Genomic DNA, 115,343 nt, shown 5'->3' with positions numbered 1-115,343 from the left:
CGGCCCGGTGGGCCCCACATCGTCGTTGCGGAACACCAGATAGAGGGCGAAGGTGTCGCCCGGATCGTCGACCTCTGCGGTGCGCTCGACGACGGTGTCGACGCTGCCGGTGACCGGTACGTCCACGGCACCGAGCAGTTCCCCATCGGGTGCGTCGCGCCGTAGTTCGATCGTGCCGCCGACCGTCGCCGAGGAAGCCCCGACGGTGAGCGAGTCGATATTGGACAGATTCACCGGGTCGAACGTGATCCAGTCACCGTGGGAGATGCTGCCGACGCGTGCCCTGGCGCTGGCCAGCGGACGCTCGAACACGGCCACGCCCTGGGAGTCCGCGAAATGCTCGGCCTCCATCCGCTTCGGGTTGAGCCGGACCGCGTCGCCGCCGGTCAGCGGCTCGACCCCGGGCGCGCCCGCATCGGTGAACGTCGCGTCCAGGACGTAGTACAAATTGGTCTCCAGCCCATGTCCACCGTCGGTGATGGTCGGGACCGTCCCCGTACAATGTGGATAGTTGTCGAGCGGATGGGCGTGCTGGTCGTGGCCGAGCAGTGCGCCGACGACAACGCTTCCGCAGTCGATCGTGCCGTCCGCGGTACTGCCGTCCTCGGCATCGTCGACCCGTACGTCATAGGCGATGTTGTCGCCCCAGTCGTAGAAGCCACCATGCGGCGGCCAGCTGAAGCCGACGTCCGGTCGCGTGTTGCCCGCCGAGATCCGGACCGCGGCCACCGAGCTGCGTTCCATACTGTCGGTGACGGTGAGCAGTGCGGTGTAGTTGCCCGCCGTGGTATAGGTGTGCGTTGGATTCGGCTCGTCCGATGTGGCACCGTCGCCGAAGGACCAGTGGTACGTCATCGGCAGGCCGGCCGAGTGGCGGGTGCCTTCGCTGGAGAACTCGACCGCGAGCGGCAACTGTCCCGAGGTCGGAGTTCCTGACGCCGCTGGGGTTGGCGGCCGGTCACCGCCGACATAGTCGATGCGGTAGATACCCGCGCCGTCGTTCACGTCGCCGCGACCGGCGCCGCTGCCGGTACCGAAATCCATGACGTACAACGATCCGTCCGGCCCGAATGCCGACTCGAAGGGGCCACGGAACGTGGTGGAGCCGAGGAACGGGTTGATCGACAGCAGGTCGCCTTCCGCGACGGGATCGAACCTGTCGTTCTCGAAGTCCAGGTCCTCGGTCAGGCGGGTGATCGTCTTGTAGAAGTTGCGGGTGTACTCGAAGACGAACCACTTGCCGTCGTAGTACTCGGGGAACTTGGTGTCCGAGTCCAGATCCGGGTCGTAGTCGTAGACCGGGCCACTCATCGGCCCCGCGCCGCCAGCACCGAGCTCGGGGAAGTTGGGCGACTGCGCGTAGCTGTACCAGATGTAGGCCTCCTGCGCCGGTGGCAGTTGCTGCAGGCCGGTGTTGTGGGGCGAGTCGTTGATCGGACCACCCGCGCAGTCGAACGGCTCGCCGGACTCGCCAGTGGCGAAGTCGTAGTCGCGGTACGGGATGTTGTTCCCCGCGCAGTGCGGCCAGCCGTAGTTCCCCGGCTCGCTGATGACGTTCCACTCCACCGTTCCCTCGGGGCCGCGCTGCGGGTCGGGTTGGTTGGCGTCGGGGCCGTAGTCGGCCACGAGCAGGTCGCCGGTCTGCTGGTCGACCGTGATGCGGAACGGGTTGCGCAGGCCCATCGCGTAGATCTCCGGCCGGGTCAGCTCCGGGTCGGATGTCTCAGGCGGGAAGAGGTTGCCCGGCGGGATCTCGTACCCGCCGTCGTCCGTCGGCAGAATCCTGATCACCTTGCCGCGTAGGTCGTTCGTGTTGGCGGAGGTGGCCTGTGCGTCCCACGCGGCACGGCCGGGTCGCTCGTCGATGGGCGCGTAGTTGTTCGACTGGGAGAAGTCGGTGTTGTCGCCCATCGCGGCGTAGAGACTGCCGTCCGGGCCGAACTCCACAGCGCCTCCCATGTGGACGTTGGCCAGGCCTTGGTCGCGCCAGGTCGGGAACGACAGCAGCGGCCGCTCGGAGCCCATGTCCAGCAGGTCGGTCTCGAAGTCGAAGGTGAACCTGGAGATGTTGATCTGTGCGACGTCGGGGTCGGAGTACATGGCGTAGAGCCAGCCGTTGGCGGCAAAGTCCGGATCGAGGGCGAAGCCGGTCAGGCCGTCGGAGTGCCGTGCCGTGCTGAGACCCAGCTCGAGGTCGCCGACGGTGGTGACCTCCAGCGTCTCCTGGTCGATCATCTTGAACTGGCCCGTGCGCTGGATGTAGATGACGCGGCGGTCCGGCGTCACCTCCAACTCGAACGGATCGGCGAGATCGTCGGTGAGCTTGGTGATGGCGAAGCTCTCGTTGTCCGTGGCGCCGCAGTCGCCGGGCACGGCCCCGGAAGCCCAGTTGATGCCGCCGAGCAGGTGATCGACGAAGGCAGGCTCCGCGAAGGATGCCGGGGCGTGCCCGCCTGCGGTGTACCAGGACCGGCCGCCGTCGTAGACCTGGCACCAGGAGTACGCGTGGTTCACCCCGGTAGTGAGGCCGGGAATGCCGTCACGTTGCTTGATCTGCGCGAGAACATGCACATCGCCGGTCGGATCGGCCTCGAGGTTGTACCACTCCTCCGAGCGTTCCCACAGCTGTGGCAGGTCGCGGGTCGATGGGTGCACCTGGTCGAGCACTTTGATCCGGCCCGGATAGGTGCCGCCGGTGTCGCTGAAGTCCGGGTGATCGGCCAACCGCGCGCCGACCAGCTCGCCATACCAGTCCCAGTTCCGTTCCGAGTCGGCCGCGGCGTGCAGCCCGACATACCCCCCGCCGCCCTGGATGTACCGCGTGAAGGCGGCACGCTCCTCGGTCGCCAGCAGGTCACCGCTGTCCGGGGTCGAGTGCGCGTTGTTGAAGACGACGACATCGAAGGTGGCCAGGTCGGCATCGTTGAACAGCGATGTGCCGTCGTCCACGACGACGTCGAAATCGTGCTCGACCCCGAGTTGTTCGACAAGCGCTTCACCGGCAGGGACGGACTCGTGCGGCTCGCCCGTCACCTTGGAGAAGACCAGTGCACGGAACCGGGAGTCCACGGGGTCCTCGGCACCGGCGGCCTGAACTCCCGATACGGGTAGCAGCAACGTGGCTACGAACAATGCGGACAGCACAAGCCTCAATCGGCGCAACTCGGCACTCCCTCCACGACGATGTGGAAAGCGCTTACCGACGATCTTGAAAGCGCTTACTGGAGATCAGGGTGACGGTGCGACTGCGGACTGTCAAGACTCGCGCCGCTCATCAGGTCCACGGATCAACGTACTGGTAGTAGATCCGGCCGAGGGCGTGCGACCGATCGGGCTAAGGGCGGCGCTCACGGTCCATTGCGGACGGACGGCGGCCGACGATGTGCCGTGCACGCGGGTGGTGGTGCCAAGGCCCTGCTGGGGCTCGACGGAGGAACTCCTCCCGGAGCCGGCGGACGAACTCGTCTCCTCGGGTGTCGGCGAACGCGCGGAGTGGGCCGGAGCGGATGTGGGCCTCGAAGGAGGTCGCCGCGTCGGGATGGGTGATCAGGTGACGCGGCTGATCGTCGCGTTCGACCACAACGCCATGGGCGGCCAGGGATGGCACGAGCCGGCGTTCCCACGAGCTGTCCCCGGCCGGGCGGTGGTTCAGCAGGATGTCGGCGATGAGCGCGAAGGGACCGTCGGTTTCGGTGGTGCCAGGCCAGAACACGACGGACAGCCGCCCGCCGGGGCGCAGCGCCGCCGCCCACGACCGGATGGCCAGCTCGGGCTCCGGCAGCTGTTGAAGGCCGAACACCGACACCACCGCCGCGCACCTGCCCGACCAGCGGGGGTCGAGTGTCGTGGCGTCGCCTTGCACGACACTGGCTTTTGGATGGTGTGCGGCACGCTCGCGAGCCCGGCGGACCATGCCGGCGGACAGGTCTATGCCGACGATCTCGCGGTCGGGGAAGTGCTCGGTCAGCGCGTCCAGTTCCGGGAACGTCCCGCAACACGGCACCAGGACCGGCCCTTCGGGCAGCGTCTCGGTGGTGACGACCGCCCGCACCGCGGTGGCCACCCAGGGGGCGAAACGCGGTACGTAGTAGGTCTCGTACCCGTCGGTGGCCTCGTCCCAACCATCGGCGAGGGTCATCGCGCCTCCCCAGCACACTCGGCGCTGAACGTCTGCGCGATCGATGTCGTGGTGGTCATTGGCCTCTCTCAGTGTGGCGGGTCGATCGCGGCCAGCTTGCGCCGCAGGTGGGCGCGTTCGGGTTCGGCACCGGCCAGGTCGAGTGCTTTCCGGTAGGCAACGGCGGCCTCGCCGAGCCGGCCCAGCCGGTACAGCAGCTCCGCGCGGGCCGCGGCGTATGGGTGATAGCGGCGCAGCCGTGGCTCCCCTGCCAATGCGTCGAGCAGCGCAAGGCCACGCTCCGGGCCGTCACGCATGGCTACCGCCACCGCCCGGTTCACCGCGACGACCGGGGACGGCGCCAGCGCGAGCAGCACGTCGTACAGGGCCACGATCTGCGGCCAGTCGGTGCCGGCGAGATCCGTGGCCTCGTCGTGCAGGGCGGCGATCGCGGCCTGCACCCCGTACGGGCCTGGCGGCCCGCCGGTCAGCGCGGCCTCCACCAGGCCGCGGCCCTCCTCGATCATCGCGCGATCCCAGCGGCCACGGTCCTGCTCCTCCAGCGGCACCCACTCGCCCTCCGGGCCGCTGCGAGACTTCCGCCGAGCGTGGACCAGCAGCATCAGCCCCAGCAGGCCGGCGATCTCCCGCTCGCCTGCCATGAGCCGGTGCAGGATCCGCGCCAGGCGAATGGCCTCCTCAGCCAGGCTCAGCCGCTGCAGGCTCGGGCCGGAACTGGCCGCGTAGCCCTCGGTGAACAGCGAGTAGACGACCTGGAGCACCCCGGGCAGGCGCTCCACCAGCTCGTCGTCGCCGGGCACCCGGAACGGGATGCGGGCCTCGCGGATCTTCTTCTTCGCCCGCGTGATCCGCTTGGCCATGGTTTCCACCGGGACCAGTAAGGCCCGCGCCACCTCGGGCGTGGTCAGGCCGGCGAGGCAGCGCAAGGTCAGCGCGAGCCGGTCCTCGGCGGGAAGGGCAGGGTGGGCGCAGGTGAAGAACAACTGGAGGCGTTCGTCGGGCAGGCCGCTGTCGGCGTCGGCTGGTGGCGCGGGCGCGGCCCGGTCCGCCTCCACCTGCAACACGGCCAGCCGCGCCGCGTAGGCCCGGTCCCGCCGCAACCGGTCGACCGCCTTGCGCCGCGCCGTGGTCATCAACCATCCGCCCGGGTTGGGCGGAACCCCCTCGACGGGCCAGTGGGCCAGTGCCGCCTCGATCGCCTCGGCGGCCACCTCCTCAGCCAGGTCCAGGTCGCCGAAACGGCGGACGAGGGCCGCCAGCAGCCGGCCGTGCTCCTCACGGAACACGGCCTCCACCGACGCCAGCGGCGCCCCGTCCGTCATCCCAGGCCCAGCCTCGGCCACCTCAGCCCCCGAACTCGGCGACCGGGCGCACCACCACCGACCCGTCACGCGCACCGGGGCAACGGGCGGCCCAGTCCAGCGCGGCATCCAGGTCCGGCACGTCGATGACGTAGAACCCGCCCAGCACCTCACGGGTCTCCGCGAACGGTCCGTCCGTCACGATCCGCCTGCCGTCCTGGCCCACCTGCACCGCCGTGGCGGTGACCAGATCCGCCAGCGACTCCCCCGAGACGAAAATCCCCGCCTCCTTGACCTCCTTGTCATAGGCCATCCAGTCCTCGACACCGCATTCGGCGGCCTTGCCGTCCGCGTCGACCGCACCTGCGTTGATCAACAACATGTACTTCATGTCCAGCTCCTCAGTGTCCCGTGGCGCGCGGCACGATCGCCGCACACCATCACCACGAATGGGACCCGGCCGAATGGACACCCGGTCCTGGTTCACGATGCGCGATCTTGTGACGCCGCGCGAGGTCGCCAGGAGACGGACGGACCTCGACGACGTCGAGCTGGCCACGCTACTCGACCCGCACTCACTCACCGGTCAGTCAGCGTCGTTGAGGTGCCCCTTGTCGCGCTGATGCGCTGTCGTGTGCGCTGAGGGAGTGGCCGGTAGCGTCGCCTGCACGGAGGAGGATTCGCGATGGGCGATCGGCAGCAGCTGGAGTCGCCGCGAGGCCGGGGGGCACTCGACACCGTGCGGCTCGCGTTGGTCATTGGCGCGCTCGGCGTGGTGTTCGGTGACATCGGCACGAGCCCGATCTACACGCTGCAGACCGTGTTCAACCCGGGCGACCCGCATCCCGTTCCGGTCAACAGGGAGAATGTGTTCGGCGTGGTGTCGCTCGTGTTCTGGTCGGTGATGATCATCGTCACGGTCACCTATGTGCTGCTGGCGATGCGGGCCGACAACGACGGTGAGGGCGGCATCATGGCACTCATCACCCTGTTGCGACGGTGGAGCGGGCAGCGGGGCCGCCGGGCCGCGATGGTGCTCGCCGGGGTCGGCATCTTCGGCGCGTCGTTGTTCTTCGGCGACAGCATGATCACCCCGGCGATCTCGGTGTTGTCCGCGGTCGAGGGGGTCAAGGTCGTCGAGCCCTCACTGGCAGAGCTGGTCGTGCCGATTACCGCGATGATCATCTTGCTGCTGTTCCTGTTCCAGCGCAGGGGAACCGCGGCCGTGGGCCGGATGTTCGGGCCGGTGATGATCCTGTGGTTCACCGCCATCGGCGCGTCCGGGATCGGCGGCATCATCGACCACCCGCGGATCCTCGAGGCGCTCTCGCCGACCTACGCGATCGGCTTCATGGTCCACCACTTCGACATCGCCTTCTTCGCGCTGGCCGCGATCGTCCTCGCCGTGACCGGCGCGGAGGCGCTGTATGCCGACATGGGGCACTTCGGCCGCAAGGCGATCACCCGCGGTTGGTTGTTCCTGGTGTTCCCCGCGTGCACGCTCAGCTACTTCGGCCAGGGCGCGCTGATCCTCGACGACCCGGCCAACATCTCCAGCCCGTTCTTCCTCCTGGTACCGGGGTGGGGCCGGATCCTGATGATCGTGCTCGCGACCGCGGCGACCGTGATCGCCTCTCAGGCGGTGATCACCGGCGCGTTCTCAGTCACGTCCCAGGCAGCGCAGCTCGGCTACCTGCCGCGGCTGCGGGTCACGCACACCTCGGCGACCGAACGCGGCCAGATCTACGTGCCGTGGATCAACTGGCTGCTGATGGTCTCCGTGCTGACGCTGGTCTTCGCGTTCCGCAGCTCGACGTCGCTGGCCTTCGCTTTCGGCATGGCGGTGACCGGCACGATCACGATCACCACACTGCTGTACTTCTTCATCGCCCGCGAGAAGTGGGGCACCCCGGCGTGGCTGGTCGGCATCGGCGCGACCGTGCTGCTGTCGGTGGACCTGCTGTTCCTCGCGGCGAACTTCACCAAGCTGCTGCACGGGGCATGGCTGCCATTGCTGATCGGCGTCACCGCATTCACGATCATGATCACCTGGCAGCGTGGCCGGACGATCGTGACCGCGGAGCGGCAACGGCACGAGGGAACGCTCAGCGAGTTCGTGGAGAAGCTGCGGAGCAAGAGGGCACTCATCCGGCGGGTGCCCGGCACGGCGGTGTTCCTCAACCGCAGCAAGGAAACCGCGCCGCTGGCGCTGCGGGCCAATGTGGACCACAACCATGTGCGGCACGAACATCTGGTGATCGTGTCGATCGAGACCGAGCCCGTACCGCGCGTGCCGGCGGCCGAGCGCGTGGTCGTCAACGACCTCGGCTACGGCGACGACGGGATCACGCATGTCACCGCCCGCTTCGGCTACATGGAGACCCCGGACGTGCCGCGCGCACTGCGCCTGCTCGACCCGGCCAGGACCGAAGGCGAGCTGCACCTGGAGGACGCCTCGTACTTCTTGTCGACGATCGAGCTCCGCCGCGGCACCGAACCGACGATGGCGCCGTGGCGCAAGCGGCTGTTCATGGCGACCTGCTACATCACCGCGGACGCGGCGGAGGCTTTCAAGCTGCCGCGCGACCGTACCGTGATCATGGGCTCACACATCGAGGTCTAGTCGCCGAGGTTCCGGCGGAGCAGGTCTTCGTCGGTCTCCCCGCGGACGGGGAGGCGGGCGGAACCGTCCCGTACGCCGACGCTGGGCGGCCGGCAGACCACGTTGTAGTTGGACGACAGCGGATAGTGGTAGGCGCCGGTGACGGGGAACGGCGAGCAGGTCGCCGTGGTGGATGTCCGGGTTCGATCGCGAGGGGCGGGGTGGTATCCGGTGCTTCGCGCTCTCGCGGGCCACCGCCGCCGGGACGAGTCTGTCACGGCAACGCCGCCGTTCCAGGTGTTGACGACCAGTTCGGTGACCGAGCCGCTATGCGCGAAAACTGTCCTCGCGGGCTCTCGTCCAGGCCAGTGCTCCGTGAGTCTTGGCGTGCAGTAGCACCGCGGCAAATCCGAGCAGAAGCGCTACAGTCCAGCGGCCGTCGGCGTCGATCGAGCTCGACGTCGGCAGGTACGGTCCCACAGCTGGTGCGATGTTATGGAGCGCCCCGAAGACAAACCACAACACGAGTCCGGTCAGTCCGGCCCACAACGGCCCGGTCAGTGGGGCGACCAGCTGGACGATGGCTGCGATCACGACCACGTTGGCGCACACCCACGCCCACGCGGTGCCATCCGGCAGCCGCGGCACCACGGGCAGCGCACATGCCACAGGCAGCGCGATGTTGGCGACGCAGACTAGCGCGGCCACGACACGAGCGCGGTGCGTTCGCGCGACGCGTTCCCACTCCCACAACCGTGGCCGGGTCAGCAAGGTGAGCACCGTTGCCGAGGCAACGGCACAGAGCTCAGTGATCGGCAACTTGTTCGGGCGCACCGGCGACACGTCGATCACGATGGCCGCGAGGCCGTACACGGCGCTGACACCGGCGGCCACCACGACAGCCAACAAGGCCCACGGCGCCGCACGAGAGGCCAGAATGATCCGGGTCATGCGCGGGGCAGGTCGGACTCGTCGAGCTGGCAGCTGAGCAGGTCGTCCTGGTTCCGGGCAATCCACGCCCGTACCTCCTCCTCGCTCATCCCTGCGAACGCCCCAGACGGCGCTCCCCCGTGTGTGAGATAGTCCGCGAGCGCGTGCTGGGCCTCAACCATGGTCCAGTTCTCTGCCCCCTCCTGAGCGTCCGCGCACGTGTACAGACCGACGAGCCCCTCGGCGAACGCTGCATAGGCGACGTCAATGGTGCCGCTGGCATCGACCTTCATCTCCAGCACACCATTCACCGGCAGGACGTTCACGGGCCTGTCCATCAGCAGTGTGCGGGCCCACACCGCGTCGATTGCCTCGGGCTTCGTCCCGAAACGCTGCACGATCGGATCGAACGCGGCGACCACCGCAGCCAACTGTTCCGCATCGGCGGCATGCACGCAGTACTCGATCCCGCTCGCGATGCGACAGGCTCGGGGAAGGTCGCCCTCAACGGTGAACAACGCGACCTGGTTCGACAGGCCGAGCACCACCAGCGCAGCCGGCACCACCGCAAAGAGGCCCACATCGCCTGCCCGCCCGCCCAACGAGCGATGGGTTCCCGCCGACTGACGCTGCAGGAGCTTGGCCGCAAGCCCCGCCGCAGCGACCGTCACTGCCGCAAACAACAGCACACGGAAGACCGCGAACGGCGTGGACTCCACCTGACCCAGCATCGGCTCGATATACAGGACCGGCGTGACGGCGGCATAGGCGTCCGCTTCAACAGCGCCGATCACGTAGAGCGCGAACAGGGCGATCCCGATGACCGGGACCGTAATCAGTGACGGCGCGAGGGTGCCGAGGGCGTAGCCGAGCGCGACCGCAGCGGTCATGGCCAGCACCCCGGACAGCATCACCAGCACATCCGGCAAGCCCACCCCGCCGCGCAGCGCAGTACCGATCGTCAGCGGCAGGAGGGCGACCACGTAGGCCCCGACAAACCAGCCACCCAACACCGCCAGGTGCCGGCCCGCGACGGCCGCGCCAAGCCGGGGTGACCGCGGCTGCGCCCAGACGCGATCAGCCCGGTTGAGGCGCACCGCCCACAGGCAGGACGCGGTGCCGGCGATGATGCCCGCCCACATGAACTGCTGGTGCCACTGCGCAGAGGTCTCCACCCACCGCGGGTAGGGCCAGGCCAGCATTGGCCACGTCGCGCCCACTACCACCGCGAGGATCGCCGTGGCGGGCAGCACCACGATCAGGGCACTATGCGGCCAGAACCACGACCGGCGCCGGGTCATCGGTCGTCCCCCAGCGTCTCGAGCAATGTGCGGTAGCCACGCTCCAGCGCTGACTCCAGTCCACTGTCCGGCTCTGTGGCGTTCGCCATGGCGTCTTTGACCTCGGTGACGGTGCCGTCGAACGCGATGCGGCCACCGGCGAGCACTCCAACGCGTTCACAGAGATGATGCACATCCTCGAGGACGTGGGTCGACAGCAGGACGGTGCGCGAGCGTCCCAGTGCGGCGATGACCTCCCTGACCCGCACCCGCTGTGTCGGGTCCAGCCCCACAGTTGGTTCATCCAGCACCAACACGTCGGGATCGTGCGCGAGCCCGGCAGCCAGACCGAGGCGCTGCCGCTGCCCACCCGATAGCGACCGCGCCCGCGCCGACGCCCGGTCGGCGAGATTCACGGCCTCCAGCGCCGTGAGCGCCGCTTGGTCGGCTTCCTTGCGGCCCACGCCGTTGACCCAGGTCGCATAGCTGACCGTATCGATCACCCGCATTTCCGGCGGTGTGGAGAAACGCTGTGGCACAAACCCGAACCGCGGCAGCGAGCCGGTGGAGTCGCTCAGCGAGACGGTGCCCGCCTTCGGCCGCAACAGGCCAATCAGAACTGACAACAGGGTGGTCTTCCCGGCGCCGTTCTCCCCCAGCAGACCGGTCACACCTGGCCTGATCACCCAGTTGAGGTTCCGCAGCACCTGCTTGCGGCCATAGCTGAACTCGATCCCTTCGAGCTTGATATCCACGTGCCCGTATTCCCCCCCGTCATCCCGACCAGCGCCATGCTTTGCGACCAACAGCAGTGGGGCAGGTGCCGCGGCGGCCCCTGCCCCACTGTGCCTCGAATTAGACCATCAGCACATCTGTCGACGATTCGACTCCACCGAGTTTCCCCGACTGTTGGCAGTCATCGTGTAATAAAGGCCATCGCCACGACACCTACCATTTGCCGTCATCCAGTAGTTCGACACATAAGTCTGATGCCGCTCGGCGACCATCGTGTCCGGCCACCAGGCCACGTGTTTATACACCCTGACCCACAAATGGTTCACCACGTCGTTCGAAGCACAACCCTGGCGACCACCGCGACCACTGACCCCGCCGTTGGACGTCGGCCGCGGGAGCTCGGCCCTCATTACACACGCCTGAATCGCCGCATCTCGGCCGGTAGCAGGCTCGGCGGCCGCCCAACCTGGCGAGGCCACTGTGGCGATCCCGCCACCAAGGGTGGCTGCCGCTAGGGCGCCAGTAGCCAACTTTCTTCACTCTCCCCATAACAATTCCCCTCGCGTGAAAAAGGTTGAACTGCACTACCAAGAATGGCTCAAGGCACCATTCTGCGCAGCCCTCCTGACGTTGCCAGACGGTTGAAAGGCAGGAACCGGGAATCAACCATCTCAGCTCGATCGAGTGATTCCGATCGAGCCATACGCCATCACCGCGTGAGGGTGTCCACGACGTAGGCGGCGGTTTCGGCGAGGAGAGCCTCGTCGTACTCGGCGTCGACAGTGGACTTACTCGACATGATCGCGATGACCAGCGGGCCGGAGTCCGGTGGCCACACGACGCCGATGTCGTTGAGCGTGCCGTAGTCCCCGGTGCCGGTCTTGTCTGCCACGCGCCATCCTCGCGGGACGCCCGCCCGGATGCGCCGCGCACCGGTTGCGCTGCGCTCAAGGAGGTCGCGGAGGAACTCGCGCTTGTCGGCCGGAAGTGCGTCCCCCAGCACGATCCGCTGGTAGTCCGTGCCGATCGCCCGCGGTGTGGTCGTGTCACGCGGGTCGCCGGGCGTGGCCTCCACGATGGCAGGTTCGATCCGGTCCATCCGGGTGACGTCGTCGCCGATGCCGCGCAGGTACGCCGTCAGCTCGGCCGGGCCGCCGAGGTCGCGGAGCAACAGGTTGCCTGCCGTGCCGTCACTGAAGCGGACCGCGGCGTCGCACAGGTCGCGGACCGTCATGCCCGTGGCCACGTGCCGCCGGGTGATGGCTGAGCTCTTCATCAGGTCGGCTTCGGTGTAGGCGACGACGGTGTCCAGGTACGCCATGGGGTTGCGGTGCAGCACGGCCGCCGTCGCGAGGCCTTTGAACGTGGAGCAGAACGCGAACCGCTCGTCCGCCTGGTGAGCGATGGTCGCACCGGAACCGGTCGCGACGGCGTAGACGCCCAGGCGGGCGTCGAACGTCCGCTCGAGGTCGAGCAGGTGGTCGTGCCGCTCGGGCGGTCGGGTGGACGAGGACGCGGCGCTGGTCGTCGGGGCCGGGGCGGCGGGCCGCGTAGTGGCGCATCCCGCCAGTGGCAACAGCGCGAACGCCTTCAGCAGCGCGCGGCGAGTAGTCATCGTCCCCCCAGCCGAGTTAGGCAAACCGTATATGACCGAGATCCGCCGACACCCCGATTACCTGGGTACTCTGCCGTTTGTGAGCTTCAGCATGCACGTGGTGAGATTTCGCCAGGGCGAGGCACAACCGCTGGCACGGGAACAGTTCGACGCAATCTTCGGCGTCTACGTCACGGAAGACCCTGATCTCAACTTCCTGCACCTCCAGACCCCCGATGGCGGCGACGCGGATATCCACGTTCACTTCGACGGCGCCAGCACGGACGCCGTTCACTTCCACCGGCCGTCGTCGGGACAGGTGATGGACCTCATCGCCGAGTTCGCCCGGTTGGCAGAAGCCGTGATCATGGCGCCCGACTGTCAGTACATGGTCACCAACAGCAACCAAATCGACCACATTCCAGGCGAGGACCTCCGAGAGTTGGGCGCCGTGATCATCCAGAACGGGTCTGATCTCGCCGCCGCGATTACTGACACCTGATACACGCCTCGACCGCCAGAGTAGACCGCAGATCAGGGCGCCGCGCCGTCGGCTTGAATGTTCGGGATCTCAGTGTGGGAGCACTGTCACCGGCAGACCGTCGGAATTCACCGCGCCGATACGGGCCGCACGGGCTCGAGACGAGGACAGCTCGCCCAGCTCAACGGCGAGGAAGCGACCGGGGTGCGTGATCCGTCTCCCGTCGGGGAGCGTGACGTCGATGCGTGCGACCTCCGGGCTGCCGGCGACGACGAGCCAGTCATGCTGGTCGAACCACCACACCGCGGTGTTGCTGCGGACCGAGCCGCTGGTGGGCATGACCAACGTGTCGGCGCCGGTGTCGACCAGCACGGTGTCCCGGCTGGCGGAGATGGCGAGCACCGAGGCCTGCTGACCACCTGGCAGAGTTCCGTGCCACAGCTCGGTGATGGCGAACAGCAACGGGATGGGCCTGTCGAACTCGGCACTGTCGGCACACGTCAGCTGCGAGAGCAAACGCAGCTCGGCGACACCGATATCGCCGAGCGAGCGCACCGGCCGTTCGTCCGCGGGACGGCGACCTGCGGCATCGAGCGGCGAGAGGTAAGCGTTGAGGTTCGTCCCCACATTGCTCTGCTGTGGACGGAGGAGGTGGAACCGTACCGCGCCGTTGCCGCGCTGTTCAGCGACCACCTTGGCCCCACAACTGTCCGGGCCCATGGCAGGTACGCGCGGCACGATCCCGTTCTCGGCGGTGACTCGCTCCCAGCGCACCTCGTCGCCAGCGAGCACGGCCGCATCCAGTTGCGGGTTCTCGGCCCGCGTGTCGATCCACGCACCGTCACCGACGACGAGCGACATCGCCTCGGTGCGCTCCCGGTCGACCGGCGGGGTGGTATCGAGGGCGCGACCGAACAACTCGACCCACAGGATCGCCCCCGAGCCGTCAGCGCGTCGTTCATAGACGGTGCCCAGACCAGTGGCGTCGATCAGGACAACCACTTCCCGTTCGCCGACCCGGGCGGCGTGCAGCACACTGATCTCCCCACGGGGCCGCTCAGTAGCCGGCCGGGCCCGCCATGCCTCGCGCGCCAAGGCGAACACGTCACTGTCCGCGTCGAGGCCGTTGGCCGCCGATTCGTCGACACCGATCGGATTCGGGTCTTCCCCGCGTGCTCCCAGGACGAGCCAGGTACCCACACTGCCAACGGCGAGCCCCGCGATCGCGACCAGCACGACCGGCCAGCGCCGGATGAAATCCCTCACAACTCGACGCTAACAGAAGGCGGGCGCCGGAATGGGCCATTCGTACAGTTGACCCGTGACGGCCCGATCGTGCTCTGGTCGACACCAATGGCGGCACCTGGGTCGGCGGTGGGCGTCCAATCCGGACTCGCTGACCGCCCGGTTCGGGAAACCCGCCCCACGAAACAGACGTACGGGCTAACCTAGCCCCAAGATCGGGAAAAGCTGGGGGTAAGCATGCATCGTCAGGTGTGGATGTGGACGGGTGCCGGACTGGTCGCAATACTGGCTGCCGGGCTGCTGGTGTGGCGGCCGTGGGCCACTGCCGATCCGTGCGCGGCCGCACTCACCCCCACTGAGCGGATCCCGTCCGGGGTTCCGCTCGAGGATGTAGCCGAGCCGGACGCCCTGCGTGTCCTCACGACACCGGCAGCACCGTTCGGGCCCGCTCGGACGGCGGTGCCCACACCACGGTCACCTGAGCTCACCCTCGGTGGCGTGGTCGTCCAGAGCGCGGGCAACGACCTGGTCGGCGCGGTCGACGCCGGCACCGGTAAACGGCTATGGGCATTCGAGCAGAACGGAACCAGCTACGGCAGCGCCCAGGTCCGCGGTGGCCTCGTGTTGCTCCAGCATCCGGAAGGCTCGATCGCGACCGCCGTGGACATCGATCTCAAGACCGGTGAGATGCGTGGCTGCATCGCGCTCGGCACCGGCGAACCCGCGGCTATGGGCACGGCGGTGGTCGTGGCCAACCGTGCGGTCGCGTTGCTGCGCTGGCCCACTGCCCAGACAGGCGTGCTGACCCTGGTCGACCCCACCCGCAGCGAACCGGTCTGGACCCGCGAGGTCAACCTCGGCCAGTCGTTCCGGCACGGGCGGTCGGCCGGCGACACGATCGTGTTCGGCGCCGCAGGCCCCGACTCGACCAGCGCATGGGAGCTTGTCGACGACCCCCGCAACAACCTGGAGCCTGAGGCCCTACGGCTGTACGCGTTCTCCGGCGGCGACGGCGCTCCACTGTGGAATTACGGGCATGAGGACTTCGCCCAGCAACTCGTCTCAACCACCGCGGACGAGGTCGTGGTGCGCTCCACCCGGCATGACGAGGCACGCGATGTGTTCCGGAACCGGCTGGCCGTGCTCGACGCGCGGACAGGTGAGGAACGCTGGTCGGCCGATCTGCCCGACAGCTCCCCCACCTACTACGAGCAGGCCGCCCTCTACGGCGATGTCGTGATCACTTCGGACTCCGACCCACAACGCGGCACCCACGCGTACCTGACCGCGCGCGACCTCGCCAGTGGCATGCAGCTCTGGCGGATCGAGAACCGGGTGACCGCACTGGACCGGTCAGCCGTCGTCGGCGACCTCGCCCTCCTCCCGGCAAACTCCCGAAGGGGCGTCGAAGTTGTCAACGTCCGAACTGGAGAGCCGCACACCGTCTTCGACGGCATACCAGTAATCCAGGTCACCGCCGACGGCACCAGCATCGGCCTCCATGTACAACTCGGACGCGACCCCGCGCTCATCACCTACGATCGAACCTGACCTGGTGGCAACTAAAGTGCCCCCAGCAGCTGCGAGACGACGATCAGTCCGCATACCGTGAAGTTGATGACGCGGTGTTCGAGGAACACGGCGATGAACTCGCGAATGGTGGCGCTCGGCCAGAAGTACCACGCCGTGGGCGAACCGACGACCTGCCCGTTGACCTTTGCCTTGCGGGCGAGCAGGGCGGCGCGCAGGACGTGGAAGTTGTTGGTGACGATCACGCACCGGTAGCCGGCCCGGCACTCGCGCATGAGCTCCTTGCTGAACGTCAGGTTCTCCCACGTCGTTCGCGACCGGTCCTCCAGCAGGATCCGGTCGCGGGGCATGCCATTGGCCACCAGGTAGTCGCCCATGGCCTGGGCTTCGGGCACCTCCTCGTCCGGCCCCTGCCCGCCCGAGGTGACGAGCACCGGGTCCCCGCCGCGCGCCCGTTGGGCGTCGAACACGCGACGCCCGCGGTCCAGTCTGCTGGCCAGCAGCGGCGGCGGAACCCGCCTGCCGTCCAGCAATCGAGCGGTGGCTGATCCAGTTGTGGCCACAAGGGGTCTGATCAAACGCATCCCCTACTCGGACAGGTGCGGCCGCCTGCTGGCGACGTGTTGTCGATGGCCGGCGTCAGGCGGTTTTGTGGACCGTGTCCTCGAAGTCCTCGGCCACGAGCACCATGTTGACGGCGATCGCAGCCGTGGCGCCTGCTCCCATTGCGACGGGAACTGTCGCCGCGGGGCTGGTGAGCCCGCCGATCGCGAACCTCCCAGCCCTAGCAATAGGGGCAAGTGCAGAGCGCTCGTGCCCCAGCGTTCGGTCAAACCCGGCACGTCCGGCAGTTCATCGGACATGACGGTGGCGGCGATCGCGGCGCTCGCCTGCAGTTCCTCACCGTGGTTCGTCGTCATGGTGACACGCGTGCCGGAATGGATGCGTGGACGAACTACACGCCGTAGCCCGCGGCTTCGTTGCGGCCTCGCTCGAGAAGTGTCACAGGGGCTCGTCCCGTCGTGGCCGAGCACTCCGTGCATGTGCCCGGCGAACCGGTTGCGTGGCGAAGCAGAGTCGATGACCAGCAAAAGCGCTCAGGTACGAGCTGGAATCCGCGGGAGTTCGAAGTGGACGGTGAGCCCGCCTTCGGGGTTCGGGGCGAGCGTGAGCGTGCCGTCGTGGGCGGCGGCGATCGTGGCGACGATGGCGAGGCCGAGTCCATGACCTGAGCGGCGGGTGAGTGTTCGTCCGCTGCCGCGCACGAACGGCTCCACGAGCGCATCGGCGGTCTCCTGCCCGATGAGCTCACCTGTGTTCGTGACGGTGACGCGTGTACCGGTACCGGTGGTGGAGAGCCCTATCGCGGCGTGGCCTCCGGGCCGGTTGTGCCGGATGGCGTTGCGGACGAGGTTGGAGATGGCTTGCCGGACCAGGACGGGATTGCCGACGGCTGTTGCTTTCCCGGTAACCGCTGCCAGTGTGACTCCGGCACTTTCGGCCTCATCGGCGAGCTCGCCGATAACGGCGTCTGTGATTTCGGGGAGATCTATCGGCTCGTGTGCCAGCGTTCCATTGTAGACATTGGCGAGGTCGAGAAGGGAGTCGATGGTCTCGATGTTGGACCGATTGACTTCGCGTACCCGCTCGGCAAGGGAACGGAGTCCTTCGGCATCGGCGTCGGGGTCGGCCAGTGCGACGTCGATCATGGTCTTGGTCGTTGCTAACGGGGTGCGCAGCTCGTGTGAGGCGTTGGCGGCGAAGCGGCGGTGGGCGGCGAAGGACCGTTCGAGGGAGGCGAGCATGCGGTCGAAGGTGTCTGAGAGATCGCGGATCTCGTCCTTGGGGCCGCCGAGGCCGACTCGGTGGTCCAGGGCCCCAGTGGCCGCGCGGGTGGCGGCATCGTTGATCGCGGCGAGGGGTTTGATGATGCGGCCGGCGACGATCCAGCCGACGGTGCCACCGACGACGGCGAGCACGATGAGAGCGATCACCGAGGCGACCAGGAGGGTGTCGAGGAAGTCGGACACACTCGTGATCTCGACCGCGTCGGACGGCCTGGCGACCCCGCTGGGTGTGCTCGGCGAACCCGGCGCGGACTCCGAGATGTCGACGATGTGGTAGCTGGGGACGTACCGCATGTAGAGGTAGACGATGGCGATGAGCACCGCACCGCATCCGGTGACGAGGCCCGCGTAGCTGAGCGTGAGCCGGGTGCGGATCGTCAGCCGGTGGCGGAGCCTGCGGGAGCGTTCTGCTTGCGAGGTGGGCATGTCAGGTCCCGAACCGGTAGCCGGCTCCCGGGACGGTCTGGATGACCCAGGGTTGGCCGAGTCGTTTGCGAAGGTTGGAGATCGTGACCCGGGTGGTGTTCGTGAACGGGTCGGCGTTGGCGTCCCATGCCTTCTCCAGCAGTGTTTCCGCGCTGAGCACGCCGCCGTCGGCGCTCATGAGGGTCTGCAGCACGGCGAACTCCTTCGGGGTGAGCCGGATCAGGCGGCCGCCGCGGTATACCTCGCGGCGGAACGGGTCCAGTCGCACGCCGTGGGATTCGATCATCGGCGGGCGGGCGGGTTGGGTACGGCGTTCGAGCGCGCGCAGGCGTGCGACGAGTTCGGGGAACTCGAAGGGTTTGGGGAGGTAGTCGTCGGCTCCGAGTTCGAAGCCGGAGACGCGTTCGTCCAGGGTGCGTGCTGCGGTGAGCATCAGCACCCGCACCCGAGGGTAGTCGGCGGCGATCTGTGTGCAGACGTCGTCGCCGTGGATGCCGGGCAGGTCGCGGTCGAGCAGGACGATGTCGTACTCGTTGCAGGCGATCGACTCGAGTGCGCTCACTCCATCGTGGACGATGTCGGCTGCGATCGTCTCGCGGCGTAGGCCGACGCGGATGGCCTCGGCGAGGTAGGGCTCATCCTCGACGATCAGCACGCGCATGGTCGGCCTCCCAGCGGTAGATACGACACGAACCAGGAAACCACACGCGATGTTGGCAAAACTTAACGGAATTCCTGAATGCCCTGAGAACACGGCGGGTGGTCAGCTGATCAGCGTCCGCGGACCGGCCGCGCCCTGATCTCGAAGGAGCACCCTCCATGCTGAAGCAACGGACCTCCAAGCTCACGGCCACCGTGCTGGCGGTCCCCCTGCTGCTGGCCGTACTGAACGCGTGCAGCACGGCGGACGACACGCCGGCCCCTGACAGCAGCCCCGAATCCGGCAACGCCCGGTCGTACGACTCGTTCGATGACTACCAGTTGGCGTTCGCCGAGTGCATGCGTGGGCGCGGCGTTGACATGCCCGATCCGGACAGCGATGGCATGGACTTCGGCACTGGGGGCGACATGGACGCATTCGTCGAGGCGGCCGAGGCATGCCAGGACGAGTTGGGCCAGCCGCCTGCTCCAGAGGGCAGCGGCTCGCCGGTGTCCGATGAGGAGCGACTGGCCGAGTACCTGGAGATCGCCGAGTGCTTCCGCGCGAACGGCATCGATGTCGCCGACCCGCAGCCCGGTGGAGCGCTCGACCTGCCCGACGACATCTCGAGCGAGGTCTTCGAGGAGTGCGCCCCCAACGGGATCACCGGCCCCGCCGGCCCCGGAGGCAACCAGTGACCGCAACCGGCGGGTCGTCCCGTCGCCTCGCAGTCGGTCTGGGTGCCGTTGTCGTCGCGGCAGCCGTAGTGGTCGGTGGAATCTACGCTGCCACGGGCCGCAGCGAGGAGGAGCCCGTGAACACCTTCCAAGGCGTTACGGAACAAGTCGTCCGTGGTGATCTGGCAGAAAACACGACCGCGTCGGGCACGCTTCGGTTCGCCGATTCGCGTACGATCCAGTCCGCTCGCGCAGGCATCATGACCGGTCTGCCGGCACCCGGGACCGTGGTTGCGCTGGGCGATCGTCTTTACGCGATCGACAACGTCCCTGTGTTCCTGCTGCGCGGGAGCATGCCCGCCTGGCGGGACTTCGGCAGCGGGATGAGCGACGGCCCCGACGTGAAGCAGTTGGAGAAGAGTCTGCGCGACCTCGGCCATTTCACTGGCGAGCCCGATGAACGGTTCACCTGGGCCACCGCCCAGGCGATCATGGACTGGCAGCAAGCCGGCGGCCTCGAACGCACCGGCGAGCTGCCGCTCGGCTCGGTCGTCTTCGCCAGCGGCGACCTGCGGATCGGCACCGTCACAGCGGGCATCGGAGATCAGGTAAGCCCCGGCGGAGAACTGTTCCACACCACGGGCACGAAGCAGATCGTGAACGTGGAGCTCAAACTCGCCGACCAGCAGCTCGCCGTCATCGGTACGCCTGTGGTCGTGCGCCTTCCTGGCGGAACCGAGACCACCGGGACGATCACCTCGGTCGGCACGCCGACCGAGACCGACGGGTCGGAAGGGCAGAAACAGACGGTCATCCCGATCGTCATCGCCTTGGACGACCCGGCCGCGGCCGCGGCCTTCCAGGAAGCCTCGGTAACCGTCGACGTCCCCAGCGACCGGCGCGAGGACGTGCTGTCCGTGCCGGTCGGTGCCCTGATCGCGATCACTCCGCAGCGGTTCGGCATCGAGATCGTCGACGCAGACGGGACCACCCGGCAGGTTCCGGTGCAGACCGGGCTCTTTGCCGGTGGCCGGGTGGAGATCTCCGGCGAAGGCGTTAAAGCAGGACAGCGAGTGGTGGTACCGCAGCGATGAACCCGATCATCTCCCTCGAAGACGTCCAACGCTCCTACGGCGACCCGCCCGTCCTCGCCTGTGCCGGCGTCACCCTGCAGATCACGCCCGGCGAGCTGGTGGCGATCGTCGGCCCCAGCGGCTCCGGGAAGTCGACCCTGCTCAACCTGATCGGCTCGCTCGACCGCCCCACGGCAGGCATCGCCCGCATCGACGGCCTGGACGTCAACGACCTGGACGACCGGTCCCTGTCGGCACTGCGAGCGCACCGGATCGGGTTCGTGTTCCAGCAGTTCCACCTTGCTGAGGGCGTCACCGCCGTCGACAACGTCGCAGACGGGCTCCTGTATGTCGGTATCCCGCGCGGTGACCGGCGCCGACGTGCCGTCGCGGCCCTGGAACGCGTCGGGCTGGGGCATCGGCTCGACCACCGACCGAACCAGCTGTCCGGCGGTGAGCGTCAGCGGGTCGCGATCGCCCGGGCGGTCGTCGGCGACCCGCCGCTGCTCCTTGCCGATGAGCCGACCGGGAACCTCGACACCGCGTCGGGGACCGCGATCGTCGACCTCCTGCACGAGCTGAACCGGCAGGGCACGACCGTCGTGGTGATCACCCACGACGTCGGTCTGGCCGCACAGCTCCCTCGGCGGATCGCGATTCGGGACGGCCGCATCGTCGGGGACTCCGTAGGTGAGGAGGCCGTCGCATGACCGCGCCCGCGCGGCTGCTCAGCCGAGACATCCTGCGTCTGGGGACGACCGGGCTCAGTGCACGTCCGACGCGCGCGGTGCTGTCCGCGCTCGGGATCGCGATCGGCATCGCCGCGATGATCGCCGTTGTCGGGGTGTCGTCCTCCAGCCAGGCCCGGTTGAACGATGAGCTGGCCCGGCTCGGCACGAACCTGCTCACCGCGACCGCAGGCACCAGCCTCACGGGGGAACAGACCACGTTGCCACCCGACACGCTGGGAAAAGTAGGGATGATCGACGGTGTCGGAAGCGCCAGCAGCACCGCGGCGCTGGGCGTGCCGGTGTATCGCAGCTCGCTGTCGGACCCGGACGCCACCGGCGGGATCACCACCATGGTCGCCGACCAGAATCTCCTCGGGGTGGTCTACGGCGACGTACGGTCCGGCGTCTGGTTCAACGCCGCGACGGCGCGCTTCCCCACCGTTGTTCTCGGCAGTACCGCGGCCGACCGACTCGGCGTCGTCGCACCCGGCACCCAGATCTGGCTTGGTGGCACCTATTTCACCGTCGTCGGCATCCTCGATCCGGTCGCGCTCGCCCCCGAGCTGGACACTGCCGCCCTCATCGGCGCGACGGCCGCGACCGAGCGTTTCGGGTTCGACGGCAGCCCCACCACCATCTACCAACGACCCGCCGACGACGCCGTGGAACACGTACGTTCCCTGCTCGCCCCGACAATCTCACCGGAAGCGCCGAGCGAGGTCGAGGTCTCCCGCCCTTCGGACGCTCTCGCGGCGAGGAACGCAGCCAACCAGGCGTTCACGGGACTGCTCCTCGGCCTCGGGTCCATCGCCCTGCTCGTCGGCGGGATCGGCGTGGCCAACACGATGATCATCTCTGTCCTGGAACGACGACGTGAGATCGGGCTACGCCGCTCTCTCGGTGCCACCCGACAGCACATCCTCGTGCAGTTCCTCGCCGAGGCCCTCCTGCTGTCGGCGCTCGGCGGGATCTTCGGAAGCGTGTTCGGAACGGTCGCGACCGGCGTCATGGCGCTCGCCAACGACTGGCCGTTCACCCTGCCGCCGATCGCGATCGCCATCGCCGTCACGGCAACCCTCGTGATCGGCGCAGTCGCAGGGCTTTACCCCGCCGTGCGAGCCGCCAGGACACCGCCGACAGCCGCTCTCAGCTCATGACGACCCACCTCACTCGAGCCGGGTCATGCGCCACACGTTGTCCCTCCGTGTGCCGGCCTGTCCGTCTGGAGACGGGCAGGACCGCTCGACGGATTCCAGGGTGTCGACGTGCCAGGCGTCGCCCGATGGATCGAGGATGTCCAGCACCTGGTGAAGGGCCGGGAAGGTCACGTCGGCGTGCTGGTCCGCGCTGTGCCAGGACGGCCATCCCGCGTGCATGACCACCAGCAGAGTTCCGCCCCCCACCACGGCCCCGGCTGCCTGGCGCAGGACATGGTCCTGGTCCAAGGCGACCGGCGACTGCAGGAACTGGGCGTTGACCAGGTCGTACCTGCCCGTTGGGAAGGTCTGGCCCAGGTCGCGCCGCTCCCACCGGACACCTTCGGCGCCTTCGGCTGCGGCGTGAGTGGCCGCGCGGTCCAGGGCGATCTGGGATATGTCCACGCCGGTGACCTGCCACCCGCGAAGGGCGAGCCACACGGCATCGGCGCCTTCCCCGCAGCCCAGATCCAGAGCACGGCCCGGACTCAGGCCCCTGACCTCGCGAACCAACAGGGGGTTGGGCCGGCCGCTCCAGATCCGGTCGCTGTCGCGGTAACGGTCCTCCCAGAACCGTCGCGGATCACTGGTCGGTGTGGCGGACATCGAAGCTCCTCATCAGGGAAGGGTCGAGATACGTGGCCGCGCCACGGTCGGTAGGCAGATCCCGGCCGGGCTTCCCTTCACCATGAACTGGTCAACACCGACTTGACAAACCATCATGCGGAAACCGCAAACTGGCTGCATGGCAGACGAGACCGACACCGTGCTCAAGGCGATCGGACCGCGCCTGCGCGAGCTACGCCGCCGGACCGGAGCGACCCTGACCGCCGTCTCGGCAGCGACCGGAATCCCCGTCAGCACCCTGTCGCGGCTCGAATCCGGGCAACGTAAACCCGGACTGGAACTCCTGCTGCCTCTCGCGCGGACCTACCGCGTACCCCTCGACGAACTGGTCCAGGACCCCACCACCGAGGACCCGCGCATACGGCTACGCCCCATCCGCCGCGGTCCCATGACCATCATCCCGCTGACCCGCAAACCCGGCGGACTTCAGGCGTACAAACAAATCCTCAACGCCGGCATCCAGGCGAGCGAACCCGATCCCCGTTCGCACGAGGGTTACCACTGGCTCTACGTCCTCAACGGAAGGCTCCGCCTCGTGCTCGGCGACCAGGACATCGTTCTCAGCGCTGGAGAAGTCGCCGAGTTCGACACCCGTCTTCCACATTGGTATGGCAATGTCGACGACCGGCCCGTCGAATACCTCAGCATCCTTGGGCCACAGGGCGAACGATTCCACATCAGAGCCCGCTCCCGCACCGCGTAACAGCGGGGCGCTACGTTGCTATATGACGGCCCTTTCCGTCGCCTGCCGGACGGCGCCTGACCGGATCATCGCCTCGATCTCCTCCTCCGTGTACCGAGCGTCACGGAGGACCTCGACGGTGTGCTCGCCGTGCGCGGGCGGTGCCACCGGCACCAGGTCGGGAGCACGCACGAGCGGGTTTCGGGTCATGGGGATGTCGCCGAACTGCGGGTGGGCGGCGTGGATGACGAGGTCGCGGTGACGCACCTGCGGTTCGCGGAACACGTCGTCGAGAGTGTTGATGGGGCCCCATGGCACACCCGCTGCAGTGAGCTCCTGGCCCCATCGGGCACGACTCCTGCTCGCGATCACCTCGGTCAGCAGCGGGCGCAACTCGTCCATGTGGCGAAGACGGCCGGCGTTGGTCGAGAACCGCGGATCGCTCGCGAGCCCGGCGAGGCCGGCGACCACGCAGAAGTGCTCGAACTGAGTGTCGTTGCCGATCGCGAGGATCATGTGCCCGTCGCTTGTGGCGAACACCTCGTACGGTGCGCAATTGGGGTGGGCGTTGCCCGTCCGCCTCGGCGCCTCGCCAGACACGAGGTAGTTGGCGCCTTGATTCGCGTTCAGCGCGACGGCGACGTCGAGAAGCGCCAGATCGATGTGCTGGCCTGCACCGGTTCCTTCTCGCTGGTGGAGAGCCGCGAGCACAGCGCTCGTCGCGTACATGCCGGTCATCAGGTCGACGACGGCTACGCCGGTGCGCATGGGCATCGCGCCCGGTGTCCCGTCCGGCAGCCCGGTGTAGCTCATCAGGCCGCCCAGCCCCTGGAACACGTAGTCGTACCCCGGCTTGGCCGCGTCCGGTCCGTCTTGCCCGAACCCGGTGATCGAGAGGTAGATCAGCCGCTCGTTGACCGCGCGCAGGTCGTCGTAGCCGAGGCCGTGACGAGCCAGCGTTCCGGCACGATAGTTCTCAACGACGATGTCGGCGCTGCGGGCAAGACGGGTCAGCAGCTCCACACCCGCAGGATCCTTGAAGTTCACCGCGATGGAACGCTTGCCGCGGTTGGTGCTGATGTAGTAGGCGGAGAACCCGTCGGACTCGTGAGTGGAGTCCAGGAACGGCGGCCCCCAGCCGCGCGTGTCGTCCCCGCGCAGAGTGCCCTCCACCTTGATGACCTCGGCCCCGAGGTCCGAGAGGTTCTGGGTGCACCACGGGCCGGCCATGATGCGGGACAGGTCCAGGACTCGCACCCCGCCCAGAGCGTTGTGCAGCATCGGTCGTTCTCCCTTCATCCGTTCTGGTGCTCGTCAAAGGTGGTGCGTCCAGCCGCGGCGAGTTCTTCCAGAAGCGGCGCCGGAGTCCACTGCCGCCCGTGCACGCGCTCGAGCCGGCGGATCCTTTCCAGCACCTCAGCAAGGCCGATCTCCTCCGCGTAGTGCATTGGGCCGCCGCGCCACGCAGGGAAGCCGTATCCGTTCACGTACACGACGTCGATATCCGAGGCACGCGCGGCGATACCCTCACCCAGCAGCGCGGCTCCCTCGTTGACGAGCGCGAGCATGCAGCGCTCGACGATCTCGTCGGAGGTGATCTCGCGCTGCTGGATGCCGTGCTCGCCGGCCACCTCGGTCGCCAGCGCGGTGACCGCCGGATCCTCGATCGGGATGCGACTGCCCTCCTGGTACCGGTAGTAGCCCGCGCCGGTCTTCTGGCCGAACCGCCCCGCCTCGCACACCCGGTCGGCGATGTGCGGGTAACGCAGGGTGTGATCCCGGGTCGGCTCGAGGCGCTTCCTCCCCGCCCAGCCGATATCGAGCCCCGTGAGATCGGCGGTGGCAAGCGGGCCCATCGCCATGCCGAACCCGGTTATCGCAGCGTCGATCTGTGCCGGTGTCGCCCCCTCTTCGAGCAGGAACCACGCCTCCCGCCAGTACGGAGTCAGCATCCGGTTGCCGACGAATCCCTCGCCGACCTTCACGACCACGGGGATCTTGCCCAGCTGCTTGGCGAACCGGAGCGAGCGTGCGAGCGTGCGGTCACTGGTGCGGTCGCCGTCGACGACCTCGAGCAGCTTCATGACGTTGGCCGGGCTGAAGAAATGCAGACCGACGACGTCCTCCGGCCGTGACGTGACTGCGGCGATCTTGTCGACGTCGAGCCGGGAGGTGTTGGTCGCCAGGATGGTGTCAGGGCGGCACACGCGATCGAGTGTCTCGAACACGCTCTTCTTCACGTCGAGGTCCTCGAAGACCGCTTCGATCACGAGGTCGGCGGCTGCGACGTCGCCGACCTCCGTCGACCCCGTGATGCTCTCCAGGCGCTTCTCGGCGAGCTCCGGAGTCAGCTTGCCTTTCGAGACGGTGATGTCGTAGTTGCGCCGCATGGTGGCGCGCCCGCGGTCGAGCGCGGCCTGGTCGGCGTCGACGAGGGTGACCGTCAGGCCGGCGTTGGTACAGGCCATCGCGATGCCTGCGCCCATCGTGCCGGCACCGATCACCGCGACGTGCAGGACGTCCGCGTCCTGGCCTGCCTCGGGCACCCGGCTCACGCGCTTCTCGGCGAGGAAGATGTGCCGAAGCCCGCGCGACTCGGATCCGCCCACGAGTTCCTCGAACCGGGCGCGCTCGAATGCCAGCCCTTCGGCCAGCGGCAGGCGCGTCGCGGCCTCGATGCATTCCAGTGCCACACGCTGTGCGGTGGCGTTCCGCGCGCGAGAAGACACTCCTACGCGGAACGCCTCGAAGTCCACCCCCGTGTTGGTCACCGGTGCGTTGTGCGTGTCGCGGCGCTGAGTCCGCGGGGAGAGCGTGCGCGCGAACGTCAGGCCCGCATTGGTCGGATCACCGGTGAACAGCTCGTCGATGACGCCCTCGGCGAGTGCCTCGGCGGCCGACAACTGCCTGCCACCCTGGATCACGGCGATCGCGGTCTCCAGAGTCGCCAGCCTCGGCAGCCGCTGAGTTCCCCCGCCTCCCGGCACGAGGCCCAGTGCCGTCTCCGGCAGGCCGAGCCGGGCCGTTCGCTCCGCGATGCGGTAGTCGCAGCCCAGCGCGAGCTCGAGGCCGCCGCCGAGCGCGTACCCGTGGATGGCGGCGATCACCGGGAAGCTCGACGCCTGGATCTTCTCGATCACGTCACGCAGGAGCGGTCGCGCGGTGGCAGCGGGCGTGTTGAACTCGCGGATGTCCGCACCGCCGCTGAACGCCCTGCCCTCGCCGCGGATGATGGCCGCGACGGCGCCGTCCGCCGCCGCCCGATCCAGCCCCGCGTGCAGGCCTGCGCGAACGGCCGCGCCGATGCCGTTCACCGGGGGCGCGTCGATGGAGATCACTGCGACGTCTCCGCCAAGGGCGTAACCGGTGACGGCGTTGATGCGTTCGGTTTCGCTGATGGCGGTCATGCCTGCGCACCGTCTTTCTGTTCCTGGTGGGCGAGCACGCCCGGGGCGAACTGCAAGGGGGCATCGGTGGCGGCGCGCAGCTCCGCAACCGTGACGTCCGGTGAGATCTCGGTGACGACGAAGCCTTCACCGCCGACGTCGATCGTCGCGAGGTCGGTGTACACGCGTCGCACGACGTGGGCCCCTGTCAGGGGCATCGTGCACGATTCCACGAGGCGGGGGCCGCCGTCACGGGTGAGGTGCCGCATGACGACCCACACGTTCTTCGCTCCGACCACCAGGTCCATCGCGCCGCCGACCGCCGGTATCATTCCCGCTTTGCCGAGCGACCAGTTCGCGATGTCCCCTGCTGCGGAGACCTGGTACGCGCCGAGGATCGAGTAGTCGAGGTGCCCGCCGCGCATCATGGCGAACGAGTCGGCGTGATGGAAGTACGCGGCTCCCTCGCGGACCGCGACGGGTTGCTTGCCGGCGTTGACGACGTCAGGGTCCCCCGGCTCCTCCGGGTCCAGTGCGCGCATGCCGAGGATCCCGTTCTCGCTGTGAATGACGACGGAGTCGTCGTCCCGCCACAGGTCGAGCGCTGTGACCGGCATCCCGATGCCCAGATTGACGTACGACCCGGCAGGCACGTCACGCACCGCCTTGGCGACGATCTGCATGTCGGTCAGCGTCATGTCATCCTTCCTTCCCGGTGGGCTCGATGGTGACGACCCGCGAGACGAAGATCCCTGGGGTGACAACGCATTCCGGGTCGATCCCGCCCGCGGCAACCACCTCGTCCACCTGCACGATCGCTGTCGCGCCGGCCATGCACATGAGCGGACCGAAGTTCCGTCCGGCCTTGCGGTAGGTGACATTGCCGAGGACGTCGGCACGGTGCGCGCCCACGAGCGCAAAGTCCCCGGGCAACGGAGCTTCCAGCACGAAACCGCGGCCGTCGATGATCCGTGTTTCCTTGCCCTCAGTCAGTTCTGTGCCGAATCCTGTCGGAGTGAGGAATCCCCCCAGGCCGGCACCTGCCGCGCGCAGTCGTTCCGCGAGCGTGCCCTGCGGCACGCACTCGTATGCGATCCTCCGCTGCGCATAGGCCTCTTCGAAGGCTTGGTTCTGTGGTCCACGCGCGTAGGACGCGATCAGCTTCTCCACCCGTCCCAGACGGATGAGCTTGCCGAGCCCGCTGTCGCCGGTTCCGCTGTTGTTGCACACCACGGTGAGCCCCCGGGCCCCTTGGCGCACCAGCGCCTCGATGAGCTCGATCGGCTGCCCGGATGTGCCGAATCCGCTGACGAGCACGGTCGCGCCGTCGGGCACGTCCGCGACCGCCTCGTCGACCGAGGCGGAGACCTTGTCGAGTGTTCGTCGTGACATCCGTCCGATCACCGTCCATTCGCGAGGATCGCCGTGGCCTGGCTGGAGAGCACACCGCCATTGCCGTGTACGAGGGCGGTGCGCGCATCGGGGACCTGTCGGGAGCCGCCCTCGCCACGGAGCTGGGTGACCGCTTCCACGACTAGGAATGCGCCGTACATTCCCGGATGGACACACGACAGCCCGCCTCCGTTGGTGTTGAGGGGGAACGAGCCTCCCGGGGCGATGCGTCCTTCCGACACGAAGGACCCGCCCTCCCCCTTCGCGCAGAAGCCGAGGTCCTCGAGAAAGAGGATCGGGGTGATGGTGAACGCGTCATACAGCTCGACCACGTCGATGTCATGGGGGCGAAGCCCCGCCTCGTCGAAGGCGATGCGACCCGAGCGCGCAGCGGAAGTCTCCGTGAGGTCGGGCATGCTCGAAATCTGCCGGTGCGAATGCGCGTGCCCCACCCCGAGGACGTCGACCGGGGCCGGGTGGAGATCACGGGCGGGATCCGCAGCGCTCACCACGAACGCCGCCGCGCCATCCGTCACCAGACACGAATCGAGCACCGTGAGCGGCTCGGAGAGCATGCGCGCGTTCAGCACATCGTCGACCGAGAGTGGATCGCGGCGGAACGCGTCCGGGTTGAGCATCGCCCACCCGCGCGCGGCGACCGCGACTTCGGCCAGCTGCTCCCGCGTCGTGCCGTACTCGTGCATATGCCGGGCCGCAGCCAGCGCGTAGCTGGTCGGCGGGTTGAACGGGCGGTAGGGGTGCTCGTAGAGCTGCGGGTCGAGCTGGGCCCGCATGTTGTTCATCGCGGAGTTGCTGCGCGCGCTGCGCGGCGTCGCGGCGTAACAGATCAGTACGTGCCGGCACAGGCCTGCCGAGATGGCGAGCCGGGCCGTGAGCAGGTCGGCGATGAACGACGACCCGCCGAACATCGTGCTGTCCGAAAAGGTCGGCTGGATGCCCAGATACTCCGCGATCCGGATGACCCACCACGGCGATGTGATGCTGCACGTGATCAGGCCGTCGATGTCCGCCAGCTGAAGTCCGCTGGCGGAGACCGCACGGTGGGACGCCTCGGCGATGATCTCCTGCTCCGATCGCCCGCCGGCGTGGCCGAGCCCGGCGAGCCCGGTACCGAGAATGGAGATGCCCGAGGCGGTCATGCCGACGCCTCCCTCGGAACGAACACGAGAAGCGGATCTCCGCCCTCGCTGACGATGCGCGAGCGCACCGGGCTGCCGATCCGCACCTGCTCCGGTGCGATCTGCTCGATGCGCGTCATCAGGCGGGGCCCCTCGGACAGATCCACCAGCGCGACGTTGTAGGCATCCCCTTCGCGGGGGTGCACGGTGCTCGTGGAGTAGATCGTTCCCTCCCCGCTCGCAAGAACCCAGACGAGGCGCGCAGAGCCGCAGTAGGGGCACACGGCGCGCGGGTAGAAGTGCGACCGCGTGCAGTCCTCGCAGCGCGGAATCTCGAATCGCCCATCCGCGAGCGCCGCGAAGTAGTGCGCGTCCACGCCACCTCGCGCGAAGTCGTATTCCATGTGGGTTACCTTCCGGCGGAGACGCCGGCCGAATTGCCCGCGCTCCTCGATGAGCCCGGTTCCACGTCGTTGTCGAGAGACCGGGATTGGCTCTGTCGACCATAGTTCGGCCCGCTGCCGGTGAACGATCGAGATCTTTCAACACTGTGTTCGAAGAATCCTGATGGTCTGCGCAAACCCGGCGGCATAGGCTCGGGCACCAACGTGGGGGTCGGATGATCCACGGGCCGGGCGAAGCGCTCTGACCGAGATCGCACCACCGGAATCAATGGAGATGAGGTAGGAACCGATGGCTCGAGGCATCGCTATCGAAGACGTGTCCAAGACCTACGACGGGTCGCGCAACGAACCCGTCCTCGCGTTGACACCGACCGATCTCACCCTGCGGCCGGGGGAGTTCTTCAGTCTCGTCGGGCCAAGCGGCTGTGGCAAGAGCACTCTGCTGAACATGGTGGCGGGGCTCCTTCCACCATCCACCGGTGTGATCCGCATCGGCGGGGAGGAGATCACGCAACCGCAACGATCGACCGGCATCGTCTTCCAGAACGCGACCCTGCTGCGCTGGCTCACGGTACGCGAGAACATCCTGCTACCCGCGAAGATCGGCGGGAAGTCGCTTGTGGAGGCTCGCCGGCTCGCGGAGCACTACCTGGATATCGTGGGTCTGTCGGATGCCGCGGACCGGTATCCGGCCGAGCTGTCGGGCGGGATGCAGCAACGCGCTTCGATCGTTCGAGCTCTCGTCTCCGATCCCGAGGTGCTGCTGATGGATGAACCGTTCAGCGCGCTGGACGAGTTCACCCGGGAGACGCTGCAGGACGAGATGCTTCGCTTGTGGACGGAGCGTCCGAAAACGGTCCTGTTCATCACCCACAACATCGCCGAAGCGGCATATCTGTCGGATCGCGTCGGCGTCATGAGCGCCCACCCCGGTCGGCTGGACGCGATCGTGGAGATCCCGCTGGGCCGCCCACGCACTCCCGACATCAGGTCTGAGTCGACGTTCTTCGAGATCGTCGCGGGTATCCGCACTCAGATCGGCCCCCACTCCTGACGCTGCGCACGGATCCCATCGGAGAAGACAACCATGACCTCTGCACCCAGCGACATCGGCGCCGCTGAAGCCGCGGCGATGGACACGCCGCCCGCGCAACCCGCACGGCGCCGCTCCCCTCGCGGCGCTGGCCGAGCCACCGCCCGCGCGATCCTCCTGCCACTTCTGGTACTGATCATCATCCTGGCCGGGTGGTTCGCCGTCACGGCGGCAGGTGCCGTGAGCCCGCTGCTCGTCCCAGCGCCACCGCAGGTGTGGGACGCCTTGGTGCGTGGCGTCTTCGGTGGGCTGTGGTGGGAGCACATCTTCACCACTCTGTATGAGATGGTGGCCGGGTTCTTCCTCGGAGCGATCATCGGCCTTGTCACCGGCGCGTTGTTCGCGTTCGTCGGGACGCTGTACCAGGCGTTCTATCCGTTCGTGATCGCCCTGCAGAGCTTTCCCAAGATCGCGATCGCACCGCTGCTCGTCGTCGCACTCGGCTACGGCCCAGAGCCCAAGATCGTGGTGGCGACGCTGCTGGCGTTCTTCCCCATAATGACGGCGTCGATCGCGGGTTTCACCAACGTGAACCCCGACGAGCACAAGCTGCTGCGGTCATACCGCGCGAGTGTGTGGCAGGAACTGCGCTACCTGCGGATCCCCAACGCAATGTCCTATGTGTTCCCCTCGTTCGACGTCGCGGTCGTCCTGGCCTTGCTCGGCGCCGTCGCCGCAGAGCTCGTCGGCGCGCAGTCCGGCCTGGGCTACCTGCTCATCGAGCGGCAGCAGTTCGGGGACTCGGCGTCCATGTACGCGGTCCTCATTCTGCTTGCCATCCTGGGCGTCTCACTGAGGTCGCTCACCCAAGGACTGCGCAAGGTCCTGCCCCGCAGCATCGTCCCCCGCTGACCTTTCACCACACCACCGATCAAGGAGGATCGCCTAGCATGAATGCCCGCATCAGCCGGCTCACCGGCGGCATTGCCGCTCTCGCGGTCTCGGCACTCGCCCTATCCGCCTGTGCGGGCTCGTCGACATCGGGCGACGGCACCGACGGCGAACCGTTCATCTATAACGTCGGCTCGCCCAACCCCACCGTCGCCATGGCCCCATACAACGCCGTGCCGACCGAAATGGGCTACTGGGCCGATCAGGGGCTCGACGTGGAGACCGTCTACGTCGACGGCAATGCGTTGGGGCTCCAGGCGCTCATCGGCGGGCGCGCCGACATTGCCGTCTCCTCGACGGACGCCGTCTACGCCTTCGCCGCGCAGGCGCCCAACCTGCGTATCGTGGCGCTCACGCCGAAGAACCTGTGGCGGATCGCCGTTCCGGAGTCGTCGCCCGTGCAGAGCGTCGAAGACCTCAAGGGCAAGACGGTCGGCGCCATCTCCCTCACGGGCGGCAGCTACTCGTACGGGCGATCGATCGTCCAATCTGCGGGGCTCGACCCAGAAGCCGATGTGCAGTGGCTGCCGGTCAGCTACGGCACCCAGGCGGCCGAGGCGCTCAACGAGGGGCGAGTCGCCGCTTACTCTTCTTACGACGGGCCGATCGACATCGTGTCCCAGCTCACCGACGAGCCGCTGCGCCCATTGCCTTCGCCTCTCGACGACGTGGCCGGATCGATGGCCTACGTCGTCACTGCCGAGACTCTCGAAGAGCGCCCGGAAGCGATCGAGAAGTTCCTGCGCGGAACATACCAGGGGATGCAGTTCGCTCAGACCAATCCCGCCGCCGCGATCGAGATCTACTGGGGCCAGCACCCCGACCAGACGCCCACGACGGGCACGCACGAAGAGGCCCTGGCGAGCACGATCGAGGCGACCGCCAACTCATGGGCGGCTCGCGCTGTCCCGGGAGACGATGGCATCTGGGGATACCTCACGCCGGAGCGCGTGGCGCAGGCCGCGACCTTCTTCGAGCAACATGGCGTGATCGAAGGCACCGCCGACACCGACACCGTCGTCGACCTCAGTGTCACCCAGAGAGCAAGTGACTTCGACGTCGCCGCGATCGACGAGCAGGCGAGCAAATGGACTGCTGAATGAAAGCACCCACGTCGGCATCGAGCAGCTCAGCTCGGACTCCCTGGCGCGGGTGAAACACAAGACCGTCTGGTTGCCGCTCCGGGCAGCTGATCAAGGGAGTTGACCATGGTTGGTACTTACGTCTACGACGCGGTCCGCACACCGTTCGGGCGTGCCGGGGGCGCACTGTCCGGCGTTCGCCCCGACGACCTCGCCGCTCTCGTGATGCGAACCATCGTCGAGCGGACCGGGCTCGATCCGTCGCGTGTGGACGACGTCATCTTCGGCGACGCCAACCAGGCCGGCGAAGACAACCGCAACGTCGCGCGCTTCGGGGCCCTGATCGCGGGGTTCCCGACGAGCGTCCCGGGCGTCACTGTGAACCGCCTCTGCGGGTCTGCCGTCGAAGCTGTCATTCAGGGCTCGCGCGCGATCGAGGCGGGGGATGCCGACGTGATCCTCACGGGCGGAGTCGAGTCGATGAGCCGCGCCCCTTTCGTGGTCGAGAAGTCGCCGAAGGCGTGGCCTTCGGGCAACCAGACCATGTGGAACACGTCGATCGGCTGGCGGATGACGAACCAGGCGCTACCAAAGGACTGGACCATTTCCAACGGACAGTCCGCCGAGAAGCTCGCCGGCATCTACGGCCTGTCGAGGGCTGCGCAGGACGAGTTCGCCCTGCGCAGCCACAGTCTCGCCGCGCGGGCGTGGGCGGACGGCGTCTACGACGCGGAGATCGTGCAGGTGTCCGGTCACGAGCTCGCCCGCGACGAAGGCATTCGGGACAACACCACTCTCGACAAGCTCGGCGATCTCAGGGCCGTCTTCGCCGAGGGCGGCACCGTCACGGCGGGCAACTCATCGTCCATTAACGACGGCGCGGCCGCAGTACTCCTCGGCGCGGAGGGGGCGCTGGATGTCGAACCCCTCGCCCGCATCACGGGACGGGGCGTGGCGGGGAACGAGCCCGACGTGTTCGGCGTCGCTCCGGTCGAAGCCGCGAACAGAGCGCTCGCCCGGGCCGGCCGCACCTGGGCGGACGTGGACATCGTCGAGCTCAACGAGGCGTTCGCATCGCAGAGCCTCGCGTGCCTCCAGCTGTGGCCGGAGCTCGACCCACAGAAGGTGAACATGCACGGCGGCGCGATCGCAATCGGCCACCCGCTCGGCGCCTCCGGCGGCCGGATCATCGGCCACGCCGCGCATGAGCTGGCCCGGCGCGGACGGGGAGTCGCTGTGGCCGCGATCTGCATCGGCGTTGGCCAGGGACTCGCGGTCGTGCTCGAAAGGTAGAGCAGGTCGCCGCAGCGATTCGATTGCCATTATGAAGGGAAACAAACATGGTGGATTTTGCACTGAGTGAGGAAGAAGAACTCGTACGGAAGTCCGTGCGTGCTTTCCTCGAGAAGGAAGTGCTTCCACTGGAGCCCGAGGTACTGCGCAGAGAGCGCGAGGGTCGGCCGGGGCTGGACGCCAGCGAACTCAGAGACCTGCGAGCCACAGCGCGCAGATCTGGCTTCTGGGGCATCAACACGCCGGAAGAGTACGGCGGAGCGAACCTGGGACCGGTGCTGACCGCGATCATTGAGAGCGAGACCGCGCGTACGTTCGTGCCGTTCTCCTTCGGTGGGAACGCCGACCACCTTCTCTATGGGGCCAACGAGGAGCAGAAGCGGGAGTATCTGATTCCGGCGATCGAGGGCGAACGACGATCCTGCTTTGCCATTACCGAGCCTGGCGCCGGCTCCGATGCCCGCAACATCCGGACGCGCGCCGTCCGGGACGGCTCGGACTGGGTTATCAACGGCGAGAAGATCTTCATCACCGGCGGCAACGAGGCCGACTTCGTCTTGGCCTTCGCCGTCACCGACAAGGAGAAGGGCTCCGACGGCGGGGTGACGTGCTTCATCGTCGACCGAGCCATGGGGTGGGAGTCGACGCCGATTCCCACGATGGGCCAAACGGGCCCGGCCGCACTGTCGTTCGTCGATGTGCGCGTACCTGAATCGAACATCCTCGGCGAAATAGGCGGCGGCTTCGAAATCGCCATGAAATGGATCGGGCGGAACCGCTACATAATCCCCGCCCGAGCGGTCGGGGCTGCGGAGCGGCTTCTCGAGATGGCGATCGAGCACTCGAACAACCGCGTGTCGATGGGACACCCGATTGCCGAATATCAGGCCATCCAGTGGCAGATCGCCGACTCACACGTCGAGATCGAGTCGACGAAGTTGCTGACCTTACGGGCCGCCTGGATGGTCGAGCAAGGATCCGACGCGAGACACGCGTCGTCGATCGCGAAGCTCCACGGCGCAGTCATGGCGAACAACGTCGTCGACCGAGTACTGCAGATCCATGGTGGCATGGGGTACTCGAAGGAGCTGCCCATCGAGCGGTGGTACCGCGAGCTCCGGTTGCTGCGAATCTTCGAGGGGACCGACGAGATTCAGCGGCGCACAATCGCCAGGAACCTGCTGAAGGGACATGTGAGGCTCAACGGATTCGGCGGGTAAGCGCCCTGATCCCCTCACCAGCAAGTCCGTGAAACGTGGTCAACCGAAAAACATCGATCTGTTACAGACCCGACCTGCTTGCCGGGAGATACTCGAGCATTGCCGTCACCAGTTGAGGGTGCTGATCAGCGATATTCCGAAGCTCATGCGGGTCGGCCGTGAGATCGACGAGGATCGGGTGCGGAAGCTGCGGGCTGACAGTGAGCTTGAAGCGTCCGCGGGTGACAGTGCGCCAGCTCTGTAGCTCTGCCCATTCACCACCGCCGTAGTGTCGCCGGAAGAGGTTGATCTCGTGGTCGGTGCGATCCAGGCCGCTCACCACGAAGTCTCGATGGGCTGAGACCTCTTCGGTGAGCACGGGCAGGAGCGATTGAGCCGTCATTCCCGGAAGCGGCTGTGCCACGGCGGCATCGAGGATTGTTGCCGCAACGTCTTCGAGCGTGACCAGCACGTCGAGCTCCTGTCCGTGTCTGCTCACCCCCGGTCCAGCGATAATGAGCGGGATGCGGATGCTGGGGTCGAGCGGAACGCCCTTGCCCCAAACGCCCCTGTCGCCAAGGAGTTCCCCGTGGTCGCTGGTGTAGATGACGAGCGTGTTCTCCAGTTCACCCGAGTTCTGGAGCGCATCGAGTAGGTCACCGACGTGGCGATCGATGTTCTCGATCATCGCCGCGTATCGACGACGAATCGCCTGGTGGTCGCCGTTGAACTCGCCACCTTCGACGGGGAGCGGGAACTCGACGTCTGCCCATCGCGCGAGCATGTCTTCCGTGACGTCCATCGGATCGTGCGGTCCGGCGAAGTTGACGACGAGATGCCACGGCTTCCCCGCAGGCCGTTGGTCAAGCATTCTCATCGCGTTCGCGGCGATCCAGTTGTCGAGGTAGTCGTCCTCGGAGAGTGGACTCACGTCGACGTCGGCATAAGGAGCGTGGCGCCGACGGTCGTAGTCCGTGAGGTGCGGTTCAGCGAACCCGCGATCTGTGAGCCACTTGACGTAGGGCCCGCGGGGTCCCTCACGGCTGGACCAGAGCGAGTCGAACTTCCCTTCGTTGTCGATTCCCGTGCTCAGGCCCCAGTCCTCGAGCGATCGGCTCCCGTCGAGTCCCCAGTCGAGTGTCGCCTTGTGGAGATCGAACTTTCCGACCCCGGCGACGTGATACGCGGCATCATCGCGCAAAGCACGGAAGTAGGTGGGCGCGTCGAGCGGCAGGTCGAATGCGTTGCTCTGAACGAAGCCACTGTCGTAGTCCCGGGCGGTGGCGAGGCAGGCTCTCGCCGGCGCGCAGAGAGGGGACGGCGTCGTGGCGTGGGTGAACGTCACCCCACGCTCCTGCAGTCGACGGAGATTCGGTGTGCGGACCGGTAGTCCAGGTGTGGCGCCCTCTATCCAGTCGAAGCGGTGTTGATCGGCAATGAGCAAAAGGACGTTAGGTTTTGCGGTCACGATGTTTGCTCCGTAAGGGGTCAGGCTCGCAGCGCAGCGATTGTGCCGCACGGTCAGGGTGACATCGATCGCGAGCAGCGTCGCCGCCGAAGCCTTGCCCCTTCGTCCGGGTTTGTCACGCCTTGCGGGCGCCTGACTCGCGCTTGCTCCAATACTGAAGGTGGTTTAGTATCTAGTCAACCCTGCGGTATGTCACCGCGGTTCATCCTGTCCAACGAAGTACAAGGAAGCCCGGTCATGGGAGCCATTCGCTCAAGCATGTCCGTGGCGAAGGAGCGTTGATGACGACGTTCATCCTGCGCCGCGTGATTGCCACGGTCACGCTCTTGCTAGCCGTGACATTCATCGCCTACCTGCTCCTCTACCCTGCAGCCGGCAACATTGCCGCGAACATCCTCGGCGAGAACGCCACTCAAGAACAGATCGCGCTGAAGACCGAGCAGTTGGGGCTCGATCGACCGCTGCTTGTTCAGTACGGCGACTGGCTGCTGAACGCGTTCCGAGGCGATCTCGGCCGGTCGTACTTCACGAGTCAACCGGTTTGGGACACCCTTGCCGCACGCCTACCGGTAACGCTGTCCCTCGTCGTGCTCGTGATGCTCCTGACGGGCGTGCTCGCCTTCACGCTCGGCACGTACGCAGCAATACGCCGTGGCTGGGTGGACCGCACCTTCCAGGTCCTCGCGACGCTGGGCGACGCACTACCGCACTTCATCGTCGCGCTGTTCCTCGTGACCGTGTTCGCCCTGCAGTTGGGCTGGTTCCCGGCCACGGGATACACACCCCTCGAGATCTCACCATCGAAGTGGCTGCTCTGCCTCACGCTCCCGGTCGTCGCACTGACCGTGGGTGGTGTCGCCGGAGTCGCCCAGCAGGTTCGCTCGGCCACCATCGGTGTCCTGCGTAACGACTACATCCGAACCTTGCGTAGCCGTGGCCTGTCGGAGCGGCGCATCGTCCTGACGTCGGTGCTCCGCAATGCGTCGACGAACGGCCTGACTTCCCTCGCCGTCCAGATCGTCGGCATCCTCGGCGGCGCCGTCGTGATCGAGCAGGTCTTCGCGCTACCCGGCCTCGGTTCGCTCGCCGTGGAGGCGACGAGCCGCACGGACCTCCCCCTCGTCGTCGGCGTCGTGCTCGCCGCCGTGCTCCTCGTCGTCGTCGCGAACCTGCTCGTCGACATCGCCGTCGCCTGGCTGAACCCGAAGGTGCGTCTCTCATGAACCCCCAGATCCCTACTGGCGTCGTGACAGGTCTTGGCCAACTCCGGACCGGCAGGTTCGCCTCCGGGACCCTCCGACGATTCCTCCGCAATCCCCTCGGCCTCCTGTCGGCGATCGCGTTGCTCATCGTCGTCGCGCTTGCGGTCTGCGCACCGTGGCTCGGCGTACCCGACCCCAATGCGGTCAGCCTCCGCGCCGCGATGCAGGGACCGAGCGCCGAGCACTGGCTCGGCACCGACAGCTCCGGTCGCGACACGTTTAGCCGCCTGCTCTGGGGCAGCCGCGTGAACTTGCTTGGTGCCACGCTCGCCGTCGCCGTCGCCTTCGCGGTCGGCGTCACGAGCGGGCTCATCGCGGGCTACTGCGGCGGTTGGTTCGACAACGTCGCAAATTGGGTCAACAACCTCAACTTGGCACTGCCCGGAATCGTCGTCGTGCTCGCCGTCCGCTCCGTGGCGGGGCCCTCCGTCTGGATTGCAATGGCGGTCTTCGGCGTGCTCCTCGCCCCCGGCTTCTTCCGAATCGTCCGAGGCGCCGTGATGGCGGTGCGCGGCGAGCTCTACATCGACGCCGCGCGGGTCTCGGGCCTCAGCGACGCGCGCATCATCGGCCGGCACGTCCTCACCGTCGTCCGCGCGCCCGTCATCATCCAGTCAGCTCGCCTGGCGTCGATCGCAATCGGCGTGCAGGCCGGCTTGGAGTTCCTCGGCGTCTCCGACGCCTCGGTTCCCTCGTGGGGTGCAATGCTGAACGAGGGCTTCCGCAAGATCGCGCTCGACCCGAGCCTCATCCTCTGGCCGTGCCTCGTGATCGGCATCGTGTCGACGGCGCTCGTCCTGCTCGGCAATGCACTGCGCGACGCGCTCGAGGATCGGACACCACCCGCTGCCGTTCAGCCCGACTCGGAGCCGAGCACGGGCGTCAAGCAGACGATCATCCAGCCCGATGGCGCCGCGGACCGGGAAGACGAGCACAAGAACGGTCCCCGCTCGTTGCTTGAGGTCGAGGGCCTCAGGGTCGCCTACGGCGAGGGCGCCGGGCGAGCCGTGGTCGTGCGGGGAGTCGACCTCCATGTCTCGGCAGGGAAAGTGCTCGGTCTTGTCGGCGAGTCGGGGTCGGGGAAATCGCAGACAGCGTTCGCCATCCTGGGACTGCTGTCTGACGGCGGCCGCGTCACGGGCGGCTCGATCGTGTTCGACGGCATGCAGCTCGTCGGGATGGAATCGTCCACCCACCGGGCCCTGCTCGGCACGCAGATCGCCTATGTCCCGCAAGAGCCGATGAGCAACCTCGACCCGGCATTCCGGATTGGCGCTCAGCTCACAGCGCCGATGCGCACCCGGCTGAAGCTGTCGAAGCGGGAGGCCACGGAGAAAGCTCTGCGACTGCTCGCTCGCGTCGGCATCCCCGACCCTCAGAAGACCTTCGACTCATATCCGCACGAGCTCTCGGGCGGCATGGCACAGCGCGTGCTCATCGCCGGCGCGATCTCGTGCAACCCGCGTCTCCTGATCGCCGACGAGCCGACAACGGCCCTCGATGTGACGGTGCAGGCGGACGTGCTCGACCTTCTGCGCGAACTTCAGCAGGAGACCGGGATGGCCGTGATCCTTGTAACGCACAACTTCGGCGTCGTCGCCGACCTCTGCGACCACGTGGCGGTGATGCAGACGGGCCGGATCATCGAGGCCGGACAAGTGGAGCAGATCTTCGCCGCGCCGCAGCATCCGTACACCAGGAAGCTGCTCGAGTCGATCCTCGACGACGTCGCCCCCCGCCCGTATCCCTTCGCAGACGAAGAGAATCCGGGCGGCGATGCGAGCCCTGGCACGTCGGCTGCCAACACCCGAGGAGGATCACGATGACCGCCCCGCTGCTGACCGTCGATCGGCTCGCGGTCGACTATTCCGGCAAGGGGCGCCGGGTCTTCCGCGCTCTCGAGGACGTCTCGTTCTCCGTGAGGCCGGGTGAGACCGTCGGTCTTGTCGGGGAATCGGGGTCGGGCAAGACGACGATTGGGCGGGCGATCCTCGGGCTCGTACCGGCCGCGGAGGGCAGGATCGCGTTCGACGGCCGCGATATCACCCATACGCGCCGTCGAGACCGTCGCGCCCTGAGTAAGGACATCCAGGTCGTCTTCCAGGATCCGTACACGTCGCTCAACCCGTCGATGACCGTCGAAGCCATCCTCTCGGAGCCACTCGTGGTCACCGGGTGGACGCGCCGGGACGCCGTCGCGCGCGTGGGTGAGCTGCTCGATCGGGTGCATCTGCCCGCGGATGCGCGCAATCGCCTGCCGAGGGAGTTCTCGGGCGGCCAGCGCCAGCGCATCGCGATCGCGCGCGCAATGGCGCTGAAGCCTCGCCTGATCGTCTGCGACGAGCCCGTTTCCGCCCTTGACCTGACCACCCAGGCGCACATCCTCGACCTCTTCACGGAGATTCAAGAGAGCACCGGGGTCGCCTATCTCTTCGTCACCCACGACCTCAGCGTCGTACGGGCTGTGAGCCACAGCGTGGTCGTGCTCTACCGCGGCCGAATCGTTGAATCCGGGCGCGCGGACCGCGTCACGTCGACCCCATCTCATGGTTACACGCAGCGATTGTTCATGTCCGCTCCCGTTGCGGACCCCGTGAGACAACGGGAGCGGCGGAACGAGCGACGACACCTGGCCAGACAGGAGGAGGTGGCGTGAGAACGCATGCCATCACATCGGTTCCGAAATCTGTGGAGGATGGGGTCGCCTACCGTGATCTGAACGGCAATAGCCGCCTAGACCCTTACGAAGATCCGCGACTCCCGATCGACCGACGCGTCGATGATCTGTTGGGGCGCCTGTCGCTACGCGAAAAGGCCGGACTCATGTTCCACACGATCTCTCCCGTTCCCGCCACAGGAGAGATCGCAGATGACGTCCCGCGCGTGGGACAGTGTCCGTTGCGGGAGGCCCTGGGCGAAAAACTGATCAACCATCTGAACGTGCAGTTCATCCCCGAGCCCCGGCTCATGGCACGGTGGGTCAACCAGGTCCAGGAGTTCGCGATCCGCAACAGCCCCCACGGCATCCCCGTTACGATCTCGACCGATCCACGCCACTCTTTCACGCAGAACTGGGGCGCTTCGTTCACAGCCGAGCACTTCTCCGCCTGGCCGGAACCACTCGGCCTGGCCGCGCTGCGCGACGAAGAGGTCGTGCGCGAGTTCGCGCGCCTCGCCCGGGAGGAGTACCTGGCCGTAGGTCTCCGAACCGCACTGCACCCGACGCTCGACCTTGCGACCGAACCGCGGTGGGCGCGGCAGTACAGCACCTTCGGGCAGGACGCCGACGTCGCCGCCAGGCTTGCGCTCGCCTACCTCGACGGTTTCGAGGGTGAACAACTCGGCCGCGGCTCGGTCGCCTGCATGGCGAAGCACTTCCCCGGCGGTGGGCCGCAGAAGGACGGGGAGGACCCCCACTATCCGTACGGACGCGAGCAGATCTATCCGGGCGGCGCGTTCGAGTATCACCTCGAGCCCTTCCGGCGTGTGATCGCGCGAGGGGTCTCGCAGATCATGCCGTACTACGGCATGCCGATCGGGCTCATGCGCAACGGCCAACCGATCGAGGAGGTCGGCTTCGGATTCAACCGGCAGATCATCACCGACCTGCTGCGAGAGGAGCTCGGCTACGACGGCGTCGTCTGTACCGATTGGGGCCTCATCACCGATTCCAGTCTGCACGGTCGGAACCTGCCACCGCGCGCCTGGGGTGTCGAGCATCTCTCCATCGCCGAACGCGTGAAGAAGGTCATCGACGCGGGATGCGATCAGTTCGGAGGCGAGGAGTGCCCCGAAGTCGTGGTGGACCTCGTCGAACACGGCGAGGTCAGTGAGGAGCGGATCAACGTCTCCGCACGCCGGCTCCTTCGTGTGAAGTTCGAGCTCGGCCTCTTCGACGATCCGTTCGTCGATGAGGGGAAGGCGGCAGTACGCGTCCGTGGACATGAGGCGGTCAGCGCCGGATACCGAGCCCAGGCCCGATCCCTGACCTTGCTGAAGAACGAACGGAGCAGCGGTCTGCCGGTCCTGCCTCTGCCGGAAGGGACGGCCATCTACGCGGAGAGCCTCCCCGCTGAGAAAGTGCGTGAGGCGGGACTGTATGCCGTCGCCTCCCCTGCGGAGGCGACGGTCGCGCTCGTGCGTCTCGCCACCCCGTATGAGCCACGGGACCACTACATGCTCGAGGCGAGCTTCCATGCCGGGAACCTCGAGTTCGATGACGAGACCGTCGCGAGCGTGGCCGCCCTCGCGGCGCAGGTCCCGGTGGTGCTCGCGGTCCATCTCGATCGACCCGCGGTGCTGACACCGCTTGAGCCTCTCGCCGCCGCGATGGTCGGCGTATTCGGAACCTCGGATGAGGCGTTGCTCGACGTGCTCACCGGCGTCATACCGCCAGAGGGGAAGCTCCCATTCGACCTGCCTCGGAGCCATCGATCGGTCGAGGCCTCGCGCGCCGACGTTCCCGGAGACGCCGCGAACCCTCTCTATAGGCACGGTTTCGGGCTCACTCTTCCGAAGAACGACCGACGCCACTGACGTGGATGCTGAACCACCCTCAGCCATGTACGCAACGGCTTCATGCAAGAGACATGGATCTGCTCTCGTTTCTCGGGCATGGACTTGCCTCTTGCGTCCACCTCTTCCGTGACTAATACTGAATCACGTTCAGTGAAGAACCCTGCAGGCTTGCTCAGCGTCTGTGCACTGATTTCGAACCCAATGTTGTGTGAGGAATGACACATGCGTATTTCACGCCGCCAGATCGCTCTCGCCGTAGCGACGGCCGCGATCCTGGGTCTGACCGCGTGCGGTGGCGGGGCGACGTCGCCTGGCGACGACTCCGCCCCCGCGACAGCGCCCCTGTTGCGGATCGGGTCTCTGCAGGAGCCGCAGAGCTGGGATCCCGGTCAGGCCAACGAAGGACACCTGGCTCCGCTGTTCCAGTCGGTCTATGACACTCTCATCAAGCGCAAGCCCGATGGCTCACTGACGCCGATGCTGGCCACTGAGTGGGCGTTCAGCGATGATGGACTCACTTTCACGCTGAAGCTGAGAGACAACATCAAATTCACGGATGGCGAGACCTTCGACTCGGACGCCGTGAAGGCGAACATCGAACATTTCCAGAAGGCCAACGGCCCGATGGGCTCGGCTCTTGATGCGATCTCGGCTGTGGAGACCCCGGATGCGGTTACCGCCGTGCTGCGACTGTCGGCGCCAGACCCGTCGCTGCCCTATGTGTTGACCAGTGCAGGAGGGTACATGGGCAGCCCCGATGCGCTCACCGCCGACAGCATCGCCACCATGCCCGTTGGCTCCGGCCCTTATCAGCTCGACGCGTCCAACACGGTCACCGGGTCGAAGATCGCCATGGTGAGGAACGATGACTACTGGGGCGAACGGCTCCCTTACGACAAGGTCGAGTTTCAGATCATGACCGACGACACGGCGCGCCTGAACGCACTCAGGTCGGGTCAATTGGACGCCGCCATGTTCAACCGGGCTGCAAGCGCGATCGAGGCCGAAAACGCGGGTCTGCACAGCGATCCCTACTCCACGGGCTGGATGGGGCTCTTGATCTTCGACCGCGAAGGGCAGAAGATCCCCGAGTTGGCCGATGTGAGGGTGCGAGAGGCACTAGCGCTGGCGATCGACACCAAGTCCATCCTCGATGTCGTCGAACAAGGCCGTGGCGAGTTGACGAGCCAGACCTTCGGGCCACGTACGACCGGCTATCTGAACCAGCTTGACTCAGCGTACAAATACGACCCGGAGCGCGCACGGCAGCTGCTGAAAGAAGCTGGCACTGAGGATCTGACCATCACGTTCCCCATCTCGAACACATTCGATCCGACCATCTACGATTCCATCCTGCAGAACTGGGAGGACGTCGGCATCAAGGTCGAGCGTCATCAATGGGGCCCGGGAGAGGCGATGCCTTCCATGCTTCGCGGTGACTTCCCGATTGGGCTGATGAAGCTCAATCAGCGCGACTCCTGGCAGCACATCCGCTTCCTCGGCACCCCGGATGCGCCGTGGAATCCCTACCACATGGAGACTCCGGATCTCGACAAGCTCATCCGCATTGCTCAGTATGGAGACGAAACGGAGCGGGACCAGGCCGCGAAGAACATCAACCAATACTTCATCGACCAGGTGTGGTTCGTGCCGATGTACCGGCCATTCAACCACTTCTACTGGAACGACGCGGTGAGCGTGCAGAACCAGATCGATCAGGCCGTCCCGTCACTCTACAACTATTCGCCCGCCGGCAACTGATCGCAGATTTCACCTGATGCGCGTGACGCCTCTTGTTTGTGTCTACCCGAAGGCGGGCTTCCCTCGGATCCCCGGCCAGGTTCGAGAGGAAGCCCGTGGGAGGATTCATGGATAAGAGGCGCGGCGCGAGGTTGCCGCCTGAACTGGAATTCGGGAACGAGATGCCACGTAGGCCGTACCCGCGCGGACGCGCGTCACAAGAACGGATCTTGGACACGGCGCTCAAGATCGTCGCCCAGAAAGGATTCGGCTCGACGACGCTCTCCGACGTCGCCGACGCGGTCGGCATGACTCCGGCAGGATTGCTTCATCACTTCGGCTCAAAGGAGAACCTCTACGTCGAGGTGCTGCGACGAAGGGACGCCGTCGACGTCGAGTGGCTCGAGCCAATCGGTCGCGGGGAGCTGCCGTCGACCCTGCAACTCGCGCGGCGCAATACCACGGTGCCGGGACTGATCCAGCTATACGTCAATCTCGCAGCCGACGCGACCGACGCCAACCATCCCGGTCACGAGTACTTCAGAGAGCGCTATCTCGTCATCCAGCATCGGGTGGCACGCGATATCGAGATCCGTCAACGTGAGGGACGATTCGACCCCGCTGTCGACGCACAGCAGATCGCGACAACGCTCATCGCGCTCCTCGACGGCTTGCAGACGCGCTGGGTTCTCCTTCCCGAGTCGGTCGACATGTACGACACCATCCTCGCCTTCTGGAATCGCTTCGTCCCGCCCGCGGCCAAGGCGCGATCAGCACAGGATGACCGAGCCGAGCACGAAGCAGGCGCCACTCATGAAGCGTGACGTTATTCTCTGGATCCTCGCCGATGAACTGCGTGCCGACGCTCTCAGCTGCTACGGCGCACCTCATCCGCGGATCCGAACGCCGAACATCGACGCGCTCGCAGACCGAGGCGTGCTCTTCGAGGAAGCGTATACCGCGTCCCCCGTCTGTGTTCCGGCACGGGTCAGCATGGCGACCGGGCTGCGCCCCGATCAGTCCGGTGTATGGGGCAACGAGGCATACACGAATGGCTATCCCTTACTCGACGGACTTGTGACCTTCACTGAGCATCTCGCGCAGAGCGGCTGGCAGACGTGCTCCTTCGGCAAGGAGCACGTCCCGCCGGCACTTCAGCCGTGGCAGCTCGACGACCACCATGGCGCTGACATGCGCGAGATCCGCGCCGGGGCCGAACAGAGGACGGTCGTTTCGACCCCGGGTACGGGGACCGTCGTCGCAGGTACATGGCCGGACGACAGGCCATACCCCTCGGACGCGATCACCGCCTCCGTGGTGGAAGCCATCAGGAGCGCGGAACGTCCGCTGCTCGTCAGGGCCTCGTACCTTCAGCCCCACACACCTGTGGTTGTCCCCGAGCCATGGGCCAGCCGCTACGCGGACATCCCTTTCGAGAGCCGACCCGGCCTCGAGCCGGTCGACACTGTTTTCGAGCGCCGTTTCGCCGAGATCAGTCGCGGACGGGAGATGACCGCGGAAGGCTTCCGGAAGGCCCTGGTCGCCTATCACGGAGCGGTCGCGTGGCTGGACGAGCAGGTAGGCGTTCTCATGCGCGCGCTCGACGAGACGCCGGGACTGGGCCGAGTGATGGTCATCTTCACGTCTGATCATGGAGCGCACCTTGGCGAAGACGGCTCCTACGGCAAGCACACGTTCGCTCCCGCCAGTCATCGCATACCGCTGATCATCGCGGGCGACGACGTCTGCCATCCCGGAAGCCGACGCGTCGATCTCGCCTCCAACGCCGACGTCGCGCGCACGGCACTGGCGGCGGCCCGAGTGCCTGTTCCCGACTCGATCGGCGGCCGCGACCTCCTGCACGATGACCCTCCGACTGAACACATCAGCGGCATCGGCTATGGCGCCGCCGCCAGTCGCGCCTTCCCGAATCACGGGACGGGGACGATCTCCGATGGGACTGGATGGCCTCAGAGGATCTGCGTACGCACCGACCGATATCGCCTCGACATGACCACGCGCGTCGATGGGAGAACCGCACTTCCCCATGAACGGGACATCTTCCTCGCGGACCGAATCAAGGACCCAGCCGAGAGAATGAATGTCTCTGGGCGGGCCGAGTACGAGGCCGTCGAGAGAGAACTCGTCGCACGGGCTGCGACAACCGCCGCCCAAGCCATGCGTCCGCCCGACGGGGAGATTTACTCACGCTTCGCTCCTCCAGCACCTCTCCCGCGCGTGAGGTGAGCCCCCTTCCGAGGCCCACCGGATCGAGGCCCTATCACCCAGCCATCACATCGAGGCGGCGGACGTCCTAACTCTCGGTGGTCTCTCTCCCCGCCCCGGACCGCCGCTGCTGGCCCTACTCGATGAGAAGGAGATCCTCTCGTGACCCGACCGAACGTCCTCGTGATCCTGGCCGACGACCTGGGCTACTCCGATATCGGGGCGTTCGGCGGCGAGATCGACACGCCGAACCTCGACCGCCTGGCCGGCAGCGGAGTGCGGATGACATCGTTCTACGTCACGCCGCGATGCAGCCCATCGCGCGCGAGCCTCCTCACGGGACGACACCCGCATTCGGTCGGCATCGGAGTGCTGACGGACGACGACCGACCACGCGGATACCCGGGATCGCTCGCCCTCGAGGCGCCGACCCTGGCCGAGAGGCTGAAGGCGGAGGGGTACGCGACCGCGCTGGTTGGGAAGTGGCACCTTTCGTCCGACGTCCATACACCGAACGAGACCTGGCCCACCCGCCGCGGCTTCGACGAGTTCTACGGCATCCTCCCGGGGTGCAGCAGCTACTACCAGCCTCCGCTCGTGGATGGCGAGGAGCGACTTCCCAGGTCCGCCACGTCGGGCGACTACTACTTCACCGACGATCTCACTCGGCGCGCCTGCGATTTCATCGAGAGGTCGAGCGGCGCGGGCGACTCCTGGTTCCTCTACCTCGCGTACACCGCACCGCACTGGCCGCTGCATGCTCGCGAGGCGGACATCGCGAAGTATCGAGAGCGCTTCGCGGCGGGCTGGGATCGCCTGCGTGAACAGCGCCTGCGGCGCCAGCAGGACCTCGGCATCGCCAGCACAGACCGCCTGCCTGAACGCGACGAGCGGGTTCCCTCATGGGAGGACGTGCCCGAGCACGAATGGGAGGCGGAGCGCATGGCAACCTACGCCGCCCAGGTAGAGGCGATGGACCGGGGCATCGGCGAGATCGTCGGTCGTCTGGAGGATCTCGGCATCGCCGAGGACACGCTCATCGTCTTCAGCTCGGACAACGGCGCATGTGCCGAGAGACTGCCGTCCTCCGACGTGCGCTGGGCCTTTTCGCCAGACATCTGCCCACGGACGACCAGAGACGGGAGGCCCGTCCGCGTCGGCGACGATCGTTCGATCAAGCCGGGACCGGAGGCGGGATACACCAGCTACGGTCGGTCGTGGGCGCACCTGTCGAACACGCCGTTCCGGCTCTACAAGCGCTGGGTGCACGAGGGAGGCATCTCCTCGCCGCTGATCTCCGCCTGGCCGGCCGGCGGCCTTTCCGCGAGTGGCGCGATCACCGCTCCGGCCCACATCGTCGACATCGTGCCCACGATCCTGAGCGCGGTCGGCGCGGAGGCGGCGGATCTTCCGGGTGCCGATCTGCTGCCGGTGTGGCGCGGCGATGCGCCGAGGCAGCGCACTCTCTGCTGGGAGCATGTGGGCAACGCGGCTGTCAGGCGCGGCGAGTGGAAGCTCGTGCGGGAGGCCGGACGTCCGTGGGAGCTCTACGATCTCTCGGCGGACCGCGCTGAGCGTCACGATCTGTCTGCCGAACGTCCGGCGCTCGTCGCGGAACTCGAGCGAGTCTGGGAGGCGTGGGCCGCTGAGTGCGGCGTCCTCGCGTGGGAGGATCTGCTGGCCGACTACCGTGCGCGCGGACGTGAGCAAATCATCGCCTCCGAGACGTGAACCGCCCGGATTGCGGCGCGTGTGGACGGTGATCATGCGTTGACCGTCGACGGTGAACCCGGCGGCGGTCAGACTCGGGCCCCGTGGTCGAGCATTCCCGCGAACACCTCCATCAGGCGTGCGTAGATCTATCGCTCGCCGGCGCTGAGAGAGTCCCAGTGTGGGATGCCTGGGTTGCGGGGCGGCAGGACGTTGTCGGCTGGAACGGTTCAAACTCTACCTGCGGACCGAATGGTTGACGGGTTGATAAGTGGTCTGCCATGCTGGCGCGCGGTGGTCGGCGCACCCGTCCGTCCTCACGAGACTGCGTGCGCCAACCCGACAACGATGCCGAACCACCAAGGGGCCGACGATGAAGTCGATGAGAAGGGCGATCGCGCTCAGCGCCGCGATTGCGCTCGCTGTACCGGTCGCAGCATGGGACGCCACCCGAGGGAGCGCGGTGGGCGGGCCGACGACGAACCTCACGATCTTGGTCCCAGGCTCCGCGGGCAGCGGATACGACTCCCTCGCACGCGAGACGCAACAGCTGCTCCGGACAAACGGTATTTCCGGCAACGTCCAGGTGGTCAACATCCCGGGCGCGTCAGGCACGGTCGGCCTGAAGACCCTGGTGGAGATGAGCGGCCGGGACAACGTCGTGCTGACGCTGGGTTCGGCAATGATCGGCGGGGTCGAGGTGACCCGGAGCTCGACGACGCTCGACGACATCCGCCCCATCATCAGCGCGACTACCGACTACCCCGTGTTCGTCCTCCCCGAGAACTCTCCGTACTCAACCACCGAGGAGTTTCTCGAGGCCTGGGCCGCCGCCCCCGAGGAGCACGCGATCGGCGGGGGCGCACTCGGCAACATGGACCACATCTCCGCGCTCGCCCTCGGCCAGGCGATCGGCATCGATCCCGCCGATGTCAACTACATCGCCTATTCGGGCGGGGGCGAAGTGCTCGCCGCCCTGCTGTCGGGGACCGTCGCCGCCGGCGTCTCGGGCTACGGCGAGATCTCCGATCAGCTCGACGCCGGGCGTGTGACGGGCATCGGCATGACGGCTCCTGAGCGTATCGACGGCGTCGACCTGCCCACGTTCGCAGAACAGGGCATCGACATCGTCATGACGAACTGGCGCGGTTTCGCGGCGCCGCCGGGCATCTCCGACGACGAGCACGCAGTGCTGGTCGACATGCTCGAGGAAGTTCTGACGAGTCCTGAATGGACGGAGGTCGTGGCCCGTCAGCAGTGGAACGAGTTCGTCCGCACCGGGGATGAGCTCGACGAGTTCATCGACGGTGAGATCACCCGCACTGGCACCCTGCTGGAAGAGGTCCGATGAAGAGCGGCCAGCACCCCACCCTGCCCACCGGCACCTCCCGCACGCAGAGGGAGATGGGCATCCGCAAGCGATTCCGGCCGCGCCGCGAATGGGCCGAGTTCACCGTCGCGGCCGTGCTGCTCGCGCTGGCGACCTTCACCGCCGCCGGGACGGCGACCATGGACGTGGTCGGCGACGATCACCCCGGTCCACGGTTCTTCCCCTCGATCATCGCCGCCCTGCTGTACGCGACAGCGGTCGGGATCGTGGTGCGCGTCGTGCGTCAGCTGCGTGCCGCCGCGGCGGCGGACGCGGACCTCGCAGAGGCGCCGCAGGCCGCGGACGCGACGCCGGCGAAGACGCCTGACACGACGCCTCGTACAGACTGGCGCACGCTCGGAATCGTCGTCGCCGCGCTTGTCGGGTTCATGCTGGTCCTCGAGCCGCTGGGCTGGCTACTCAGCGCCACGGGCCTGTACTGGGTCCTCTGCACCGCGCTGGGAGCGAAGAAACCGGGGGCGACGCTCGCCATCGCCCTCGTGTTCTCCGCACTCGCTCAGATCGCGTTCTCGATCGGCTTGGGCCTCCCTCTCCCGGCCGGCATCCTCGGAGGGATCTTCTGATGGACCAGCTCAGTCACCTTCTGGAGGGCTTCACAGGCGCCTTCACACCCGTCAACCTGCTCCTGCTCCTCGTCGGTGCCGTACTCGGGACGGCCGTAGGCGTGCTGCCGGGCCTCGGCTCGTCCATGGCCGTCGCGCTGCTGCTCCCGGTCACGTTCACCCTCGACCCCACCGGCGCGCTCATCATGTTCGCCGGAGTGTATTACGGAGGCCTGTTCGGCGACTCCATCACGGGCATCCTCCTGAACACCCCCGGAAACGCCGCCGCGATCGCCGGCTCTCTGGAAGGCCACCGCATGGCCAGGGACGGGCGGGCGGCGAAGGCCCTCGCGGCGTCGGCCACCGGCGCCTTCACCGGCGGCCTCATCGCGACGACCCTCGTCGTGGTCGCCTCTCCGATGATCGTGGAGATGGCCTCGCTCTTCGGACCGGCAGAGTACTTCGCATTGGCCCTCTTCGCGTTCTGCGCGATCTCCTGGGTCGTCGCGGACTCGTTCGTCAAGGGCATCGCATCGCTCGCCATTGGCTTGTTCATCGCCGTCATCGGAATCGACGATGTCAGCGGCACCTCCCGCTTCACGATGGGAATCACGCATCTGTTCGACGGGATCTCCATCGTCGTCGTCACCGTGGGCGTGCTGGCGGTTGGCGAGCTGTTCTTCCGCGCGTCACGCATCCGCTCGCAGGCGAGGAACGAACAGGTGATCGCGGCCGGACGCCCGTGGCTGAACCGCCAGGAGTTCTTCCAGGCACTGCCGGCGTGGCTGCGCGGATCGGCACTCGGCGTGCCGTTCGGCGCGATCCCCGCGGGCGGCGCCGAGGTTCCGACGTTCCTCTCCTACTCCCTGGAGAAGACCCTCGCGAAGCGCCGCAAGGATCCGGACTTCGGTGGGCGCGGCTCGATCCGGGGCGTTGCGGGCCCGGAAGCGTCAGCGAACGCGACCGCGGGCAGCGCCATCGGCACTCTCCTGGCGATCGGGCTGCCGACGTCCACCACAGCGGCGGTGATGCTCGCCGCGTTCCGCCAGTACGGCATGCAGCCGGGGCCCCTGCTGTTCGAGCGCAGCTCCGAGCTCGTCTGGACGCTGCTGGCGAGCCTGTTCATCGGCCTGTTCGTCCTGCTCGCGCTCAATCTGCCGTTCGCAGGTCTCTGGGCACGACTGTTGAAGGTGCCCAGCCCGTATCTCTTCGCCGGCATCGGCACGCTGGCCTGCCTCGGCGTCTACTCCATCAGCGGGTCCGTGCTGGACCTCGCGATCCTCCTGGCGCTCGGCCTGCTCGGCCTGCTGCTGCGCCGCTTCGACATGCCGTTGGCGCCGGTCCTGATCGGCGTGATCCTCGGCCCGCTCGCGGAGACGGAACTGAGGCGTTCGATCAGCGTCGCGGCGGGAGACTGGACGTTCTTCGTCAGCAGCCCGCTCACCATCACGCTCTACGGAGGCCTGGTGCTCGGCGCCATCGTGATCACGGTCGTCTCGCTGCGGGCTCGAGCGAAGGCGCGGCGACTTGCCCGGGCGGTGCCCACGGCGCAACGGGAGGACGCCGACGATCACATCGGAACCCGCGACACAGCGCGCTGATGTCGAGTTCGGTGCGCGGGTCGGTCGCGCACCGAACACGAGATCAGCCTCGCGACGAGACCAGCGAGCGCATGTGAGAGATCGCGTCGGCCGCGGCCGTGCGCGCGTCGGGCGACTGCGTGAACTCGAAGGAGAGCGAGAAGGGGTACCCGGCCGCCTCTATGGCGGCCAGGTGCTCCCCGAGGGCGATCCGGCCCGCACCCGGCGTCTTGCGCTCATCGTCGGACAGGTGCACATGCGACAGCAGGACGCCGGCGATGCCGTAGGCCTCGAGTGGACGCTCATCCGAGATGTCCGAGTGATACGTGTCGATCATGACCCGCGCGTTCCCGCCCAGACCGCGAACGAACTCGACCGCCTCAGCCGTCGTCGTGAGGTTGTCGACATGGGGGACGCTCTGAGGTTCGAAGGTCACCAGCACGCCCAGAGCGTCCGCCTGTTCGAGGATGCGGAGGATGCCGTCACGCTGCCACGACAGCGCATCGGGATGACCGGAGACCGCACCGCGCAGCTTGCCGACGATCACCTGCGCCCCCCAGGCGGCGGCCAGTTCGACGGAGGCGACGAGCCGCCGAACGGTCTCGGCCCGGACGTCGGCGTCCGCCGCTGTGAGGGTCAGCCCGTCCACCATTCCCATCGGCCCCGTGCCGATCGCCGACACCGTCATCGTCGTAGCCGCCAGCGCACCATCCAGTGCGCCCCGATCGAGCTCCCGGGGATCGCGCACGAGCAGTTCGATGGCATCGAACGAGAGAGAACCAAGGTAGGACAACGCCTCATACGGTGTCCCGCGCAAAGCCATCACCGTTCCGGGAACGTCCGCGCCTGCGTACGGGTAGGACCACTTCATCGGCACCTCCGGACTCCAAAATTGGTTGACAGGTTGATTAATATCGTAACCGGTCGTTGGCGCGTCCGCCTCCCCGCCGGAACCGACGCGGAGCGGCATACTCTGTGTGGATAGCCGAAGAAGAAGCAGGAAGGCGGTTTTCCGCGTGGCGAGGAGAGAAGCGGGCGTGGAACTGAGGCGGGTCGAACGGGTCACCCATTCCCATCCCGCGCTCGAAGTGACCCGGCAGCTCGTGGAATACCTCCTGCGCTCCGGCCGGGTCAAGGTCGGCGACAAGCTGCCGAGCGAGCGAGAGCTGTGCGAGGTCTTCGGCGTGGGACGCTCGGCCGTGCGCGAGTCGCTCAAGTCCCTCAGCCTGCTCGGCCTCCTGGAAATCCGGCAGGGCGACGGCACATATCTGAGGGGCTCGTCATCGAGCCTGCTGCCGGATGTGCTCGAATGGGGCCTGCTGCTCGACGACCAGGGGACTCAGGCGCTCATGGAGGCGCGACGGACCATCGAGGTCGCCCTCGCGCGACTCGCCGCGGAGCGGCGCACAGACGAGGACCTGGAGGCAATGCGGACAGAGCTCGCAGGCCTCGAAAGTTCCTTCGAGGACGAGGCGAGATGGGCCGCTCACGACGTGGCCTTCCATCTGGCCATCGCCGAGGCCGCGCACAGCCGCACGCTCGCCGGCCTGCTCTACCAGCTGCGCAACCTCCTCGACGCGGCGATCCGCCGTAACCAGACCGCACGTGCGAGCGACAACGTCGTGAAGTACAGCGAGCACGAGGACATCTTCAAGGCGATCCTGGCGCGAGACGGCGACCTGGCCGACGCAGCGATGCGCCTTCACATGAACAAAGTCGCCACACGGCTCCTCGCCCAGGACGGCGGCTCGAGCCACACGACGGCCGATCGATCCCAGGGCGACACCGCAGCGATCTGATCGCCCCCCGGCGGCGTACGAACGCCGATGTCGTCGACCAGCCCGCTCGACATGCCGCATGAGCGGAATATATACTGCAACCTGTCAACCTTTTGGCAGGGAGCGTCGAATGCACATCGGAGTGCTCAAGGGCAACGGAATCGGCCCGGAGATCACCGCAGCCACCCAACGGGTCCTGGACGCAACCGGACTCGACATCAAGTGGGAGGACATCCCGATCGCCGACGAGGCCGTCACCCAGTACGGCCACCCCCTCGCCCCCGAAGTCGTCCGCCGACTGCGCGAGGCGAAGCGCGTCATCAAGGCGCCGCTGATCGTGAACAAGATGCAGGGCCGCATCACGTGCGTGCAGCCCGACGGGTCCGAGGCGACCTACCCTTCCCTGAACAACGCCATCCGGCGAGAGCTGGGCCTCTTCGTCAACCCACGGCCGATCCGAGGGTTCCGCGACGTGTCGGGCCCATTCGCCGAGCTCGACATCGTGGTGATGCGCGAGATCACCGAGGACGTGTACATCGGCCTCGAACACCGGATCGGTGAACACGCGGCGGAGGCCATCAAGCTGACGACACGCGAGGCGGCGGTGCGCGTCGCACGGTACTCGTTCGAGTACGCGCGCGAGCGTGGCCGCCGTCGCGTGTCCTGCCTGCACAAGGCGAACGTCCTCAACTACACCGACGGCCTCTTCCTCCGCTGCTTCCGCGAGGTCGCGGATGAGTACCCGGACATCGAGTCCGACGACATGATGATCGATGCCGCCTGCTACGCCGTCGTGCGCGATCCCCGCCGCTTCGACGTGGTGGTCGCCGCGAACCAGTACGGCGACATCTTCTCCGACCTCGCAGCGGGCCTCGTCGGCTCGCTGGGACTCGCGCCAGGCGCGAACATCGGACCGACCGCCGCGGTCTTCGAAGCGTCTCACGGCGCCGCGCCGGACATCGCCGGCAAGGGGATCGCGAACCCGCTCGCGCTCGTCCTGTCCGGCGCCGAACTGCTCGCGACCTCGGGCCATCCGGCGAAGGCGGCGCGCGTGCGCGAGGCCGTTCGCACGGTGATCGAGACGCGTACCGCCCTCACGCCGGACCTGGGCGGCGACGCGACGACCGAGCAGCTCACCGACGCCGTGATCAACGCGATGGAATGAACCCAGCAGCTCTTCGATTTATGTCTGAAGTGGACATTTCATGCGCTGAAATGTGGCTGTGCCGCCGCACCCGCCCACAGCTGCGGCCACGCCAACGATCGAGATTGGACGACTGGTCGCTCGAGTCTCACCGGGGCTGGTAAGTGGTGAGCGCGGTCTCGACGTCGGTCAGCATCTGATGCGCACCCTCGTAGCCGCTGCTGGCGTACCAGACGCTGGCGTCGACAATGTGCACGTTCCCTGCGCTGACTGCACCAAGTGACTGCCACAGGTCGCTGTCGAGCAGGGCGTCGACCTCCTCGGTGGCGACGTCGTCGTCAACGGCGACGAAGAGAACGTCCGCATCGATCCGCTCAACCTGCTCGGGGCTGAGATCGATGTTGTTGGTGTCGAGGTTCGACTCCTCCGGACGTGGTAGACCGGCGCCGGCCAGGACTGTACCGGGGAAGCTGGAACGCTGGTACAGACGCAGGTCATCGGTCCGGATGCGCACAAAGGACACCTCGGGCCGCTCGTCCCCGCGCAGCTGCCGGACCTGCGCGCTGCGGGCCTCATAGGTCTCCTTCACCTCCGCGACAGTCTCCTCCCGCCCCAATGCCATCGCGTACAGCTCCGTGTTCTGCTGCCAGGGCGCCCCCGTCTTGATGCCCATCACCGTCGGAGCGATGGCCGACAGCTGCTCGTACAGCGCCTCGTCCCTGCTCGCATTGCTGAGGATGAGATCGGGTTCCAGGGCCAGGATCGCCTCGAGGTTCGGTTCGCCGACCGAGCCGACCTTGGGAAGATCCGCGACGGTCTCCGGCAGGTTGGGCGTCTCGGCGATCCCGACCGGGACGATGTCGAGGGCGAGCACCGCCTCGGTCTCCCCGCTGTCCAGGGTGACCACCCGCCGCGGCTGCTCGGGGATCTCGGTGTCGCCGAGCGCGTGACGGACGATACGGGGAAACTCGCCAGCGCCCAAGGAGGTGCCGAAGTCCGCATAGGGACCGACCACTTCGTCCCAGGAGTCCTCCGCATTGATCGAGACGGGCGCCCCGACCAGCTCGTCCCCATGCGGCTCGATTGAGACCGCCCGAATGTCCGCCGCTGCCGACTGGTCTTCCTCGTGCTCCGTTCCAGCGGCGCAGCCGGCCAGGAACGCGATGAGGATCGCTCCGGACAGTAGGGAGAGCGTTCTGCGCAGGGTGGTGATAGGTGGAGCCATGGGGTCTTTTCCTTTCTCAGAGGGTGGTCGGAGGATCTCGTCGGGCCGCCGCCGCCACGACCGAATCGTCCATTGAGGACCATGGGCGGATGATCTGCTGAATGGTCCAGTCCTGCGGAAGCAAGCCGAGCCGCCGCGGACGCAACGGTCACGAACGGCGCGCCTCCCGGACCAGTAACCAGACGAGATAGACGCCGCCAACCGAAGCCGTCACGACGCCGACCGGCAACTGGATGGGGGCGAAAGCGCGCTGGGCGACGAGATCGCTGCCCACGAGCAGGACGCTTCCCATGGCCATGGCTGACAGGGGCGATGCCCCCGCGGCGCGGGTCAGGCGGCGCGCGAGCTGCGGGGCCGCCAGAGCGACGAAGGCGATCGGCCCCGCCGTGCTCGTGGCCAGGGCAGTCAGTGCCACGCCAAGGAGGATGAGCGCGAGGCGACTTCGCTCGGTACCCACCCCGAGCGCTGTCGCGGCGTCGTCCCCCAACTCGAGCATGCGCAGGGGGCGGACCGATCCGATCACTGCCGGCAGCAACAGCGCGGCCGCGATCAGCGCCGGCAGCGCCTGGGCCCAGGTCGCGCCGTTGAGGGTCCCCGCCCCCCACATGGACGCGGACATCGCATCCTGGAGATCGCCGCGCAGGACCAGCCAGGTGTTCACCGAGGAGAGCACGGCACTCACTCCGATGCCCACGATGATCAGCCGGAACCCTTGCACGCCACGCCGGAAGGCAAGCAGGTAGATCCCCGCGGCCGTGACGACTCCACCGACGAAGGCTCCGGAGGCGGTGGCGCCGAACCCGGAGGCACCGATGACGAGGATCACCAGTAACGCGCCCGTGTAGGCCCCGGTGTTGAAGCCGATGACATCCGGACTACCGAGAGGGTTTCGCGTCAACGCCTGGAAGATGGCCCCGCTGACGCCGAGCGCCCCGCCGAGGACGAGCGCGAGAAGGACCCGCGGCATCCTCCACTCGAGCACCACAAGCGAGTCACGTGGCGCGCCATCCCCCAGGAGAACCGCGAGGACGCGAAGAACGGGCACCGGATAATCGCCGACGCCCAAGGCGATGAGCGCGAGCACGGCCGCCGTGCAGAACAGCACAGTGGTCACGATCGCGGTGCGCAAATCGATCACGCCCGAGAGGCGCTGCCGCGGGGTGCGGACGACACGGGCCGGCCGGCCGAAGTGCATGCCCCCGCCCACCGCGGTCCGTCGCCACCGTTCCACTCGCGTGCTGGTGCTCATAGCCCGCTCGCCTTCCGCCGGCGCACCATGACGATCAGAACAGGCGCCCCAAGGAAAGCCGTGACAATGCCCACCGGCATCTCCCCCGGGCGCACGACCAGCCGGCCGAGTACATCGGAGAGCAGGACGAGCAGCGGCGAGGCCACGAGCGTGTAGACCATGATCCAACGCTGATCGGGACCAGCGATCCACCGGGCGACGTGGGGGATCATCAGGCCGACGAATCCGATGGGGCCCGCCGCCGCGGTGGCCGCGCCGCACAGCAAGGTGACGGCGATGATCCCGATGACGCGCACGAGACCAATGCTGACCCCCTGCGCTCGGGCCACATCATCTCCCAGCGCCATGCTGTTCAGCGGCGCGGCGATGGCGGCGGCGAGCACCAGACCGAGGAGTACGAACGGGACGATGGATGCGGTGACGCCGAGATCACGCCCCACGAGCGATCCTGCATTCCACGAGCGCATGGCATCGAAGGCTTCCGGGTCCAGAAGCATCAGGCCGGAGGTGAGGCCGGACAGCGCCGCCCCGACGGCTACGCCGGCAAGGGTCAGCCGGATCGGAGTCCCCCCGCCTCTGCCGACGGAGCCGAGAGCGTACACCAGCGCCGTGATGAGGAGAGCACCCAGGAAAGCGGCCCAGACATAGGTGGAGATCCCGCTCAGGCCGAGCACGCCGATGGCGACGGCCACGAAGAAAGCAGCCCCCGCGTTGACCCCGAGCACCCCGGTGTCCGCCAGCGGGTTGCGGGTCATGGCCTGAACCAGCGCACCGGAAATCCCCAGAGCGACCCCCACGACGACGCCGAGGAGGGTTCGCGGTATCCGCATGTCCTGGACGATGAGGTGATCCGGCGATCCGGCGTCGCCCCCAACCGCCTCCCAGACAGTCCGCCACGGGATCTCCTTCGACCCGACAACCAGGCTCAGCGCACAGGCGCCGATCAGGAGAAGCACACCCAGCAGCAGAACCGCGACCCGGTGACGCCGCGCCCGCACGAAATCGGTCGCCGAGCGGTCGACGGAGGCGGTCACCGAGGACCGTTCGTCCGCGCCCAGCGTCTCCACAGCGCTACCTTCTCCTCACCACCGGCCAGTTAGTTTAGGCAATCCTAACTCACGACCGTCCAGGGCTACGACGCTGTAGCGTCGTGCACGGATCGATGGGATGGTTCCGTGACTTGGTCGGATTTGCTATCCGAACGCCGCGCTGATGTGCCACGTAAGCGCGAGGCGATCGCCGGCACGCAGGTGGTGGAGTCCTTCACCGGAAGCGAGTGCTCCGGGCGGAGCGGTCATGGGTTCGATCGCCACCGCTCGCCGTCGGGATGGCTCGTCGAGCGCATCTGACGTGTAGACCTGCAGCCACCGCGCGGCCTCTCCGGCCCTGAGTGAGACCGTCCCGTCGGCGTCCGCGACTGACGCGACAACGTGGCCGCCGGGATCCCGGCTGAGGTCTGTGAAAGCATTGTTGATCTGCACGGACTCAACGCGCCGCGGCGTTCGGAAATCGAACGCGGTTCCCTCTACCGGTTCGGTGGCGTTGGGAGTGCCCCAGTCGTCGACAAGAACCCGCCGGTCACCGGGAACCGTCAGGACCGCGTCGTCAACCGGCCCACCTCCCAGAGGACGAATATAGGGATGGCTCCCCAACGCAACTGGTGCATCGGTGGCTCCGGTGTTGCGGACGCTGAGTTGGACGCTCAGTCCCCGATGTGCGTGGAGGGCATATTCGACGTCGAACTCGAGCGCGAACGGATATCCAGGTTGTGGTGCCAAACGGTGGTTCAGGACGGCGGCACTCTCATCCCAGTACCCGACGTGCCATTCTGCCCATCGAACGAGGCCGTGGTTTGCGCTGTTTCCGCGGTGCGGTTCGTCAACGGGTAAGGCCATGGGCATGCCTCGCCATGTCCATCGGCCATCGCGGAGACGGTTGGGCCAAGGGGCGAGTATCTGCCCGTGCCCGGACGACGGCAGTTCATCCGCGTCGAAGCTGAGGATCAGCGGACGGCCGCAAAGAGTGAGTTCGCGCAGCGTCGCACCAAGCGACGTGATCGTTGCCGCGTAGTCGCCGGCGCGGAGCCGCACCTGTTTGCCTGTCATCCAGGAGCGTTCGTTCATCGCTGATCTCCCCCGTGCTGTGTGTGCCCCGGCCTACGCGGGGCACACACAGGACGGCCGCACCTAGGCGCCCGTGATTTCCTTCACTCGGCCGAAGAACGCACGCTTCTCCTCGGTTGAGAATCCCCAGTTGACCGGAGGCGACTGGAACCCCTCGACGTAGTCGTTCTTGTGTCCCTGGTCGTAGTACCCCCAACCGATACCGCTGCGTGCGGCCGCATCGAGGTTGGTGACCGCTGTCCCGTCCTCGTTGATGCAGAGCGGACGGAGACGGGAGGTGACCGCGGGGTGGCTCTTGACGAGGTCGATGACGGCCTGCGTGTTCCGGGCGTCGAGCATGTTCGTGTGGAAGAGGATGTAGTCCGATGCCCGAAAGACGTCGTCGACCTTTGCTTCGGCCATCGCGGCCCTGATCTCGAAGCTGGCCGGGTCGAGGTTGAGTTCGATGTTTGCGGCTTCGGCGAACGGCAGCCACGTCACGCTCGCGGAAACGAGCAGTCGCCGGCCGTCGAGGGACATCTGTTGAACTCGCTCGATGAGTTCCGGAACACGAGCGGGCGTGAGTACGTCGTGGTGGAACAGCGGGATGTCGATCTCGTTGGCGATCTCGACGAGGATGTTCTCTCGACCGGTAGCCAAGAGCCACTCGGTCGCGTTGTCGGTGGCGCGCAGAACGGCCGCCTCGTTGGCGAGGAGCCGGGTCTGGGCTATGTAGAAGTACCCCACGATCACGACGATGCCGAGCTCGTCGCACGCATCGATGACGCGCCGCAGCCGCTCCATGTAGCCGGGTTTGAGCTCGCCCTCGGGGGTGAAGGCCGAGTTCTCCCAGGGCTGGTTCCTTTCAGTCTTGTAGACCGGCATCCCTCCTTGGAGGTTGACCGTGATGGCTGTGATGCCGTGGCTGCGGTAGAGAGGGAGTGCGTCGAGGAATTCTCGAACGTTGCGTTCCGGATCCCAGACGCCCGTGTCGGGGTAGAGCCATCGCTTCGCGGTCTCGGGATTGGCGTCGTCGAAGATGGCCTGCACCATTCGCGTGTTGAACAGCTGCCCCTCGATGGGGACTCCCTCGAACTCACGACCGGCGTAGGTGGGCTCACCGTTGATCAGGAACTTGTCACCTTCGATGCTGACGCGTGTTGTCATCTGACTTCCCGCCTTTCTTCCGAGTGACCTGCGATTGATCCGGACAGGTGTTGTGGGCACGCCGGACTCCGGCCGGGTCGTGTGGACCCGACCGCTCGTACGACGCCTTGTCCGCGACTACGGCACGGTGGCTGTGCCGGGTGACGAACGTCCTGCGAAGGGAGTGCCTCCGAAGGAGGGAAAGCTCTGGGTCAGGAAGGTCACGGTTTCCACGCGCACGCGCTGGAGATGCCGCTCGTGCCGTCGCTGGGCTGTTTCCGGTTCGCGCGCGATCATCGCGTCGAGAACGTCGCGGTGCTCTCGCGCCGAGACCTCGGCTCCCTGCGGGTGGAGGTTGAGAGTAAGGAAGCGGACGCGGTCGATGACGGCGTCCACGCGGGCCAACATCGACGCCGCCAAGTCGCGCCCAGCGATCTCGCGTACGAGCGTGTGGAAGCGCTCGTCAGCCGCCGCCCAGGCTGCCTGATCGCCGGCGCGGGCCGCCTCCTCCATGGTGCTGACGGCCGCCGCGAGTTCTCCGAGGTCTTCGTCCGTCGCCGTCCGCGCGACGCGCTCGATGAGCATCGACTCGAGCGCGCCGGTGATCTCGTACGCCTCTTCGACGGCTTCGACGGTGAGGGTCGGGATGTAGGCAGCGCGTCCGTCGGCAGAGTCGACGAGCCCTTCGGACTTCAGCTGAGTCAACGCGGCTCGCACGGGTGTGCGACTGACGCCGAGTTCCTCGGCGAGGCGAACGCTGGTCAGCCGTTCGCCGGGCGCATACCTGCCAGTCCGGATCGCGTCGCGGAGGGTGGTGTACACATGGTCCGCTACGGAAACCCCATCGACGTTCTCTGAGTTCACGAGGCGCGCTCCTTCCGTAACCAGGCCGCCGCGGTGGCTACCGAGGTCTGTCGCCACCGCCGTTCGACTTCCAGCGTCGCCTCGACACTGTCGCATCGCGGCGACCACTGCTCGACGATCACGGCGAGGCTGGGGTCGAGCCCGCGCAGCGCTGCGAACACTGCGTCGGGATCTGTGAGGCCGGTGCCGAGCGGTGTGCCCACGACATGGCCGCCTACACCATCGACGTCGGACTCGAGGCGGTAGTCCTTCAGGTGGAGGCAGACCGTGTGCGGCGCGAGGAGGGCGATCGTCTCATGTGGCCATTCTCCGCACATGATCGAGTTCGCGACGTCCAGCACCACACCGACTGCCGGACTGCCGATGGACTCGACCACCTCGATGAGGCGGGGGCTCGTCGTTGAGAAGTGGTTCTCTATGCCGAGTGTGACCCCGGCCTGCTCGTAGCTCTGAGCGTGGTCGGCGATTGCGCTGATCTCCGGTGACGTGTCTGAGCTGTCGTGGATGACGATTCGCGCGACGTCCGCCTCGAGCGCGACGGCCGCAGCGAGGAAGTGCTCCAGCCGTTCGGGTGTCGCCCCCGTGAAGCCGATCTGCCAGTGCACTCCGACACCCGCAGCGGCTTCGCGCAGACGGGCCAGCTCCGGCGCAGTCGCCGCTTCGAGTTCTGGCGAGTCGGCGACCTGAAGCACCTGGACTCCCAGCTCTCCTGCCTCGCGCACGAGGTCGGCGAGCGACGCCGGCTCCGGAGGTGTGAACGACGGTGTGCCCAACGCCCAGCGGAACGAATAGCTCCCGAGTCCGAGGCGCATGTCAGTCCGCCAGGACGGCCAGCAGCTGGGCGGTGGTCTCAGCAGGCTCGGCGTTGTCGATCAGGTCGCGGATGCGGTCCCGTCCGATCTTGTCGAGGAGCGTCTGCAGCGACTCCATGGCACGCAGAGTCGATGCGAACGCCGCGGCTGGGTCCCCGTGCTTGGTGAACACATCGTAGGCGAGCCAGCCCTCCCAGCCCATGGTGTCGAGGTAGTACAGCGTCTCGACCATCTCCCAGACGTTCACTGCGCCGGGGACGATATCCCAGTCCCAGCCGCGGTTGTTGTCGTTGAAGTGCACATAGAACAGGCGCCCGGCATCGTGGGCCATGGCCGCGCTCATCGCGGGCGTCTCCCCTGCCAGCAGCGCGTGTCCGACATCCATCGTAACGCCGAGGTTCGGACTCCCGACGCGCTCGCAGAGGTGGAGGGTGGTGCCGACGTCGGGCACTGAGATCTGAGTGCGGGATTCACGCGCCTTGTACTCGATGCTCACCCGCACATCGTCGCGGTGAGCCATCGCCTCCGAAAACGTCTCGATCAGCCAGCGCCACTGGGCGACGTAGTCGACCTGGAAGCTGTAGTCCCAGCCGTCCATGAGCGGGCATACGGTCACCATGCCGCTGCCCAGGTCGGCCGACAGGTCCATCGCCTTCTTCAGCCACGAGACGGCCTTCGCACGCACGTCGGCGTCGGGATTGGTGAACGATCCGTTCCGCCAGACCGGGTCGGACTTGATGTTCAGGTTGACTGCCGAGACCGGGAAGCCGGTCGAGTCGAGCATGGCCTTCGCGCGGTCGATATCGCCGAGATCGGCAGGGTAGACGAGTTCGACTCCCTGCGCTCCCGGGATCTGCTTTGCCTGCGCCATGCGCGTCTCGAGCGGGACGCTCGGCTGGTACTCGGTGAAGCGATCGGCGTAGCGATCGAGGATGCCGACCATGATCGAATGGCGCAGCTTCATCTGGATTCCCTTCTGGATCCACTGTGGGATACATTTACCCTAGCCAGCCGCTCCATGCGCTGGCAAGGCTCCGGATACCGTGGGAGCGCGCTCAGGCAGGTGAACGCAGGCGAAGCCGCTCCTCCCGGCGCTTGCGCTGCCGGTCAGGATCTGCCGTGGGCGCCGCGAGGAGCAGCTTCCGTGTGTAGTCCGCTGTCGGCTTGGACGTGACTTGACGCGTGGGGCCGGACTCGACGATCTCACCGCGGTACATCACGGCGGTGCGGTGGCTGATGTGCCGCACCACGGCGAGATCGTGTGTGATGAACAGATAGGCCACCCCCGTGCTGCGCTGTAGTTCGATCATGAGATCGAGTACGCGTGCCTGCGTGGTCAGGTCGAGCGCGGATACCGGCTCGTCGCAGACGATCAGCCGTGGCCTCAGCGCGAGTGCCCGGGCGAGCGCCACTCTCTGCCTCTGCCCGCCGCTGAACTCACGTGGGTAGCGTTCTGCCGCATCCGCGGGCAGCTCGACTCGGTCGAGAAGGTCGGCCACACGCCGCCTGGCCTCCTGTGCCGGCAGTCCTTGCGCGATGAGTGGCTCCGCGAGCGTCGTCTCGATCTGCAGACTGGGGTTGAGAGAGGTGTAGGGATCCTGGAAGACAACCTGGATGTCGCGGGCGAATGCACGGCGTTCTCGCACCCGCAGGTGCGTGATGTCTCGTCCGTCGAAGGAGATGACGCCCGCGGTGGGTTGTGCGAGGCCCAGCACGGCACGCCCGATCGTGGTCTTCCCAGACCCGGATTCGCCGACCAGCCCCAGCGTCTCACCAGGGGCGATGTCGAGGGATATCCCGCGGAGGATCTCCGGGCCGTGACGGCGAAGGCCAGGTGAGGGATACCGGAGCCGGAGGTCTCGGACCTGGAGGAGAGCGGTCACGGTTGCTCCTTCGTGCTGACCATGTCGGGACGTGGCTCGGCGATGTCGTCTTCTCGCACGGACTCTTCGTCGAGGATCGACCCGATGAGTTCTTGGGTGTATGGGTGCGAGGGGCGGTGGAAAATTGTCCGAACCTCCCCCGTCTCGACGATTTCCCCGCTGCGCATGACGGCCACGCGATCGCAGAGGTCGGCGACCACACCGAAGTTGTGGGTCACCAGGAGCACGCCCATTCCGGACTCCTCCTGCAGATCGCGCAGCAGATCGAGGATCTCTGCCTGCACCGTCACGTCCAGGGCGGTGGTCGGCTCGTCGGCGATGAGCAGCTTCGGCTTGCTGGCCACCGCCCCGGCGATGAGCACACGCTGAGCCATGCCCCCTGAGATCTGATAGGGGTACGAGCGGAATGTCCGCTCCGGGTCAGGGATGCCCACCCGCGCGAGCAGCCCCTTGACTTCGTCGACGGCCTCGCGACGCGACATCCGCCCCCTGAGCCCTTCGACCAGCTGACTGCCGACGGTGAAGGCCGGGTCGAGATTCGCCATCGGCTCCTGCGGAATGTAGGACACGAGATGGCGCCGCACTGCACGCATCGCGCGCGCATCCTTGTCGAGTAGCGATTCGCCGAGGAGCTCCATAGCGTCTGCCGCGACCCGGCCTTCCTTGGGGAGCAGCCCGAGAATCGAGAACGCGGTCTGCGTCTTGCCCGAACCGGACTCGCCCACGAGCCCGACCATCTCCCCGGACTGCACGTCGAGCGATACGCCCCTCACCACTTCCTTGAAGGAGCCGTCGACATGTGGGTAGCGCACCCGTAGGCCCCGCACCGACAGGAGCGCACCCGCCATGGGCGGCTGGGCGTCCTCGTTCGGCACGTCTCGCGTCACAATGGCCTCTTGGGTTCGGCGGCGGGACCTTACCGTGTCCTGCGGTGCTGCGAGCACATCCCGGTACGAGTTGCCGAGGATCACGAGCGACCCCGTCAACAACGCGAGAAACCCTGCGGGCCACACCAACTGGACGGGGTCTCGATACAGGTTGAGGAACGCGTCGTTGACCATCGCCCCGAAGCTCGGGATCTGTGTGGATCCGAACCCGAGGAAGGCGAGACCGGCCTGCACGCCGATGGCTGAGCTCGCCAGGAACGCGGTGGCGATGATGATCGGCCCGCGCACCGCGAAGAGCACGTGTCGCCCGACGATCCGCAGGTTCGACAGGCCCGACACCCGTGCTGCGTCCACGTACAGCTCGTTGCGAACGGTGATCACGAGGTTGCGCACGAGACGGAAGATCCCCGTGGACAGGAACAGGCCGAAGATCGCCATCATCCCCTGGTACGACGAGCCCACGACCGGGTACAGCACGATCACGAGCACGAGCGAGGGAAAGGCGATCAGCAGATTGAAGACCCAAGAGGTGATCGCGTCCGTTCGCCGCCCGACGTAGCCGGCGATGAGCCCGAAGACCGTGCCGATGACAACCCCGACCCCGGCACCGATGACCGCGGAGATCACCGACACGTTGATCGAGCCCAGCACTCGCGCCCAGATATCGCGACCGAACTGGTCCCCGCCCAGGGGCCACCCCGGCGTTCCCAGCGAGGCGTTCGTGTAGGCGAGGTCGCTCGACATCGGGGCGTGGGTGCTCAGGACCGGCTCGAGCAAACCCAGGACGACAACACCCACGAGGACGACCAGGGCACTCAGCCCGAGCGGCTTACGCAACAGCCGCCGGAACGCTCCGTGACGACGCCGGTGGCGTTCGGCCTGCGGCGCGGAGATGACGTCGGGACCCGGAATCGTCATGCGACCCTCGCTTTCGGGTTGACCCAGCCGTTCGCGATGTCAACAAGAAGGTTGACGACGACGACGAGCAGGACGCTGAAGAGGGTGACGCCCATCATCGCCGGCAGGTCGCCTTGGACGACGGAGTTGTAGGTGTAGGTGCCGTATCCGGGAAGAGCGAAGATCTTCTCGATGAACAAGGACGCACCGAACAACGTGATGAACTGCAGCGAGAAGACCGTCAGCCCGGCGCTGGCCGCGTTGCGCAGTGCATGCTTGAGCACAATCGACCGCTCCGAGAAGCCTCGACTGCGCAAGGTCCGTACGTACTCCTTGTTGAGCTCGTCGATCAGCGACCCTCGGATCTGCGAAGCCAGCGCCGCGATGCCATGGATGGCCAGCACAAGTGCAGGCAGCGCGACCGACGCGAGCCACAGACCCGGCGAATCGGCCAACGAGACGTAGCCGATCGCGGGCACCCACTGCAGGGTGATGGCGAAGACGTACACCATGATGATGCCGAGAACGATCGCGGGGAACACATACGCGACCGTCGAGATGCCTTGCAGAATCGAGTCGAGCACACCCCCGCGGACCGCCGAGGCCACACCGAGAGCGCAGCTGATGACAAGCGTCAGCACGCAGGCCACGATGACCACCGACATGGTCACAGGCAGCCGGCTCGACATCGCTGCGGCCACGGGCTCGCTCGTGAAGTACGAACGTCCGAGATCTCCCGCGAATGCGCTGGTGAGCCACGACCAGTACTGCTCGAGCACAGGCCGGTCAAGGCCCAGCTGCTCGTTGAGAAGCGCGACGTCGGCTTCAGTTGCGCTGGGACCGAGAATGTTGCGCGCGACCGGGATGTCGGCGCCGTAGGTGAGCACGAACGTCAGAAAGGTCACGATGAAGACGAGTACGACGCCAGCACCAAGCCGCCGGAGTAGGAAGCTGAACACGAGTATCTCCTTCCTGTGTGGACATCGCCGAGCGGGCGCGCCACACAGGTGTCGTCAGTCTCCGGCGGGCGCGAACGGGCGGACACCGTTCGCCGTTCCGGTGAGCGAGGTGTACTCGATCGCGTTCGACGCGGCGTACTTGCCTGTCACAAAGGTGAACGGGGCGATCCAGACCTGATCGAGGAAGTACTGGTTCACCGTCTGGAGTGCGCTCGGCTGCTCCTCGACGGGGACTGCGCCGACAGCGTGCATCAGATCCTGGAACTCCGGCGACGAGAGACGGAACGGGTTGAAGATTCCCGACGTCATCCGCTTGACGTCCTGCGGGTCGGACCCGGTGAACCCGTAGATGCCCATGAACATGCCGTAGTTCTTCGCCAGGATCTGCGCGTAGTAGTTCTGGACGGGCACGGCCTCCCACGTCACGTTGATACCGATGTCACCCAGAGCCGACGAGATCGCAGCCTCATACTGGGTCGTGATCACCGAACTGGGCATCGTCACATCGAATCCAGCGGCGTACCCCGCCTCAGCCATCAGTTCACGTGCACGTTCCGGATCGTAGGAGGATGCGAGCGGGGCCTCGTCGAACACATCCCCGTTCGGGTTGAAGACCTGGTTCGTCGGGTTGTTCCGCCCCGGGTCGAGGTTCGCGCCGATCTGTTCCCGGTCGAATGCCAGGCTGATCGCCTGCCGCACACGCGCATCAGCGAGAGCCGGCACCACCGTTCCCTCGCGGTCCGCGATCCAGATCGCGCCCAACCCGATCGGCGCGAAGGTGCCCGTCGTGAACTTCGCTGGGCTGAACTGAGCCTCCGCGTCCGGCGTGATCGCTCCGAAGTCGAGCTGGCCAGAGAGGATGGCGTTCTGCACCGCCGCGGGATCGGGGATGACCCGCACCTCGACAGTGTCGAAAGGATACGCATCGGCGTTCCAGTGGTCCGGGTTCTTCTTCAGCACATAGACGGATCCGGCAGTGGTCGCCGCCTCATCGAGCACGTATGCCCCCGAGGCCACCGGTGACAACTTGGACTCCTCGGAGTCGAGGGAGCCGGGGGCACCGACAACGCCGACGACCCCAGCGAGTGCCGGCTCGAGGGACGCGTCCGGCGCGGACAGAGAGATCACGACCTGGTCGTCACCGACGGCCTCGACCGAGGACACGGAGTCGAGGTTGGATGCCGTCGCCGGACCACTGCGGGCGAACTCGAGTGACGCGGCCACCGCCGCGGCGTCGACCGGGCTCCCGTCACTAAACGTCATGCCCGGCCGGATCTCCAGCGTGAGCTGCGTCCGATCCTCCGAGTACTCCCAGGCATCGGCGATCGCGGGCTGGAGTTCTCCCTCGGCGTCGCGGAGGAAAATCGTGTCGTAGAGGGACAGATACGTCACGGCGTCCCCACCCGCCCACGCACCCACCTGGAAACTGTTCGGGGCCGTTGCCACCGAGATGTGAAGCGTGCCGGTGGCAGAGCCGCCTGGCGCGGCCCCTCCTCCACACGCGCTCAGGATTACCGCGACGACGACCGCGGCTGCACTACGCAATGCACGCGCTGCCCTCATTTCGACTCCTTTGTCCAAATCACGGGTTCGCCACTGCGATTGAAGCTAACTGGATACCAAAGTGGATCCAGTTGTGGGTGCACAGATATTAGGGCTGGAAAACCGCTGCGTCAACGCCCAGCCGCCGCCGGGCATCGCAGCGCCACCCTCCCGAGGCTCACGAGATTCGTCCGCTCGGCGCCGTCAGCAGTCATCGTTGGCACCCGGAACACAGGGGGTTCAGATTTTCGACCGACGTCGACGACCCGTAGGGCGGCCTACCGGTGTTCCACCCGTCCCGGAGGTGTCGTGCATATTCGGTCCTGGACACGAACTCGCAGATGAAAACTGAGAACTCAATGGCGGCGCGAGCAACGGGCGGCCTGACCGCTGACGCGAAGACCGTCCGGTACTGGTACGAGGAGTCGAATCCCATGCATAGTCATCGTTCGATTCGCCCGAGTCATGGGAGGTCGACGAGGGCTGCCAGCCTCGACCGGTGGGCGCCGGCGGTGCCGAGTGAGATCTGATCGGCCTTCGCCCGCTTGAGGTAGAGGTGCGCGGGATACTCCCAGGTCATTCCGATGCCGCCGTGCAGCTGTACCGCTTCCTCGGCCGCGGTCACCGCGAGGTCGCTGCAGAAGGCCTGCGCCACACTGGTCGCAACCGGGAGGTCTGGATCGGCTGCGGCCAGCGTGGCGGCGGCATAGCGCGCTGCTGCGGCGGCGGATTCGACGCCCGTGTAGAGGTCGGCCAGCCGGTGCTTGAGTGCTTGGAAACCGCCGACCGGTCGGCCGAACTGGCGACGCTCCCTGAGGTAGGCAACCGTCTCCTCCAGGCACCAGCGGGCGACGCCCAACTGCTCGGAGGCCAGCAGCGCAGCCCCCGCCTCGAGCGCACCGCGTATGGCCGGTTCGGCGTCGGAGACCACCAGATCCCCTTCGACGCCGTCGAGCGAGACGTCGCAGAGCTGTCGTGTCATGTCCAGCGAGGTAACCGGAGCCAGCCGGGCGTTCGTGGCGTCGACCGCGAAGAGACCGAGGCCGCCCCCGGCCGCGGTGGAGGCCGGCACGAGGAGCACATCGGCATCGAGCGCGCCGGCCACACTGGCGATGGCTCCCGTGAGCCGGCCCCGCCTGTCGACCTCGACGGCGGGGAGCGGACCGAACGGCGCCGTCGCCAGTGAGACGGCCAGGCTTGCCGTTCGCTCACCTGCCGCCAGGCCTGCCAGCAGCTCACTACCGGCGGCGGTATCGACACCCAACAGGGCAGTCGTGGCGATCACTGCGCTGGTCAGAAACGGCACCGGGGCGGCGGCACGGCCGAGCTCCTCGAGCACCACCGCCGCTTCTCGGGCGGAAGCACCGGCGCCGCCGAGTTCCTCGGGCACCAGCAGCCCGGCGAGGCCGAGGTCGGCGGCCAGCGCCTTCCAGAGCGGCTCGACCAGACTTCGGTCGCCGTCGTAGAGCGCGGTCACCGCCGTCGGGTCGCACCGGTCCGTAAGCAGGTCATGGACGCTGGCGCGCAGGTCCTCCTCGATGTCGGTGTAGAGAAGGTCGAGGTCGGTCACCGGGCGAGCTCCTTCCAGGGCGGGTTCTTGTCGGTGCGCGGCTCCGCGGGCAGCCCGAGCACCCGCTCGGCCACGATGTTGCGCAGGATCTCGGAAGTGCCGCCCTCGATCGAGTTGCCCTTGGCGCGCAGGTAGCGGTAGCCGGCGTCGCGGCCGGTGAAGTCGACCTTCTCCGGGCGGACCATGGTCCAGTCGGAGTACCGCAGGCCGTCTTCGCCGAGCAGTTCGAGCTCGAGGCCGCTGAGCTGCTGGCTGAGCCGTGCGAACACGAGCTTCATCGCTGCTCCTTCGGGACCGGGCTGTCCCTGCGCCAGCTTCTGGCTGAGCCGTCGGCCGGTCAGCCGGGCGACCTCGGCGTCGACCCAGTGCCGGAGTAGACGGTCGTGCAGCTCGGCGGTACGACGCTCCGGGTGCTCCCGCCAGGTGCGGGCGACAACCCCGATCATGCCCGACTCCCGGGCCGCGCCCTTGCCTCCGATGGCGACGCGCTCGTTGTTGAGGGTGGCGTTGGCGACTCGCCATCCCCCGCCCTCGGCGCCCAGCCGCTGGGTGTCCGGGATGCGCACGTCGGTGAGGAAGACCTCGTTGAACTCGGCCTCGCCGGTGATCTGGCGCAGCGGACGGACCTCCACGCCCGGATCGCGCATGTCGCACAGGAAATAGGTCAACCCGGCATGTTTCGGCCGGTCGGGGTCGGTACGTGCGAGGAGGATCGCGAACTGCGCATTGTGCGCGACGGAGGTCCACACCTTCTGGCCGTTGACCACCCACTCGTCGCCGTCGCGCACAGCTCGCGTTGCGACGTTGGCCAGGTCGGAGCCGGCGCCGGGCTCGCTGAACAGCTGGCACCAGATCTCCTCGCCGGTCCACAGTGGCCGCAAGAACCGGTCCTTCTGCTCCGTGGTCCCGAAGGTCAGGATCGTCGGCGCGGCCATGCCGAGCCCGATGCCGTTGGTCCACGGCCGGTTGTCGGGTGCGCCCGCATCCTCGAAGAGCCGGTCGACCTCGGGCTGCAGCGACTGCGACAGCCCGAGCCCGCCATACCCCTCCGGGTAGAAGACCCACGCCAGGCCGGCGTCGAACCGGGCCCGGAGGAAGTCCAGCCGTGCTGTCGTCGCCGGGTCGTGACGGGCCAGGAACCCGGCCACCCGCTCCCGCAGCGCCTCGGCGGCGTTCGTGGTCGCCGTGCTCATTGTGCTCGACCTTTCGACTGGCGGCGCAGCTCGGCGCGGGCGAGGGAGTTCTTGTGCACCTCGTCCGGACCGTCGGCGAACCGCAGCGTGCGAATGCCCGCGTAGAAGCCGGCCAGCGGGAAGTCCTGTGACAGCCCGCCGGCGCCGTGGACCTGGATGGCCTTGTCGAGGATCCACTGAACGGTGGCCGGCGTCGCGATCTTGATCGCCTGGATCTCGGTGTGCGCTCCCTTGTTGCCGACGGTGTCCATCAGCCAGGCGGCCTTCAACACGAGCAGTCGCAGCTGCTCGACCTTCACCCGGGACTCGGCGATCCAGTCGCGGATGACACCCTGCTCCGACAGTGGCTTGCCGAACGCGACCCGAGCCTCGGCCCTGGCGCACATGAGCTCGATGGCCCGCTCCGCGATGCCGATGGAGCGCATGCAGTGGTGAATCCGCCCCGGGCCGAGCCGCGCCTGGGCAATCGCGAACCCGTTGCCCTCGCCGCCGATCAGATTGTCAACGGGCACCCGGACATCGGTGAAGGACAGCTCGGCGTGGCCACCGTGCTCGTGGTCGTCGTACCCCATCACCTCCATGCCGCGGTGGATCTCCAGTCCGGGGGTGTCCCTCGGCACGAGGATCATCGACTGCTGCCGGTGCCGGTCCGCGGACGGGTCGGTCTTGCCCATCACGATGAAGATCCGGGCGTTGGGGTTCATCGCGCCGGTGATCCACCACTTGCGCCCGTTGAGGACGTACTCGTCGCCGTCACGCTGGATCCGGGTCGCGATGTTCGTCGCGTCCGACGAGGCGACATCCGGCTCGGTCATGGCGAACGCGGAGCGGATCTCGCCAGCGAGGAGCGGCTCGAGCCACTCCTTGCGCTGCTGCTCGTCGCCGAACTCGGAGAGCACCTCCATGTTGCCGGTGTCGGGGGCGGCGCAGTTGAGCGCCGCCGGCGCGATGTCACCGCTGCGACCGGTGATCTCCGCCAGCGGAGCGTACTGCAGGTTGGTGAGGCCGGCGCCGTGCTCGCCAGGGAGGAAGAGGTTCCACAGGCCTCGGCGACGAGCTTCCGCGCGCAGTTCGGCCAGCACCGGCACCGAGTCCCACGCCCACTTGTCGGCGAGCTGGCCGAGCTGCTCGTGGAAGACGTGTTCGGCCGGGTAGACATGGCTGTCCATGAACTCCAGAAGGGAGGCGCGCAGCTCCTCGGTCCTGGCGTCGGTTGCGAAGTCCATCAGCGTTGCTCCTTCAGCGCATCGAGGCCCAGCTCGAGCAGCGGGTGGATGGTCTGGCCCAGTGCGTCGAAGCCGGGGCCGACGGTCTGGCCGTGCAGATGGCGGTAGTTGATGCCCTCGAGGATGGCCGCGAGCTTGAACGCGGCCAGTCCCAGGTAGAAGCCGAACCCGCTCAGGTCTCGCTCACTGTTGTCGGCGTAGCGCTCGATGATCTCGCGCTCGTCGAGGAAGCCCGGCGCCGAGGCGGCATCCGTGACGGTCTCGCCGTCGAGCATCTCGCCGAGCCGGCCGTAGACGAGCATCAGCGCCAGGTCGGTGAGGGGATCGCCGAGGGTTGCCATCTCCCAGTCGACGACGGCGGCAAGCCGGTCTCGGTCGTCCACGAGCACGTTGTCCAGCCGGTAGTCACCGTGCACGATCCCGGTGGCGGACTCGACGGGCACGTCGGCGGCCAGCCGCGCGTAGAGCTCGTCGGCCACGGGAAGATCGCGGGTGCTGGAGGCGTCGAGCTGCTTCTTCCAGCGACCTACCTGCCGGCCGAGGAACCCCTCCGGCCGGCCGAAGTCTCCCAATCCGACCGCCTCCGGCTCCACTCGATGGAGGGCCGCGAGGGTGTCGACGAGTCCCTGGGAGATCACCAATGTGCGCTCGGGCCCGAGCTCGGCCAGCTCAGCGGCGGAGCGATAGGGGCGGCCGTTGATCCGCTCCATGAGGTAGAACGGTGCTCCCAGCACGTCGACGTCCTCGCAGAGCGCGTAGGTTCTGGGCACCGGCACGGGAGTGTCCTGCAATGCCGACATCACCCGGAACTCACGCCGCATGTCATGCGCCGTGGCGAGCACGTGCCCGAGTGGTGGACGCCGGACGATCCATGTGCTGGCCCCGTCGGTCACCTCGTAGGTGAGGTTGGACTTGCCGCCGGCGATCAGTTCGGCCGACAGGTCGCTGCCGGCGCCGGGCAGGTTGCCCTGCAGCCAAGCACCGAGCCGGGCCAGCTCGAGCCCCGGGAGGTCCCGCGCCGTTATGGTGACTGGCCCCATCCCGTCGTCCTTCATGAGTTCTCTGCTCCTGTCGGGTGGGCGGTCACGCCGGGGATCAGGGCGGCGAGCGCCGCTCGGGTGGACGCCGGATCGGCGTGCTGCAGGGCCTGCAGACCGACCGCCCGGGCACCGAGCACGTTGGGCTCGGCGTCGTCGACGAAGAGAACCCGGCTCGCCGGAAGGTCGAGGCGCTGCAGCGCGAGGTCGAAGATCTGCCGGTGGGGCTTGCGCAGTCCGACCTCGCCCGAGATGACGACGGGCTCGAAAAGTGCGTCGATCCGCTCCCGGGGATAGGTGTTGCCCCAGCTGTTGGACAGCAGCCCGACCCGGATGCCCAGCCCCCTCAGCTCCTCCGCCAGTGCGAACATGACCGGCTCCGGTCGCATCCCCGCGAACAGCCTTGACAGCATGCCGGTGGGCTCCACCGGGCGCTGGTCGACGCTGGTGAGCTCAGCGGCCAGCAGCGCGTCGAACTCCGCGGCCGTCAGCTCGCCGGTCTCCAGCCGATGGATCGGGGTGCCCTCCTCGGCGTCCCGCGACAGCCACCGCCGCAGCGTGCGGGAGAACGAGGCAGGCTCGATTCCGTCAGCAGCCAGCCAGGCCTCGATCGAGTGACGGACCGGGTTGGTGAGCACGCCACCGTAATCGAAGAGGACGGCGTCGAGGCCGTACGACTTCCTCATCGGCCGGCTCCGGCGACCCTGCCGACCCGGCCGACCATCTGGACCGAACCCGGCACCGGGTGTGCCACGTCGACGAGCCGGAGAACGTCCCCCGGCACGCCCAGCTCGGCCACCTGCGACACCCTCATCCCTGCTCCACCTGGCGCTCGATCTGCTGCTGGAGCCGGTTCATCCCGCTGAGCCATCGGTCGGTCTGCGTGGCGCGACCGATGTAGTAGTCGGCCACCTCGGGATGCGGAAGCACCAGGAACCGGTCCTCGGCAATCGCCTGCCACAGCGCCTCGGCGACATCCTCGGGCTCCAGCGCGCTGTCGTGGCTGAGCAGCTCCTGGTAGGGCCCGGCCTCCGCCAGCATGCGCGTCTTCACCCCCTGCGGGCAGATCGCGTGGACACGCACGCCTCGGTGCCGGTAGGTGGCAGAGAGCCACTCGGCGAAGGCGACCGCACCATGCTTGGTCACCGAGTAGGCGGGCCCACCGAGCATCGTGAGAAGCCCTGCCGCCGATGCGGTGACGACGAACCGCCCTCCCCCGCGTTCGAGCCAGCGCGGCACCAGCAGCCTGGCGGCCCGAACGTGGGCCAGCAGGTTGACGTCGAGGGCTGCCGCCCAGTCTTCCTCTGCGGCCGCCAGGCCGTGGCCACGGTCGATGCCGGCGTTGGCGCAGAAGACCTCGATGCCGCCGAGTCGCTCCTCGGCTGTCGAGATCAGGGCGGCTACGCCGGCCTCGGTGGAGATGTCACCGGGGACGGCCTGTCCCCCGATCTCGGCGGCGACCTTCTCGACCGCCTCGGTGTCGAGGTCGTTGACCACGACGCGGGCGCCTTCGGCGGCCCAGCGGGCCGCGAGGGCGCGGCCGATACCGTGCCCCGCTCCGGTGACGACGACGCCGGCCGCGCTCACTCGACACCTCCGGTCAACGTCACTCCGCCGTCGATCACGATGGTGTGTCCGGTCACCCACGAGGCATCGTCGGAGAGCAGGAATGCCACCGCTCCGCTGATGTCCTCGGGTATGCCGAGGCGCTTGAGCGGGTACGTGGCCGCGACCTGTTCCTCACGGCCCTCGTAGAGCGCGGTCGCGAACCGGGTCTTCACCACCGCGGGAGCGATCGCGTTGACCCGGATGTCTGGCCCGAGCTCGACGGCGAGCAGCTCGGTGAGCGAGATCAGCATCGCCTTGCTGGCGCCGTAGATGCCGATCCCCGGCGCAGGCTTGACCCCCGAGACGGAGGAGACATTGACGACGGCTCCGCCGTGCTCCCCCATCCAGGCCCGGTGCACCTGCTGCACCCACGACACCGCGGCGAGGCAGTTGACCTCGACGACCTTGCGCGCAGCGCTCAGATCCAGCTCGACGATCGGACCGTAGGCCGGATTGATGCCGGCGTTGTTGACCAGAAGATCGGCACTGCCGAACGTCTCGATCGCCAGTCGCACGGTCTCCGCCTGGTGCTCGGGGTCATCCGCTCTCCCAGCCACCCCGAGCGCATGCTCCGGGCCGCCGAGCAGCGCGACGGCCTCGTCGAGTGCCTCCTTCTTGCGCGCCGTGACCACAACCCTGGCGCCATCGGCGACCAGCCGCTGGGCGATCCCCAGACCGATCCCGCGGCTGGCGCCGGTCACGATGGCGGTCCTGCCTCCGAGCCCCGTGCTCATGTCTGTCTCCTGTCGTTCAGTCCTGATCAGCTCAGGCGTTCCAGCACCATGGCCATGCCTTGTCCCCCAGCGACGCACATGGTTTCCAGTCCGAACTGCTTGTCGTGGGACTGCATGGAGTTGATGAGCGTGCTGGTGATCCGCGCGCCGGTCATGCCGAACGGGTGACCGATTGCGATGGCACCGCCGTTGACGTTGAGCCGGTCCAAGTCGATGCCGAGCTCGCGGGCCGACGGAATGACCTGCGCAGCGAACGCCTCGTTGATCTCCACCAGGTCGATGTCATCGATCGTCAGTCCGGCGTTCGCCAGCGCGCGTCTGGTCGCCTCGACGGGGCCGAGGCCCATGATCTCGGGCGACAGCCCGCTGACCCCGGTGCCGACGATCCGGGCCAACGGGGTGAGTCCGAGCTCGGCCGCCTTCGTGTCGGACATGACGATGACCGCGGCAGCGCCGTCGTTGAGGGGGCAGCAGTTGCCTGCGGTGACAGTGCCGTCCGGCCGGAACACCGGCCGGAGCGCCGCGACCGCCTCCATGGTGACACCGGTGCGTGGTCCATCGTCCGCGCTGACCACGCCGCCGTCGGGGAGCGTGACGGGCGTGATGTCACGGGCCCAGAAACCGCTGGCGATCGCGGCTTCGGCGAGATTCTGGCTTCGAACGCCGAACTCGTCCTGCTCCGCGCGCGTCACACCCTTGAGCTGGGCGACGTTCTCCGCCGTCTGGCCCATCGTGATGTAGAGGTCGGGGAGTTCGCCATCGAGGCGAGGGTCGGCCCAGTTCTGGCCGCCGGCCGCAGACTTCGCGGTGCGGGCCTGCGCCTGGCCGAACACCGGGTTCTGCGTATCGGGCAAGCCGTCGGCATCGCCCTTGACGAAGCGGCTCACCGTCTCCACGCCTACCGAGACGAAGACATCACCCTCACCAGCCTTGATCGCGTGGAACGCCATCCGCGTGGTCTGCAGACTGCTCGAGCAGTAGCGGTTGACGGTGACTCCGGGCAGGTGGTCGAAGCCGGCCAGGACCGCCACAGCACGGCCCAGGTTGTTACCGGACTCCCCGGCCGGTTGTCCCACGCCGAGGATCAGGTCGTCGATCTCGTTCGGGTCGACCTCAGGCACCTTGGCCAGCGCGGCCCGCACCATCTGGACGGCCAGGTCGTCGGGGCGCATGTCCTTCAGCGAGCCCTTGACGGCCCGGCCGATCGGCGAACGAGCGCTGGCCACGATGACAGCTTCTGGCATTGACACTCCCGAGTGGGTAAGTAAGCGATTGCTTAGTAGCGTTCCGCCTACTCTGCAACCCAGGCGAACCGCCGTCAATCGGCATCGTGAATCGCGCACATCACATGAGGCCGGTCAGACCGGCCGCTCCCGGGGAGCCGATGCCCCAGCAACCCGGACGGCAGCGGCCCTGGCGACGCTACTTCCTGATGCCGTCGAGCGTGGCCACCTCGTCGGCAGTCGGGAGTTCCCCGCCGCCATCGGGGATGAACCGCCCTTGGTCGCGCCATTTCACGGCAGCATCGAAGCCGTGCTCCTGAGCGAAGTCGACGAACCAGCGACCCTCGGGTGAGTGGCGGGTGATGCCGTCGAAGATGGTCGCGATCGTCTGCGTGCTCTGCAGACCCATGTTGTCGTAAGCCTGGTTGATCATGAACTTCTGCATGATGAGCTGGTTCGTCGGCACGCTCACCATGCGGTCGGCGAGCTTCTCGACGGCGCCGTCCAGGTCAGCTTCCGGCACGGCGTCGATCACCAGGCCCCACTCCTTCGCCTGGACGCCATCGATGGTGTCGCCGGTCAGCAGCATCCGCTTGGCCCGCTCAGCGCCAAGCCGATAGACCCACATCGCGGTGGTCGGGCAACCCCAGATCCGCGCCGGCATGTAGCCGATCTTCGCGTCCTCAGCCATGACCACCAGGTCGCAGGACAGTGCGATGTCGCTGCCGCCAGCCACCGCGTAGCCCCTGACCTTCGCAATGGTCGGCTTCGCCGAGCGCCACAACGAGAAGAAGTCGTCGGTGTTGGCCTTCATCGCGCGGAAGTCCTGGATGGGGTCCCACACCTCAGGCTGGTGGTCGATGCCGCCTTCGGCGTACATCTTCAGGTCGTAGCCGGCACTGAAGGCACGGCCGGCCCCCTGAAGGATGATCACCCGCACAGTGCTGTCGTCATTAGCGGCGGCAACGGCTCCCCGGATCTCCCGGGCCATCTCCGCCGTGATGGCGTTGAGGCGGTCGGGCCGGTTGAGCGTGATGTAGGCCCGGTGGTCGCGGACTTCGTAGGCGATCGTGTTCGTGCTCGCTGTCATTGTCTCTCAGCTCGCCTCTCTCAGCTCGGACGGTATGTCGACGACAGTTTCACGGGCAGACTGGACTGTCAATGAATGCGTGGCCCATCAGCCGATGGCTGGTTGAGATCAGCGTTGCGAGTCTCGGGGATCCTCAACGCGGCGACGCCGGTGATCACGGCCAGCACCATGATGTAGACGCTGGCCGCCCACGGGATCCCTTCGCTGTTGAACATCTGGTTGAGGTAGGGCGCGGTGCCGCCGAACAATGCCACCGAAAGCGAGTACCCGATGCCCAGGACCTGTGCTCTGACATGAGTCGGGACGATCTCGGACATGGCAGCGGAGATCGAGCACGCGGTGGAGACCAGCAACAGCCCGACGGTGGAGGCGACCAGCAGCGTCCAGGGCCGGTCACTGATGAGCTGCATCAAGGGGAACTGCAGCACGAAGGCTGCTATGGCGAAGAACAGCAGCATCGGCCGCCGCCCTACCCGATCGGCGAGCACCCCGAAGAGCGGCACCGTCATCATGGCGATCGAGGTGGCGACCAGCGACATCCAGAACGCGGCACTGGCATCCATCCCCTTCTGGGTGATGGCATACGTCGAGGCGTAGGACTGCCAGGTGTAGTGCGCGGCCGTCACGCCGGCCATCAGCGCGAAGATCAACCCAATGACGCGCAACCGTTCACCAAGCGACGCACGTGGCGCCTTGGTCATGGCGGTGGCGGCGTCTGCGTACACCTCGGGCTCGGACATCTGGCTGCGGAGCCCGACCACCGCGAGCGCGGCGAGACCGCCGACGATGAAGGGGATCCGCCAGGCCCAGTCGACGACGGTCGCGTCGTCGTAGATCGTGGTGACGGCCGCGCCGACCAGGTAGGCGACGACCGCACCACCGAAGATGGCCACGAAGGTGAGACTGCTCCACAGCGCACGACGCTTCGGGGTGGCGATCTCGGCGATGTAGACACCGACCACCGTGGACTCGCCACCATGCGCGAAACCCTGCAGCAGGCGAAGGAGGACGAGAAGGAGAGAGGCGAGGGCTCCCACTGTGGCGTAGGTGGGAATCAGCCCGATCGCCAGGCTGCACACCGCCATCAGCGTCATCGTCACCAGCAGGGCGAACTTGCGCCCTCTGCGGTCGGCGATCCGCCCGAAGACGATGCCACCCACGGGGCGCATGAGGAACCCGACGGCGTAGACCCCCAGGGTCGAGAGCAGCGCGGACACCTCGTCCTCGGCGTTGAAGACGACGACGGCGATAAAGGGCGCGAAGACCGCATAGACAGTCCACTCGTACCACTCGAGCACGTTGCCCAGACCACTGACGAGGAGCGAGCGTCGCTGCGATTGTGCCCGCTCCGTCGCCGGGGCCGCGGTTCGTTCTGACATGAGCAGTCTCCTTGGAAGACAGGGAGGCTTGGGGCGAGGCGACATACACCGCGCAGGCCGGGCCACGGCGAGTGCCTCGTGGCGCCATCACCCGGAGTGTGACGCGGGCTACATTCCCACAGTCCGTCCAGACCGTCAACGACTTCTCGTTGACGGTCTGGACGGACTCTGAAAATCTGTTGCGCATTGTGTAGCGCCCATCGCATCGCCTCCTGGCGAGTGATTCAGCGGCGTTGCCGGGAGCGGAAGAGAGGACGCAACGTGCGATTCGGGTACCTGCCATGGACGATGGCCGAGCGGTTCGGCGATGCTCCCGCACTGGCCGACGGCAAGGTCAGCCTGAACTTCACCGAGTTCGACCACCGTACGGAGGCCCTGGCCGCGCAGCTCGCCGCCAGCGGCGTCGGGCGAGGCGACGTGGTCGCCGTCATGCTGCCGAACCAGGTGGAACTCGTGGTCGCGGTCGGCGCCGCGTGGCGCCTCGGCGCGGCAGTCACTCCGATCAACCCGGCATTCGGCCAGGAGGAGGCGTCGTACCAGATAACCGACGCCTCGGCGAAGATCGTCATCGCGCCCGAGGCCGCCGAGGGACTCGGCGCGCCGGTCCTACCGGTCGCCGACATCGCCACCATCGCCCACCGCACGATGCCGCCCGCCGAGCTCGCCGAGGACGAGATCGCGATGCTGATCTACACCAGCGGTTCGACCGGCAAGCCCAAGGGCGTCATGCTCGACCACGCGAACTGCGAAGCGATGAGCACGATCATGGCCGACTTCTGCAAGCTCGACGCCGCCGACCACTGCATGCTGATCCTGCCGCTGTTCCACGTCAACGCGCTCTTCGCGAGCGTGCTCGCCCCGCTCCGGGTCGGCGGTCGGACCACCATCATCGGACGGTTCTCGGCGTCCACATTCTTCGAGTACGTGGAGCGGCTGCGACCGACGTACTTCTCGGCGGTGCCGACGATCTACGCCCTGCTGGCGGCCCTGCCGGAGGACGTCAAGCCGGACACCTCCTCGCTCCGGTTCGTCTCCTGCGGCGCCGCGCCCGTCACCCAGGAACTGCTCGACGCCAGCAAGCGGAGGTACGGGTTCCGCATCATCGAAGGCTACGGGTTGACGGAGGCCACCTGCGCCAGCGCGATCGGCCCTGTCGACGGCGTGCTGAAGACCGGGACCGTGGGCCCTGCCTTGCCGGGCGTGACCATCCGCATCGTCGGACCCGACGGACAGGACATGGCACCGGGCGAGCGGGGCGAGGTCGTCATCGGCGGCCCGACCGTGATGCGCGGCTACCTCGACCGCCCCGAGGCGACGGCGGAGACCGTGATCGACGGCTGGCTGCACACCGGCGACGTCGGGATCCTCGACGAGGACGGCTACCTGAGCATCGTCGACCGGATCAAGGACATGATCATCCGCGGTGGCGAGAACCTCTACCCCAAAGAGATCGAGAAGACCATCGCCGGTCTCGACGGCGTCCTCGAAGTGGCCGTCGTCGGCCGGCCGGACCCGGTGCTCGGCGAGGTCCCTGTCGCTTACGTCTCAGTCTATCCCGGATCGCCTCTGACGGGAGATGACGTCATCGAGCACTGCCGGGAGAGGCTGACGCGGATCAAGGTGCCGCACGAGGTCACCATCATCGAGCAGCTTCCGAAGAATCCGGTCGGGAAGATCGACAAGCCCGCACTGAGGCGACTCACCTCGGGAGCCTGACCAGGACGCTCCTCGACGTCCATCAGCTCAGTTGGTCATGCTTCCCGCTCAGGAGCGGACGTCGCCGGGAACCGCCTCTCCGACAGGTGGCAGTGCCGTCGCGACCCAGTGATCGACGACCTCCCGGGCGAGCTTCTCGTCCTTTCGCATCGCACGCGTCACCTCTAGGCCCCGGAGCATCGCCATCAGCGATTCGAAGGCGACACGAGCGGCGTGCGGGTCCTCGATCCCCGAATACTTGTCGAAAATCTCGCGCATGGCCGAACCCAGCCGTCGCTCCGCAGGGAGCAGCGCCTCGCGCAGCTCCTCGTCGGTGCGCGCGGCGATCCACAACTGCATCGCCGCCTGGAACGGAGGGCCCGTCATGTCGTCCGCGATCTCGTAGATGAGTCTGCGCAACGTCTCGGCGCCGACCGGGGCCCTTTTCCCCACCTTCGGGAACGTCAGGAGCCGCTTGTCGGAGATGTGGTGAATGGCTGCTACGAAAAGCTCGGCCTTGGAGCCGAAGTGATGCAGCAGCGCTCCCCTGGAGACGCCGACCTTCTCTTGGATCCGCTGGGTCGTCGTCCCGGCGTAGCCGTACTCGACCAAGCAGGCGATCGTCGCATCGAGCAACGCCTCACGGGTCCGCGCTCGTTGCTCCTTGCGGGTTAGGACGGCCATGCCCGCACTCTACGAGATCACGCCGCACGCATGCGGGCGCCGCGCAGGTCAACAATTGACAGTCGAGACGGCCTGTGTAAACGTGACGGCCGACATCTGAAGGGACGTCGTAGACCCCGAGGACTCGAGAGGAAACGTCGTGACCGGTGACGAAGTGGCACTCCCCTCGCTCTACCCGGCCGATCGCACTGCGTCCTACCTGGACACGAGCGTGGGCGAACTGCTGCGCACCGTTGCCACAGAGGTCCCCGACAGGGTGGCGCTCATCTCGGTGGGTCCCGGAGAGGAGCCGCGGAGCTGGACCTACAGCGAGCTGTTCGACGACGCCAGGCGCGCCGCCCACTGGCTGCTCGACCGCTTCGAGCCGGGCGATCACCTCACGGTCTGGGCACCCAACCTGCCCGAGTGGATCATCCTGCAGCACGGCGCGGCACTGGCCGGTCTGGTACTCGTCACGGCCAACCCTGCGCTGCGCGGCGCCGAACTCGAGTACCTGCTGAAACAATCGGACTCGGTCGGGGTCGCCTACGCGGAGCAGTTCCGCGGCACCGATATGGCCGCGCTGATCGCCGAGGTCCTCCCCCACGTACCGGCGGTGCGCGAGCACATCAGGCTACAAGGCTGGCTCGACGAGATCCGGCGCCGGCCAGCACCCGAGCGGGCTCTGCCGGAGGTGAGCGCGGAGGCGCCGGCTCAGTTGCAGTACACCTCCGGCACCACAGGGTTTCCCAAGGGCGCGCTGCTGAGTCACCGTGCCATGCTCACCAACGCCGACTACGTCCTCACCAGGGGGCACGTCGAGGCGGGCGTGACATGGGTGTCGTCGATGCCGCTGTTCCACACCGCCGGCTGCGGAACGGCCGGCCTCGGGACGCTGAGCCGGCGTGGCACGCTCGTGCTCTGTGTACTGTTCGACCCCGACCTCATGCTCGCCTCCGTCGAGCGATACGCCGGCGATGTCTTCGGCGCCGTGCCGGCCATGCTCCGCGCCCTCCTGGCGCGGCAGGACACCCAGCCCCGCGACCTGTCGTCGTTGAAGCTGGTCATGTCGGGCGGCGACACCGTGCCGCCCGAGCTGGTGGTGGCCTGTGAGGAGCGCATGGGGGCCGGGTTCTCCACGGTCTACGGCCAGACCGAACTCAGCCCCATCGTCGCCCAGACCAATCCGGACGACACGGTCGAGGACAAGTGCCACACCGTCGGTAGGCCATTGCCGAACGTCGACGTCAGTGTGCGTAGCCCGCAGGACGGCTCGGTCGTGGGACGTGGCGAGATCGGCGAGATCTGTGCGCGCGGCTACCAGGTGATGTTGGGCTACCACCGCATGCCGGACGAGACAAGAAGCACCGTCGACAAGGACGGCTGGCTGCACACCGGCGACCTCGGCGTCATGGACGAGCGCGGCTACCTCCGCGTCACCGGTCGGCTCAAAGACATGATCATCCGAGGCGGGGAGAACATCTACCCACGCGAGATCGAGGCAGTGCTTGGCCGGCATCCAGCGGTGGCAAGCATTGTCGTGCTCGGCATCCCAGACGAGCAGTGGGGCGAAACGGTCGCGGCGGTGCTCTCCCTCGAGCCAGGGAGCGACGTGACGGCTGAGGAGCTGCACGACTTCGTCAGGGGCCAGCTCGCACCCCACAAGACGCCGAAGGACTGGTACCTCACGGACACGCTGCCCACCAACGCGATGGGCAAGCTGCAGAAGTTCCGGCTCCGCGAGCTGATCGAGGCGAGCGCCCTCACCCGGCTGCCATCCCGGGAGCAGTGATGTCCGGGTTGGGCAAGGGAAGAGCGCCTGCCCGGTTAGGCTGCGGCCACCGGGCGGCGGACGCCGACCTGGAACCCGCTCAGCCGTCCAGCTCCGCGATGAGCGCCATCTCGATCGAGCTGATGTGCATGAGCATTGCCTGGTGAGCTCGACGAGTGTCACCCTGCTCAATTGCTTGAAGGATGACTCGATGGTGCTCCAGGAACTGGTCCCCCGACCGCTGCCGCGACCTGGATTTGAGATCCGTCCAGGTCTGTTCGTGCATCAGACTGATCACAGTGTGCTCCAGCGAAGCAAGCACACTGTTGTGACTCGCGGCGGCGATAGCCAGGTGGAATTGATTGTCCGCCTCCGAAGCGTCCAACCCCGCAGCCGTGAGACGCGCTTGTTCATCGAGGTGCGCTCGAATGACTGTGATGTCCGCCTGAGTTCGCGCGCGCGCGGCGTGTTCCGCGCAAACCGGCTCGATCGAAGCCCGTGCAACGATGACGTCCAGCGGGCTGTGATCGCCAATCGCAGCCGCCTGCGCACGCATCGACAACGCCTGCGACGCGCCTTCGGTTGCGACGTAGGTACCGCTGCCGGGCCGCGCTTCGAGGACGCCGGCTTGTTCGAGGACGCGAAGCGCCTCGCGCAAGGACCCCCTGCTGACGGACAACTCGGCTGCGAGCACCCGCTCCGAGGGCAAGGCGCTACCCGGCGCGAACTGGCCGGACCGAATGCCCGAAAGGATGCGATCGACGGCCGTGACATAGACCTTCGTACGGTCGGCCACCTTGTTGCTGGAAGACCTGGAAGACCTAGAAGACACAGCCTCGATGATTCCGACTCCTTCTACCCTGTCCCATCACGCCATCAGTGGGCCGAACTGGGAGTTCTGCGCCATCCGCGCCATACTCTACCGGCTGGACTGTGTCGAGCGGGTTACGTCGGCTGCCTCCCCGAGGCCGCCTCGACACCCATCTCAGAGATACGCGACACCGGCCGTCTGCGCTGTTTCGGATCGCCTGACAGTTGCGACGCGAACAGCCGCTGGGTATACGGGTGCTGAGGATCACCATGTACCTGGTCAGCGTCGCCCACTTCGACGAGCTGGCCGCGGCGCATGACTCCGACACGATGACTGATGTGATGAACAATCGATGGGTTGTGCGAGATGAAGAGATAGGTAACCGGCTGGGCTGCCTGCAGCTCGGAGAGAAGATTGACAACCTGCGCCTGGGTCGACATGTCCAATGCGGAGACGGGCTCGTCGAGCACGACGATGTCGGGTTTGAGCGAAAGAGCCCTCGCAATCGCCAGCCGCTGCAGCTGGCCACCCGACAGCTGACGCGGGAACTGCGCCAGGTGCCGCTCGGAAAGGCCGACCGCGGTCACGACCTCCGCAATCCGCGCGTCGAGTTCGTCACGCGACAGACGCTCGTGAACCTGGAGCGGCTCGCGCATGCTGTGCAACAGGTTCACGCTGGGATCGAACGATGAGAAGGGGTCCTGGAACACCATCTGCATGCGACGGCGCATTCGCCGACGCTCGGCGTTCGTGGCAGCCCACATGTCGCGACCCCTGAAAGTGAGTGTCCCTGTGTCGGCCTTCGTCAAGTGGAGCAACAGCCGGCCGAGTGTTGACTTACCAGAGCCCGACTCGCCGAGAAGACCGAAGGTTTCGCCGGGATAGAGGTCGATCGACACGTCATCCACGGCGTGGACCCGCGTGGACCGGATCGGCCCGCGCCGGACCTTGAACGAGATCGAAAGGCCCCGCGCCGACAGCAGCGGGCCATCGTGTACAACGTCTGCGCTGCTCATACCTTCTCGCTCTCAGGCTCCAGAACGCGGGCACCGAGCAACTCATCGCTGCGAATACACCGAGCCTGCCGGTCACCCGTGCTCGACGCGTCAAGGGGGATCGGAGCGGACCGGCACGCATCGACGGCGTAGGCACACCGTTCGGCGAAGCGACATCCGACTATTCGCGTGCCAGCCGCGGGCACGCGCCCTTCGATCGCGGCAAGGGGTTCTCCCCGGGGCACTCGCGCTGGCAGCGCGTTCAGGAGCGCCGCGGTGTACGGATGACCGGGCCTGTCCAGCACCTCGACCACCGGTCCTTGCTCGATCACCTCTCCCGCGTACATCACGACCACGTCGTCACAGATGTCGGCGACGACTCCGAAGTCATGGGTGATCAGGACAATGGCCATCCCCTCCTCAGCCAGCTCGTGAAGCAGGTCGAGGATCTCGGCCTGCACGGTCACATCCAGCGCGCTGGTGGGCTCGTCGGCGATCAGCAGCTGCGGCCGGCAAGCGACCGCCATGGCCACCATCACGCGTTGGCACATGCCGCCGGAAAGCTGGTGGGGATAAGCCCGCGCCCGATCCGCCGGCACGCCGACCCGCTCGAGCAGCCGTTCCGCCTCGGCCCGCGCCGCCCCTCGTCCCATGGCCCCATGCCACTGCAACACCTCGGTGATCTGGCGACCGATTGTCAGAGCAGGGTTCAGGCTCGCCTTTGGGTTCTGGAAGATCATCGAGACGACACGTCCGCGGACATCCGCGAGCTGCCCTGCCGGCATCGCGAGGATCTCGTCGCCGCAGATCCGCACGGACCCAGCCGTGACCACGGCCGGGGGCGAGGCCATCAGTCGTGTGAGTGTCATGGCAGTTACCGTCTTTCCCGAACCGCTCTCCCCGACGATGCCGGTGACGCGTCCGCGGCCGACCGTTAGCGCCACGTCCTCGACAAGGACCCGTCGACGATCGGTGTCCACGGCGACGGTCAACTCCGATACATCGAGTACCCCGGCCGACTGCGGACGAATGCCCGAACCAGTGGTCTGGGACAGCGTGAGCGCCCGGGTGCCCTTCCGCGCTGTACGCCCATTCAGCGACAGCTGATTGCCCAGTGCGTCGCCCAACGCGTTGAATGCCCACGCAGTCAGAGTGATAAATGCCGCGGGTACCAGCACCGCCGCCGGTGCGATGAAAATCGAATCGTACGCACGTCGCAGAATCGATCCCCAGCTCGCCTCAGGCGCCTGAGCGCCCAGACCGATGAAGCTCAAGGCTGCCTCGAGACCCATCGCCTGCCCGCAGGTGATGGCGACCTGGACGAGGAGCGGCGGAGAAACGTTGCGCAGAACGCGCGTGCGCAGAATGCGCATCGACGGTGTGCCGATTGCTCGCGAGGCCTCGATGTACGGCTCCTCCCGCACCGCGAGTGTCTCGCCACGGACGACCCTCGCCAGTCCTGGGACGAACGCGATCGCCAAGGCGAGCATGGTGTTGACGGTGCCGCCCCCGAGAGCGGAGGCGACAGCGATCACCAGCACGAGACCCGGCAGCGCCAGCTGGATGTCGAGCAGGCGCATGATCACCGCGTCGGTGCGACCACCCCGGTACCCCGCGACGAGCCCGATCGGCACAGCGAGGAGCACAGCGGCACCCACCGCCAGGAAGGCTGCGGTAAGGGACACCTGTGCTCCGTACAGCATCCGCGAGAACACGTCCCGTCCGAGGTCATCGGTGCCGAACCAATGCGTTCCCGATGGGGCGGCGAGCACGTTGGTCAGGTCTTGCTGCAACGGGTCGTGCGGAGCGAGGAGTGGCGCGAGAAAGGCGGCCACGATCAAGAGCACCAAGAAGACGGTCATGAATGCGGCGAGCGGTTCTCGCCGCATCCAGGCGATCCCGCGAGTGTGTATGGAGCGACTCACGATGACACCCTCACTTTCGGGTTGAAGATGCCGTAGGCGATGTCAACTGCGAGGTTGGCCAGGATTGTGGCCAGCGCGAACAGCACAACGGCTCCCTGAATCACCGGCAGGTCTGACCCCGTGGCGGCGTTGGCGACATAGGCGCCGACACCCGGAACCGAGAACACGTTCTCGACGATCAGAGAGCCGCCGATCAGTAGATCCACTTGGAGACCGAGAACGGTCAGGGTTGGTATGAGCGAGTTGCGGAGCGCGTGCCGGAGGATCACAACGCGGGCACGTCCTCCCTTGGACCACGCCGTCAGCACGTATGGACTGTCCAGGGCCTGGATCAACGATCCCCGCAACGTCCGGGCGATCCTCGCCGCCGGTGCGATCGCGACAGCGATGGCCGGCATGACGATGTGCCGCGCCCATTCAGCGGGCGACTCGCTGATCGGCACGTAACCAATGGCGGGGGCGACGCCCAGTTCTACGGCGAACACGACGATGAGCACGATCCCGATGATGAAAGCGGGCACGGCCATGCCGGCACTGGTCACCGCCAGCAGGAGTCTGTCAAAGAAACCTCCACACCGGATCGCAGCGAACACACCGCCGATCAGACCCATCGCGATCGCGATCACCAACGCGACGACCCCGAGGCTGAGTGTCGCCGGAAGGCGCCGGAAGAGCTCCTCGGCGACTCCTTGATCAGTCACCAGAGATCTGCCGAAATCGAAGCGCACCGCATGAGTCAGCCAGTCCCAGTATGCGACGTAGAAAGGCTGGTCGAGCTTCAACTCCGCACGAATCCGTTCGACTTGGCTCAAGGAGGCGTTTTCGCCGCCTGCAAGCGTGGCCGCCGGGTCGCCCGGTAGAAGCAGGTACAGCAACTGCATGGACAGAGTGACCCCGACGAGCAGGAGCGGGATCAGCGCGATGCGCCTGAGGAGAAGAGTGGACATCAGTGTCTCCGCTCAGTAGAGCGCTCGGTCAGTGGAGCAGGCCGGGGACGTCGACATGGACAGTGAAGACCGACTGGCCGGCGGTGATGAAAAGGGAGCGGCCGTCGTCGCCGCCGAAACAGCAGTTCGTAATGAGGTCGTGCGGCACCGGGTAGTGACCAACCACCGATCCGTCGTCGTGCAACACGTAGACACCCGGTGGCACCTCGTCGGTCTCCCCCTCCGACCGCGGCTGGAAGATCCCAGCGCAGACATAGAGCCGGTTCTCCTGATCGACCTTCAGACCGTCTCCGCCCCGAGCTCGCCCGAAGTCGAACACGGTGCGCGGTTCACCGACGGTCCCGTCCGATGCGAGCGGCACTGCGAGGATCAGCCGGTTTCCACCGACAGCCGGATGCGAATCCACGACATAGAGAGTGCGACCGTCGGGTGAGAGCGCGATGCCGTTGGGTCGCTGGACATGGTCTTGCCCGAGGATGCGGGTGATCGCGCCATCAAGCCCGATCCGGTACACGCCCTCCACATCGAGTTCGAGGTCCGACCGGTCGCTGCCGTAACGGGGGTCGGTGAAGTACACGACGCCCTCGGCGTCCACCGTCAAGTCATTGGGACTGTTGAAGCGCTTGCCTTCGTAGGTGTCGGCCAGCACGTCCGTCGAGCCGGTGGCAAGGTCGGTACGGACAATGCGGCGGCGCCCCCCGGGGCCCATCTCACCGCCCTCGCACGTGTAGAGCAAGCCGGCAGCGGTAACGATGTTGCCGTTCGCGCGCCCAGCGTCGTCACGGAAGACCTCCAACTGCCTTTCTGCCGTCCAGCAGTAGATCCGGTTGGCTCGAATGTCCGAGACGAACACCCGGCCATCGGCAAGTGCCGCCGGCCCCTCCAGGAAGGAGACGACACCCAACGATCCGGGTCGGCCCAGAGTCGTGTTCATGAGTCGACCGCCTCGTCCGTCGTCTCTACCAGGATCACCTCATAGGAGTGCAGCGATGGCACTTCGACGTGGACGCATCCCGCGGTTCTCGACAGTCCGGCCTCACGCCCGTCGGAAAGGAGGACGGCGCCTGTGACGGCCCGACCGTTCGGCAGATCGATCCGCACCCTCAGTGGGCCCAGCTCGGCCACCCACGTCAGCGGGCCACCATACAGGTCAGGACTCGTCAGATTGACCAAGTGCACCACCAGCGCACGGTCCGTCTGCCAGGCCGTCACCTCGAACATGCCTGAGCCCTCGACGCTGATCGCACTGGGGTTTCGGTCCTTCGCCGCTACGGTCACCGCGTTCACCAGAACCGAACCCGGGTCGGGCAACTGGGTCACGCCGTGCAGCGCGTCCAGGTCGGATCCGAGCACGACCGTGCGGTCGTCGACGCAGAGGACGGGTGCGGCGTCCCAGTCGTCGGGGAAGAACGCCTTGTCGGCCAGGAAGGGCAACGTCGGCGCGGGCCGTCCCACCGAATTGCCTGCCGCGACTTTCGGACGGGAGCGCCAGGTCCCGGCGGGAAGGTAATCCGGATCCCCGATGGCGGCGACGAGAGGATGGTCCATTCCGTCGATCGCCAGATACCCAGGCGGATACGGTCCGTCAACGTCGGAAGTCGACATGACGTCGCGCGCCCAGGCGCGCGGGGTCGACACCCCACACCCGATGACCACACCGGATCGCTCGGCGCATTGTTCGATCAACCCCGTTGTCCGCTCGTCGAGGATCGTCCCGCTCGGGACGACGACGACATCGAACCTGGCGAGGTCGTCCTCGGTCACCAGCTCACGAGAGACGATCTCGAACGGGATTCGTGCGGTGAGCAACGCGAGGTACCAACCGTTGACAGCGTCGACCATCGAGGGGCGTTCCGCCGGTCGCGTGTACGGCGCGCCACTCTCCGGACTCCACACGACAGCGACCCGGGCAAGGGACCGCGCACCGCGCAGATGTTCGTCGATCGAGGCGTGCCATGAATAGTAGGCTGTCAGCGGAGCGATCCACCGGTCGTCGTAGATGGTCCCACCGGCCACATTGGCCCAGGGGCGGAGCCCATTGGCTGTCGCCTGCGCCAGCATCGTGGTGAGTTCTTGCCCTGGCATCGCGGAGCGCCGCAGCGCCGGACGGGAGGGTCCGCCACATTGCCAGGCACCGACGATCTGGAACAGCGGGCGCTCGCCGGCGACAGCGCGCATGATCTTTGCACTCCGGCCGGCCATCCACACACCGGCGGTCGACGTTCCTTCACCCTTGGCGCCGACCAGCCCCCTGCCCTGGCAGTCGTTCGCCACCAGGTCCATGGGACCGAACCTCGACCACCTCAAGCCCGACGAGATCGAACCCGTCGTGCAGGCCACAAAGGACAGATCCGGTCGCAACGACTTCGCGTGCTCCTGCCATTTCCGATGGACGACCTCGGCACCTGACGAAACGAAATCCATGTAGCGGCGCCACAACTCGTCGTCGGGGTCGTCGGCCGTAGGGTATGGCTCACCCCCCGAACAGTCCTCCCACTGAGCGAGACAGTGCGGACAGTGACACGCCATCGCGACGTTCGCCGGGTATGTTCCGGCGCCAGGCTGCGGCCACGCGTTCGCGAAGAATCCGTCGATCTCGTAGCGCTGTGCGAGTTCGGTCATCGCGAGAGGAATCATCTCCCGGTAGAATGGCCCGTGCCAGCAGGGCATGTAATGTCCTTCGCTGACGCGATAACGCTTCAGCGCCTCTGTGACGCCCGGGACATCCCGGAGCATGGCCGCAGTGAGGTCGCGCATGGTCTGGGGCATCGCGGACGCACTGGTGCGGAACCAGTCCGGATGAGCCTCATAGACCGACTCGTCAAGGAACAGGCACTCGAAGCGGGCCAAGACGCGAATGTCAAGCGCCTTGGCAGCCGCGACAAGGTCACCAAAGAGGTCACCTTGCCCGAGAAACGACGACCGTTGCTGGAACGGCAGGTCGGTGGGATAGAACGCGACGGCCCCGCCGGCACTGATCGTCAGCCCCTCTACGCGGCCATTCTCCCAGATCTGCTTCCACCGGCCGACGTCTGCACTTCTGGGATCGTCCTCGACGAGATTGATCTGCATCCATCGCATTGGTTCGTCGAACCAGCTCACGGTCGTCGTCCCTTTCGAACGTCACTTGACGTATACGTAGCGGAAGTCGGTCGGCGTCTGGGTGAAGGCCGCTGAATTGACCTTCGTCCCATCGAATGCGGCGATGCTCGTCAGGAAGAACAGTGGGGTGAACAGCTGCGTCTCATCGATCAGTGCCGCAACCTCGCGCCAGGCATCCGTCGCTTCCGTACTCGACGGATCGGCCGCGGCGATCGTTGCCGTCAGATCATTGAATCCGTCGTTGTTGTACTTGCAGAGGTTGGGCACCGCGTCAGGCCCGAGCTGCCGCGTGACCTTCTGGATTCCCTGTAGCGTGCTGGCTGTGAGAACAGCGTCGGTCTGGTCTCCGAACAGCTGCTCGGAGTTCTCGCCGAGCAGCGGGTTCATTGTGATGCCGGCCTCGGCAAGCTGCGCCTGCATGATCTCGGCGAGCTTCTGCCCCGCGCTCGCGAGCACGATGTTGTACCGGAGGTCGAATTCCAGTGGCTTTCCGCCGAGCAGGTCGCGTGCCGCGGCTGGATCGAACTTCGTCACGGCATCGGGGTTGTAGTTCGGTGACGACTCCGGGAAGACCTGGTACGCCACGGTGCCCTCTTCAGCGGTCAAGGTTTTGGCGAGAAGTTCCCGATCCAGGCCAAGGGCCACTGCACGCCGAGCGTCGGGATCGTCGAACGGGGCTCGCGACTTGCAGTAGTTGATGTAGAACAGCGCCATACCTGGTTTGGTGGCAACCTGCAGATTCGGGTTGCTCTGGATGCTCTTGAGCAGGCTGACGTCGCCTGTCCGAGCCATGTCGATGTCGCCGGAAGCCAGGGCCGTCACGGTCGGCGCCCCATCCATGACGTTCTGAAACGTCAACTTCTTGATCGGCCAGTTCTCGGCATCCCAGTGATCCTCGATTCGTTCGAGTTCGACTCGCTGGTTGGGTGAGTAGCCGACGACTCGGTACGGACCAGCGCCGATCGGAGCGCTATCGACCTCGTCGGACGCATTCTCCAGTTGCGCAGGCGACACCGGCATCGTCTCCATCGAGTAGAGAACGTGGACGAACTCGCTTACCACCGGGTTGTGGAGCTTCACCACCAGGGTCGTCGGGCTTTCGACGACGACATCTTCGATCTCCTGCATCACCACGTTCAGCTCGGGCGACTCGGCATCTCGGACACGGAGGAGGTTGGTGCGGATGGCTTCTGCGTCGAGCGGCTCGCCATCGGAGAACTCCACCCCCTCGCGCAGGGTCAGCCGCATCGTGCGCGAGTCGACGATCTCGTATCCCTCGGCGAGACCGGGCTCGAGCTCGCCATCGGGGTTCATCCGCATGAGCGTGTCGAAGATCGGGGCGAGTTCCGTGATGTAGTTCGAGGACCGCGCGTCCAAGGGGTCCAATGTCCGGTCGACCATCTGTGAGCCGTAGACGAGGGAGCCATTCCGGTCAGCCTCGCTGATGTTGAAACCAGAGGCGGCCGCTCGGTCGCCAGTGTCTACAGAAGAACATGCGGTCAGCAGCAACGTTGCTCCCGACAAGGCGGCGACGCACCTGATGACCAGGCGGGCTCTCGACATGCTCAACCTCTCCTTCACCACCCCTAGGGGTGACATTTCGGTCCTACCAATCTGGCAGCGGCAAGCGACACTAAGCGGCTCGAAGTGTGACTGTCAACACTGTGTTTCCCCCCAACTGGACGTTTTTCGGTGTAGGTACGCCAGGACAGTTGCCCCGCACCCCAGGAAGTAGCTACGTTCCAGTCACCCAAACCGGTCTAACCAATTTGGAGCCCACGTGAGCGTCACGATGGCAGCCAACTGTTCGATCCTGCTGTCCGATCTGCCCATTCCCGAACGTCTGGCGCTGGTGCGATCCACCGGAATCCAAGCGGTCGAGTTTTGGTGGCCGTTCGCGACCGCCGGGCCCACCGACGAGGAAGTCCAGGAGTTCGTCGAGGCCATCGACATGGCGGGGCTGCAGTTGGTGGCACTCAATCTCTTCGCCGGCGACATGGATGCCGGCGACCGAGGAGTACTGTCGGCACCTGGGCGGGAGAGCGAACTCAGGGCGAGCGCCGAGATCGCATGCCGCATCGGCCAACAGACGGGGTGCCGAGTGTTCAATGTGCTCTACGGCCTCCGGCTCGCAGGCGTCAGCGACGTGACGCATGACGCCACTGCTGTCGAGAACCTCGTGGCGGTGTCCCAGGAGCTGAGGCCCATCGACGGCACCATTGTGATCGAGGCGCTCAGCGGTCTGCCTGCCTACCCACTATCGACCGCAGCGGACGTCGGGCGGGTTCTCAGTTCTGCTCGCGATGCGGGCGCCGAGCGCGTTGGCATGTTGCTCGACGTCTATCACCTCCACAGCAACGACGACGATGTCGAACGCGTCATCGACACATTCCGCGAGGACATCGTCCACGTGCAGGTCGCCGACGCTCCGGGGCGAGGAGCGCCCGGAACCGGCGATCTGCCGATCGACTCCTGGCTGGCCAGGCTTTCCGACGTCGGCTACGGCGGCGCGGTCGGACTCGAGTTCGTCGCGGAGCAGGAAAGCGCCCTGGAGTCTCTCAGGAGGATGGCAGCACGATGACAACCATTGCCTTCATCGGACTGGGGATCATGGGCTCCCCCATGGCGGTCAACCTGACACGATCGGGCCACGCGGTAGCCGGCTTCAACCGGTCAGCCCACAGAACGCAGGCTCTTGTCGACGCCGGCGGGCGTGCTGCGTCATCGATCGCCGACGCGGTTCGCGAGGCCGAGGTCATCATCACGATGCTGCCCGACTCCCCCGACGTCGCAAAGGTCATCCTCGAACCCGGAGGTGTGTTCGAGTTCGCGCAGCCTGGCGCAACGGTGATCGACATGAGCACCATCAAACCCGCGGTATCGCGTGACATTGCCCGAGAAGGCGAAGCCCAGGGCATCCACGTGCTGGACGCACCCGTCAGCGGAGGCGAGTCCGCTGCTGTCGAAGGGTCATTGTCGATCATGGTCGGCGGCAGCGCGGCGGCATTCGAGCTCACGCGTCCCGTACTCGAGGCAATGGGGACCACCATCGCGCATGTAGGGCCGTCAGGGGCCGGACAGACAGTGAAATCGGCAAACCAGCTCATCGTCGCAGGTACGATCCAGCTCGTCGCCGAGGCGCTGACCTTGCTGCGCGCTCAGGGAGTAGACCAGGAGCGCGCCGTCGAGGTGCTCTCCGGAGGGCTCGCCGGCAGCGCGGTGCTGGACCGGAAGGCGGCGTCGATGCTCGCCGGGAACTTCACCCCTGGCTTCCGCGTGGGCCTGCATCACAAGGACCTGGGCATTGTGGCGGAATCCGCTCGGGCCGCCGGAGTCGCCGCCCCTCTCGGCTCGCTCGTGAGCGTGCTGATGGCGTCACTGGTCGCCGAAGGCAAGGGCGACCTCGACCACTCCGCACTCCTGCTACTCACCGAGCGGATGTCGGGCCTGGCCGAGCATTCGCCCGTCGGAGCGTGACAGGAAGCCGTCCGCTCCACTGAAGCTTGAAGTCCGGGGAGATCTGAATTCATGGCGAAGGTGTCCGCTGGACCGGATTCATCCGGTCCAGCGGATTGACCATTTCATGTCACGTCGACGAACGCCTTGCGGCTCTCCGGATCGGTCACCTCGAACAACTCGATGAGCAGGCCGTCGGGACCGGTCACCATGGCGAAGCCGCCGCCGGGCGTCCGGGTGATGTCGGTGACCTCCACCCCGCTCGCCGTCAGCGTGGCGACGAGTTTCTCGAGGTTCCCGGCCATCATCCCGATGTGGTGGAAGATGTTCCGTTGCCGCTGCGGCGGCCGACGCGACTCGAACAGGTGGATGCGACCGGTGCCGATCCGCAGGAAGATGTTGCGGTCGCCGTCGATCGTGTCGTCGAAGACGATCTCGGCGTCGAAGTTCTTCTCGAGGAACTCGCAGAGTCGCGGCACGTCAGCGGTCACGAGGTGGACGTGATGCAAGGTGACGTCGGTGGTCACGGTCGGGCCTCCTGAGCGGTGGTCGGTCGCCGCTTCTTGAATGGGCGGCAGTCATGCAGCCCGGGCCGGCTCGCGGTCTCGTCAAAGCCGTCGGGCAACAGCAGGTGCTTCTGAACCTTCTGGGTCCCGGTGGTAGGCAGCGTGTCGGTGAATCGGATCCATCCGGGCACCTTGTAGTACGCGAGTCGCTCGCGGGCCCTCTCGCAGATCGCCCGGGCTGTGTCCACATCAGTACTGCCGCCGCGCGGGACGACGACCGCGAGCACCTCCTCGTCTCGCAGAGCGTCCGGCACAGCGAGGACGGCGACCTGGGCGACGTGCGGATCTTCGGCCAACACAGCCTCCACCTCGGCCGAGGAGATGTTCTCCCCGCTGCGCCGGATGATGTTCTTCGCGCGGTCGACGAAGTAGAACATGCCGTCGCCGCCACGGCGGCACAGGTCACCGGTGTGGAACCAGCCGCCGCGCCACGCCTCCTCGGTTGCCTCCGGGTCGTGTAGGTAGCCGGCGAAGAAGCCTCGGCGGGGGTCGCCGCTTCCGTCGCGGACGACGAGCTCACCGACCTCGCCGTCGGGAGCCTCAGTCCCGTCCTCGCGCAGGATGCGAGCCTCGATGCCGCCTTGGGGACGGCCGCAGGCCCGGGTGTCGATGCGGCGAGGCTCCTCGGCCACCAGCAGTCCCCGGCCTGTCTCGGTCATGCCCCAGACCTCGTGCAACGGGATGCCAAACCTCTCCTCGAAGGCAGCGTGCACCGCCGGGTCGACCCCGGCGCCGATGGCGTTGACCACAGTGTGGTCACGGTCTGCCGGTGACGCCGGGGTCGTCATCAGCGCCGGGATCATGATGCCGAGGTAGTGGAACCGCGTGGCGCGCGTCGCGCGGATGTCGTCCCACCAGTGCGTCGCGCTGAACCGCCCGGGTAGAACCAAGCAGGCGCCGCGGGCGATCACGGCGCCGGCGGTCATCATCAGGGTGTTCATGTGGTAGAGCGGAAGCGGGTTGAGCACCCGGTCGATGCCGGGCCGCAGGGCCAGACCGGCAGTCGCCTTGCCGTACATCTGGCCGGATGCCAAGGCGTAGCGGTTGTCGATGACGCATCCCTTCGGGTGCCCCGTCGTACCCGAGGTGTACAGGATCGCCGCTGGTGTCGCAGCCGGATCCGCCGAGACCTCCAGGCGTGCCCGGTCGGCTGGGGCGACCGGCGGCAGGTCGGCGGGGCCGTCGACCGCGACCGCGATGTCCGTCGCCGAGGCACGCACGGCCGCATGAACGTGATCGGCGACCTCACTGATGCACACGACCGCGCTGGCACCGGAGTGGGACAGGACGTACCCGAGCTCCCGCGCTGTGAGGTCGGTGTTGAGCGGGACAGTGCAGGTGCCGATCCGATTGAGCGCGAGGTGGTGCAGCAGGTGCTGCGGGCGCGAGTCGAAGGCAAGGGCGACAAGGTCGCCGTCGCCGAACCCGCGAGCCGCGTAGGAGTCCGCGAGCTCGTCGACACGCTGCAGGACCTCGCCGTACGTCATTTCCGCTGGGAACCGCCACGGTTCGACAAGGCGCGGCGGCACCGCGATCATCGGCAGGTCGTGGTGGCGACGCGCGGAGTCGACGAACAGCTCGTACAGGGTCACGACGTCATTCACGGCAGTCCCCCGTCTCGGCCAGCGACACTCCGAAAGACCGGAAGTCGCCGGCGGAACTGGCGTTCATCCGAACCATCATGACGGCGACGGCCTCGGCGCTGGCGTACTCGAAGGTCTCGCCGAGCGCGGCCTTCTCCAGGGCCAGACCGAGGATTGCCGTCCAGAAGCCTCGGGTGATGAACTCCGGGGTGGTACGGACCTTCCACCCCGTGCGCATGAAGGTGTCGACCATGGCGGCTTCACCGGCCACGTGGAGCTTGCGCAGGGTCTCCCGGACCAGGTCGCGGAGCTGCTCCTTCCGGCGCGCCATGAGCATGGCGTCGGCGAACAGCATGACAGCCCCGGATCCCGGACCCAGCAGGAACGAGATCAGTGACCGCGTGTGCTCCTCGACGGTCCGGCTCGACCGGGTCCGCAGCTCGGCTTGCCTCGCGGTCCGCAGCAGTGCCCGGCACGCGGACTCGACGAAGAGCGCGTCCTTGCCACCGAAGTGGTACGTGACGTTGTTGGGGTAGGCACCGACCGCAGCCGCGATGTCCGCGACCGAGACTCCGTCGTAGCCGCGATCGAGGAACAACGGGATCGCACCATTGACCAGTGCGGCGCGGGTCCGCTCCCCATCCGTTCGGGGGCGGCGGGTGGAGGCCGCTTCGAATTGCGGCAGGCGGTCGGAGTCGAGCAGATCGGGGTCCGACAGCCACGAGGGCGTCGGCGTTTCGCGGTCGCGGGTCATCGTTCCTCCAGTTTGTACCGCATACAAGTTAGCACGAAGTACAACCGGTGGCGGCGCTAAAAAGCACAGTTGTCCCTGCCGTCACGGCGCAGCCGCGCGCGAGAGGGCTTGCAGGGAGGCTTCGACGGGTTGGGCGCCACGGCCGCCCAATTGCCGTCGACGACGAAGAAGGGCATTCCGGTGATGTCGTTTGTGGACAGCACGGTGAGCCGGCCTGGATTCAACGCAACGGAGCTACTTTGCGGTCCACGCCACCTGCAGGGCCTGAAGGAAGGCCTCGACGGGTTGCGCTCCGGAGACGGCGTACTTGCCGTCGAAGACGAAGAACGGGACGCCGGTGATGCCGAGCTGGCGAGCACGGTTCACGTCATTGTCGACGTCATCGCCGTAGGCGCCGCTGTCGAGTGCTGCGCGCGCGGCGGTTCGGTCGAGTCCGATGTCGTCGGCGAGGCCGGCGAGGACGTCGTAGTCGCCGACATGGAGCCCATCGGTGAAGTAGGCGCGGAAGAGCCGCTCGACCATGTCGTGCTGGCGGCCGTGGTCGCGGGCGAAGTGGATGAGCCGATGGGCGGACTTGGTGTTCGTGGCGATGGCTCGGTCCAGGCGGTAGTCGAGACCGGCCTCTGCGGCGCGCGCTGTGACCTGAGCGTTCATCGCTTCTGCCTGTGCGCGGGGAAAACCGCGTTCGGTCTCCAGCAGTTCGGTGAGGTCGACGGCGTGATCATCCGGGAGGTGTGGCATGAGCTGGTAGCTGTGGTAGCGGATGTCGACCTCGTGCTCGAACTTCACGGCTGCCTGGGCCAGCAGTGTGTCGCCCAGGTAGCAGAACGGGCACATGATGTCGCTCCAGACGTCGACGGTGACGCAGTCGTCTGTCTGCTCGAACTGGGTCATCAGTGGCACTCTCCGTCCACATTGCACATGCCTGCGCCGTCGGCGGACGGCAGCAGCGCGAACGGGCTGGTTTCAGGGGTCCGGGATCGCTGGCGACGGGCGACTTCCGCCCGCACGGCAGGGGCGACTTCGGTGCCCAGCAACTCGATGGCGCGCATGATGTCGCGATGTTCGATCGGCCCGACGGCCAGCTGCAGCATGGTGCTCTGATGGCCGAGAATCTCGTGCTGGTGAAGCAGCTTCTCGATCACCTGCTGTGGTGAGCCGACGGCGTACATGCTGCCGGGGCCGTTCTTGGCGGCGATGTGCGCCGCGGTCACTCCACGCACACCCCGGGCTGCTCCCGCGGTGTTGAAGAGCACCGCATCTGCCGGGAAGTAGATGTCGCCGGCTTTCTGGGAGGTGTCCGCGACGAAGCCGTGCAGGGTGACCGCTATCGGCAACGCCGGCTGGCCGAACCGCTCGATGCCCTCGCGATAGAGCTCGACGAACGGTGCGAAGTGTGTGGCGTCGCCGCCGATGGTGCCCAGGGCCAGCGGCAGACCCAGCCGCGCGGCCCGGACCACGGAACTGGGTGTGCCCCCGACTGCGAGCCACACCGGCAACGGATTCTGCACGGGCCGCGGCACAATCAGCTCGCCCTCCAGCGGTGGCCGGAACCGGCCCGACCACGTGACCGGCCCAGTCCCGCGCAGGTCGAGCAGCAGCTTCAGCTTCTCCTCGAACAAGGCGTCGTAGTCGGCGAGATCATGGCCGAAGATACGGAAGGAATCGAGCAGCGCACCCCGGCCCGCCATGATCTCCGCGCGGCCGCCGGAGACGAGGTCCAGGGCGGTGAACTGCTCGAAGACCCGCACCGGGTCGTCGGAGCCGAGCACTGACACCGCGCTGGTGAGCCGGATGTTCTTGGTGCGTGCCGCCGCGGCGGCCAGAATCACAGCCGGCGCCGGAGCAGCGAAGCCCGGGTGGTGGTGCTCGCCGAGACCGAAGATGTCGAGGCCGACCTCGTCGGCGAGGGCGATCTCCTCGATGAGTTCGGGGATGCGTCGACGGGCAGCCGAGGCATCCCCGGCCGGAACGTCGGCGAAGGTGAACCAGCCGATCTTCATGTGAGTCACTACCCCTGTTTCTTGTCGTCGTGCAGCCGGAGCAGCGCCCGGTAGACCTGTGCGGCAGACGGTGCCGGTGGCAGCGCGTCTCCGGCGTTCAAGCCGAACCCCTCGAACAGGAAGGCCAGTAGCCGGGCCGAGAACGACCCGGCCAGCTTGCCCGCACCACCGACCACGCCGGCGTGCGCAAGCAGGACCAGCACGATGTCCTCCGCGACGAAGTCCCGCCGCAGCACCCCGGCGTCCTTGGCCTTGGCAATCAGCCGTTCGATGGCCTCATAGGAACGGCGGCGATGCTGCTCGCAGCGCATCGTCGGCGGGAACGTCATCGTCAGCACGTCCGCGAATCCGCGGTCGACGAGCTGCATCGCCGTCACCTTCTCCAGGAACCCGCGGAAACCCGCGGCCGGGTCCGGTGCCTCCAGTGCGGCGTTCGCCAGGTCGGCGTACGCCCCGACCTTGTCCTCGAACGCTTCGGCGACCAGCTCCTCCTTCGACCCGAACCGGCGACGCAGCGTCGGCTCCCCCACCCCGGCCCGCAGCGCGATCTGCCGCATCGACACGTCAAGCCCGCTCTCGGCGAAAACCTCACGCGCAGCAGCCAGAATCAGCTCCCGGTTACGCGCCGCGTCAGCCCGCAACGATGCCGCCCCGGCCACCATATGATCACCCGCCTAAATGGAAGATGTGCGCCACTTAGGTTAGCACAGCAACCGACGCAAGTGCGTCACTTAGCTGCTCCAGGGAACCGGGCGACCGTCCCCGCGCTCAGCCGACGCGACCCGCGACAGGGTGATAGATCGTGACGGTCTCGGCTTCGCAGGCTGAAACCCCCCGCACGCTGATGGTCAGCGCCACGCAGGCGCGGACCACACCACGGTCCGACTGGTCGGCGGCGACGAGGGTCGCGTTCGCCACCAGTTGATCGCCGATGTGAACGGCCTCGCCGAACCGAACGCGGTTGAGCCCGTAGTTGACGGCCGAGGCGGTCTGCCGAACCTCGTAGATCCGGGATCGGAAACCCGCGGCCAGGGACAGAACGAGGAAGGGCGGCACGGTGCCGGCGCCGGACAAACCGTCCGAGCCGGCACCTGCCGCGCGAGCGAAGCGAGAGACGTGCTCGTCACCGACCGTCAGAGCCGGACTCGTCCCTAGTGGCTCCCCGACCGCCCGGAGCAGGGCGGCGGGCTCGGTGAAGATTCGCATGTGTCCTGCTGTCCGTCAGTTGCTCGGCTCGGGCGCGACGGCGGCACGCTCGCTTCGGTCGCCGGATTTCGTCGTAGCTGTCGCGTTGTGCCGGAGAAGGGCGAGGGAACACCCGACTGACAGCAGGACGTAGACCACCGTCAGCACCATCACCGAGACGATCGAGCCAGTGGAGTTGAGGAGGAACTGGCACACGAACGGAGCGGTGCCGGCGAAGAGGGTCGTCGAGAGCTGGTAAGCCACCGAGATGCCGGTGTAGCGCGTTCGGGCGGGGAACGAGTTCGCCAGTATGCCGGCCAGGGTCGCGTAGAACATCGCGTGCGGAAGCGTCGCCAGCCCCATCGTGACGATGATCCAGGGAATCGACCCGGTGCCGATGGCGCCGAACATCAGTGGCATCAGGACGATCTCGGGCAGCAGCACCCACAGGATGACGTTCCTCGCCGGGAACCTGGTGGCCAGCACGGCACCGAACGGCTGGACGATCACCTGCACGACAAGGGCGACCGTGATGATGCTGAGGAAAGTCGAGCGGTCGAAGCCCAGCTCGCTCGTCGCCCACGACAGCGCGAACGTGGTCTTGACGTAGCTGCCGGCCATCCCGATCGCGCCGCCCAGCACGCCCAGCACGATGATCTTCTTGGAGTTCTTGAGAACCTCGAGCACCGGAATCCGCACGACCTCGCTCTGACGGCGAAGCCGGTCCATTTCCGGCGACTCCTCGAGCTGCGACCGGATCACGATGCCCACCACGACGAGGACGGCGGAGAACAGGAAGGGCAGGCGCCATCCCCAGCCGGTGAACTGCTCTTCCGGCAGCTGAGTGATGAGCATGAAGGCGATCGTGCCGAGCAAGGTGCCTACGGGCGCACCCTGCTGGGCGAACGCGCCGTAGAGGATCTTCTTGTTCTTCGGGGCGTGCTCGGTGGCGATGAGCACGGCCCCGCCCCACTCACCGCCCATCGCGATGCCCTGCAGCATCCGGAACAGCACGAGGAGGACCGGCGCGAGCAGGCCGATCGACTCGTAGGTCGGCAGGGCGCCGACAGCGGTCGTGGCCACCCCCATCATAGAGAGGCTGATGATCAGCATCTTCTTCCGGCTCACCCGGTCGCCGAAATGCCCGAAGATCACGCCACCCAGCGGCCGGGCGATGAATCCCGCCCAGATCGTGGCGAAGGCGACCAGAGTGCCGGTCGCCGGGGAGACCTCCGGGAAGAAGAGTGTGCCGAGGACGAGCGCGGAGGCCGTGCTGTAGATCGTGAAGTCGAAGATCTCGATGGTGGTGCCGATGAAGGCGGCGATGCCGGCTCGCCTGGCCATCCGGGGGTTTCCATCGACCGCGGGTGGGGCATTGTTGTTGCTGCTGCTGGAAGACGTGTTTTCCTGCGACATGGTGGACTACCTTGTCCTTTCGTGGTGTCGCGCGGGGCGAGGGCTGTGGGAGCTGATACGTGGCGTCAGAGCCGGTTCGTGCCGGCCGCCGCGGCCTCGACGAGCAGCGGGGCCGGTGTCCACTGCTCGCCGTGCTCGGCGTGAAGTGCTTCCAGCCGCTCGACGACGTGTGCGAGGCCCAAGGTCTGGGCGTAGTACATCGGCCCTCCCCGCCAGGCGGGGAAGCCGTACCCATTGCAGTAGACGACGTCGACGTCCGACGCCCGCTGCGCGATGCCTTCCTGGACAACGAAAGCGCCCTCGTTGACCAGGGCGAGCACACAGCGGGTGACGATCTCCTCGTCGGTGATCGTGCGGCGGGTGATGCCGGCTTCCTTGGCACACCGTTCGGCGATGGCGTCGACCTCAGGATCCGGCAACGGGATACGGCTACCGGGCTCGTAGCGATAGAAGCCGGCTCCGGTCTTCTGACCGAAGCGGCCCAGCTCGCAGATCCGGTCGGCGACCGCGGAGTACCGCAGGTGGGCCGGGCGGGTCGGCGCGAGTCGCTTGCGGGTAGCCCAGTTGATGTCCAGACCGGCGAGGTCGGCTGTCGCCAGCGGGCCCATGGCCATCCCGAAGCCGGTCATCGCACTGTCGATCTGCTGCGGCGACGCGCCTTCCTCGAGCAGGAACCAGGCCTCTCGCCAGTAGGGGGTCAGCATCCGGTTCCCGACGAACCCCTCGCCGACCCGGACCAGCACGGGAATCTTCCCGATGAACGTGGCGAACGCGAGGCTGGTGGCGATGACCTCGTCGGAGGTCCGGGCGCCCCTGACGACTTCCAGGAGCTTCATCACGTTGGCAGGACTGAAGAAATGCAGGCCGATGACGTCCTCTGGGCGGTCGGTGACGGCCGCGATCGCATCGACGTCGAGCCGCGAGGTGTTCGTCGCCAGAACGGCTCCCGGCTTGCAGACCTGGTCAAGACGGGCAAACAACCGCTGCTTGACGGGCATGTCCTCGAAGACGGCTTCGATGACGAGATCGGCGTCCGCGAGGGCGCTGTCGTCGAGGGACGGGGCGATGCGCGCGATCCGTTCGTCCACTTCGGCGGCCGTGAGCCGGCCTTTGCCTGCCGTGATCTCGTAGTTGGTGCGCACGGCGGCCAGTCCGCGCTCCAGACTCTCGGCGGAGCTGTCGATCAGTGTCACGGGCAGGCCCGCGTTCGCGACGGCCATGGCGATGCCGATGCCCATGGTCCCCGCGCCCACGATGCCGACGGAGCCGATCGGACGGGCGGGTGGCGTGGTCGCCCAGCCCTCCACTTTGGATGACTTGCGCTCGGCGAAAGACAGGTGGCGCAACGCCTTCGAGGTCGGTTCGGCCACCAGCCGGTCGAAGACGGCCCGCTCGAAGTCCAGCCCCTCCTCCAGCGGCAGCCGGGTTGCCGCGGCAACGCAGTCGATCACGGCGAGCTGGGCATCCCGGTTACGCGCCCGACGGCTCACGCTTGCCCGCAGGGCGCTGAAGTCGACCCCCGCGGCATCGACCGGGCCCGGATTCACGGTGACCGTGGTCGTCACGGAACGGGCGAACGCGACGCCCGCCTGTACCGGGTCGCCGTCGAAGACCGCGTCCGCGAGCCCGGCGTCGACCGCGGCCCTGCCGACGAGCGAGCGACCATGCTGCGCGATGTCCAGGGCCTGCTGAATTCCGATCAACCGCGGAAGCCGTTGTGTCCCACCGGCTCCGGGGACCAGGCCAAGGGTGACCTCGGGAAGACCGAGACGCGCGTCCCCGGCGACGATGCGGTAGTGGCAACCGAGTGCGAGTTCCAGGCCACCCCCGAGTGCGACACCGCTGATCGCGGCCACCACCGGGATCTCGGACGCCTGCAACGCGGCGATCACTCGGCGCAGTGTTGGCTCCGCGGTGGCGGCGGGCGTGTTGAACTGACGCACGTCAGACCCACCGGAGAACACCGCCCCCGCGCCGGCCAGCACCACAGCGCGGACGGCGGGGTCTCCGGCGCTTCGGCTCAGGGCATCCGCGATCCCGCGCCGCTGAGCGTCTCCGAGACCGTTGACGGGTGGATTGTCCACGAGGATGACCGCGATGTCACCGTCCACAGTGTAACGGACCCCGGCGTCGGGAACAGTGGTCATTGCGCTTCCTCCGAATTGGACAGACGTGCGAGATGGTGGCGCGTTTCGCCAAAGGAACGCTGGATCACGAGCAGGCGCTTGACGAAGTTGCTCAGCGGGAGCTCGTCGGTCATGCCGAGGCCCCCGTGCAGTTGCACGCTCTCGCGACCGGCGAACGCCGCTGCCTCGTTGCACTTCACCTTCGCCGCGGCCACCGTCCGCGCGGCCGTGGGCGCACCTGCCGCCAGCTCACGGGCAGCGCGAAGCGCGAGGGAGCGGCTCTGTTCCTGCAAGAGCAGCAACTCGACCAGCCGATGCCGGACTACCTGCAGCGAGCCCAGCGGAGCGCCGAACTGCCGCCGGGTGCGGACGTGCTCGACGGTGGCGTCGAGCACGGTTCCGATCACCCCGACCGCCTCGGCACAGCTGGCGGCGGTGACCTCGTCGTAGGCGGGGCCGAGCAGTTCCGGTACCCCGCCCAGCAGAGCCTGTTCCGGTACCCGGACCTCGTCCAGGTGCAGGTCCACCGCCCCGCGGCCGTCGATCGTGGGATACGGCTGGAGCGAGAGCCCCTCAGCGGAGCGGGGCACGAGGAAGAGCAATGGGCCCGCGGCGGCGGGGCGGGCCGAGACGACGAACAGGTCCGCGGCGCCACCGTCCATCACAACGCACTTGCTCCCGCTCAACCGCCAGCCAACGCCAGTGGTGCGAGTCGCCGTGGTACCGACCGGGGCATCGGGGTGGTCAGCAGAACCCTCGCCGTGCGCGAGCCCGACGAGTTGCCTGCCGGCGAACAGTTCGGCGCGGGCCGCTGCGCCGGGGTCTCCCGCCGCGGCGAGGATCCGCCCGCACACGAGCGCCGTCAGGTAGGGCGCCGTCACGAGGTGCCGGCCGAGAGTCTCCGCCAGGTAGTAGGTCTCGACGGGGGTGGCGCCCTCGCCGCCGTACTCCGTCGCAACGGTCAGCCCGAGTGCCCCGATGGCCGCGAGATGCTCCCACAGCCCAGCGTCGGCTGCCGCAGTCTTGGGGCCGGGTTCCGGGTAGTCGCGCCGCAAGTAGTCGCCGAGTCCTTCGGCGAGCGCACGGGCGTCGTCTTCAGCCGGCACGGCGTGCCTCCCGGAGGCCGAGGGCGTGCCGGGCGATGAGATCTCGCTGGACCTCGTCGGCACCCCCATAGATCGTGATCTTGCGCAGGTTGAGCTCGAAACGAGCAAGCTGCGCGTGCGGGTCCTCCGGCTCTTCGGTGGGGCGAAGTGGCAGCGCCCGCAAGCCGGCCACCTCGACCAGGTGCTCGCTGATCCGGCGGGCGAGGTCCGTACCGAGGAGTTTGAGGATCGACGCTTCGGCGCCATGACCTGCGCCCGCCAGGTCCTGTTCCACCAGCCGCACGTTCGCTTCTTCGAGGGCGAGCAGGTCGACCTCCAGGCGGGCCAGTGCGGCGGCGAGCAGCGGGTCGTCCACCGGGCGGCTCCCGTCCGGGCCCTCGGCGGTGCTCAGCCGCCGCAGAAACCGGAACTCGCGACGGGCACGGCCGAAGCGCGCGGCGCCGAACCGCTCTCTGGAGAGTAGGTATCTCGCGCACGCCCAGCCCTCGCCGAGCTGTCCGACCAGGTTCCCGGCCGGTACCACGACGTCATCGAAGAACACGTCGTTGATCTCGGTGCCGCCGTCGAGTGTCCGGATCGGACGTACCGTGATCCCCGGCGACCGCATGTCCACGAGGAGAAACGAGATCCCGGCGTGGGCCTGGGAGCCGGGATCGGTCCTGGCGAGACAGAACATCATGTCGGCGTACTGGGCGAACGTCGTCCAGGTCTTCTGCCCGTTGACCACGAAGCCGTGGCCGGTCACGTCGGCGCGAAGCCGCAACGAGGCCAGGTCGGAACCGGCGCCGGGCTCGCTGAAACCCTGGCACCACCAGTCCTCACCGGTGAGGATTCGCGGGAGGTAACGGGCCCGCTGCGAGTCGGTACCGAACTTCAGGAGCACCGGGCCGACCATCCGCAGCCCGAACGGCGATGTCTCGGGTGCGCCCGCGATCGCGGCCTCGTCGTCGAATATCTGCCGCTGGTCGGCCGACCACGCAACACCGCCGTACTCGTCCGGCCACCCCGGGGCGACCCAGCCGCGCCGGTACAGGATCCGCTGCCACGCAAGGAAGTCCTCGGGTACCAGGTGATGGTGGTGGATCACCTTGTGCCGCAGGCGGTCCGGAAGTTCGGCCTCGAGGAACGCACGCACCTCCGCGCGGAACCCGGCGAGATCGGCGCGTTCACCCATGTGTCACGCCCCGGAGGTCGACGGGCGCGGCCGTGACCTCCTGCAGCTGAGCCGGTGTCACGCCGGGCGCCAGTTCGCGAGCCCGGAACCCGGCCGGCGTCACGTCGAGCGTCGCGAGGTCGGTGTAGACGCGGGTCACCGAGCCGACCCCGGTCAGCGGCAGCGTGCAGCTCTCGACGAGCCGTGACTCGCCGTCCTTGGTCAGGTGGTCCATGAACACGAAGACCCGCTTGGCGCCGACGGCCAGGTCCATCGCGCCGCCGACCGCAGCCGCGACGTCCGGTCGGCCGAGCGACCAGTTGGCGAGGTCGCCGGTGGCGGCGACCTGATAGGCGCCGAGCACACAGTAGTCGAGATGGCCGCCGCGCATCATGGCGAAGGAGTCCGCGTGGTGGAAGATCGCCGCGCCCGGTACGAGACCGACCGGTTGTTTCCCAGCGTTGACCAGGTCCGGGTCAGGTGCGGCTCCGGGCGCCAGCGCTCGCATCCCGAGGATCCCGTTCTCACTGTGGACGATGACCTCGTCCGCGGCGTCCCAGTGCTCGACCACGGTCACGGGCAGTCCGATACCGAGGTTGACGACGGACCCGGGTGGAATGTCGCGCGCGATCGCTCGCGCCGTCTCGACGCGGGTGCGGCTCATGCGGTCCTCCCCTGCTCGGCGCCGTCGTGAACGACCCGCTGGACGAAGATCCCGGGGGTGACCACGACCTCCGGATCCATGTCGCCCAAGGGAACGCGATTGTCCACTTCGGCCACTGCCGTGCTTGCGGCCATGCACATGAGCGGGCCGAAGTTGCGCCCGGCGTACCGGTAGGTGAGGTTGCCCCAGCGATCCGCGGTGGCAGCTTTGACGAGCGCGAAATCGCCACCCAGTGGGGTTTCGAAGACGTAGCCCCGGCCATCGATCACCCGGGTCTCCTTGCCCTCGGCGAGTGGGGTCCCGTAACCGGTGGGCGTGAAGAAGCCGCCGAGTCCGCCGCCTGCCGCCCGCAGCCGCTCGGCCAGCGTGCCCTGCGGGACACACTCGTATTCGAGGGCGCCCTTGGCGTACGCGTCCTCGAAAGCCTGAGCGTTGGCGCCCCGCGGGTAGGAGGCGATCAACTTGGCGACACGGCCGAGCCGGATCAGCCGGGCGAGGCCGCTCTCCCCGGTACCGCCGTTGTTGCACACGATCGTCAGGCCCGTGGCACCCTGTTCGGCCAGTGCGTCGAGCAGCTCGACCGGCTGCCCCGAGGTCCCGAAGCCGCTCACCAGCACGGTGGCACCGTCGGGGATATCGGCCACCGCCTCCGCGCGGGTCGCGACGAACTTGTCGATCATGACACCCCCAGGATCGCGGTGGCCTCGCTGGACAGGACCCCGCCGTTGCCGTGCACGAGTGCGGTACGCGCGCCGTCGACCTGGCGATCGCCGGCCTGGCCGCGAAGCTGGGTCACGGCCTCGATAACAAGGAAGATGCTGTACATCCCGGGATGGGTGAAGGAGAGCCCTCCCCCGTTGGTGTTCATCGGCAGCGAGCCGCCGGGCCCGGTCCGGCCGCCCTCGACGAATGCCCCGCCCTCGCCCTTGGCGCAGAAGCCCAGGTCTTCGAGGAACAGGATCGGGGTGATGGTGAACGCGTCGTACAGCTCGACGATGTCGATGTCTGCCGGGCGCAGGCCGGCGGTAGCGAAGGCCCTGCGCCCGGAGTCCACCGCCGGGGTCACCGTCAGATCCGGCATGCTGGAGATCTGCCGGTGCCAGTGGGCGTGGCCGACTCCCAGCACGTCGACAGGCGCAGGACACAGATCCGCTGCCCGTTCCGACGACGTGACGACGAAGGCACCGGCACCGTCGGTCACCAGACAGCAGTCCCGCACCGTGAGCGGGTCCGAGATCATCGGGGCCGCTAGTACGTCATCGATGGTCAGTGAGTCACGGGCGAAGGCGTCGGAATTGAGCTGGGCCCAGCGTCGCGCCGAGACCGCGACCTCCGCGAGCTGCTCCCGGGTCGTTCCGTACTCGTGCATGTGCCGGGCCGTCGCCAGCGCGTAACTGGTCACCGGGTTGAAGGGCTTGTACGGATGTTCGTAGTGCTGCGGATCGAGCTCGGCGCGCATCCGGTTGATCTGCGAGCTGCTGGGGGCGCTGCGCGGTGTGGCTCCGTAACAGATCAGCACGTTCTCGCACCGGCCCGCCGCGATCGCCAGCTGCGCGATCTCCAGCGCCGCAATGAACGACGAGCCGCCGAACATGGTCGAGTCGGAGAAACTCGGGCGGATACCCAGGTATTCGGCCATCCGCATGACCCACCACGGCGAGGTCAGGCTTGCCGTGATCAGGCCGTCGATGTCCGACATGCGCAGCCCGCTCGCCCTGACCGCCGTGTGTGCGGCCTGGGCGATGATGTCCTGCTCGCTCCGGGATCCCGCGTGGCCGAGCGCGGCCAGGCCGGTGCCGGCCACCGCGATGCCGTTCCGGCGCCCGCTCACCGGGGCTGCTCCGGGACGAACACGATGAGCGGCTCGTCGTCGGCGAGGATCCTCGCCCGGACCGGCATTCCAATGGTGACGGACTCGGGTGCAAGCCCGTCGATCCGCGTCATCATGCGGGGACCTTCCTCGAGATCGACCAGGGCGACGTTGTAGGCCGCCGACCGCCCCCGGACGACCGTCGTCGAGTAGACGTGACCGAGCCCCGAGGCGAGGACCCACTCCAGGGACGTCGAGTCACAGAAGGGACAGACCACCCGGGGATAGAAGTGGGCGCGACCGCATTCCGCGCAGCGCGGAATGCGGAATTCTCCCTCTGCAAGAAAAGCGCGGTAACGATGGTCCGCGCCCGTACTGCTCGCCTCATTGCGGATGTCGTACATATTGATTCTTACATTTCTCCGATAGGGCCGACGGTGCACTGTACCCAGGCAATTCAAAATTGATCCGGGAGCGCGATGCCGAACTTTTCCGTTCGAGACTAGGCCTCGCGCGCCCCGAAAGCGATCCGAGAGATCAGAACGCTGCGTTCGTCGCCCTCACAGACGGGTGTCCGCGACGCGCGGATCGTCGAGCAGGAAGGTTACGAACGCCTGTGTGTAGTCGGGCAGCGTCTCGTCGTGCCGGGTGGCCAGTTGCAGCTCGCGGCGCGCCCAGGGTTCGGGTAATGGCAGCCCCGCGATTCGCAGGTCCTGCAAGTACTCCTCGGCCACGCTCCGGGGTACCAGGGCGATGCCGACACCGGCCTCCACGAGCCGGAGGACGGCGGCGAAGTCGTGGCCGTGGACACGCACGTTGAGGTGAACACCCGCCTGCCTCGCAACCTCCTTGAGGAACAGGTAGTTGCTGCTGCTCCGGCTCATGCACACGAAGTCGAAGTCGAGCGTGGCCGCGAAGTCCACCTCGTCGGACGCGGTGAGCGGATGCCCGATCGGGGCGACCACGATCAGTTCGTCGAGCGCGTAGCGCACGATCCTCGCCCCGCCACCGGCCGAGACCGGTCCCGCGAACACACCGATGTCGACGTCCTTGTCGACCACTCCGGCGACGATCGAGCTGCTCGGACGCTCCTCGAGATCGATGTTGATGTCGGGATTGGCCAGCAGGAACCGGCTCACGCTCGGCAGGATGAACCCGTTGAGCGCGCTGCTGTTCGCCCACATCCGAATATTGCCGCGCAAACCCGCGGAGAAGCGCGCGAGGTCGCCCTGCATCCGCTCGATACCCGAGAGGAGGCCCCGTACGTGGTCGAGCAGCGCGTTTCCCGCCGGCGTCAGGCGCATCCCCCGCGGTGTGCGGGTGAACAACTCGGTGCCCAGAGCGTGCTCGAGGTTCTTGAGCCGGTAGCTCGCCGACGAGGCCGTGATGTAGAGGGCCGCGGCGCCGCCGGACAGGCTCTGTGCCTCGGCGATCGCATGAAACAGCCGGAGATCGGTGAGGTCGTAGCGCATCCATACTCCCGCGGCCACCCCCGGCTGGGGATGCTTCCTGGCGGGAGCGAGCATATCAACGCGCCGCACGGTCGAGAAACGGCTGCATGTACGTCTGCGGCTCACCGGTCGTGAAGGCCGCACCGAACTCGGCGACACTCGCCGTGGCCGCATCGGACACGGTACGCCCCTCCCACTCCCTCAGCAGACGCTTCTGTTGGCGCAGAACGGCCGGTCCGAAACGAGCGAAGCGGGCTGCATGCTCGGCCACCCGCGCGTCGAGCTCCTCGAGCGGGCAGGTCTCGTCGACGAGCCCCCAGCTCAGAGCAGTCCCGGCATCGATCGACTCGCCGGTGAGAATCATCCAGGAAGCCCTGGCGGCACCGATCAGCCTCGGCATGAGCGCCGCGTGGATGACCGACGGGATGCCCACCGCGACCTCCGGCATGCCGAAGCGCGCGGTATCGCTGCTGATCCGCAGGTCGCACGCCATCGCCAGCTCCAGGCCTCCGCCGAGTGTCCAGTCAGGAATGCGGCAGATGACGGGCACCGGGAACAGCCGCACGGCCTCGCACAGCACGCGCAGCCGATCGATGAACTGCTCTGCCGAGCGCTGGTCGAGCCTCGCCATCTCGTGGATGTCGGCACCGGCCGCGAAGGCCTTGTCGCCGCTACCACGCAACACCAGCGCACGAATGCCGGTGCGCTGGGCGAGCCCGGTGAGTGCCGTGGTCAGGTCGAGGATCACCGGGGTGCCGAGGATGTTGGCCGACTTGGCGTTCGTGATACGCAGCGTGGCGATTCCCGCACCGTCGACGACGGCCTCCGCATGCGGCAGGTCGATCCGGTACACCGGCGCCGCGGTGTTCTGCTGACTCATTCGGTACCCATCCCCTGAAAGACGTGGTCGTAGCCGGGCTTGACTACCATCGGCCCGTCCGGCCCGCCCGCACGAAGGTTCCGCGCGACGGCTTCTCCGCCTAACACCAGGGCCCCGCAAGAATCCGGGAAAGATCGAGCACTTTGATACCGCGAAGTGCGTTCTCCAGCATTTATCTGCCTCATTGCTCGCTGTCTTTCGATCAGCGTAGGCACCGCCGCCGGAAAACATCCAGTCGACTTCTCCGAAGCCTGCCTTCGTCAGCGCCGAAAGCCGCCCGGCTGATCACGGTGTCTCCTCGCCCACCACGGTGTCCTGCGCGAGTGGCTCGCGGCGCAGGACGAGTTTGGTCGTTCTGACGGTGTAGGCGTCGGGGGCCTCGTCCCAGTCGGCGGTACGCGTCGTGACCCGCTCGGCGGGGAATCCGGTGCGGTGCAGGAATTCCAGCAGGCTGGGCAGGATCGCGCGGACGTGGGAGACGCCCAGCCGCAAGGTCGCGTCGGTCGCGTACATGTGCATCAGCGGCACCCGGGTACCGGTGGCGAGGTAGTAGCCGACGGCCGTGCACACGCCCCCTGGCGCCAGCGCACGCACGGCGTCCCGCAGCCCCGATGAACGGGAGGTCGCTTCGACGACGACGTCGTAGCCCTGGTGCCGTGGCCGGACCTGCGTCGTCACGGATCTCGCGCCGAAGGACTCGGCGATCGAGCGGCGTCTGGCACTGTCATCGACGTAGTCCACAACGGAGGCACCGTGCGCGACAGCGAGACCAGCTGCGTACAGGCCGATGCTCTTGGCGCCGCCACCGAGAACGAGCACCGAGCCGCCTTCGCGGGCGGCCAGTGGCGGCACAACCGCACGCCAGGCATCGGCAAGGTTGTCGCTTGCGGCGGCCACCCGCTCGGCGGGGACGCCGGCCGGCACCGGGACGAGCATGTGCTCGGCGAAGGGCACCCGGAACTCGTCGGTGACCATGCCGCCCCAGGAGCCGCTGGCCGGCCCGAAACCGTACGCGGCCAGCGTTCCACCCCGGGCTGCGGTGACGCACTTGGAGGTGAGGCCGCGCCGGCAGGGCGAGCAGGTGCCGCAGGACACCGCCCACGGCACGATCACCCGCTGCCCGACCCTCAACCGCGTCACCTCTGGTCCGAGGGCGATGATCTCGGCAACGCACTCGTGGCCGATGGCGAAGGGCCCGCGGAAGGGGATCTTCCCGCAGATGCTGCCGACGACCGGATCGACAAGGCCGAGCGCCATGCCCGCCTGCAGCGGCCGGGACACCGGCCGGTGAATCGGCAGGGTGTCGCCGTCGCAGCGGCCGGCGATGAACGGGCGCACGATCGCATCGCCCGGATCCAGCAGGACTGGTTTGTCGCGTTCGTGCCAGGCCAGCCGCCCGCTGCGCTCGAACCGCAGTTCACGCACCGGGCGTCGTCCCCTCAACGAGAGAGACCAGCTCGGCGTAGCGGATGATCTCCCCGCCGGCGCCCCAGGTGCCTTCAGCCTGTTCGTGGATGAGCACCCACACGCGGAGTGCGTCGGCCTTGACGAGCCCGGCGGCGTCGAGCACGGCCGCGGTGGCGTCCTTGACCAGTCCCGCCTTGCGGCGATCCGACAGCGCGCCCTGGGGCACTGTGACGTCTACCCGGAAGCGGGGTCCGTCGTCCTCGGCAGTGGTCTGTGCATGCTGGGGTAGCTCGTGCAGATAGCTCCACGCCTGGGAGCGGAAGAACTCGTTGTCCGGCGCGCCCTCCCAGCGCAACACCACGGCCGCGAGCTCACGCTGGATGCTCACCCTTCCCTCTGACGTCAGTGCTCCGACGGGAGCGGTCAGTTGGACCATCGGCATGGCGCACTCCTCGGCTCGTACGGCGTCCACCACTGGCTATAACGGTCGTTATAGCCAGCGCCGACGCTACACTATGACGAGTGTTATAGCCAGGAAGGGACGCCGATGACCGAGCAGAACCCGTTGTCGCGCCAGCAACTCGTCGCCGGAGCGGCTGACATGATCCGCCGCCGCGGGCTCAACGCGACCAGCATCCGCGAGGTCGCCAAACATGCCCAGACTCCGCTTGGCTCCACATATCACTACTTCCCCGGCGGGAAACAGCAACTGGCCACCGAAGCGGTCCGCTTCGCCGGTGACGCCGTGGCCCGGATGCTCGACAAGGAGCTGCGGGCCGGCCCGGTCGAAGGACTCCGCGCCTTTCTCGCCCTCTGGCGCGAGATCATCACCAGCACCGACTTCCAGGCCGGTTGTCCCGTCCTCGCAGTGTCCATCGAAGAACACGCGGCCGATGAACGCCCCGCAGTCCTTGCCGCCGCGGCCGAGGTGTTCAACGGCTGGGAGGCGCAACTCGCCGACTCGATGCGCCAACACGGCGCTGACCCGCAGGCGGCCGGGCAACTCGCCACACTCGTGGTCGCCGCGGCCGAGGGCGCCGTGGCCATGTGCCGCGCCCAGCGCAGCACTCGACCGCTCGACCAGGTATCCGCCCAGCTCGAAGAACTGACCAGAACGACAGTCTGCAACTGATGGCCTCGCGGCGACCTCCGGCTACGGAGCGCCTTCGCGGTCGGCGAGGGTCAGGCGGATCTCCTTGATATCGCAGGTGGCGCGGAACGGGATGTCGTAGTCGGCGCAGATCGGGGTGCCGTAGCTGCGGCCGATCGATCCGCCCTCGCCGCCGAACAGGCTGGCCGTGGTGCTGGTCAGCCGGCACCGGCCGGCGTGCTCACCGTCGACCTCCAGCGTGAGGTCGCCACCCTTCCCGCGGCCGCCCCCGTCGTAGTCGAACCGGACGCGCACGACGTGGCTGCCTTGGCCCAGTGGCGCGGCCGCGGCGAGTCTGGCGGGTCCGCGGGCGGCGGCAGGGGCCTTGTAGAGAAAGGTCGGCACCCCGTCGAAGAGGAACAGGCCCCAGCCGACCATCCAGCCGCCCTGGGTGATGATCGTGCCACTGTCCATACCGGACACGACGAGGTCGGCCTCCAGCTCCCACGACCGGTTCTTGATGTCGGGGAACGACTGGTCGAAGTAGCGGATCTCGGAGCCGTACAGGGTGATTTCCGGTCGCCCGTTGAACACGTAGGGCCGGTTGTGCATGCTGAGCCGGCTCGCCCACTGCGCGCTGAGTGGATAGATGTGGTACCGCTCGGCGGCGGCGTCGAAGTCCTTGCGTAGTTCGGCAAGGCGGTCCGGGTCGGCTGCCGCGAGGTCGTCGGCCTGCGCGAAGTCGCGGTCGACGTGGTAGAGCTCCCATTCGTAGTCCTCCGGCGGCACGGAGCTCTGCGTTTCCTGCCACGGCAGCTGTTCCGGCCGGGTGGAGGCGATCCAGCCGTCCTTGTAGTAGGCCCGGTTGCCGAGCAGTTCGAAGTACTGTTCGCGATGCCGGCCGGGCGCGTCGGGAGCCTCGAAGGCGTAGCACATGCTGACCCCTTCGATCGGCTGTTGTTCGATGCCGGGGAACTCCGGACCGGGGGTGATACCGGCGATTTCGTAGATGGTGGGCGCGATATCGACGACGTGGTGGAACTGGCTGCGGATCTGGCCGCCGTGCTCGCGAAGCCGGGCAGGCCAGCTCACCACCAGCCCGTTGCGGGTGCCGCCGAAGTGTGAAGCGACCCGCTTCTGCCACTTGAACGGCGTGTTCATCGCCCACGCCCACCCCGACGGATAG

103 protein-coding genes and 1 pseudogene (2 of these 104 cut by a window edge) are annotated in these 115,343 nt (G+C 67.2%); 31 read left to right on the top strand and 73 right to left on the bottom strand.

Annotation, left to right across the window (positions count from 1 at the left end):
- The 4 genes from ABZ863_RS09130 to ABZ863_RS09115 all read right to left on the bottom strand — a co-directional run.
- Positions 1-3,162, bottom strand: the 5' portion of a protein-coding gene (locus ABZ863_RS09130) for a ThuA domain-containing protein (protein ID WP_358532792.1). The gene continues 1,797 nt to the left of window position 1, outside the view; the window shows 3,162 of its 4,959 coding nt (coding positions 1-3,162); it begins with the start codon at positions 3,160-3,162; its stop codon lies off the left edge, out of view.
- Between the two features lie 172 nt (positions 3,163-3,334).
- The gene (locus ABZ863_RS09125; protein WP_358532789.1) at positions 3,335-4,138 is read right to left on the bottom strand and encodes a class I SAM-dependent methyltransferase; all 804 of its coding nucleotides are present in this window, start codon (positions 4,136-4,138) and stop codon (positions 3,335-3,337) included.
- Between the two features lie 68 nt (positions 4,139-4,206).
- The gene (locus ABZ863_RS09120; protein WP_358532787.1) at positions 4,207-5,460 is read right to left on the bottom strand and encodes a DUF6596 domain-containing protein; all 1,254 of its coding nucleotides are present in this window, start codon (positions 5,458-5,460) and stop codon (positions 4,207-4,209) included.
- A 22-nt stretch (positions 5,461-5,482) separates the two neighbouring features.
- Complete coding sequence (locus ABZ863_RS09115) at positions 5,483-5,830, bottom strand: YciI family protein (RefSeq protein WP_358532784.1); 348 nt, start codon at positions 5,828-5,830, stop codon at positions 5,483-5,485.
- A 294-nt stretch (positions 5,831-6,124) separates the two neighbouring features.
- Between ABZ863_RS09115 and ABZ863_RS09110 the strand changes: the two genes are divergently transcribed.
- Positions 6,125-8,062, top strand: a complete 1,938-nt coding sequence (locus ABZ863_RS09110) for a potassium transporter Kup (RefSeq protein ID WP_358532782.1) — start codon at positions 6,125-6,127, stop codon at positions 8,060-8,062.
- On the opposite strand, the pseudogene ABZ863_RS09105 reads toward ABZ863_RS09110, so the two are convergent.
- The 5 genes and pseudogenes from ABZ863_RS09105 to bla all read right to left on the bottom strand — a co-directional run.
- A pseudogene (locus ABZ863_RS09105) lies at positions 8,059-8,239 on the bottom strand (diaminopimelate decarboxylase); the annotation flags it as partial. The gene ABZ863_RS09110 and the pseudogene ABZ863_RS09105 sit on opposite strands and share 4 nt — an antisense overlap.
- A gap of 129 nt (positions 8,240-8,368) precedes the next feature.
- Entirely contained in the window at positions 8,369-8,992 is a 624-nt protein-coding gene (locus ABZ863_RS09100; RefSeq protein WP_358532779.1) for a hypothetical protein, read from the bottom strand.
- Complete coding sequence (locus ABZ863_RS09095; protein ID WP_358532777.1) at positions 8,989-10,272, bottom strand: hypothetical protein; 1,284 nt, start codon at positions 10,270-10,272, stop codon at positions 8,989-8,991. Before ABZ863_RS09095 ends, ABZ863_RS09100 begins: the two co-directional genes overlap by 4 nt.
- Complete coding sequence (locus tag ABZ863_RS09090; protein WP_358532774.1) at positions 10,269-11,006, bottom strand: ATP-binding cassette domain-containing protein; 738 nt, start codon at positions 11,004-11,006, stop codon at positions 10,269-10,271. The genes ABZ863_RS09095 and ABZ863_RS09090 overlap by 4 nt, the downstream gene beginning before the upstream one ends.
- A gap of 689 nt (positions 11,007-11,695) precedes the next feature.
- Positions 11,696-12,601, bottom strand: a complete 906-nt coding sequence (gene bla, locus ABZ863_RS09085; RefSeq protein ID WP_358532771.1) for a class A beta-lactamase — start codon at positions 12,599-12,601, stop codon at positions 11,696-11,698.
- A 31-nt stretch (positions 12,602-12,632) separates the two neighbouring features.
- Between bla and ABZ863_RS09080 the strand changes: the two genes are divergently transcribed.
- Positions 12,633-13,082, top strand: coding sequence for a hypothetical protein (locus tag ABZ863_RS09080; protein ID WP_358532768.1), 450 nt, complete (start codon positions 12,633-12,635; stop codon positions 13,080-13,082).
- A 69-nt stretch (positions 13,083-13,151) separates the two neighbouring features.
- On the opposite strand, the gene ABZ863_RS09075 is transcribed toward ABZ863_RS09080, so the two are convergent.
- Positions 13,152-14,327 (bottom strand): hypothetical protein, encoded by a 1,176-nt coding sequence (locus tag ABZ863_RS09075; protein ID WP_358532765.1) that lies wholly within the window; start codon positions 14,325-14,327, stop codon positions 13,152-13,154.
- Between the two features lie 216 nt (positions 14,328-14,543).
- Here ABZ863_RS09075 and ABZ863_RS09070 point away from each other — a divergent pair, with 216 nt between their 5' ends.
- Positions 14,544-15,857 carry a PQQ-binding-like beta-propeller repeat protein gene (locus ABZ863_RS09070; protein WP_358532762.1) on the top strand — a complete coding sequence of 438 codons (1,314 nt, stop codon included), beginning with the start codon at positions 14,544-14,546 and terminating at the stop codon, positions 15,855-15,857.
- Positions 15,858-15,868: 11 nt separating this feature from the next.
- Here the strand turns inward: ABZ863_RS09070 and ABZ863_RS09065 are convergent, their stop codons facing one another.
- The 3 genes from ABZ863_RS09065 to ABZ863_RS09055 form a co-directional block, all read right to left on the bottom strand.
- The gene (locus ABZ863_RS09065; protein ID WP_358532760.1) at positions 15,869-16,399 is read right to left on the bottom strand and encodes a YdcF family protein; all 531 of its coding nucleotides are present in this window, start codon (positions 16,397-16,399) and stop codon (positions 15,869-15,871) included.
- A gap of 534 nt (positions 16,400-16,933) precedes the next feature.
- Positions 16,934-18,109, bottom strand: a complete 1,176-nt coding sequence (locus ABZ863_RS09060) for a HAMP domain-containing sensor histidine kinase (protein ID WP_358532757.1) — start codon at positions 18,107-18,109, stop codon at positions 16,934-16,936.
- Position 18,110: 1 nt separating this feature from the next.
- Positions 18,111-18,770 carry a response regulator transcription factor gene (locus ABZ863_RS09055; RefSeq protein ID WP_358532755.1) on the bottom strand — a complete coding sequence of 220 codons (660 nt, stop codon included), beginning with the start codon at positions 18,768-18,770 and terminating at the stop codon, positions 18,111-18,113.
- Between the two features lie 158 nt (positions 18,771-18,928).
- Here ABZ863_RS09055 and ABZ863_RS09050 point away from each other — a divergent pair, with 158 nt between their 5' ends.
- The 4 genes from ABZ863_RS09050 (at position 18,929) to ABZ863_RS09035 (ending at position 22,387) form a co-directional block, all read left to right on the top strand.
- Positions 18,929-19,447, top strand: coding sequence for a hypothetical protein (locus ABZ863_RS09050; protein ID WP_358532753.1), 519 nt, complete (start codon positions 18,929-18,931; stop codon positions 19,445-19,447).
- 116 nt (positions 19,448-19,563) lie between these two features.
- Positions 19,564-20,520 carry a peptidoglycan-binding domain-containing protein gene (locus tag ABZ863_RS09045; RefSeq protein ID WP_358532750.1) on the top strand — a complete coding sequence of 319 codons (957 nt, stop codon included), beginning with the start codon at positions 19,564-19,566 and terminating at the stop codon, positions 20,518-20,520.
- Entirely contained in the window at positions 20,517-21,209 is a 693-nt protein-coding gene (locus ABZ863_RS09040) for an ABC transporter ATP-binding protein (RefSeq protein ID WP_358532747.1), read from the top strand. Before ABZ863_RS09045 ends, ABZ863_RS09040 begins: the two co-directional genes overlap by 4 nt.
- Positions 21,206-22,387: an ABC transporter permease gene (locus tag ABZ863_RS09035; RefSeq protein ID WP_358532744.1), complete on the top strand. Its 1,182-nt coding sequence runs from the start codon at positions 21,206-21,208 to the stop codon at positions 22,385-22,387. Before ABZ863_RS09040 ends, ABZ863_RS09035 begins: the two co-directional genes overlap by 4 nt.
- Before the next feature lie 9 nt (positions 22,388-22,396).
- Here ABZ863_RS09035 and ABZ863_RS09030 read toward each other — a convergent pair whose 3' ends face one another.
- Positions 22,397-23,032, bottom strand: a complete 636-nt coding sequence (locus ABZ863_RS09030) for a class I SAM-dependent methyltransferase (protein ID WP_358532741.1) — start codon at positions 23,030-23,032, stop codon at positions 22,397-22,399.
- A 139-nt stretch (positions 23,033-23,171) separates the two neighbouring features.
- Between ABZ863_RS09030 and ABZ863_RS09025 the strand changes: the two genes are divergently transcribed.
- A complete protein-coding gene (locus tag ABZ863_RS09025; RefSeq protein ID WP_358532739.1) occupies positions 23,172-23,756 on the top strand; it encodes an XRE family transcriptional regulator in 585 nt (194 codons plus the stop codon).
- 18 nt (positions 23,757-23,774) lie between these two features.
- Here the strand turns inward: ABZ863_RS09025 and ABZ863_RS09020 are convergent, their stop codons facing one another.
- Genes ABZ863_RS09020 through ABZ863_RS08995 form a run of 6 tightly spaced genes read right to left on the bottom strand, consistent with a single transcriptional unit; the run spans position 23,775 to position 30,056 of the window.
- Entirely contained in the window at positions 23,775-25,016 is a 1,242-nt protein-coding gene (locus ABZ863_RS09020; protein ID WP_358532736.1) for a CaiB/BaiF CoA-transferase family protein, read from the bottom strand.
- Between the two features lie 14 nt (positions 25,017-25,030).
- Positions 25,031-27,142 carry a 3-hydroxyacyl-CoA dehydrogenase NAD-binding domain-containing protein gene (locus ABZ863_RS09015; RefSeq protein ID WP_358532733.1) on the bottom strand — a complete coding sequence of 704 codons (2,112 nt, stop codon included), beginning with the start codon at positions 27,140-27,142 and terminating at the stop codon, positions 25,031-25,033.
- A complete protein-coding gene (locus tag ABZ863_RS09010; RefSeq protein ID WP_358532730.1) occupies positions 27,139-27,819 on the bottom strand; it encodes a 3-oxoacid CoA-transferase subunit B in 681 nt (226 codons plus the stop codon). Before ABZ863_RS09010 ends, ABZ863_RS09015 begins: the two co-directional genes overlap by 4 nt.
- A gap of 1 nt (position 27,820) precedes the next feature.
- Complete coding sequence (locus ABZ863_RS09005; protein WP_358532727.1) at positions 27,821-28,513, bottom strand: 3-oxoacid CoA-transferase subunit A; 693 nt, start codon at positions 28,511-28,513, stop codon at positions 27,821-27,823.
- An 8-nt stretch (positions 28,514-28,521) separates the two neighbouring features.
- Positions 28,522-29,673 carry an acetyl-CoA acetyltransferase gene (locus ABZ863_RS09000; protein ID WP_358532724.1) on the bottom strand — a complete coding sequence of 384 codons (1,152 nt, stop codon included), beginning with the start codon at positions 29,671-29,673 and terminating at the stop codon, positions 28,522-28,524.
- A complete protein-coding gene (locus ABZ863_RS08995; RefSeq protein WP_358532721.1) occupies positions 29,670-30,056 on the bottom strand; it encodes an OB-fold domain-containing protein in 387 nt (128 codons plus the stop codon). Before ABZ863_RS08995 ends, ABZ863_RS09000 begins: the two co-directional genes overlap by 4 nt.
- A gap of 289 nt (positions 30,057-30,345) precedes the next feature.
- Between ABZ863_RS08995 and ABZ863_RS08990 the strand changes: the two genes are divergently transcribed.
- From ABZ863_RS08990 to ABZ863_RS08970, 5 genes are all read left to right on the top strand, one after another.
- A complete protein-coding gene (locus tag ABZ863_RS08990; RefSeq protein WP_358532718.1) occupies positions 30,346-31,110 on the top strand; it encodes an ABC transporter ATP-binding protein in 765 nt (254 codons plus the stop codon).
- A gap of 33 nt (positions 31,111-31,143) precedes the next feature.
- On the top strand, positions 31,144-32,001 hold the full coding sequence (locus ABZ863_RS08985) for an ABC transporter permease (RefSeq protein WP_358532715.1): 858 nt from the start codon (positions 31,144-31,146) through the stop codon (positions 31,999-32,001).
- Positions 32,002-32,039: 38 nt separating this feature from the next.
- Positions 32,040-33,143 carry an ABC transporter substrate-binding protein gene (locus ABZ863_RS08980; RefSeq protein ID WP_358532712.1) on the top strand — a complete coding sequence of 368 codons (1,104 nt, stop codon included), beginning with the start codon at positions 32,040-32,042 and terminating at the stop codon, positions 33,141-33,143.
- Positions 33,144-33,248: 105 nt separating this feature from the next.
- Entirely contained in the window at positions 33,249-34,415 is a 1,167-nt protein-coding gene (locus ABZ863_RS08975) for a thiolase family protein (protein ID WP_358532710.1), read from the top strand.
- A gap of 50 nt (positions 34,416-34,465) precedes the next feature.
- Positions 34,466-35,635 (top strand): acyl-CoA dehydrogenase family protein, encoded by a 1,170-nt coding sequence (locus tag ABZ863_RS08970; protein ID WP_358533163.1) that lies wholly within the window; start codon positions 34,466-34,468, stop codon positions 35,633-35,635.
- A gap of 61 nt (positions 35,636-35,696) precedes the next feature.
- On the opposite strand, the gene ABZ863_RS08965 is transcribed toward ABZ863_RS08970, so the two are convergent.
- Positions 35,697-37,082, bottom strand: a complete 1,386-nt coding sequence (locus tag ABZ863_RS08965; protein ID WP_358532707.1) for a sulfatase-like hydrolase/transferase — start codon at positions 37,080-37,082, stop codon at positions 35,697-35,699.
- Positions 37,083-37,363: 281 nt separating this feature from the next.
- Between ABZ863_RS08965 and ABZ863_RS08960 the strand changes: the two genes are divergently transcribed.
- The 11 genes from ABZ863_RS08960 (at position 37,364) to ABZ863_RS08910 (ending at position 52,071) form a co-directional block, all read left to right on the top strand.
- On the top strand, positions 37,364-38,305 hold the full coding sequence (locus ABZ863_RS08960) for an ABC transporter permease (protein WP_358532704.1): 942 nt from the start codon (positions 37,364-37,366) through the stop codon (positions 38,303-38,305).
- A complete protein-coding gene (locus tag ABZ863_RS08955) occupies positions 38,302-40,170 on the top strand; it encodes a dipeptide/oligopeptide/nickel ABC transporter permease/ATP-binding protein (protein WP_358532701.1) in 1,869 nt (622 codons plus the stop codon). The genes ABZ863_RS08960 and ABZ863_RS08955 overlap by 4 nt, the downstream gene beginning before the upstream one ends.
- On the top strand, positions 40,167-41,000 hold the full coding sequence (locus tag ABZ863_RS08950) for an ATP-binding cassette domain-containing protein (RefSeq protein ID WP_358532698.1): 834 nt from the start codon (positions 40,167-40,169) through the stop codon (positions 40,998-41,000). The genes ABZ863_RS08955 and ABZ863_RS08950 overlap by 4 nt, the downstream gene beginning before the upstream one ends.
- 284 nt (positions 41,001-41,284) lie before the next feature.
- Positions 41,285-42,880: a glycoside hydrolase family 3 N-terminal domain-containing protein gene (locus tag ABZ863_RS08945; RefSeq protein ID WP_358532695.1), complete on the top strand. Its 1,596-nt coding sequence runs from the start codon at positions 41,285-41,287 to the stop codon at positions 42,878-42,880.
- Positions 42,881-43,084: 204 nt separating this feature from the next.
- The gene (locus ABZ863_RS08940) at positions 43,085-44,623 is read left to right on the top strand and encodes an ABC transporter substrate-binding protein (protein ID WP_358532692.1); all 1,539 of its coding nucleotides are present in this window, start codon (positions 43,085-43,087) and stop codon (positions 44,621-44,623) included.
- A gap of 209 nt (positions 44,624-44,832) precedes the next feature.
- Positions 44,833-45,426: a TetR/AcrR family transcriptional regulator gene (locus tag ABZ863_RS08935; RefSeq protein WP_358532689.1), complete on the top strand. Its 594-nt coding sequence runs from the start codon at positions 44,833-44,835 to the stop codon at positions 45,424-45,426.
- Positions 45,416-46,849 carry a sulfatase-like hydrolase/transferase gene (locus ABZ863_RS08930; RefSeq protein ID WP_358532686.1) on the top strand — a complete coding sequence of 478 codons (1,434 nt, stop codon included), beginning with the start codon at positions 45,416-45,418 and terminating at the stop codon, positions 46,847-46,849. The genes ABZ863_RS08935 and ABZ863_RS08930 overlap by 11 nt, the downstream gene beginning before the upstream one ends.
- Before the next feature lie 141 nt (positions 46,850-46,990).
- A complete protein-coding gene (locus ABZ863_RS08925) occupies positions 46,991-48,559 on the top strand; it encodes an arylsulfatase (protein WP_358532682.1) in 1,569 nt (522 codons plus the stop codon).
- 361 nt (positions 48,560-48,920) lie between these two features.
- Positions 48,921-49,889 carry a tripartite tricarboxylate transporter substrate-binding protein gene (locus tag ABZ863_RS08920; protein WP_358532679.1) on the top strand — a complete coding sequence of 323 codons (969 nt, stop codon included), beginning with the start codon at positions 48,921-48,923 and terminating at the stop codon, positions 49,887-49,889.
- On the top strand, positions 49,886-50,491 hold the full coding sequence (locus ABZ863_RS08915; protein ID WP_358532676.1) for a tripartite tricarboxylate transporter TctB family protein: 606 nt from the start codon (positions 49,886-49,888) through the stop codon (positions 50,489-50,491). Before ABZ863_RS08920 ends, ABZ863_RS08915 begins: the two co-directional genes overlap by 4 nt.
- The gene (locus tag ABZ863_RS08910) at positions 50,491-52,071 is read left to right on the top strand and encodes a tripartite tricarboxylate transporter permease (protein WP_358532673.1); all 1,581 of its coding nucleotides are present in this window, start codon (positions 50,491-50,493) and stop codon (positions 52,069-52,071) included. Before ABZ863_RS08915 ends, ABZ863_RS08910 begins: the two co-directional genes overlap by 1 nt.
- 43 nt (positions 52,072-52,114) lie before the next feature.
- Here ABZ863_RS08910 and ABZ863_RS08905 read toward each other — a convergent pair whose 3' ends face one another.
- A complete protein-coding gene (locus tag ABZ863_RS08905; protein WP_358532670.1) occupies positions 52,115-52,921 on the bottom strand; it encodes a sugar phosphate isomerase/epimerase family protein in 807 nt (268 codons plus the stop codon).
- 166 nt (positions 52,922-53,087) lie between these two features.
- Between ABZ863_RS08905 and ABZ863_RS08900 the strand changes: the two genes are divergently transcribed.
- Together ABZ863_RS08900 and ABZ863_RS08895 are read left to right on the top strand one after the other, a co-directional pair.
- Positions 53,088-53,849 (top strand): FadR/GntR family transcriptional regulator, encoded by a 762-nt coding sequence (locus ABZ863_RS08900; RefSeq protein WP_358532668.1) that lies wholly within the window; start codon positions 53,088-53,090, stop codon positions 53,847-53,849.
- 109 nt (positions 53,850-53,958) lie between these two features.
- Positions 53,959-54,993: an isocitrate/isopropylmalate dehydrogenase family protein gene (locus ABZ863_RS08895; protein ID WP_358532665.1), complete on the top strand. Its 1,035-nt coding sequence runs from the start codon at positions 53,959-53,961 to the stop codon at positions 54,991-54,993.
- A gap of 127 nt (positions 54,994-55,120) precedes the next feature.
- On the opposite strand, the gene ABZ863_RS08890 is transcribed toward ABZ863_RS08895, so the two are convergent.
- The 23 genes from ABZ863_RS08890 to ABZ863_RS08780 form a co-directional block, all read right to left on the bottom strand.
- On the bottom strand, positions 55,121-56,197 hold the full coding sequence (locus ABZ863_RS08890) for an iron-siderophore ABC transporter substrate-binding protein (RefSeq protein WP_358532662.1): 1,077 nt from the start codon (positions 56,195-56,197) through the stop codon (positions 55,121-55,123).
- Between the two features lie 148 nt (positions 56,198-56,345).
- Positions 56,346-57,446, bottom strand: coding sequence for an iron chelate uptake ABC transporter family permease subunit (locus ABZ863_RS08885; protein WP_358532659.1), 1,101 nt, complete (start codon positions 57,444-57,446; stop codon positions 56,346-56,348).
- A complete protein-coding gene (locus ABZ863_RS08880; RefSeq protein WP_358532657.1) occupies positions 57,443-58,513 on the bottom strand; it encodes an iron chelate uptake ABC transporter family permease subunit in 1,071 nt (356 codons plus the stop codon). Before ABZ863_RS08880 ends, ABZ863_RS08885 begins: the two co-directional genes overlap by 4 nt.
- Positions 58,514-58,639: 126 nt before the next feature.
- Positions 58,640-59,569 (bottom strand): aldose 1-epimerase family protein, encoded by a 930-nt coding sequence (locus tag ABZ863_RS08875; protein ID WP_358532655.1) that lies wholly within the window; start codon positions 59,567-59,569, stop codon positions 58,640-58,642.
- A gap of 63 nt (positions 59,570-59,632) precedes the next feature.
- Positions 59,633-60,715 carry a hypothetical protein gene (locus ABZ863_RS08870; RefSeq protein ID WP_358532652.1) on the bottom strand — a complete coding sequence of 361 codons (1,083 nt, stop codon included), beginning with the start codon at positions 60,713-60,715 and terminating at the stop codon, positions 59,633-59,635.
- A gap of 117 nt (positions 60,716-60,832) precedes the next feature.
- A complete protein-coding gene (locus ABZ863_RS08865) occupies positions 60,833-61,558 on the bottom strand; it encodes a GntR family transcriptional regulator (RefSeq protein ID WP_358532649.1) in 726 nt (241 codons plus the stop codon).
- Positions 61,555-62,370, bottom strand: coding sequence for a sugar phosphate isomerase/epimerase (locus tag ABZ863_RS08860; RefSeq protein WP_358532647.1), 816 nt, complete (start codon positions 62,368-62,370; stop codon positions 61,555-61,557). The genes ABZ863_RS08865 and ABZ863_RS08860 overlap by 4 nt, the downstream gene beginning before the upstream one ends.
- A 1-nt stretch (position 62,371) precedes the next feature.
- A complete protein-coding gene (locus tag ABZ863_RS08855; protein WP_358532644.1) occupies positions 62,372-63,334 on the bottom strand; it encodes a sugar phosphate isomerase/epimerase family protein in 963 nt (320 codons plus the stop codon).
- A 91-nt stretch (positions 63,335-63,425) separates the two neighbouring features.
- Complete coding sequence (locus ABZ863_RS08850) at positions 63,426-64,253, bottom strand: ATP-binding cassette domain-containing protein (protein ID WP_358532641.1); 828 nt, start codon at positions 64,251-64,253, stop codon at positions 63,426-63,428.
- The gene (locus ABZ863_RS08845) at positions 64,250-66,058 is read right to left on the bottom strand and encodes a dipeptide/oligopeptide/nickel ABC transporter permease/ATP-binding protein (RefSeq protein ID WP_358532638.1); all 1,809 of its coding nucleotides are present in this window, start codon (positions 66,056-66,058) and stop codon (positions 64,250-64,252) included. The genes ABZ863_RS08850 and ABZ863_RS08845 overlap by 4 nt, the downstream gene beginning before the upstream one ends.
- Positions 66,055-66,996 carry an ABC transporter permease gene (locus ABZ863_RS08840; RefSeq protein WP_358532635.1) on the bottom strand — a complete coding sequence of 314 codons (942 nt, stop codon included), beginning with the start codon at positions 66,994-66,996 and terminating at the stop codon, positions 66,055-66,057. The genes ABZ863_RS08845 and ABZ863_RS08840 overlap by 4 nt, the downstream gene beginning before the upstream one ends.
- Before the next feature lie 54 nt (positions 66,997-67,050).
- Positions 67,051-68,559, bottom strand: coding sequence for an ABC transporter substrate-binding protein (locus ABZ863_RS08835; protein WP_358532632.1), 1,509 nt, complete (start codon positions 68,557-68,559; stop codon positions 67,051-67,053).
- 442 nt (positions 68,560-69,001) lie between these two features.
- The gene (locus ABZ863_RS08830) at positions 69,002-70,108 is read right to left on the bottom strand and encodes an acyl-CoA dehydrogenase family protein (RefSeq protein WP_358532630.1); all 1,107 of its coding nucleotides are present in this window, start codon (positions 70,106-70,108) and stop codon (positions 69,002-69,004) included.
- Positions 70,105-71,301, bottom strand: a complete 1,197-nt coding sequence (locus tag ABZ863_RS08825; RefSeq protein ID WP_358532628.1) for an acyl-CoA dehydrogenase family protein — start codon at positions 71,299-71,301, stop codon at positions 70,105-70,107. The genes ABZ863_RS08830 and ABZ863_RS08825 overlap by 4 nt, the downstream gene beginning before the upstream one ends.
- Complete coding sequence (locus tag ABZ863_RS08820; protein ID WP_358532626.1) at positions 71,298-72,527, bottom strand: acyl-CoA dehydrogenase family protein; 1,230 nt, start codon at positions 72,525-72,527, stop codon at positions 71,298-71,300. Before ABZ863_RS08820 ends, ABZ863_RS08825 begins: the two co-directional genes overlap by 4 nt.
- A complete protein-coding gene (locus ABZ863_RS08815; RefSeq protein WP_358533160.1) occupies positions 72,527-73,552 on the bottom strand; it encodes a phosphotransferase family protein in 1,026 nt (341 codons plus the stop codon). The genes ABZ863_RS08820 and ABZ863_RS08815 overlap by 1 nt, the downstream gene beginning before the upstream one ends.
- Positions 73,553-73,578: 26 nt before the next feature.
- Entirely contained in the window at positions 73,579-74,250 is a 672-nt protein-coding gene (locus ABZ863_RS08810; protein ID WP_358532623.1) for an HAD family phosphatase, read from the bottom strand.
- Entirely contained in the window at positions 74,247-74,378 is a 132-nt protein-coding gene (locus ABZ863_RS08805) for a hypothetical protein (protein ID WP_358532620.1), read from the bottom strand. Before ABZ863_RS08805 ends, ABZ863_RS08810 begins: the two co-directional genes overlap by 4 nt.
- Positions 74,375-75,151, bottom strand: a complete 777-nt coding sequence (locus tag ABZ863_RS08800; RefSeq protein WP_358532617.1) for an SDR family oxidoreductase — start codon at positions 75,149-75,151, stop codon at positions 74,375-74,377. The genes ABZ863_RS08805 and ABZ863_RS08800 overlap by 4 nt, the downstream gene beginning before the upstream one ends.
- Positions 75,148-75,906 carry an SDR family oxidoreductase gene (locus ABZ863_RS08795; protein WP_358532614.1) on the bottom strand — a complete coding sequence of 253 codons (759 nt, stop codon included), beginning with the start codon at positions 75,904-75,906 and terminating at the stop codon, positions 75,148-75,150. Before ABZ863_RS08795 ends, ABZ863_RS08800 begins: the two co-directional genes overlap by 4 nt.
- A gap of 26 nt (positions 75,907-75,932) precedes the next feature.
- Positions 75,933-77,150, bottom strand: a complete 1,218-nt coding sequence (locus ABZ863_RS08790) for an acetyl-CoA C-acetyltransferase (RefSeq protein ID WP_358532611.1) — start codon at positions 77,148-77,150, stop codon at positions 75,933-75,935.
- 178 nt (positions 77,151-77,328) lie between these two features.
- Positions 77,329-78,219, bottom strand: a complete 891-nt coding sequence (locus ABZ863_RS08785; RefSeq protein ID WP_358532608.1) for a crotonase/enoyl-CoA hydratase family protein — start codon at positions 78,217-78,219, stop codon at positions 77,329-77,331.
- A 68-nt stretch (positions 78,220-78,287) separates the two neighbouring features.
- A complete protein-coding gene (locus ABZ863_RS08780; RefSeq protein WP_358532605.1) occupies positions 78,288-79,598 on the bottom strand; it encodes an MFS transporter in 1,311 nt (436 codons plus the stop codon).
- Positions 79,599-79,859: 261 nt separating this feature from the next.
- Here ABZ863_RS08780 and ABZ863_RS08775 point away from each other — a divergent pair, with 261 nt between their 5' ends.
- Positions 79,860-81,314 carry an AMP-binding protein gene (locus ABZ863_RS08775; RefSeq protein ID WP_358532602.1) on the top strand — a complete coding sequence of 485 codons (1,455 nt, stop codon included), beginning with the start codon at positions 79,860-79,862 and terminating at the stop codon, positions 81,312-81,314.
- A 48-nt stretch (positions 81,315-81,362) separates the two neighbouring features.
- Here the strand turns inward: ABZ863_RS08775 and ABZ863_RS08770 are convergent, their stop codons facing one another.
- Positions 81,363-81,977, bottom strand: a complete 615-nt coding sequence (locus tag ABZ863_RS08770; protein ID WP_358532599.1) for a TetR/AcrR family transcriptional regulator — start codon at positions 81,975-81,977, stop codon at positions 81,363-81,365.
- A 139-nt stretch (positions 81,978-82,116) separates the two neighbouring features.
- On the opposite strand from ABZ863_RS08770, the gene ABZ863_RS08765 reads away from it, so the two are divergent.
- Complete coding sequence (locus tag ABZ863_RS08765) at positions 82,117-83,748, top strand: AMP-binding protein (RefSeq protein ID WP_358532596.1); 1,632 nt, start codon at positions 82,117-82,119, stop codon at positions 83,746-83,748.
- Between the two features lie 79 nt (positions 83,749-83,827).
- Here ABZ863_RS08765 and ABZ863_RS08760 read toward each other — a convergent pair whose 3' ends face one another.
- The 7 genes from ABZ863_RS08760 to ABZ863_RS08730 all read right to left on the bottom strand — a co-directional run bounded on the left by ABZ863_RS08760 (position 83,828) and on the right by ABZ863_RS08730 (position 93,070).
- On the bottom strand, positions 83,828-84,523 hold the full coding sequence (locus ABZ863_RS08760) for a FadR/GntR family transcriptional regulator (RefSeq protein ID WP_358532594.1): 696 nt from the start codon (positions 84,521-84,523) through the stop codon (positions 83,828-83,830).
- A 149-nt stretch (positions 84,524-84,672) separates the two neighbouring features.
- A complete protein-coding gene (locus tag ABZ863_RS08755) occupies positions 84,673-85,554 on the bottom strand; it encodes an ATP-binding cassette domain-containing protein (protein WP_358532591.1) in 882 nt (293 codons plus the stop codon).
- On the bottom strand, positions 85,551-87,422 hold the full coding sequence (locus tag ABZ863_RS08750; protein WP_358533157.1) for a dipeptide/oligopeptide/nickel ABC transporter permease/ATP-binding protein: 1,872 nt from the start codon (positions 87,420-87,422) through the stop codon (positions 85,551-85,553). The genes ABZ863_RS08755 and ABZ863_RS08750 overlap by 4 nt, the downstream gene beginning before the upstream one ends.
- A gap of 32 nt (positions 87,423-87,454) precedes the next feature.
- The gene (locus ABZ863_RS08745) at positions 87,455-88,405 is read right to left on the bottom strand and encodes an ABC transporter permease (protein ID WP_358532589.1); all 951 of its coding nucleotides are present in this window, start codon (positions 88,403-88,405) and stop codon (positions 87,455-87,457) included.
- A gap of 28 nt (positions 88,406-88,433) precedes the next feature.
- The gene (locus ABZ863_RS08740) at positions 88,434-89,339 is read right to left on the bottom strand and encodes an SMP-30/gluconolactonase/LRE family protein (protein ID WP_358532586.1); all 906 of its coding nucleotides are present in this window, start codon (positions 89,337-89,339) and stop codon (positions 88,434-88,436) included.
- Positions 89,336-91,507 (bottom strand): alpha-amylase family protein, encoded by a 2,172-nt coding sequence (locus ABZ863_RS08735; protein ID WP_358532583.1) that lies wholly within the window; start codon positions 91,505-91,507, stop codon positions 89,336-89,338. Before ABZ863_RS08735 ends, ABZ863_RS08740 begins: the two co-directional genes overlap by 4 nt.
- Positions 91,508-91,528: 21 nt before the next feature.
- On the bottom strand, positions 91,529-93,070 hold the full coding sequence (locus ABZ863_RS08730; protein WP_358532580.1) for an ABC transporter substrate-binding protein: 1,542 nt from the start codon (positions 93,068-93,070) through the stop codon (positions 91,529-91,531).
- A gap of 217 nt (positions 93,071-93,287) precedes the next feature.
- On the opposite strand from ABZ863_RS08730, the gene ABZ863_RS08725 reads away from it, so the two are divergent.
- Together ABZ863_RS08725 and ABZ863_RS08720 are read left to right on the top strand one after the other, a co-directional pair.
- Positions 93,288-94,088, top strand: coding sequence for a TIM barrel protein (locus ABZ863_RS08725; protein ID WP_358532577.1), 801 nt, complete (start codon positions 93,288-93,290; stop codon positions 94,086-94,088).
- Positions 94,085-94,984 (top strand): 2-hydroxy-3-oxopropionate reductase, encoded by a 900-nt coding sequence (locus ABZ863_RS08720; RefSeq protein WP_358532574.1) that lies wholly within the window; start codon positions 94,085-94,087, stop codon positions 94,982-94,984. Before ABZ863_RS08725 ends, ABZ863_RS08720 begins: the two co-directional genes overlap by 4 nt.
- Positions 94,985-95,088: 104 nt before the next feature.
- Here the strand turns inward: ABZ863_RS08720 and ABZ863_RS08715 are convergent, their stop codons facing one another.
- The 19 genes from ABZ863_RS08715 to ABZ863_RS08625 all read right to left on the bottom strand — a co-directional run bounded on the left by ABZ863_RS08715 (position 95,089) and on the right by ABZ863_RS08625 (position 113,509).
- Entirely contained in the window at positions 95,089-95,490 is a 402-nt protein-coding gene (locus ABZ863_RS08715; protein ID WP_358532571.1) for a VOC family protein, read from the bottom strand.
- Entirely contained in the window at positions 95,487-97,133 is a 1,647-nt protein-coding gene (locus tag ABZ863_RS08710; RefSeq protein ID WP_358532568.1) for an AMP-binding protein, read from the bottom strand. Before ABZ863_RS08710 ends, ABZ863_RS08715 begins: the two co-directional genes overlap by 4 nt.
- Positions 97,126-97,866, bottom strand: a complete 741-nt coding sequence (locus tag ABZ863_RS08705) for a TetR/AcrR family transcriptional regulator C-terminal domain-containing protein (RefSeq protein ID WP_358532565.1) — start codon at positions 97,864-97,866, stop codon at positions 97,126-97,128. The genes ABZ863_RS08710 and ABZ863_RS08705 overlap by 8 nt, the downstream gene beginning before the upstream one ends.
- Before the next feature lie 234 nt (positions 97,867-98,100).
- Positions 98,101-98,760 carry a DsbA family oxidoreductase gene (locus ABZ863_RS08700; protein ID WP_358532563.1) on the bottom strand — a complete coding sequence of 220 codons (660 nt, stop codon included), beginning with the start codon at positions 98,758-98,760 and terminating at the stop codon, positions 98,101-98,103.
- Complete coding sequence (locus ABZ863_RS08695; RefSeq protein ID WP_358532560.1) at positions 98,760-99,869, bottom strand: LLM class flavin-dependent oxidoreductase; 1,110 nt, start codon at positions 99,867-99,869, stop codon at positions 98,760-98,762. The genes ABZ863_RS08700 and ABZ863_RS08695 overlap by 1 nt, the downstream gene beginning before the upstream one ends.
- A gap of 8 nt (positions 99,870-99,877) precedes the next feature.
- Positions 99,878-100,531, bottom strand: coding sequence for a helix-turn-helix domain-containing protein (locus ABZ863_RS08690; protein WP_358532557.1), 654 nt, complete (start codon positions 100,529-100,531; stop codon positions 99,878-99,880).
- Between the two features lie 106 nt (positions 100,532-100,637).
- Positions 100,638-101,075 (bottom strand): hypothetical protein, encoded by a 438-nt coding sequence (locus ABZ863_RS08685; RefSeq protein ID WP_358532554.1) that lies wholly within the window; start codon positions 101,073-101,075, stop codon positions 100,638-100,640.
- A 15-nt stretch (positions 101,076-101,090) separates the two neighbouring features.
- Positions 101,091-102,398 (bottom strand): MFS transporter, encoded by a 1,308-nt coding sequence (locus ABZ863_RS08680; RefSeq protein WP_358532551.1) that lies wholly within the window; start codon positions 102,396-102,398, stop codon positions 101,091-101,093.
- Positions 102,399-102,535: 137 nt separating this feature from the next.
- Complete coding sequence (locus ABZ863_RS08675) at positions 102,536-104,617, bottom strand: 3-hydroxyacyl-CoA dehydrogenase NAD-binding domain-containing protein (protein WP_358532548.1); 2,082 nt, start codon at positions 104,615-104,617, stop codon at positions 102,536-102,538.
- The gene (locus ABZ863_RS08670) at positions 104,614-105,702 is read right to left on the bottom strand and encodes an acyl-CoA dehydrogenase family protein (RefSeq protein WP_358532545.1); all 1,089 of its coding nucleotides are present in this window, start codon (positions 105,700-105,702) and stop codon (positions 104,614-104,616) included. Before ABZ863_RS08670 ends, ABZ863_RS08675 begins: the two co-directional genes overlap by 4 nt.
- Entirely contained in the window at positions 105,692-106,876 is a 1,185-nt protein-coding gene (locus ABZ863_RS08665; protein ID WP_358532542.1) for an acyl-CoA dehydrogenase family protein, read from the bottom strand. Before ABZ863_RS08665 ends, ABZ863_RS08670 begins: the two co-directional genes overlap by 11 nt.
- Positions 106,869-107,519 carry a 3-oxoacid CoA-transferase subunit B gene (locus tag ABZ863_RS08660; RefSeq protein ID WP_358532539.1) on the bottom strand — a complete coding sequence of 217 codons (651 nt, stop codon included), beginning with the start codon at positions 107,517-107,519 and terminating at the stop codon, positions 106,869-106,871. The genes ABZ863_RS08665 and ABZ863_RS08660 overlap by 8 nt, the downstream gene beginning before the upstream one ends.
- Positions 107,516-108,199: a 3-oxoacid CoA-transferase subunit A gene (locus tag ABZ863_RS08655; protein ID WP_358532536.1), complete on the bottom strand. Its 684-nt coding sequence runs from the start codon at positions 108,197-108,199 to the stop codon at positions 107,516-107,518. Before ABZ863_RS08655 ends, ABZ863_RS08660 begins: the two co-directional genes overlap by 4 nt.
- Positions 108,196-109,350, bottom strand: a complete 1,155-nt coding sequence (locus tag ABZ863_RS08650) for a thiolase (protein WP_358532533.1) — start codon at positions 109,348-109,350, stop codon at positions 108,196-108,198. The genes ABZ863_RS08655 and ABZ863_RS08650 overlap by 4 nt, the downstream gene beginning before the upstream one ends.
- Positions 109,347-109,733: an OB-fold domain-containing protein gene (locus tag ABZ863_RS08645; protein ID WP_358532530.1), complete on the bottom strand. Its 387-nt coding sequence runs from the start codon at positions 109,731-109,733 to the stop codon at positions 109,347-109,349. Before ABZ863_RS08645 ends, ABZ863_RS08650 begins: the two co-directional genes overlap by 4 nt.
- Before the next feature lie 156 nt (positions 109,734-109,889).
- Positions 109,890-110,801: a LysR family transcriptional regulator gene (locus ABZ863_RS08640; RefSeq protein ID WP_358532527.1), complete on the bottom strand. Its 912-nt coding sequence runs from the start codon at positions 110,799-110,801 to the stop codon at positions 109,890-109,892.
- A gap of 55 nt (positions 110,802-110,856) precedes the next feature.
- Positions 110,857-111,660 (bottom strand): enoyl-CoA hydratase, encoded by an 804-nt coding sequence (locus tag ABZ863_RS08635; RefSeq protein ID WP_358532525.1) that lies wholly within the window; start codon positions 111,658-111,660, stop codon positions 110,857-110,859.
- Between the two features lie 285 nt (positions 111,661-111,945).
- Positions 111,946-113,085, bottom strand: coding sequence for an alcohol dehydrogenase catalytic domain-containing protein (locus ABZ863_RS08630; protein WP_358532522.1), 1,140 nt, complete (start codon positions 113,083-113,085; stop codon positions 111,946-111,948).
- Positions 113,078-113,509: a tautomerase family protein gene (locus ABZ863_RS08625; protein WP_358532518.1), complete on the bottom strand. Its 432-nt coding sequence runs from the start codon at positions 113,507-113,509 to the stop codon at positions 113,078-113,080. Before ABZ863_RS08625 ends, ABZ863_RS08630 begins: the two co-directional genes overlap by 8 nt.
- A gap of 105 nt (positions 113,510-113,614) precedes the next feature.
- On the opposite strand from ABZ863_RS08625, the gene ABZ863_RS08620 reads away from it, so the two are divergent.
- Positions 113,615-114,199 (top strand): helix-turn-helix domain-containing protein, encoded by a 585-nt coding sequence (locus tag ABZ863_RS08620; RefSeq protein ID WP_358532516.1) that lies wholly within the window; start codon positions 113,615-113,617, stop codon positions 114,197-114,199.
- Positions 114,200-114,220: 21 nt separating this feature from the next.
- Here the strand turns inward: ABZ863_RS08620 and ABZ863_RS08615 are convergent, their stop codons facing one another.
- Positions 114,221-115,343 carry the 3' portion of an arylsulfatase gene (locus ABZ863_RS08615; protein ID WP_358532513.1) on the bottom strand. 1,082 nt of this gene lie beyond the right edge of the window, so the window shows 1,123 of its 2,205 coding nt (coding positions 1,083-2,205); the start codon falls outside the window, past its right edge — the gene reads right to left on this strand; its stop codon occupies positions 114,221-114,223.

Origin of the sequence: Saccharomonospora sp. NPDC046836, assembly GCF_040645195.1 — a bacterium.
Lineage (GTDB): Bacteria > Actinomycetota > Actinomycetes > Mycobacteriales > Pseudonocardiaceae > Prauserella_A.
This window is presented reverse-complemented; position numbering and strand designations above follow the sequence as displayed.

Excerpts from the sequence above, each read along its gene's own strand:
- ABZ863_RS08820 (WP_358532626.1), bottom strand. The coding sequence starts at position 72,527 with ATGGACTTCGCAACCGACGCCAGGACCGAGGAGCTGCGCGCCTCCCTT.
- ABZ863_RS08875 (WP_358532655.1), bottom strand. The coding sequence starts at position 59,569 with ATGAACGAACGCTCCTGGATGACAGGCAAACAGGTGCGGCTCCGCGCC.
- ABZ863_RS08845 (WP_358532638.1), bottom strand. The coding sequence starts at position 66,058 with ATGACGATTCCGGGTCCCGACGTCATCTCCGCGCCGCAGGCCGAACGC.
- ABZ863_RS08640 (WP_358532527.1), bottom strand. The coding sequence starts at position 110,801 with ATGCGCTACGACCTCACCGATCTCCGGCTGTTTCATGCGATCGCCGAG.
- ABZ863_RS08700 (WP_358532563.1), bottom strand. The coding sequence starts at position 98,760 with ATGACCCAGTTCGAGCAGACAGACGACTGCGTCACCGTCGACGTCTGG.
- ABZ863_RS08805 (WP_358532620.1), bottom strand. The coding sequence starts at position 74,378 with ATGAGGGTGTCGCAGGTGGCCGAGCTGGGCGTGCCGGGGGACGTTCTC.
- ABZ863_RS08985 (WP_358532715.1), top strand. The coding sequence starts at position 31,144 with ATGACCTCTGCACCCAGCGACATCGGCGCCGCTGAAGCCGCGGCGATG.
- ABZ863_RS08770 (WP_358532599.1), bottom strand. The coding sequence starts at position 81,977 with ATGGCCGTCCTAACCCGCAAGGAGCAACGAGCGCGGACCCGTGAGGCG.
- ABZ863_RS08750 (WP_358533157.1), bottom strand. The coding sequence starts at position 87,422 with ATGCGGCGAGAACCGCTCGCCGCATTCATGACCGTCTTCTTGGTGCTC.
- ABZ863_RS08870 (WP_358532652.1), bottom strand. The coding sequence starts at position 60,715 with ATGACAACACGCGTCAGCATCGAAGGTGACAAGTTCCTGATCAACGGT.
- ABZ863_RS08910 (WP_358532673.1), top strand. The coding sequence starts at position 50,491 with ATGGACCAGCTCAGTCACCTTCTGGAGGGCTTCACAGGCGCCTTCACA.
- ABZ863_RS09060 (WP_358532757.1), bottom strand. The coding sequence starts at position 18,109 with ATGCCCACCTCGCAAGCAGAACGCTCCCGCAGGCTCCGCCACCGGCTG.
- ABZ863_RS09095 (WP_358532777.1), bottom strand. The coding sequence starts at position 10,272 with ATGACCCGGCGCCGGTCGTGGTTCTGGCCGCATAGTGCCCTGATCGTG.
- ABZ863_RS08990 (WP_358532718.1), top strand. The coding sequence starts at position 30,346 with ATGGCTCGAGGCATCGCTATCGAAGACGTGTCCAAGACCTACGACGGG.
- ABZ863_RS08980 (WP_358532712.1), top strand. The coding sequence starts at position 32,040 with ATGAATGCCCGCATCAGCCGGCTCACCGGCGGCATTGCCGCTCTCGCG.
- ABZ863_RS08960 (WP_358532704.1), top strand. The coding sequence starts at position 37,364 with ATGACGACGTTCATCCTGCGCCGCGTGATTGCCACGGTCACGCTCTTG.
- ABZ863_RS08620 (WP_358532516.1), top strand. The coding sequence starts at position 113,615 with ATGACCGAGCAGAACCCGTTGTCGCGCCAGCAACTCGTCGCCGGAGCG.
- ABZ863_RS09040 (WP_358532747.1), top strand. The coding sequence starts at position 20,517 with ATGAACCCGATCATCTCCCTCGAAGACGTCCAACGCTCCTACGGCGAC.
- ABZ863_RS08665 (WP_358532542.1), bottom strand. The coding sequence starts at position 106,876 with ATGGGTGAACGCGCCGATCTCGCCGGGTTCCGCGCGGAGGTGCGTGCG.
- ABZ863_RS09035 (WP_358532744.1), top strand. The coding sequence starts at position 21,206 with ATGACCGCGCCCGCGCGGCTGCTCAGCCGAGACATCCTGCGTCTGGGG.
- ABZ863_RS08810 (WP_358532623.1), bottom strand. The coding sequence starts at position 74,250 with ATGAGGAAGTCGTACGGCCTCGACGCCGTCCTCTTCGATTACGGTGGC.
- ABZ863_RS09005 (WP_358532727.1), bottom strand. The coding sequence starts at position 28,513 with ATGTCACGACGAACACTCGACAAGGTCTCCGCCTCGGTCGACGAGGCG.
- ABZ863_RS08740 (WP_358532586.1), bottom strand. The coding sequence starts at position 89,339 with ATGAACACGACTCTGGGCCGACCCGGATCGTTGGGTGTCGTCTCCTTC.
- ABZ863_RS08895 (WP_358532665.1), top strand. The coding sequence starts at position 53,959 with ATGCACATCGGAGTGCTCAAGGGCAACGGAATCGGCCCGGAGATCACC.
- ABZ863_RS09055 (WP_358532755.1), bottom strand. The coding sequence starts at position 18,770 with ATGCGCGTGCTGATCGTCGAGGATGAGCCCTACCTCGCCGAGGCCATC.
- ABZ863_RS08825 (WP_358532628.1), bottom strand. The coding sequence starts at position 71,301 with ATGAGCACGGCGACCACGAACGCCGCCGAGGCGCTGCGGGAGCGGGTG.
- ABZ863_RS08940 (WP_358532692.1), top strand. The coding sequence starts at position 43,085 with ATGCGTATTTCACGCCGCCAGATCGCTCTCGCCGTAGCGACGGCCGCG.
- ABZ863_RS08675 (WP_358532548.1), bottom strand. The coding sequence starts at position 104,617 with ATGACCACTGTTCCCGACGCCGGGGTCCGTTACACTGTGGACGGTGAC.
- ABZ863_RS09050 (WP_358532753.1), top strand. The coding sequence starts at position 18,929 with ATGCTGAAGCAACGGACCTCCAAGCTCACGGCCACCGTGCTGGCGGTC.
- ABZ863_RS08660 (WP_358532539.1), bottom strand. The coding sequence starts at position 107,519 with ATGAGCCGCACCCGCGTCGAGACGGCGCGAGCGATCGCGCGCGACATT.
- ABZ863_RS09015 (WP_358532733.1), bottom strand. The coding sequence starts at position 27,142 with ATGACCGCCATCAGCGAAACCGAACGCATCAACGCCGTCACCGGTTAC.
- ABZ863_RS08635 (WP_358532525.1), bottom strand. The coding sequence starts at position 111,660 with ATGAGTCAGCAGAACACCGCGGCGCCGGTGTACCGGATCGACCTGCCG.
- ABZ863_RS08905 (WP_358532670.1), bottom strand. The coding sequence starts at position 52,921 with ATGAAGTGGTCCTACCCGTACGCAGGCGCGGACGTTCCCGGAACGGTG.
- ABZ863_RS08685 (WP_358532554.1), bottom strand. The coding sequence starts at position 101,075 with ATGCGAATCTTCACCGAGCCCGCCGCCCTGCTCCGGGCGGTCGGGGAG.
- ABZ863_RS08950 (WP_358532698.1), top strand. The coding sequence starts at position 40,167 with ATGACCGCCCCGCTGCTGACCGTCGATCGGCTCGCGGTCGACTATTCC.
- ABZ863_RS08795 (WP_358532614.1), bottom strand. The coding sequence starts at position 75,906 with ATGAGCACGGGGCTCGGAGGCAGGACCGCCATCGTGACCGGCGCCAGC.
- ABZ863_RS08720 (WP_358532574.1), top strand. The coding sequence starts at position 94,085 with ATGACAACCATTGCCTTCATCGGACTGGGGATCATGGGCTCCCCCATG.
- ABZ863_RS08855 (WP_358532644.1), bottom strand. The coding sequence starts at position 63,334 with ATGAAGCTGCGCCATTCGATCATGGTCGGCATCCTCGATCGCTACGCC.
- ABZ863_RS08835 (WP_358532632.1), bottom strand. The coding sequence starts at position 68,559 with ATGAGGGCAGCGCGTGCATTGCGTAGTGCAGCCGCGGTCGTCGTCGCG.
- bla (WP_358532771.1), bottom strand. The coding sequence starts at position 12,601 with ATGACTACTCGCCGCGCGCTGCTGAAGGCGTTCGCGCTGTTGCCACTG.
- ABZ863_RS08780 (WP_358532605.1), bottom strand. The coding sequence starts at position 79,598 with ATGTCAGAACGAACCGCGGCCCCGGCGACGGAGCGGGCACAATCGCAG.
- ABZ863_RS09080 (WP_358532768.1), top strand. The coding sequence starts at position 12,633 with ATGACCGAGATCCGCCGACACCCCGATTACCTGGGTACTCTGCCGTTT.
- ABZ863_RS08915 (WP_358532676.1), top strand. The coding sequence starts at position 49,886 with ATGAAGAGCGGCCAGCACCCCACCCTGCCCACCGGCACCTCCCGCACG.
- ABZ863_RS08975 (WP_358532710.1), top strand. The coding sequence starts at position 33,249 with ATGGTTGGTACTTACGTCTACGACGCGGTCCGCACACCGTTCGGGCGT.
- ABZ863_RS08625 (WP_358532518.1), bottom strand. The coding sequence starts at position 113,509 with ATGCCGATGGTCCAACTGACCGCTCCCGTCGGAGCACTGACGTCAGAG.
- ABZ863_RS08790 (WP_358532611.1), bottom strand. The coding sequence starts at position 77,150 with ATGCCAGAAGCTGTCATCGTGGCCAGCGCTCGTTCGCCGATCGGCCGG.
- ABZ863_RS08645 (WP_358532530.1), bottom strand. The coding sequence starts at position 109,733 with ATGTACGACATCCGCAATGAGGCGAGCAGTACGGGCGCGGACCATCGT.
- ABZ863_RS09125 (WP_358532789.1), bottom strand. The coding sequence starts at position 4,138 with ATGACCCTCGCCGATGGTTGGGACGAGGCCACCGACGGGTACGAGACC.
- ABZ863_RS08655 (WP_358532536.1), bottom strand. The coding sequence starts at position 108,199 with ATGATCGACAAGTTCGTCGCGACCCGCGCGGAGGCGGTGGCCGATATC.
- ABZ863_RS09120 (WP_358532787.1), bottom strand. The coding sequence starts at position 5,460 with ATGACGGACGGGGCGCCGCTGGCGTCGGTGGAGGCCGTGTTCCGTGAG.
- ABZ863_RS09110 (WP_358532782.1), top strand. The coding sequence starts at position 6,125 with ATGGGCGATCGGCAGCAGCTGGAGTCGCCGCGAGGCCGGGGGGCACTC.
- ABZ863_RS09100 (WP_358532779.1), bottom strand. The coding sequence starts at position 8,992 with ATGACCCGGATCATTCTGGCCTCTCGTGCGGCGCCGTGGGCCTTGTTG.
- ABZ863_RS08955 (WP_358532701.1), top strand. The coding sequence starts at position 38,302 with ATGAACCCCCAGATCCCTACTGGCGTCGTGACAGGTCTTGGCCAACTC.
- ABZ863_RS08730 (WP_358532580.1), bottom strand. The coding sequence starts at position 93,070 with ATGTCGAGAGCCCGCCTGGTCATCAGGTGCGTCGCCGCCTTGTCGGGA.
- ABZ863_RS08680 (WP_358532551.1), bottom strand. The coding sequence starts at position 102,398 with ATGGCCAGGCGAGCCGGCATCGCCGCCTTCATCGGCACCACCATCGAG.
- ABZ863_RS09020 (WP_358532736.1), bottom strand. The coding sequence starts at position 25,016 with ATGCTGCACAACGCTCTGGGCGGGGTGCGAGTCCTGGACCTGTCCCGC.
- ABZ863_RS09070 (WP_358532762.1), top strand. The coding sequence starts at position 14,544 with ATGCATCGTCAGGTGTGGATGTGGACGGGTGCCGGACTGGTCGCAATA.
- ABZ863_RS08695 (WP_358532560.1), bottom strand. The coding sequence starts at position 99,869 with ATGAAGATCGGCTGGTTCACCTTCGCCGACGTTCCGGCCGGGGATGCC.
- ABZ863_RS08920 (WP_358532679.1), top strand. The coding sequence starts at position 48,921 with ATGAGAAGGGCGATCGCGCTCAGCGCCGCGATTGCGCTCGCTGTACCG.
- ABZ863_RS09000 (WP_358532724.1), bottom strand. The coding sequence starts at position 29,673 with ATGACCGCCTCGGGCATCTCCATTCTCGGTACCGGGCTCGCCGGGCTC.
- ABZ863_RS08745 (WP_358532589.1), bottom strand. The coding sequence starts at position 88,405 with ATGTCCACTCTTCTCCTCAGGCGCATCGCGCTGATCCCGCTCCTGCTC.
- ABZ863_RS08755 (WP_358532591.1), bottom strand. The coding sequence starts at position 85,554 with ATGAGCAGCGCAGACGTTGTACACGATGGCCCGCTGCTGTCGGCGCGG.
- ABZ863_RS08890 (WP_358532662.1), bottom strand. The coding sequence starts at position 56,197 with ATGGCTCCACCTATCACCACCCTGCGCAGAACGCTCTCCCTACTGTCC.
- ABZ863_RS09030 (WP_358532741.1), bottom strand. The coding sequence starts at position 23,032 with ATGTCCGCCACACCGACCAGTGATCCGCGACGGTTCTGGGAGGACCGT.
- ABZ863_RS09025 (WP_358532739.1), top strand. The coding sequence starts at position 23,172 with ATGGCAGACGAGACCGACACCGTGCTCAAGGCGATCGGACCGCGCCTG.
- ABZ863_RS08690 (WP_358532557.1), bottom strand. The coding sequence starts at position 100,531 with ATGGTGGCCGGGGCGGCATCGTTGCGGGCTGACGCGGCGCGTAACCGG.
- ABZ863_RS08705 (WP_358532565.1), bottom strand. The coding sequence starts at position 97,866 with ATGACCCGCGACCGCGAAACGCCGACGCCCTCGTGGCTGTCGGACCCC.
- ABZ863_RS08930 (WP_358532686.1), top strand. The coding sequence starts at position 45,416 with ATGAAGCGTGACGTTATTCTCTGGATCCTCGCCGATGAACTGCGTGCC.
- ABZ863_RS09010 (WP_358532730.1), bottom strand. The coding sequence starts at position 27,819 with ATGACGCTGACCGACATGCAGATCGTCGCCAAGGCGGTGCGTGACGTG.
- ABZ863_RS08785 (WP_358532608.1), bottom strand. The coding sequence starts at position 78,219 with ATGACAGCGAGCACGAACACGATCGCCTACGAAGTCCGCGACCACCGG.
- ABZ863_RS08885 (WP_358532659.1), bottom strand. The coding sequence starts at position 57,446 with ATGAGCACCAGCACGCGAGTGGAACGGTGGCGACGGACCGCGGTGGGC.
- ABZ863_RS09115 (WP_358532784.1), bottom strand. The coding sequence starts at position 5,830 with ATGAAGTACATGTTGTTGATCAACGCAGGTGCGGTCGACGCGGACGGC.
- ABZ863_RS08860 (WP_358532647.1), bottom strand. The coding sequence starts at position 62,370 with ATGCGCCTCGGACTCGGGAGCTATTCGTTCCGCTGGGCGTTGGGCACA.
- ABZ863_RS08995 (WP_358532721.1), bottom strand. The coding sequence starts at position 30,056 with ATGGAATACGACTTCGCGCGAGGTGGCGTGGACGCGCACTACTTCGCG.